The organism is Actinokineospora lacus, from assembly GCF_053813445.1.
On record NZ_JBQERA010000008.1, the window covers coordinates 282,683 to 380,709 of the forward strand.

Annotated in this window: 86 protein-coding genes (1 of these 86 cut by a window edge); 50 read left to right on the top strand and 36 right to left on the bottom strand. The window is 72.1% G+C overall.

From position 1 onward, the window contains the following. The 5 genes from ACTG9Q_RS21720 to ACTG9Q_RS21740 form a co-directional block, all read left to right on the top strand. On the top strand, positions 1-190 hold the 3' portion of the coding sequence (locus tag ACTG9Q_RS21720) for a transcriptional regulator (RefSeq protein WP_455574671.1). 152 nt of this gene lie to the left of the window's left edge; 190 of the gene's 342 nt are visible here — the last part of the coding sequence; its start codon lies off the left edge, out of view; it ends in the stop codon at positions 188-190. Continuing rightward, positions 190-1,437 carry a PPE domain-containing protein gene (locus ACTG9Q_RS21725; RefSeq protein ID WP_455574672.1) on the top strand — a complete coding sequence of 416 codons (1,248 nt, stop codon included), beginning with the start codon at positions 190-192 and terminating at the stop codon, positions 1,435-1,437. The genes ACTG9Q_RS21720 and ACTG9Q_RS21725 overlap by 1 nt, the downstream gene beginning before the upstream one ends. A gap of 87 nt (positions 1,438-1,524) precedes the next feature. Then, positions 1,525-1,947: a hypothetical protein gene (locus ACTG9Q_RS21730; protein WP_455574673.1), complete on the top strand. Its 423-nt coding sequence runs from the start codon at positions 1,525-1,527 to the stop codon at positions 1,945-1,947. Next, on the top strand, positions 1,944-2,162 hold the full coding sequence (locus tag ACTG9Q_RS21735; protein ID WP_455574674.1) for a helix-turn-helix transcriptional regulator: 219 nt from the start codon (positions 1,944-1,946) through the stop codon (positions 2,160-2,162). The genes ACTG9Q_RS21730 and ACTG9Q_RS21735 overlap by 4 nt, the downstream gene beginning before the upstream one ends. Further along, positions 2,159-3,124, top strand: coding sequence for an NAD(P)-dependent alcohol dehydrogenase (locus ACTG9Q_RS21740; protein WP_455574675.1), 966 nt, complete (start codon positions 2,159-2,161; stop codon positions 3,122-3,124). Before ACTG9Q_RS21735 ends, ACTG9Q_RS21740 begins: the two co-directional genes overlap by 4 nt. A 53-nt stretch (positions 3,125-3,177) precedes the next feature. On the opposite strand, the gene ACTG9Q_RS21745 is transcribed toward ACTG9Q_RS21740, so the two are convergent. Beyond that, positions 3,178-4,827 (bottom strand): serine/threonine-protein kinase, encoded by a 1,650-nt coding sequence (locus ACTG9Q_RS21745; protein ID WP_455574676.1) that lies wholly within the window; start codon positions 4,825-4,827, stop codon positions 3,178-3,180. Between the two features lie 110 nt (positions 4,828-4,937). Here ACTG9Q_RS21745 and ACTG9Q_RS21750 point away from each other — a divergent pair, with 110 nt between their 5' ends. From ACTG9Q_RS21750 to ACTG9Q_RS21790, 9 genes are all read left to right on the top strand, one after another. Continuing rightward, positions 4,938-6,773: a methylmalonyl-CoA mutase family protein gene (locus ACTG9Q_RS21750; RefSeq protein WP_455574677.1), complete on the top strand. Its 1,836-nt coding sequence runs from the start codon at positions 4,938-4,940 to the stop codon at positions 6,771-6,773. Further along, positions 6,770-8,950 (top strand): methylmalonyl-CoA mutase, encoded by a 2,181-nt coding sequence (scpA, locus tag ACTG9Q_RS21755; RefSeq protein ID WP_455574678.1) that lies wholly within the window; start codon positions 6,770-6,772, stop codon positions 8,948-8,950. The genes ACTG9Q_RS21750 and scpA overlap by 4 nt, the downstream gene beginning before the upstream one ends. Beyond that, a complete protein-coding gene (gene meaB, locus ACTG9Q_RS21760) occupies positions 8,943-9,932 on the top strand; it encodes a methylmalonyl Co-A mutase-associated GTPase MeaB (RefSeq protein WP_455574679.1) in 990 nt (329 codons plus the stop codon). The genes scpA and meaB overlap by 8 nt, the downstream gene beginning before the upstream one ends. A 48-nt stretch (positions 9,933-9,980) precedes the next feature. Further along, complete coding sequence (locus tag ACTG9Q_RS21765) at positions 9,981-10,301, top strand: hypothetical protein (RefSeq protein WP_455574680.1); 321 nt, start codon at positions 9,981-9,983, stop codon at positions 10,299-10,301. A gap of 203 nt (positions 10,302-10,504) precedes the next feature. Further along, positions 10,505-11,824, top strand: coding sequence for an amidohydrolase (locus tag ACTG9Q_RS21770; RefSeq protein WP_455574681.1), 1,320 nt, complete (start codon positions 10,505-10,507; stop codon positions 11,822-11,824). A gap of 85 nt (positions 11,825-11,909) precedes the next feature. Continuing rightward, positions 11,910-12,371: a YbaB/EbfC family nucleoid-associated protein gene (locus ACTG9Q_RS21775; protein WP_455574682.1), complete on the top strand. Its 462-nt coding sequence runs from the start codon at positions 11,910-11,912 to the stop codon at positions 12,369-12,371. Further along, positions 12,371-12,688: a hypothetical protein gene (locus ACTG9Q_RS21780; RefSeq protein WP_455574683.1), complete on the top strand. Its 318-nt coding sequence runs from the start codon at positions 12,371-12,373 to the stop codon at positions 12,686-12,688. Before ACTG9Q_RS21775 ends, ACTG9Q_RS21780 begins: the two co-directional genes overlap by 1 nt. Before the next feature lie 6 nt (positions 12,689-12,694). Then, positions 12,695-15,613 (top strand): glycohydrolase toxin TNT-related protein, encoded by a 2,919-nt coding sequence (locus tag ACTG9Q_RS21785; protein WP_455574684.1) that lies wholly within the window; start codon positions 12,695-12,697, stop codon positions 15,611-15,613. Then, entirely contained in the window at positions 15,610-15,879 is a 270-nt protein-coding gene (locus ACTG9Q_RS21790; RefSeq protein ID WP_455574685.1) for a hypothetical protein, read from the top strand. Before ACTG9Q_RS21785 ends, ACTG9Q_RS21790 begins: the two co-directional genes overlap by 4 nt. Here ACTG9Q_RS21790 and hisN read toward each other — a convergent pair. Further along, on the bottom strand, positions 15,865-16,635 hold the full coding sequence (hisN, locus tag ACTG9Q_RS21795; RefSeq protein WP_455574686.1) for a histidinol-phosphatase: 771 nt from the start codon (positions 16,633-16,635) through the stop codon (positions 15,865-15,867). The genes ACTG9Q_RS21790 and hisN overlap by 15 nt on opposite strands. 33 nt (positions 16,636-16,668) lie before the next feature. Here hisN and ACTG9Q_RS21800 point away from each other — a divergent pair, with 33 nt between their 5' ends. After that, a complete protein-coding gene (locus ACTG9Q_RS21800) occupies positions 16,669-17,343 on the top strand; it encodes a response regulator transcription factor (protein ID WP_455574687.1) in 675 nt (224 codons plus the stop codon). Between the two features lies 1 nt (position 17,344). Next, complete coding sequence (locus ACTG9Q_RS21805; protein WP_455574688.1) at positions 17,345-18,622, top strand: sensor histidine kinase; 1,278 nt, start codon at positions 17,345-17,347, stop codon at positions 18,620-18,622. Between the two features lie 3 nt (positions 18,623-18,625). Here ACTG9Q_RS21805 and ACTG9Q_RS21810 read toward each other — a convergent pair whose 3' ends face one another. The 3 genes from ACTG9Q_RS21810 to ACTG9Q_RS21820 form a co-directional block, all read right to left on the bottom strand. Beyond that, a complete protein-coding gene (locus tag ACTG9Q_RS21810) occupies positions 18,626-19,132 on the bottom strand; it encodes a GtrA family protein (protein WP_455574689.1) in 507 nt (168 codons plus the stop codon). Positions 19,133-19,159: 27 nt separating this feature from the next. Beyond that, a complete protein-coding gene (locus tag ACTG9Q_RS21815) occupies positions 19,160-19,696 on the bottom strand; it encodes a GtrA family protein (RefSeq protein WP_455574690.1) in 537 nt (178 codons plus the stop codon). Positions 19,697-19,771: 75 nt separating this feature from the next. Further along, complete coding sequence (locus ACTG9Q_RS21820; RefSeq protein WP_455574691.1) at positions 19,772-22,108, bottom strand: sigma-70 family RNA polymerase sigma factor; 2,337 nt, start codon at positions 22,106-22,108, stop codon at positions 19,772-19,774. 188 nt (positions 22,109-22,296) lie between these two features. Here ACTG9Q_RS21820 and ACTG9Q_RS21825 point away from each other — a divergent pair, with 188 nt between their 5' ends. Genes ACTG9Q_RS21825 through ACTG9Q_RS21840 form a run of 4 tightly spaced genes read left to right on the top strand, consistent with a single transcriptional unit; the run spans position 22,297 to position 26,040 of the window. After that, positions 22,297-23,115, top strand: coding sequence for a GGDEF domain-containing protein (locus ACTG9Q_RS21825; RefSeq protein WP_455574692.1), 819 nt, complete (start codon positions 22,297-22,299; stop codon positions 23,113-23,115). Positions 23,116-23,134: 19 nt separating this feature from the next. Next, a complete protein-coding gene (locus tag ACTG9Q_RS21830; RefSeq protein WP_455574693.1) occupies positions 23,135-24,313 on the top strand; it encodes a 5-(carboxyamino)imidazole ribonucleotide synthase in 1,179 nt (392 codons plus the stop codon). A gap of 11 nt (positions 24,314-24,324) precedes the next feature. Then, positions 24,325-24,840, top strand: a complete 516-nt coding sequence (purE, locus tag ACTG9Q_RS21835) for a 5-(carboxyamino)imidazole ribonucleotide mutase (protein WP_455574694.1) — start codon at positions 24,325-24,327, stop codon at positions 24,838-24,840. A 45-nt stretch (positions 24,841-24,885) separates the two neighbouring features. Further along, complete coding sequence (locus ACTG9Q_RS21840) at positions 24,886-26,040, top strand: acyl-CoA dehydrogenase family protein (RefSeq protein ID WP_455574695.1); 1,155 nt, start codon at positions 24,886-24,888, stop codon at positions 26,038-26,040. A gap of 44 nt (positions 26,041-26,084) precedes the next feature. Here the strand turns inward: ACTG9Q_RS21840 and ACTG9Q_RS21845 are convergent, their stop codons facing one another. The 7 genes from ACTG9Q_RS21845 to ACTG9Q_RS21875 all read right to left on the bottom strand — a co-directional run bounded on the left by ACTG9Q_RS21845 (position 26,085) and on the right by ACTG9Q_RS21875 (position 32,935). Continuing rightward, positions 26,085-27,272, bottom strand: coding sequence for a tyrosine-type recombinase/integrase (locus tag ACTG9Q_RS21845; RefSeq protein WP_455574696.1), 1,188 nt, complete (start codon positions 27,270-27,272; stop codon positions 26,085-26,087). 68 nt (positions 27,273-27,340) lie between these two features. Then, complete coding sequence (locus tag ACTG9Q_RS21850) at positions 27,341-27,526, bottom strand: helix-turn-helix domain-containing protein (RefSeq protein ID WP_455574697.1); 186 nt, start codon at positions 27,524-27,526, stop codon at positions 27,341-27,343. Positions 27,527-27,540: 14 nt separating this feature from the next. Further along, positions 27,541-29,136 (bottom strand): replication initiator, encoded by a 1,596-nt coding sequence (locus ACTG9Q_RS21855; protein WP_455574698.1) that lies wholly within the window; start codon positions 29,134-29,136, stop codon positions 27,541-27,543. Then, positions 29,133-30,626, bottom strand: coding sequence for an FtsK/SpoIIIE domain-containing protein (locus tag ACTG9Q_RS21860; RefSeq protein ID WP_455574699.1), 1,494 nt, complete (start codon positions 30,624-30,626; stop codon positions 29,133-29,135). Before ACTG9Q_RS21860 ends, ACTG9Q_RS21855 begins: the two co-directional genes overlap by 4 nt. 380 nt (positions 30,627-31,006) lie before the next feature. Then, positions 31,007-31,174, bottom strand: coding sequence for a hypothetical protein (locus ACTG9Q_RS21865; RefSeq protein ID WP_455574700.1), 168 nt, complete (start codon positions 31,172-31,174; stop codon positions 31,007-31,009). 93 nt (positions 31,175-31,267) lie between these two features. Further along, positions 31,268-31,987 carry a Scr1 family TA system antitoxin-like transcriptional regulator gene (locus ACTG9Q_RS21870; protein ID WP_455574701.1) on the bottom strand — a complete coding sequence of 240 codons (720 nt, stop codon included), beginning with the start codon at positions 31,985-31,987 and terminating at the stop codon, positions 31,268-31,270. Positions 31,988-32,461: 474 nt separating this feature from the next. Next, positions 32,462-32,935: a hypothetical protein gene (locus tag ACTG9Q_RS21875; protein ID WP_455574702.1), complete on the bottom strand. Its 474-nt coding sequence runs from the start codon at positions 32,933-32,935 to the stop codon at positions 32,462-32,464. Positions 32,936-33,119: 184 nt separating this feature from the next. Between ACTG9Q_RS21875 and ACTG9Q_RS21880 the strand changes: the two genes are divergently transcribed. Together ACTG9Q_RS21880 and ACTG9Q_RS21885 are read left to right on the top strand one after the other, a co-directional pair. Continuing rightward, positions 33,120-33,956 (top strand): XRE family transcriptional regulator, encoded by an 837-nt coding sequence (locus ACTG9Q_RS21880; protein ID WP_455574703.1) that lies wholly within the window; start codon positions 33,120-33,122, stop codon positions 33,954-33,956. Beyond that, the gene (locus tag ACTG9Q_RS21885) at positions 33,957-34,433 is read left to right on the top strand and encodes an NUDIX hydrolase (RefSeq protein WP_455574704.1); all 477 of its coding nucleotides are present in this window, start codon (positions 33,957-33,959) and stop codon (positions 34,431-34,433) included. It abuts the gene before it with no gap. Here ACTG9Q_RS21885 and ACTG9Q_RS21890 read toward each other — a convergent pair. Both ACTG9Q_RS21890 and ACTG9Q_RS21895 read right to left on the bottom strand, forming a co-directional pair. Next, positions 34,421-34,975, bottom strand: coding sequence for an HD domain-containing protein (locus ACTG9Q_RS21890; RefSeq protein ID WP_455574705.1), 555 nt, complete (start codon positions 34,973-34,975; stop codon positions 34,421-34,423). The two genes, ACTG9Q_RS21885 and ACTG9Q_RS21890, sit on opposite strands and share 13 nt — an antisense overlap. 13 nt (positions 34,976-34,988) lie before the next feature. Further along, positions 34,989-36,464 carry a serine/threonine-protein kinase gene (locus ACTG9Q_RS21895; RefSeq protein ID WP_455574706.1) on the bottom strand — a complete coding sequence of 492 codons (1,476 nt, stop codon included), beginning with the start codon at positions 36,462-36,464 and terminating at the stop codon, positions 34,989-34,991. Positions 36,465-37,722: 1,258 nt separating this feature from the next. On the opposite strand from ACTG9Q_RS21895, the gene ACTG9Q_RS21900 reads away from it, so the two are divergent. Both ACTG9Q_RS21900 and ACTG9Q_RS21905 read left to right on the top strand, forming a co-directional pair. Next, on the top strand, positions 37,723-39,393 hold the full coding sequence (locus ACTG9Q_RS21900; protein ID WP_455574707.1) for a TROVE domain-containing protein: 1,671 nt from the start codon (positions 37,723-37,725) through the stop codon (positions 39,391-39,393). A gap of 205 nt (positions 39,394-39,598) precedes the next feature. Beyond that, complete coding sequence (locus ACTG9Q_RS21905; RefSeq protein ID WP_455574708.1) at positions 39,599-40,111, top strand: DinB family protein; 513 nt, start codon at positions 39,599-39,601, stop codon at positions 40,109-40,111. Between the two features lie 220 nt (positions 40,112-40,331). Here ACTG9Q_RS21905 and ACTG9Q_RS21910 read toward each other — a convergent pair whose 3' ends face one another. The 4 genes from ACTG9Q_RS21910 to ACTG9Q_RS21925 all read right to left on the bottom strand — a co-directional run bounded on the left by ACTG9Q_RS21910 (position 40,332) and on the right by ACTG9Q_RS21925 (position 44,745). Continuing rightward, entirely contained in the window at positions 40,332-41,105 is a 774-nt protein-coding gene (locus tag ACTG9Q_RS21910; protein WP_455574709.1) for an SDR family NAD(P)-dependent oxidoreductase, read from the bottom strand. Positions 41,106-41,117: 12 nt separating this feature from the next. After that, positions 41,118-41,810: a TIGR03089 family protein gene (locus tag ACTG9Q_RS21915; protein WP_455574710.1), complete on the bottom strand. Its 693-nt coding sequence runs from the start codon at positions 41,808-41,810 to the stop codon at positions 41,118-41,120. A gap of 10 nt (positions 41,811-41,820) precedes the next feature. Further along, a complete protein-coding gene (locus tag ACTG9Q_RS21920; protein WP_455574711.1) occupies positions 41,821-43,014 on the bottom strand; it encodes an LCP family protein in 1,194 nt (397 codons plus the stop codon). A gap of 102 nt (positions 43,015-43,116) precedes the next feature. Then, entirely contained in the window at positions 43,117-44,745 is a 1,629-nt protein-coding gene (locus tag ACTG9Q_RS21925; RefSeq protein WP_455574712.1) for an LCP family protein, read from the bottom strand. Positions 44,746-44,921: 176 nt separating this feature from the next. Between ACTG9Q_RS21925 and rfbB the strand changes: the two genes are divergently transcribed. Both rfbB and rfbD read left to right on the top strand, forming a co-directional pair. After that, the gene (rfbB, locus tag ACTG9Q_RS21930) at positions 44,922-45,905 is read left to right on the top strand and encodes a dTDP-glucose 4,6-dehydratase (RefSeq protein WP_455574713.1); all 984 of its coding nucleotides are present in this window, start codon (positions 44,922-44,924) and stop codon (positions 45,903-45,905) included. 1 nt (position 45,906) lies between these two features. Next, positions 45,907-46,797: a dTDP-4-dehydrorhamnose reductase gene (gene rfbD / locus ACTG9Q_RS21935; protein ID WP_455574714.1), complete on the top strand. Its 891-nt coding sequence runs from the start codon at positions 45,907-45,909 to the stop codon at positions 46,795-46,797. Positions 46,798-46,800: 3 nt separating this feature from the next. Here the strand turns inward: rfbD and ACTG9Q_RS21940 are convergent, their stop codons facing one another. The 4 genes from ACTG9Q_RS21940 to ACTG9Q_RS21955 all read right to left on the bottom strand — a co-directional run bounded on the left by ACTG9Q_RS21940 (position 46,801) and on the right by ACTG9Q_RS21955 (position 53,088). Beyond that, complete coding sequence (locus tag ACTG9Q_RS21940) at positions 46,801-47,532, bottom strand: PaeR7I family type II restriction endonuclease (RefSeq protein WP_455574715.1); 732 nt, start codon at positions 47,530-47,532, stop codon at positions 46,801-46,803. Positions 47,533-47,565: 33 nt separating this feature from the next. Beyond that, a complete protein-coding gene (locus ACTG9Q_RS21945; protein ID WP_455574716.1) occupies positions 47,566-49,233 on the bottom strand; it encodes an HsdM family class I SAM-dependent methyltransferase in 1,668 nt (555 codons plus the stop codon). A gap of 64 nt (positions 49,234-49,297) precedes the next feature. Continuing rightward, positions 49,298-50,374 (bottom strand): glycosyltransferase family 4 protein, encoded by a 1,077-nt coding sequence (locus tag ACTG9Q_RS21950; RefSeq protein WP_455574717.1) that lies wholly within the window; start codon positions 50,372-50,374, stop codon positions 49,298-49,300. Between the two features lie 215 nt (positions 50,375-50,589). Continuing rightward, positions 50,590-53,088 (bottom strand): glycosyltransferase, encoded by a 2,499-nt coding sequence (locus ACTG9Q_RS21955; RefSeq protein ID WP_455574718.1) that lies wholly within the window; start codon positions 53,086-53,088, stop codon positions 50,590-50,592. Between the two features lie 157 nt (positions 53,089-53,245). Here ACTG9Q_RS21955 and ACTG9Q_RS21960 point away from each other — a divergent pair, with 157 nt between their 5' ends. The 3 genes from ACTG9Q_RS21960 (at position 53,246) to ACTG9Q_RS21970 (ending at position 55,085) form a co-directional block, all read left to right on the top strand. Then, on the top strand, positions 53,246-53,701 hold the full coding sequence (locus tag ACTG9Q_RS21960) for a YbaB/EbfC family nucleoid-associated protein (protein ID WP_455574719.1): 456 nt from the start codon (positions 53,246-53,248) through the stop codon (positions 53,699-53,701). Between the two features lie 174 nt (positions 53,702-53,875). Beyond that, a complete protein-coding gene (locus ACTG9Q_RS21965) occupies positions 53,876-54,202 on the top strand; it encodes a type VII secretion target (RefSeq protein WP_455574720.1) in 327 nt (108 codons plus the stop codon). 1 nt (position 54,203) lies between these two features. Beyond that, positions 54,204-55,085: a WXG100 family type VII secretion target gene (locus tag ACTG9Q_RS21970; RefSeq protein WP_455574721.1), complete on the top strand. Its 882-nt coding sequence runs from the start codon at positions 54,204-54,206 to the stop codon at positions 55,083-55,085. Between the two features lie 206 nt (positions 55,086-55,291). Here the strand turns inward: ACTG9Q_RS21970 and ACTG9Q_RS21975 are convergent, their stop codons facing one another. Beyond that, on the bottom strand, positions 55,292-56,194 hold the full coding sequence (locus ACTG9Q_RS21975; RefSeq protein ID WP_455574722.1) for a glycosyltransferase family 2 protein: 903 nt from the start codon (positions 56,192-56,194) through the stop codon (positions 55,292-55,294). 23 nt (positions 56,195-56,217) lie between these two features. Between ACTG9Q_RS21975 and ACTG9Q_RS21980 the strand changes: the two genes are divergently transcribed. The 3 genes from ACTG9Q_RS21980 to ACTG9Q_RS21990 all read left to right on the top strand — a co-directional run bounded on the left by ACTG9Q_RS21980 (position 56,218) and on the right by ACTG9Q_RS21990 (position 59,584). Beyond that, a complete protein-coding gene (locus tag ACTG9Q_RS21980) occupies positions 56,218-57,291 on the top strand; it encodes a glycosyltransferase family 4 protein (RefSeq protein ID WP_455574723.1) in 1,074 nt (357 codons plus the stop codon). A gap of 263 nt (positions 57,292-57,554) precedes the next feature. Further along, positions 57,555-58,706, top strand: a complete 1,152-nt coding sequence (locus ACTG9Q_RS21985; RefSeq protein ID WP_455574724.1) for a glycosyltransferase family 4 protein — start codon at positions 57,555-57,557, stop codon at positions 58,704-58,706. A gap of 20 nt (positions 58,707-58,726) precedes the next feature. Further along, complete coding sequence (locus ACTG9Q_RS21990) at positions 58,727-59,584, top strand: glycosyltransferase family 2 protein (protein ID WP_455574725.1); 858 nt, start codon at positions 58,727-58,729, stop codon at positions 59,582-59,584. A gap of 58 nt (positions 59,585-59,642) precedes the next feature. On the opposite strand, the gene ACTG9Q_RS21995 is transcribed toward ACTG9Q_RS21990, so the two are convergent. Beyond that, positions 59,643-59,984: a hypothetical protein gene (locus ACTG9Q_RS21995; protein WP_455574726.1), complete on the bottom strand. Its 342-nt coding sequence runs from the start codon at positions 59,982-59,984 to the stop codon at positions 59,643-59,645. 82 nt (positions 59,985-60,066) lie between these two features. Next, a complete protein-coding gene (locus ACTG9Q_RS22000) occupies positions 60,067-61,164 on the bottom strand; it encodes a mannose-1-phosphate guanylyltransferase (protein ID WP_455574727.1) in 1,098 nt (365 codons plus the stop codon). A gap of 47 nt (positions 61,165-61,211) precedes the next feature. Here ACTG9Q_RS22000 and ACTG9Q_RS22005 point away from each other — a divergent pair, with 47 nt between their 5' ends. Then, positions 61,212-62,102: a DNA-3-methyladenine glycosylase family protein gene (locus ACTG9Q_RS22005; protein WP_455574768.1), complete on the top strand. Its 891-nt coding sequence runs from the start codon at positions 61,212-61,214 to the stop codon at positions 62,100-62,102. A gap of 5 nt (positions 62,103-62,107) precedes the next feature. On the opposite strand, the gene ACTG9Q_RS22010 is transcribed toward ACTG9Q_RS22005, so the two are convergent. From ACTG9Q_RS22010 to ACTG9Q_RS22035, 6 genes are all read right to left on the bottom strand, one after another. Next, positions 62,108-62,464, bottom strand: a complete 357-nt coding sequence (locus ACTG9Q_RS22010; protein ID WP_455574728.1) for a GntR family transcriptional regulator — start codon at positions 62,462-62,464, stop codon at positions 62,108-62,110. After that, on the bottom strand, positions 62,461-62,997 hold the full coding sequence (locus tag ACTG9Q_RS22015; protein ID WP_455574729.1) for an NUDIX hydrolase: 537 nt from the start codon (positions 62,995-62,997) through the stop codon (positions 62,461-62,463). Before ACTG9Q_RS22015 ends, ACTG9Q_RS22010 begins: the two co-directional genes overlap by 4 nt. Next, entirely contained in the window at positions 62,994-64,325 is a 1,332-nt protein-coding gene (locus tag ACTG9Q_RS22020) for a coenzyme F420-0:L-glutamate ligase (protein ID WP_455574769.1), read from the bottom strand. Before ACTG9Q_RS22020 ends, ACTG9Q_RS22015 begins: the two co-directional genes overlap by 4 nt. Before the next feature lie 85 nt (positions 64,326-64,410). Further along, positions 64,411-67,029: an ATP-binding protein gene (locus ACTG9Q_RS22025; protein ID WP_455574730.1), complete on the bottom strand. Its 2,619-nt coding sequence runs from the start codon at positions 67,027-67,029 to the stop codon at positions 64,411-64,413. A gap of 49 nt (positions 67,030-67,078) precedes the next feature. Then, a complete protein-coding gene (gene cofD, locus ACTG9Q_RS22030) occupies positions 67,079-68,077 on the bottom strand; it encodes a 2-phospho-L-lactate transferase (RefSeq protein ID WP_455574731.1) in 999 nt (332 codons plus the stop codon). Positions 68,078-68,112: 35 nt separating this feature from the next. Next, on the bottom strand, positions 68,113-68,862 hold the full coding sequence (locus ACTG9Q_RS22035) for a site-2 protease family protein (protein WP_455574732.1): 750 nt from the start codon (positions 68,860-68,862) through the stop codon (positions 68,113-68,115). Positions 68,863-69,091: 229 nt separating this feature from the next. On the opposite strand from ACTG9Q_RS22035, the gene ACTG9Q_RS22040 reads away from it, so the two are divergent. Next, positions 69,092-69,403, top strand: a complete 312-nt coding sequence (locus tag ACTG9Q_RS22040; RefSeq protein ID WP_455574733.1) for a WhiB family transcriptional regulator — start codon at positions 69,092-69,094, stop codon at positions 69,401-69,403. A 183-nt stretch (positions 69,404-69,586) separates the two neighbouring features. Continuing rightward, positions 69,587-72,946: a glycosyltransferase gene (locus tag ACTG9Q_RS22045; RefSeq protein WP_455574734.1), complete on the top strand. Its 3,360-nt coding sequence runs from the start codon at positions 69,587-69,589 to the stop codon at positions 72,944-72,946. A gap of 90 nt (positions 72,947-73,036) precedes the next feature. On the opposite strand, the gene ACTG9Q_RS22050 is transcribed toward ACTG9Q_RS22045, so the two are convergent. After that, a complete protein-coding gene (locus ACTG9Q_RS22050; protein ID WP_455574735.1) occupies positions 73,037-73,501 on the bottom strand; it encodes a metallopeptidase family protein in 465 nt (154 codons plus the stop codon). Between the two features lie 120 nt (positions 73,502-73,621). On the opposite strand from ACTG9Q_RS22050, the gene ACTG9Q_RS22055 reads away from it, so the two are divergent. The 8 genes from ACTG9Q_RS22055 to ACTG9Q_RS22090 all read left to right on the top strand — a co-directional run bounded on the left by ACTG9Q_RS22055 (position 73,622) and on the right by ACTG9Q_RS22090 (position 82,124). Continuing rightward, the gene (locus ACTG9Q_RS22055) at positions 73,622-73,981 is read left to right on the top strand and encodes a DUF3499 domain-containing protein (protein ID WP_455574736.1); all 360 of its coding nucleotides are present in this window, start codon (positions 73,622-73,624) and stop codon (positions 73,979-73,981) included. A gap of 74 nt (positions 73,982-74,055) precedes the next feature. Further along, a complete protein-coding gene (locus ACTG9Q_RS22060; RefSeq protein WP_455574737.1) occupies positions 74,056-75,405 on the top strand; it encodes a phosphomannomutase/phosphoglucomutase in 1,350 nt (449 codons plus the stop codon). A gap of 28 nt (positions 75,406-75,433) precedes the next feature. Further along, on the top strand, positions 75,434-75,664 hold the full coding sequence (locus ACTG9Q_RS22065; RefSeq protein ID WP_455574738.1) for a Trm112 family protein: 231 nt from the start codon (positions 75,434-75,436) through the stop codon (positions 75,662-75,664). Positions 75,665-75,669: 5 nt separating this feature from the next. Further along, positions 75,670-76,752: a hypothetical protein gene (locus tag ACTG9Q_RS22070; RefSeq protein ID WP_455574770.1), complete on the top strand. Its 1,083-nt coding sequence runs from the start codon at positions 75,670-75,672 to the stop codon at positions 76,750-76,752. Between the two features lie 162 nt (positions 76,753-76,914). Further along, positions 76,915-78,156 carry a mannose-6-phosphate isomerase, class I gene (manA, locus tag ACTG9Q_RS22075; protein ID WP_455574739.1) on the top strand — a complete coding sequence of 414 codons (1,242 nt, stop codon included), beginning with the start codon at positions 76,915-76,917 and terminating at the stop codon, positions 78,154-78,156. A 40-nt stretch (positions 78,157-78,196) separates the two neighbouring features. Continuing rightward, positions 78,197-79,123, top strand: a complete 927-nt coding sequence (locus tag ACTG9Q_RS22080; RefSeq protein ID WP_455574740.1) for a cation diffusion facilitator family transporter — start codon at positions 78,197-78,199, stop codon at positions 79,121-79,123. Positions 79,124-79,211: 88 nt separating this feature from the next. Next, positions 79,212-80,744, top strand: coding sequence for an APC family permease (locus ACTG9Q_RS22085; RefSeq protein WP_455574741.1), 1,533 nt, complete (start codon positions 79,212-79,214; stop codon positions 80,742-80,744). Then, entirely contained in the window at positions 80,745-82,124 is a 1,380-nt protein-coding gene (locus tag ACTG9Q_RS22090; protein ID WP_455574742.1) for a glutamate mutase L, read from the top strand. Here the strand turns inward: ACTG9Q_RS22090 and ACTG9Q_RS22095 are convergent. Beyond that, positions 82,043-82,561, bottom strand: a complete 519-nt coding sequence (locus ACTG9Q_RS22095; protein ID WP_455574771.1) for an excisionase family DNA-binding protein — start codon at positions 82,559-82,561, stop codon at positions 82,043-82,045. The two genes, ACTG9Q_RS22090 and ACTG9Q_RS22095, sit on opposite strands and share 82 nt — an antisense overlap. A gap of 186 nt (positions 82,562-82,747) precedes the next feature. Beyond that, positions 82,748-85,033 (bottom strand): hypothetical protein, encoded by a 2,286-nt coding sequence (locus ACTG9Q_RS22100; protein WP_455574743.1) that lies wholly within the window; start codon positions 85,031-85,033, stop codon positions 82,748-82,750. 138 nt (positions 85,034-85,171) lie between these two features. Between ACTG9Q_RS22100 and ahcY the strand changes: the two genes are divergently transcribed. The 6 genes from ahcY (at position 85,172) to ACTG9Q_RS22130 (ending at position 92,715) form a co-directional block, all read left to right on the top strand. Beyond that, on the top strand, positions 85,172-86,662 hold the full coding sequence (ahcY, locus tag ACTG9Q_RS22105; RefSeq protein WP_455574744.1) for an adenosylhomocysteinase: 1,491 nt from the start codon (positions 85,172-85,174) through the stop codon (positions 86,660-86,662). 377 nt (positions 86,663-87,039) lie between these two features. Next, the gene (locus ACTG9Q_RS22110) at positions 87,040-87,942 is read left to right on the top strand and encodes a thiopeptide-type bacteriocin biosynthesis protein (protein ID WP_455574745.1); all 903 of its coding nucleotides are present in this window, start codon (positions 87,040-87,042) and stop codon (positions 87,940-87,942) included. A 27-nt stretch (positions 87,943-87,969) separates the two neighbouring features. Beyond that, entirely contained in the window at positions 87,970-88,608 is a 639-nt protein-coding gene (locus ACTG9Q_RS22115; protein ID WP_455574746.1) for a dTMP kinase, read from the top strand. A 42-nt stretch (positions 88,609-88,650) separates the two neighbouring features. Continuing rightward, positions 88,651-89,328: an MtrAB system response regulator MtrA gene (mtrA, locus tag ACTG9Q_RS22120; protein WP_455574747.1), complete on the top strand. Its 678-nt coding sequence runs from the start codon at positions 88,651-88,653 to the stop codon at positions 89,326-89,328. Between the two features lie 7 nt (positions 89,329-89,335). Beyond that, positions 89,336-90,988: an MtrAB system histidine kinase MtrB gene (mtrB, locus tag ACTG9Q_RS22125; RefSeq protein ID WP_455574748.1), complete on the top strand. Its 1,653-nt coding sequence runs from the start codon at positions 89,336-89,338 to the stop codon at positions 90,986-90,988. Next, positions 90,985-92,715 (top strand): LpqB family beta-propeller domain-containing protein, encoded by a 1,731-nt coding sequence (locus ACTG9Q_RS22130; RefSeq protein ID WP_455574749.1) that lies wholly within the window; start codon positions 90,985-90,987, stop codon positions 92,713-92,715. Before mtrB ends, ACTG9Q_RS22130 begins: the two co-directional genes overlap by 4 nt. Before the next feature lie 55 nt (positions 92,716-92,770). On the opposite strand, the gene hpf is transcribed toward ACTG9Q_RS22130, so the two are convergent. Next, positions 92,771-93,418: a ribosome hibernation-promoting factor, HPF/YfiA family gene (gene hpf, locus ACTG9Q_RS22135; RefSeq protein WP_455574750.1), complete on the bottom strand. Its 648-nt coding sequence runs from the start codon at positions 93,416-93,418 to the stop codon at positions 92,771-92,773. Between the two features lie 643 nt (positions 93,419-94,061). Then, a complete protein-coding gene (locus ACTG9Q_RS22140; protein ID WP_455574751.1) occupies positions 94,062-94,736 on the bottom strand; it encodes a ComF family protein in 675 nt (224 codons plus the stop codon). 247 nt (positions 94,737-94,983) lie between these two features. Between ACTG9Q_RS22140 and secA the strand changes: the two genes are divergently transcribed. After that, on the top strand, positions 94,984-97,848 hold the full coding sequence (gene secA / locus ACTG9Q_RS22145; protein ID WP_455574772.1) for a preprotein translocase subunit SecA: 2,865 nt from the start codon (positions 94,984-94,986) through the stop codon (positions 97,846-97,848). Positions 97,849-98,027 lie beyond the last annotated feature (179 nt).

The window sequence follows — 98,027 nt, forward strand, 5'->3', positions numbered from 1 at the left end:
GAGCGTGGCCGCCGCGGAGAGCGTCAACGCGCTCTCGGCCGACGTCGAGGGCGCCGCGCTCGAGGCGCTGCTGGCCTTCCGGGCCCGGCTGGACGCCGCCGTGGACAACCTCGACAAGACCGCGGAGCAGTACCGGGGCCTTGAGGACGACAACGAGGCCACCGTCACCCAGACGACCGAGGGCGGCTGATGAGCGAGCAGGCGCGCTGGCGCGGTTTCACCCACGAGGAGCTGTACCGGATGCTGCACGACGGTCCGGGGGCCGCGGCGTCGGCCGGACCGTCGCGGCGCTGGGCCGAGCTGTCCACCGTGCTCGACGAGATCGGCCACGGCCTCGGCGCGGCGCTGACCGCGGCGGGCGCGGCGTGGGTCGGGCGGGCGGCGGGCGCGGCCCACGAGCGGCTGTCCCCGATGGCGACCTGGGCGTCGGCCACCTCGGAGCACGCCGCGGAGATGCGCGTGGTCGTCGAGAACCAGGGCGACCACATCGCGCGGGCGCGCGCGGACATGCCCGCGCCCTCGGAGACCCCGGCCGTGGCGCCGGACCCGGCCGCACCGCCCGCGGCGCAGGTGGCGGGCGGGGCCACGGACCTGGAGGCCGCCGAGGCGGCGTCCTCGGCCGGGGAGCAGCGCGCGGTCGAGGTGATGGCCGCCTACGAGCTCAGCACGACGCAGAACCTGGCCGGGCTCACCGCCTTCGCCGTTCCCGGTGAGGTGCGCCGCGAGGGGTCGGTGCACCGGGGCCGCGGCGAAGGCGTGCGGCACGGGACTCAGCTGTCCAGTGTGGACTCGCATGGCCGGTCGGACCACGGCGGGCACCGCTCGCACGGGCACGGGGGTCCCCACGGCGGTGTCCACGTCCGCGAGAGCGGCGGCGTGAACTTCGGCCACACCGCCGGGTCCTCGGCGTCCCCGGCCATCGCGCCGCGACCGCAGCCGCAGCCGATGGCCCCCGGCATCCAGAGCGGGGCCGCCGCGGTGTCCCAGGGCGTCTTCGGCGCCCCCATGGCGCTGGGCGCGCCGGTCCCGCGCTCGGACGACCGCGACCGCGCGCGCCGCGCGCCCGCCACCCCCGCGGCGGGCAACTCGGCGGGCCACTCGGGTGGGTCCGTCGACGCGGGCGACCGCCTGGGGCACAACAACTCCCAGGCCGCGACCGGCCCGGTGCCGCCGGGCACGCCGATGGCCCCCGGGCACGCCACGGGCGCCCCGGTCGGCGCGGCGGGCGCGGGCGGGCAGGCCGACAAGCTCGCCATGCGCCGCTTCGGCGCGGAGGCGATCGGCTCCAGCCAGTGGTTCGCCGACAGCGGTGACGCCACCCCGGTGCGCTCGGTCAGCGGCCGACGCCGGGACCTGGGCTCGACGGAGAACATGACCGAGAACGTCACGGTCGACGGCGAGGACCACCTCCTCCCGCCCCCGGTGATCGGCGGCTGAAACCTGACCGCGCGGCTGGGCGCCGCCACCTGCCCGAGCATGTAAAGCATCTTTGACATCATGTCAGGTGTGCTTTACATTCATGGCATGGCGTACGAGCACAAGAGCGCGTGGATCATGGCCGTGATCGCGGTCGTGGGCTATGCCGGGTACCTGGTCGTCGTCCTGGGCGGAGCCGGGGCCACCCCGCTGGTCGAGGTGGCGTACGTGGCGCCCATGCTGTGGACGATGGGGCTGGCGATCGTCGGCTCGATCGTGGTCCACATCGTGGTGGGGATGTTCGCGCCCAAGGACACCGGCAAGGACCAGCGGGACCGGGAGATCAGCCGCTTCGGCGACCACGTCGGACAGTCCTTCCTGGTCATCGGGGCGCTGGCCGGGCTGGTCATGGCGCTGGCCGAACTCGACCACTTCTGGATCGCCAACGCGCTCTTCCTCGGCTTCCACCTCTCGGCGCTGCTGGGCTCGGTGGCCAGGATCTTCGCCTACCAGCGGGGTTTCCCGTGGTGACCAAGGTGACCAACTCGATCCGCGCCCTGCGCTTCGCCCACGGCCAGATGACCCAGGCCGAGCTGGCCGAGCGCGTCGGGGTGACCCGGCAGACCGTCATCGCCATCGAGCAGGGGCGGTACTCGCCCTCCCTGGAGATGGCCTTCCAGATCGCCCGCGCGTTCGGCGTCGCGCTCGACGACGTCTTCCAGTACCCGGAAGGGGAAAGACCATGAAAGCGATCACCCAGGACAGATACGGCGAGGCCGAGGTGTTGGCCTTCGCCGACACCGACAGGCCCGCCACCGGCCCGGACGACGTGCTCGTGCGGGTGCACGCCGCCCCCGTCGACCAGGGCGTCTGGCACACCGTCAGCGGCCTGCCGTACCTGATCCGCCTGGCGGGCTACGGGTTCCGCGCGCCCAAAGTGACCGTGCCCGGCATGAACCTCGCCGGGACCGTCGAGGAGGTCGGCGCCAATGTCACCCGGTTCGCCAAGGGCGACAGAGTGTTCGGCACCTGCCAGGGCGCCTACGCCGAGTTCGCCTGCGCCGACGTCATCGCGCCCATGCCCGCCAACGTCACCTTCGAGCAGGCCGCCACCGTCCCCACCGCCGCCTGCACCGCCCTGCAAGGCTTGCGCGACAAGGGGAAGATTCGCCAAGGGCAGCACGTCCTGGTCATCGGCGCGGCAGGCGGCGTCGGGACGTTCGCGGTGCAGCTGGCCAAGGCCTACGGCGCCACCGTCACCGGCGTGTGCAGTACGTCCAAAGTGGACTTGGTGCGGACGCTGGGCGCCGACCACGTCATCGACTACACCGCCGAGGACATCACCGGCCGCTACGACCTGATCCTCGACACGGCGGGCCACCGCCCGCTGAGCACCCTGCGCCGCGCCCTGAACCCCAAGGGGACGCTCGTCATCGTCGGCAGCGAGACGGGCGGCCGGTGGACCGGCGGCGTGGGCCACGCGCTGCGCGCGATGCTGCTCTCACCGTTCGTCGGGCACACCCTGACCGCGATGATGCAGACCGACCGCGTCGCCGACCTCGAACTCCTGCGGGACCTCATCGAGCAGGGCAAGGTCACCCCGGTCATCGACCGGACCTTCCCGCTCAGCGACGCGGCCACCGCCCTGCGCCACATTCGCGAGAACCACGCCCGCGGCAAGGTCGTCCTGACCGTCCAGGCGCCGTGATCCCAGGCGCCGGTGATCCCCAGGCATCTGTGATTACCAGACGCCCGTGATCCCTAGGCGACGGTGAACCCGGCCGCGACCTCCGCGAAGATCCCGGAGCGCGCCGAGTCCTCCTGGTCGGTCGGCACCGTCAGCGACACCACCCACAGGTCGTCGCCACGCGGGACGACGTCGGCGAAGGTGACCCTGGTCAGGTCCGGCACCGGACCGCCGGGGGTGTCCTTCACGGACTCCACCGTCCGGTAGGTCAGCCGCAGCCCGGACTCGCCCAGCGGCGTCGAGCCCACCAGCCGGTACGCCGGGGCGCGCGCGGCCAGGAACCTCAGGTACTGCTCGATCTCGTGCTGGGGGAAGAAGGCCGGGAACCGCTCGACCACGATGGCCGACGCGCCGTCCTGGGCCACCCAGTGCACCCGGGCGCTGTTGGGCAGGGGCTCGGCGGCCCGGTGCTCCACGAACTTGGCCCACTCCGCGGGCACCGGCACGGAGAACGCGCCGCCCTGCTCGCCCGCCAGCGTCGAGGCGTCGGCGCCGCGCACCACCAGCTCGGTGACCGGGGCGGACGGCGGCGGCGGCGGGGCGGTCGAGGCGCGCGGCAGCACCGGCTCGCCGCCGACCACCCTGGCCAGGGCGAAACCGCCCGCGGCCCCCGCGGTGAACAGCAGCGCCGCGACCAGGGTGAGCACGGCGGCGGCGAGCACGCCGCGGCTGCGCACGGGCGGGGTGAACGGCAGCGGGCCGGGGGCCACCGCCAGCGGCGCGCTGGCCTCGCCCGGGGGCTCCGGCGGCGCGGGCGCGGGCCGGGTCACCACGGTCTCGGCGTCCTCGGCCGAGGTCTTCAGCGCGGCGAACACCGAGGTCCCCGGCGCCGGGTGCAGCGGGTGCAGCAGCTGGCGGACCCGCTGCAGGGTGATCCGGGCGTCCGGGTCCTTCACCATCAGCCCGGTGATCACCTCGCGCAGCGGCCCCTCCACCGCGGGGATCGGCGCCTCGTCGTCGACGACCCGGTTCAGGGTCTCCAGCACGGGCGCGTCCGGGTCGTAGGGCGCGCGGCCCTCGACCGCGGCGAACAGCGTCGCCCCCAGCCCCCACAGGTCCGCCGCCGGGCTGACCCGGCCCCCGGAGACGACCTCGGGGGCGATGTAGGCGGGCGAGCCGAGCATCACCCCGGAGTGGGTCAGGGTGTGCTCGGAGACGTTGCGGGCGATGCCGAAGTCGGTCAGCTTCACCGTGCTGTCGGTGCCGACGAGCACGTTGCCCGGCTTGACGTCGCGGTGGGTGATCCCGGCGGCGTGCGCGGCGAGCAGGCCCGCGGCCACCGCCGAGCCGATCACCGCGGCCTGCACCTCCGTGCACGGGCCGTTGAGCCGCAGGATCTGGGCCAGGCTCAGCGCCTGGACGTACTCCATGACCACGAACGGCTCGTCGCCCTCGCGGACCACGTCGTGCAGGATCACCACGTTCGGGTGGGCCAGCGCGGCGATCGCCCGCGCCTCGCGCAGGGTGCGCTCGCGCAGCTCGGCGGCCTCGGCGTCGGAGACCCCCGGCGACAGCCGGACCTCCTTGACCGCCACCCTGCGGCGCAGGTGCTCGTCGTAGGCCGACCACACCAGGCCCATCGAGCCCTGGCCGAGGAGCCCGCGCAGGCGGTAGCGCCCCGCGATGAGGCGCTGTTCGGCATCCGTGGTCGACACGGGCGCCATTCTCCCTGATGGGGACCGCCGCTGGTGGGCAAGGCCACAGACCGCTGAATCGTGAACGGCGATTAGCCTCACAACCCGACGTGGTCGAGGTTTCCGTAGCATCGCGGGGCATGACATCCACCGAGCCGGAGGCGCTCTCGCTGGCGGGCGAGCACCCCTCGGCGACCCGCGCGCAGTGGCGGGACCTGGTCGCCGGCGTGCTGCGCAAGTCCGGCGCGGTGCCCGATGACCGGCCGGTCGAGACGCTGATCGCGAGCACCACCTACGACGGCATCGACATCGCCCCGCTCTACACCGCCGAGGACACCGCCCCGCCCGCCGGGCTGCCCGGCCTGCCGCCCTACACCCGCGGCGCCCGGCCCGACGGGCACGTGCGCACCGGCTGGGACGTGCGGGCCCGCCACCTCGACCCGGCCACGACCGGCGCCGCCGTGCTGGCCGACCTGGAGAACGGCGTCAGCTCGCTGTGGCTGGTCGCGGGCACCTCCGGCATCCCGGTCACACGGCTGGGCGAGGTGCTCGCCGACGTCTACCTCGACCTCGCGCCGGTCACCCTGGAGGCGGGGCCCGAATTCCGCGAAGCCGCCGCCGAGCTGCTGCGCGTGCACGCCGACAAGGGCGTCCCCGCCGCCGAGGTGCGCGGCAACCTGGGCGCCGACCCGATCGGCCACCAGGCGCGGACGGCCGAGACCGCCGACCTCGACGCCGCCGCCGCGCTCGCGCTGGACGCCGCGGAGTACCCGAACCTGCGGGTGATCACAGTGGACGGCCTGCCGTACCACGCCGCGGGCGGCTCCGACGCCCAAGAGCTGGGCGCGGCCGTCGCCGCGGGCGTGGCCTACCTGCGGGCCCTCACCGACGCGAGCCTGGACGTCGGGCGGGCCGCGGGGCTGCTGGAGTTCCGCCACGCCGCGACCGCCGACCAGTTCCTCACCATCGCCAAGCTGCGCGCGGCCCGCAGGCTGTGGGCGCGGGTCGGCGAGGTGGCCGGGTTCACCGCGCCGCAGCGCCAGCACGCCGTCACCGCCACCGCGATGCTGACCCGCCGCGACCCGTGGGTGAACCTGCTGCGCGCCACCCTGGGCTGCTTCGGCGCCGGGATCGGCGGGGCGGACGCGGTCACCGTGCTGCCCTTCGACACCGCCATCGGCCTGCCCGACGCCTTCGCCCGGCGGATCGCGCGCAACACCCAGTCGGTGCTGCTGGAGGAGTCGCGGCTGGCCGGGGTGATCGACCCGGCGGGCGGCTCCTGGTACGTCGAGCGGCTGACCGACGACCTGGCCCGCGCCGCGTGGGCGTGGTTCACCGAGATCGAGCGCGCGGGCGGGATCGTCGCCGCGCTCGGGTCCGGCCTGGTGGCCGAGCGGCTCGCGGCGACGTGGGCGGCCCGACAGGACAGCCTCGCCCACCGGGTCGACGCGCTGACCGGCGTCAGCGAGTTCCCGAACCTGGCCGAGAAGCCCGTCGAGCGCCCGGCGGCCCCGGCCGCGCCGTCCGGCGGGCTGCCCGTGCACCGCTACGCCGAGGACTACGAGGAGCTGCGCGACCGCTCCGACCGGGTGCTCGCCGAGACCGGCGCGCGGCCCCGGGTCTTCCTGGCCACGCTGGGACCGGTCGCCGCGCACACCGCGCGGGCCACCTTCGCGGCGAACCTGTTCCAGGCGGGCGGGTTCGAGACCCCCGACGCGGGCGCCGCCGACCCGTCCTCGCTCGCCGCGCGCTTCGCCGAGAGCGGCGCCGGGATCGCCTGCCTGTGCGCCTCGGACAAGACCTACGACGCGCAGGCGGGCGCGGCCGTCGCGGCGCTGCGCGAGGCGGGCGCGCGCAAGGTCCTGCTGGCGGGCAAGCCGTCCCCGGAGTACGAAGTGGACGGATTCGTGCACGCGGGCTGCGACGCGCTCGGCATCCTCCGCCAGACCTGCGACGACCTGGGAGTCCCGGCATGAGCATCCCCGACTTCGGCGCCGTCGAGCTGGGCGAGCCCGGCCCGGCCGACCCGGCCGCGTGGGCGGCGGCGCTGCACGAGGCCACCGGCAAGGGCGCCGACGCGCTGGCCTGGGAGACCCCGGAGGGCATCGCGGTCAAGCCGGTCTACACCGGCGACGACCTCGCGGGCCTGGACTTCCTCGACACCTACCCGGGCATCGCGCCGTTCCTGCGCGGGCCGTACCCGACGATGTACGTCAACCAGCCCTGGACGATCCGCCAGTACGCCGGGTTCTCCACCGCCGAGGAGTCCAACGCCTTCTACCGGCGCAACCTCGCCGCGGGCCAGAAGGGCCTGTCGGTGGCCTTCGACCTGGCCACCCACCGCGGCTACGACTCCGACCACCCGCGCGTGGCGGGCGACGTCGGCATGGCGGGCGTCGCCATCGACTCCATCTACGACATGCGCACCCTCTTCGACGGCATCCCGCTGGACAGGATGAGCGTGTCCATGACCATGAACGGCGCGGTGCTGCCGGTCCTGGCGCTCTACGTCGTCGCCGCCGAGGAGCAGGGGGTGGCCCCGGAGCGGCTGACCGGGACCATCCAGAACGACATCCTCAAGGAGTTCATGGTCCGCAACACCTACATCTACCCGCCGCGGCCGTCGATGCGGATCATCTCCGACATCTTCGCCTATACCTCGGCGCACATGCCCAAGTACAACTCCATCTCCATCTCCGGCTACCACATGCAGGAGGCCGGGGCGACCGCCGACCTGGAGCTGGCCTACACGCTGGCCGACGGCGTGGAGTACATCCGGGCCGGGCGCGGCGCCGGTCTGGACGTCGACACGTTCGCGCCACGGCTGTCGTTCTTCTGGGCGATCGGCATGAACTTCTTCATGGAGGTCGCGAAGATGCGCGCGGCGCGTCTTCTGTGGGCCAAGCTGGTGAAGGGGTTCGAGCCGCGGTCGGCCAAGTCACTGTCGCTCAGGACGCACTGCCAGACCTCGGGCTGGTCGCTGACCGCCCAGGACGTCTACAACAACGTGATCCGCACCTGCGTGGAGGCGATGGCCGCCACCCAGGGGCACACCCAGTCCCTGCACACCAACGCCCTGGACGAGGCCCTGGCGCTGCCGACGGACTTCTCCGCGCGGATCGCCCGCAACACCCAGCTGGTGCTCCAGCAGGAGTCGGGCACCACGCGGGTCATCGACCCGTGGGGCGGCAGCGCGTTCGTCGAGCGGCTGACCGCGGACCTCGCGGCGAAGGCGTGGGGGCACATCACCGAGGTCGAGGCCGCGGGCGGGATGGCGCGGGCCATCGACGCGGGCCTGCCCAAGCTGCGCATCGAGGAGGCCGCCGCGCGCACGCAGGCGCGGATCGACTCCGGGCGCCAGCCGGTGATCGGGGTCAACAAGTACCGGCTCACCGAGGACGAGCAGATCGACGTGCTGAAGGTCGACAACGCCGGGGTGCGCGCGCAGCAGGTCGAGAAGCTGCGGCGGCTGCGCGAGGAGCGCGACCCCGCCGCCGTCGAGAGCGCGCTGCACGCGCTGACCAAGGCCGCCGACAGCACCGGCAACCTGCTGGAGCTGGCGATCAGCGCCGCCCGCGCGAAGGCGACCGTCGGGGAGATCTCCGACGCGCTGGGCAAGGTCTGGGGGCGCCACGCCGCGCAGATCCGTACGATCTCCGGGGTGTACCGCGACGAGGTCGGCAATTCCTCCACTGTGGACTCGGCGCGGGCCGTGGTGGACGCCTTCGCCGAGGAGGAGGGCCGCCGCCCGCGCATCCTGGTGGCCAAGATGGGCCAGGACGGGCACGACCGCGGCCAGAAGGTGATCGCCACCGCGTTCGCCGACCTGGGCTTCGACGTGGACGTGGGCCCGCTGTTCTCCACCCCCGCCGAGGTGGCCCGCCAGGCGGTCGAGGCCGACGTGCACGTCGTCGGGGTGAACTCGCTGGCCGCCGGGCACCTGACCCTGGTGCCGTCGCTGCGCGCCGAGCTGGCCGGGCTGGGCCGCGACGACATCATGATCGTCGTCGGCGGCGTCATCCCGCCCCAGGACTACGACGCCCTGCGCGACGCGGGCGCCTCGGCGATCTTCCCGCCCGGCACGGTGATCGCCGACGCCGCCGCCGAGCTGCTGCGCAAGCTGGCCGAGCGGCACGGGCACTCGCTTGGGTAGGCGGATCGACGTCGGCGAGTACGCCAAGGGCGTGCTCGCGGGCGACCGGGGGCTGCTGTCCCGGGCGATCACCCTGGTGGAATCGCGCAGGGCCGATCACCGGGAGCTGGCCCAGGAGCTGCTGGTCGAGCTGCTGCCGCACGCGGGCGGGGCGCACCGGGTCGGCGTCACCGGCGTGCCCGGGGTGGGGAAGTCGACGTTCATCGACACCCTGGGCACCAACCTGACCGCGTCCGGGCGGCGGGTGGCGGTGCTCGCCGTCGACCCGTCCTCGACCCGCACGGGCGGCTCGATCCTGGGCGACAAGACCCGGATGTCGCGGCTGGCGGTGGACCCGGCGGCGTTCATCCGCCCGTCGCCCACCTCCGGCACGCTCGGCGGCGTGGCGAAGGCGACCCGGGAGACCATCGTGCTGATGGAGGCCGCCGGGTACGACACGGTGCTGGTGGAGACCGTCGGCGTCGGGCAGTCGGAGACGACCGTGGCCAACATGGTCGACTGCTTCCTGTTCCTGACCCTGGCCCGCACCGGCGACCAGCTGCAGGGGATCAAGAAGGGCGTGCTGGAGCTGGCCGACGTCATCGCCGTCAACAAGGCCGACGGCGACCACGCCCGCGAGGCCCAGAAGGCCGCCCGCGAACTCGCCTCCGCCCTGCGCCTCATGCGCAACCCCGAGGCGTCCTGGCAGCCGCCGGTCCTGACCTGCAGCGGTGCGGAGAACCTCGGCCTGGACGCGCTGTGGGAGCAGGTCGAGCTGCACCACAGCACGCTGTCGTCCTCGGGCGAGCTGGCGGAGAAGCGCCGCCGCCAGCAGGTCGACTGGACCTGGGCGATGGTCCACGACACGCTGCTGGCCCGGCTGCGCGAGCACCCGGCCGTGCGCGGCGCCGCCCCGGACCTGGAGCGCCAAGTCCGCGCGGGGGAACTCACCGCGACCTTGGCCGCCGAGCGGATACTGCGGCTGTTCGGTGACAGTGCATGACCGGATGACTACCCTGGAGACGATCACCCACCCCCACCTGGAGGTCGCGTGTCCCGGCTGCTGACCGCAGTGCTCCTCGGCCTCACCGTGCTGGGCTCCGTGCTGCTCGGGCCCACCGCGCCCGACGCCACCGCCCAGACAGCTTCGGCGCAGACAGCTTCGGCGCGGTCAGCTGTGGTCCAGATGGTCGCGGCCCAGACGGTCGCGGCCCAGCCGAGCACCGCGCCGCCCGGACCCGCCTTGAACCAGCCCTCCGAGCAGGACCAGGCCGACTCCCGGCACAAAATCGTCATCGCGGTGATCGCGATAGCCCTTCTGGGCGTGGTCTATTACGGCAACCGGGTGCGCCGCAAGCGCGCGAAGGGCTGATCCACGCGGTTCGTCGGAGCCGGAGCACCGATCGTCTTGATCAACAGAACAGTCGGGGCGAAGAGCGCCGGCCGCTCACCGCTTCGACCGTGCCGTCTGACCGACGAGCAAGCAAACCGGCGGCGGTGTCAGCACCGCATGGTGCACTATTGACCGCAAATGAGGACCGGAAGCGCGTTTGAGCAGGTCAGTGGAGGGGTCGCGTGACAGTGTTGGATTCGCGGCCCGACATACCCGCCGACCCCAACAGGGGCGTCCGTGGGGGTAGAGGGGCCGATTCCGCCGTGCTGATCACGCCCACGGGCGTCACTATGCCCCCTGTGGAGGATCTCGGTGCCGGGCGCGGACCGGCGTGGCTCGACGACTGGCTCACGGCCAACACCGCCGACGTGCTCGCCTGGTTCCGCCACATCCACGCCAACCCGGAGCTCTCCCGCCGGGAGTTCGCCACCACCGAGCTGGTGGCGGGGCTGCTCAAGTCCTTCGGCCTGCAACCGGAGCTGCTGCCCGGCGGCACCGGCCTGATCTGCGACATCGGCACCGGCGAGCGCTGCATCGCCCTGCGCGCCGACCTCGACGCCCTCCCGATGACCGAGGACACCGGCCTGCCGTACGCCTCGGAGTCCCCCGGCGCCGCGCACACCTGCGGGCACGACGCCCACACCACGATCCTGCTGGCCACCGGCATCGCGCTGGCCTCGGGCCCGCCGCTGCCCGGCCGCATCCGGCTGGTGTTCCAGCCCGCCGAGGAGGTCATGCCCGGCGGCGCGCTGGAGGTCATCGACGCGGGCGGGCTCGACGGCGTGGAGCGCATCTTCGGCCTGCACTGCGACCCGCGCGTCGAGGTCGGCCGGGTCGGCACCCGGGTCGGGGCCATCACCTCGGCCGCCGACCTGCTGGAGCTGCGGCTCACCTCCCCCGGCGGGCACACCTCCCGCCCGCACCTGACCGCCGACCTGATCCACGCGCTGGGCTCGGTCGTCACCGGCCTGCCCGCCCTGCTCTCGCGCCGCGTCGACCCGCGCTCGGGCACGGTGCTGGTGTGGGGCGCGGTGCACGCGGGCGAGGCGCCCAACGCCGTGCCGCAGGAGGGTGTCCTGCGCGGGACGCTGCGCACCGGCGACCACGACGTGTGGATTGGCCTGGAGCCGCTGGTCGCGGGCCTGGTCCAGGCCCTGCTGGCGCCGACCGGGGTGGGCTTCGAGCTGCAGCACCGCCGCGGCGTGCCGCCGGTGATCAACGAGCGCGAGAGCACCCAGATGCTGCGCACGGCCATCGAGAACGCCCTGGGCGAGGACGCGCTGGCGGGCACCAAGCAGTCCTCCGGCGGCGAGGACTTCGGCTGGTACCTCGAGCACATCCCCGGCAGCTTCATGCGCCTGGGCGTGTGGCCGGGCGACGGCCCGATGCGCGACCTGCACCAGCCCACCTTCCAGCTGGACGAGCGGGCCCTGCTGGCGGGCATCCGCGTCATGACCCACACCGCGCTCGCCGCGCTGGACGCCACCCCGCAGAACGACTGACCGGCGCCGGGAACCGGGGCGCGTTCTCCGCCGTCCAACGGTTGTCCGGAGTCTGTCCGGCGGCGACGATCCCGCGGAGGTGGCGATGGGTGCCGATCACCGGGCCCAGGTCGACGAGCTGCTCGCGGGCTACCGGCGCAGCCGCGACCACCTCGCGGAGGTCCAGCGGGCACTGGGAGCCGTGGGGGAGTCCGCCACGAGCGCGTGCGGCTCGGTGACCGCGACCGTCTCAGCACACGGCGACCTGACCCGGCTCGACCTCCGCGACGACGCCTACCAGCGCTACCGGCCCACGGAGTTGGCGCGGGTCATCGTCGAGGCCGTGGCCTCGGCAGGCGCGCGCGCCTCCCGAGCGGCGGACGAGATCATGGCACCGGTCCTGCCCGCGGGTACCGACCCAGCGGCGCTGCGCCGGGGAATGGCGGACCTGCGCCCGGACGAAGTGACCACGCCCGCGTCGGCACCCGCGTCGGCCTCGGCATCGGTGGAGGAGTTCGACTTCGAGCGCGCCACCTGGCTGCAGTCCGACCGGCAGGGAGGCTCGTGATGGCTGAGGGATTCCGCGCCGACGCCGAGCGGCTGGCTGGGCGGGTCGGGGAGTTCGCCGACCTGGCCGAGCGGGCCGGGGCGATCCACCGGGAGCTGGCCGACCGGCTGGCCGCCGTGGGGGAGTGCTGGGGGGCCGACCGGGTTGGGGAGAGCTTCGCGGGCGCGCACCTCGGGCCCGCCGAGGCGACGCTGGGAGAGTTGGGCGCGCTGTCGGGCAGGCTCGCCGACGTCGGCGGGCGCTTCGCCGACACGGCCCGGGGGTATGCCGATGGCGAGGCCGCCAACGTCCGCGGCCTCCAGGCGTCCGGGGAGTAGCGGCACATGGGAATCGAACTGCCCGCCGAACTCGCCGACGTCGCCGCGGCCGCCGGGGTCGCCTGGCCCGAGGCCGACGAGGACCGCATGCGCGAGGCGGCCCAGGCCTGGCGCGAAGCCGCCGCCCGCATGGGCGCGCTCACCGGCGAGGCCGACGCCACCGCCAGCGCCGCCCTGGGCGCCATCGAGGGCGAGACGGCCGACGCCGCCCGCGCGCACTGGTCGGGATTCGTCGGCGCGGACACCGGCCACCTCACCATGACCGCCCGCGGCTGCCTCGCCGCCGCCGACCGCCTCGACCGCGCCGCCGACCAGGTGGGCGCCGCCAAGGTGGAGATCGTCCGCAACCTGGTCGACCTGGCCCGCAACGCCGACGCCGCCGCGGTCTCGGGCGCGCCCGCTGCCCTGCTGGGCCTCGACACGGCGATCGCGGCGACCGCCGCCAACGTGGGCGTGGTGACCGAGACGCTGGTCGGCGCGGTCACCCCCACCGGCCCCGACATCGGCGCCGCGCACCCGGTGGCCACCGCCAACCCCGGGTCACCCCCACCGGTTCCGTCGAGCGGCTTGGGCGCACTCGTCGGCGGCGTCCCCGGGACTCCTGGATCAGGTGGCGTGACCGACGCCGTCGGCGGTCCTCGCGGCCTGACCGACGCGGCCACCGGGAACAGCGGACTGGTCTCGGCCATCGGGAACACGGTCGGCGGCCCGGGTGGGCTGACCGAGACCGTCGGCAAGACAGTCGGTGGCCCCGGCGGACTGCCCGATGCCGTGAGCGGCGCGGTTCGAGCGCCTGATGGCCTGGTGTCCGCTGTGGGCAATGCGGCAGGCGGCCCCGCTGGGTTGACCGATGCCGTGGGCAACGCGGCTCGTGGTCCTGCTGGGTTGACGGATGCCGTGGGCAACGCGGTGGGCGGGTCCGGCGGGTTGACCGATGCTGTCGGGAAGGCGCTCGGTGGGCCGAGTGGGCTGACCGACGCCGTGAGCAATTCGGTGACCGGCCTCGGTGGGCTGACCGATGCGGTGGGCAGCGCGGTGCGCGGGCCTGATGGCCTGGTGTCCGCTGTGGGCAACGCAGTCGGTGGGCCCGCTGGATTGACTGACGCGATTGGGCAAGCGGTCGGTGGGCACGGCGGCCTGACAGACGCCGTGGGCAACGCGGTCGGCGGGCCGGGTGGGTTGACGGACGCCGTGGGGAATGCGGTGGGTGGTCCTGCTGGGTTGACCAATGCCGTGGGCAACGCGGTTGGCGGGTCCGGTGGGCTGGCGGATGCGGTGGGGAATGCGGTCGGTGGGTCGACTGATACTGGTGGAAAGGCGGCTGGTGGGCCTGGGTTGGCCGATGGCGTGGGCACTGTGGTTGGTGGGTCTGGTGGGCTGACCGACACGGTTGGCTCTGTGGCTGGTGGGGTGGCCCCCGTGGTCGACCAGGCGTCGGGTGGTGCCGGTGGCTCGGTGGCCGAGCCGGGTTCGGGAGTGGGGCTTGGTGGTCTGACGGACGGGTCCGCGCTGGGCGAGATGGACATGCCCACGCCGCCCTCGGGGATGCCGGTGCCGGACGCCGTGCACGCGGCGTCGGCCGCGGTGCTCGACGCGCCTGCCGCGTCGGCGGCGCCGGGGGCTGGTTCCGGGCTGCCTGGGGTGCAGGCCGCGCCTTCCGGGCAAGGCCAGGGTGCGGTGCCCGGGCAGGGAATCGCGCCAGGGCAAGGCGGCGGGGCGTCTGGGCCGTCACTGGGCGGAGGTGCCGCGCTGCCGGGGCCGCGCGCCCAGTCCGGCGGACCGGTTCGCGCCGACCTGCCGCTCGCCGACTCCCGATCCGCTGACTCCCGATCCACCGAGTCCCGGTCTGCCGACTCCCGATCAACTGACTCCCGATCCGGGGACCGTGGTGGGGAAAACCGTGGCGATCAGCGGGCCAAGGCCGCGGCGGGCGACGCGCCCGGCTCGGTGCCCGGACCGTCCGTTGTGGACTCTGCGGTACCCGCCGACAGCGCTGATGACGAGACGCCCGCCTCCGGGTTCGGGATGGCGGTGCCCTTCGGCGGCGCGCTCCTCGGTGGGGCGCTCGGGGGTGGGGCGCTCGGTGGTCATTCCGCTGGGCAGGCGCCCGCCCCGCACCACCCGCCGACCACACCGCCGAGCAGGCCCGCCCCCGGCGGCGGCCCGGTCTTCGGGATGCCCGTCACCCCCTGGCACGATCCCCAGTCCGGCGGGGGCCAGTTGACGCGGCTGCCCGGGGTCTTCGCCGGGGCGTCCATCGGGGACTCCGTCGGCCGGGACTCCCTGGCGCTGTTCCTGCTGCACCTGTTCCCCATCGGCCACCTGCCCGTGGCCGCCGACGAGCCGCACACCCAGCTGCCCGCCCCGCAGGCCGAGGTGGACTACGCCGCGGGCCTGCGCTTCCCCCCGGACGACCACCCCGACGCCCAGCTCGTCGACGCCACCACCCTCACCGCCGTGACCAGCTCTGAGGGCGTCGACGCCGAGCACCTGGCCGAGGGCTACGACCCGCTCGGCGGCCTGCACGAGCGCGACTGGGACCGGCGGTTCCTCGTCCGCCCCGCCGACGAGGCCGCCAGCGCCGAGTACGCCTGGCCGCCCGGCGAGCAGTACCCGGAGGGCGGGGCCGCCGAGGGCGAGCCGGACGTGCTCGCCCCGGGCACCACAGTGGACCGTCTCGGCACCCCGGAGGGCCGGGTGTTCGCCGCCGACGAGACCCCCTTCGCCGCCCGCTCCCTGCCGCCGGACCACCTGGCCGCCGGGCTGCGCCGCTACCGCGTGGCGCGCCCGCTGCCGGTCTGGCGGGCGGCGTCGGCGCCGTGGTTCGCGCAGCGGGGCGGGGGAGCGCGGCTGCGGGCGACGCGCTCGGCGGTGGAGCTGGTGGCGCTGGGGTACCTGGTCGAGATCACGGAGGACGGGCAGTGAACACCGAATCGATCGCCGAGTGGCTGCGCGCGGTCGGCGTGCCCGACCAGGTCGTCTCCATCGGCGCGGAGGTCGACAACACCTGGTGCCTGCTGCGCGACCCCGCCGGGGACGCCTGGGAGGTGTTCTGGCGCGAGCAGGGCAACCGCTACGACTGGGCGCGCTTCAGCAGCGAGCAGGTCGCCTGCCACTACCTGTTCGGGCGGCTGGTCTGGTCGCAGGTGGTCCGCGGCGCGGTCGGGGTGCTGCCCTCAGCGGCGAAGTAGGGCCAGCGCGGACTCGTGCAGCAGGCCGTTGGTCGACAGCGCGGAACCGCCCTCGAAGCTCGGTAGGCCGGTCAGGTCGGTGAACCGCCCGCCCGCCTCCTCGACGATGATCTGCACGGCGGCGACGTCCCACGGGTTGACGATCGCCTCGGCGGCCACATCGATCGCGCCCTCGGCGACGAGGCAGTGCTGCCAGAAGTCGCCGAAGGCCCGGTTCTCCCAGCACGCGTCCACCAGGTCCAGGTACTGCTCCCGCGAGTGGTGCTCGACCCAGGACCCCAGGTGCGTGGTCGACACGTAGGCATCCGCCAGGGTGGTGACCCCGGAGACCGCGATCGGCGCCGAGGCCCCCCCGGCCGAGGCCCACGCCCCGGCGTCCTTGGCGGCCCACCAGCGCCGCCCCAGCGCGGGGGCGCTCACCACGCCCACCACGGGCGCGCCGTTGTCCACCAGGGCGATCAGCGTCGCCCACGCGGGCACGCCGCGCAGGAAGTTCTTGGTGCCGTCGATGGGGTCCAGCACCCACGCCCGGCCCGAGCCGATGATCCCCCCGCGCTCCTCGCCCGCCACCGCGTCGTCGGGGAACCGCTCGGCGATCATCGCCCGGACGGCGTCCTCCACGGCGGTGTCGGCGTCGGTCACCGGGGTGCGGTCCGGTTTGCGGGTCACCACCAGATCGCGTGCCCGGAAGCGGGAGACGGTGATCGCGTCGGCCGCGTCGGCGAGTGCGATGGCGAAGTCGAGGTCGCTTGACACGCCCGAGATCGTGTCACGCCTACGCTGAGGGGTGTGAGCGTGGTGCTACTGGCCGAGGACGACACCGCCATCGCCGAACCGCTGTCCCGGGCGCTGCACCGGGAGGGCTACCAGGTGGTGGTCGTCGGCGACGGCCACCGCGCGCTGGAGCTGGCCAGCGCGGGCGGCCTCGACATTCTGGTGCTCGACCTCGGCCTGCCCGGCCTGGACGGCCTGGACGTCTGCCGCAGGCTGCGCGCGGCCGGTCGGGGCATCCCGGTGCTGATGCTCACCGCGCGCGCCGACGAGGTGGACTTCGTCGTCGGCCTGGACGCGGGCGCCGACGACTACGTCGCCAAGCCCTTCCGGCTGGCCGAGCTGCTGGCCCGCATCCGGGCGCTGCTGCGGCGCCAGGCGCCGGGCGCGATCGACGTCAACGGGGTGCGGATGGACCTGGCCGGGCGGGTGGTGACCGTCGACGGCGTCGAGATCAACCTGGCGAACAAGGAGTTCGAGCTGCTGCGGGTGCTGATCCAGCGCGCCGGGCAGGTCGTGACCCGCGAGGAGATCCTGTCCGAGGTGTGGAGCGCCCCGGAGCTGAAGGGCAGCAAGACCCTGGACATGCACATGTCGTGGCTGCGCCGCAAACTCGGCGACGTCGGCCCGCGCGCGGCCGAGCGGCGCATCGCCACCGTGCGGGGCGTCGGCTTCCGGTTCAACGCCGACTGACGTGCGCCGCCGCATCCTCCTGGCGATCATGCTCGCGGTGCTGGTCACCGCGTGCTCCCTGGGCATCCCCCTGGGCTACACGGCGTTGCAGGTCGTGGAGAGCCTGACCCGCGAGGACCTCGCGGCCCGAGCCCAGCAGATCGCGGCGATCCTCGACGACGAGATCGCCAACGGCCGCCGCGTCGACCTGCAGAAGGTCGCCATCGCCGTGCCGCAGGACGGCAGGCTGGAGGTGACCCTGCCCCGGCAGGGCCAGCGCGTCCTCGGCCCGGAGCCGACGGTGGCCACGGTGGCCGAGCAGGTGCCGATGGTGCAGCAGGGCACGGTGCGCCTGTCGGTGCCCGCCGGGCCGATGCGCACCCGGCAGACCCAGGTCGCCGCGCTCGTCGCCCTGGTGATCGTCCTGACCGTCGGGGTCGGCGCGGCCGTGGCGATGGTCACCGCGCGGCGCATCGCGCGTCCGCTGCGCCACGTCGCCGACCGCGCGACCCGGCTCGGCGCGGGCGACTTCCGCCTCGACAACACCCGCTACGACCTGGCCGAGCTGGACATGGTGGCCGAGGCCCTCGACGCGTCGGCGACCGCGCTGGCCCTGCTCATCCAGCGGGAGCGCGACCTCGTCGGCGATGTGTCCCACCAGCTGCGCAGCAGGCTCACCGCGCTGCAGCTGCGGCTGGAATCCCTTGGGGGCGCCTCCGACGAGGAGACCGCCGCCGACGCCCGCGCGGCCCTCGGCCAGGCCGAGCGGCTCGGCGAGGTCCTCGACGAGCTCCTCGCCGCCGCCCGCGCGGCCCGCTCCGGCGGCGCCGAGCCGGTGGACCTGGCCCGCGAGCTCACCGCCATCGCCGAGGAGTGGCGCAAGCCGCTGCGCGTGGAAGGCCGATCGCTGCGGCTGCGGCTGCACCCGAACCTGATCGTGCGCGCCACCCCGGGCAGGCTCCGTGAGGCGATCGGCGTGCTGCTGGACAACGCCCTGCGCCACGGCGGCGGGACGGTCACGCTCACGGCCCGCTCCAGCGGGGAGACGGTGGTGGTGGAGGTCGTCGACGGCGGGCCGGGGGTGCCCGACGAGCTGGCGCAGCACATCTTCGACCGGGGCGTGTCCGGGGCGGGGTCGACCGGGCTCGGCCTGGCGCTGGCCAGGGCGCTGATCGACTCCGACGGCGGTCGGCTGGAGCTGTCCACGGCGCGCCCCGCGACGTTCTCGGTGTTCCTGCGGGTGCCAAGGGCCGGGGACGTGGCCGGGGTGGACTGGCCCGCCGAGCGCTCGCCGCGCTAGCCGCTAGCCGTAGTTGCGCTGCTCGCGGAGCTGGTCGGGGAAGACCCACTTGCGGAAGCCCCAGAACCGGAAGCCGGTGGCCAGCAGCATGCCGATGATCGAGCCGCTGATGAAGTCGGCGCTCTCCTGCACCAGCAGGCTCACGTGCGGGATCTCCAGGTCCAGGACGTAGCGGGAGATGTAGGGCGGGATCAGGTTGATCACCACACCGCAGCCGCTGAACAGGAAGAACAGCGCGGCCTCGTGGTGGCGCTCGCGCCCGCCCCTGGTGCGGAAGGACCACTCGCGGTTGAGCACGTAGGACACGATGGTGGCGATGATCACCGCGATCGCCTTGGCGGTGATCGGCTTGTCCTCCAGGACGGTGAACTTCAGCACGTACCAGATCGTGTTGTCGATGATGAACGTCGTCCCGCCGACGATGGCGAACTTCAGCAGCTCCCGGTGCTTGAGCAGCACGCCCCGAAGCGGAGCGGGCACCAGGTTGAGGACGGTTTCGACAACGGACACCGCCGCAGTCTACGGAAAACGTGCCTTCTAAGCGGCGCGCTCAGTGGGCCGGGTCACCGTCCGCAGGCGGGCGAGGCGGGCGTCGGCCTGCGGGAACACCCACTTCTTGAACGCCCACCAGCGGAACACCATCGCCAGCAGCGTGCCGAGGACGATCCCGGAGGCGAAGTCGGCGACCTCCTGGGTCAGCCGCGAGACGTCCGGGGTCCGCAGGCGCAGCAGGTAGCGGGAGGCGGCCAGCGGCGCGGAGTTGATCGCCACGCCGATGCCGCTGATCAGGAAGAACAGCGCGGCCTCGTGGGGGCGCTCCCGGCCGCCACGGGTGCTGAAGGACCATTCGCGGTTGAGCACGTAGGACACGATCGTCGCCACGATGACGGCGATGGCCAGCGCGGTCACCGGGTTCTCGGTGAGCACGGTCAGCTTGAGCGTGTAGTTCACCGCGTTGGTGACCACGAAGCAGACCGCCCCCACGATGGCGAACCGCAGCAGTTCGCGGTGCTTGGTGAGAGCGGCCCGGACCGGCTCCGGCAGACGGGCCAGCACGGTCTCGACAACGGCCATGTGGGCGGAGTCTAACCAGGGGTCGTCACTTGCCGTGAGCGAGCCCCGCCACACGGTCAACTCGGCGAGTCCAGCTCAGCAGGGCAGGTCCCAGCGGTTGGGGGTCTTGCCGGTGCAGTGGGGGATGAGGTCCAGGCCGGGGATGTCGGGCCCGGGTCGGGTTGCGGTGGCCGGGGGCGTGGTGGTCGGCGCCGTGGTGGGTGGTGCCGTGGTGGGCGGCGCCGTCGTGGGCGGCTTCGTGGTGCTGGGGGGCCGCGAGGTCGGTTTCGTGGTGGGTGGCACGGAGGTGGGGGTGGTCGGGGGCGGCGTGGTCGGGGTCGCCGTGGCGGTGCTCGGTGGTGGTGTCGTCGTCGGGGGGACGGGGTCGTGGGCTTCCGTCCACCACAGGCCGTGGAAGGGGACCTTGACCGTCTCGCTGGCGACGGAGCGACCCAGGGCGGCGGTGGCGGTGATCTTGTGCCAGGAGTGCCGGTGCGGGCGGTCGAGGCCGAGGCGGATGTGGAGCTGGACGCTGACCACGGTGTCGGGGGCCACGGGGGCGGTGGTGCGGCAGGTCGTGCGGGCCCGGCCGTGGGTGGTGCAGGTGAGGCCGGGGGAGCCGCCGATCTTCGTGCCCGGCTCGTCGACGGTGATCTCGACGGGCTTGGTGCTCTGGCCGGTGTTGGCGGCCTGCGCGGTCAGGCGGACGTCGCGCCCCCACGGCAACAGGGTGTCGAACCAGCCGTGGCCCTTGGCCTCGACGCGGAGCTTCACCTCGTCGCGCGGCTCGCGGACCTGGATCGGCACCGAGATGGCCACGCTGATCGTCGAGCCCGCCATCACCGTGCCGGTGATGCGCCCGCCCCCGGCGCCGGGGGTGGCGACGACGCGGAACACCAGGGTGACCGAGTCGCCGGGGCGCAGGCCCGCGCCGCTGGTGCAGGTGACCGTGCCCTTCCCGGCGGGACAGCGCACGGTGCCGGTCTGCGGGGCGCCGTTGAGCCGCAGTGGCGCGGCCGAGCGGAGCCGCTGGCCCGCGATGGCGTGCACGCCCTTGGGCAGCTCCAGCGTCGCCACCACCGGCTCGGACGCGCTGCCGCCGGTGTTGCGGACCGTGATGGGCAGGTCGGTGGGGCCCTGGCCGACGACGAGCGCGAGCGGGCTCAGCGGGTCGGCCGACAGGCTCGGCGGGCCGGGGGTGGGGGTCGGGGCGGGCGCGGGCGGCGGCTGGACCGGCTCCGGCGCGGGCGCGGCCGCGGGCGGCTCGGCGGGCGGGGGGTTCTGGGCGGGGGGAACGGCGGGCGGCGGCTCGCCGGGGAGCGGCTCGCGGGGAGGCGGCTCGGCAGGCGGCGGCTCGACGGGCGGGGCGGGCGGTGCCGCGGGTGGGGCGGGCGGGTCCTGCGCCGCGGCGGGCGGCGGGGCCGCCGCCGCCGGGATCTGCTGACCCGACGGCGTCGCGGCCAGCCCGAGGGCCACCGCCGCGACCAACGCCACCGCGGAGGTCACCAGGCCGAGGAACTGCCGCGGCACGCTCGTCGTGGCCCCCGCGGCCCCGCCTGCCGAGGAGGACACGGCGGCCCCACCGCCGATCACCCCGCCGAGGGCGGCCCCCGCGGTCACGGTGGTCTGGGCGGTGGCGAGGTAACCGGCCACCGCGCCCGAGCCCAGCACCAGCGGCGCGACGAACACCCGCAGCCCGCTGTTGACGTCGGTCAGCTCCGCGGCCAGCGCCCGGCACCGGCCGCACTGGTCGAGGTGGGACTCCACCTGGGCGGTCTCCCGTTTGGACAGTCCACCCCGGACCCACGCGCCCAGCCGCTCGGCCGCGGCCCGACAGCTCTGCTCGGCGGTCTCGGCCAGGTGCACCTGCAGGTACGCCTGGCGCAGCCCCTCGCGGGCCCGGTACGCCAGCGCGGACACGCCGTTCGGGGTCAGCCCCAGCAGCGGGGCGACCTGCGCGGGCAGCTGGCCCTCGACCTCGGTGTGCCACAGCACCGCCTGCCAGCGCTCGGGCAGCGTGGCGAAGGCGCGCGCGGCCAGCGTCCGGTCGAGCCCGGCGACCGCGGTGTCGGTGAACGGCACGCTCACCGCCGCCTGGTCGACGCCGCTGACCTGCGAGACGTCATCGGACAGCTCGACGCGCTTGTCCCGGCGGGTCTTGTCGTACGCGGTGTGGCGCAACGCCGTCAGCAGGTACGCGCGGAAGGCCGAATCCGGCCCCCGGCCCTGCCGCAGCGTGTCCAGGACCTTGGCGAACGCCTCCGAGACCAGGTCGTCGGCCTCGGCGGGATTGCGGGTGAGCTGCCGGGCGAGGTTGTACGCCGCGGCGACGTGTCGTTCGTAGAGCGCGCCGTAGGCGGAGACGGTGCCGCCCCGCACGGAATCGATCAGTTCGGCGTCACTCGGGCCGACGTCAGCCGGAACGGTCGACACGGTCCTCCCCTCCGGTCACGGGCCTGGACTCCCCTCCCGGCCGCGATGCGCCGACCCAGTGTGACGGATGCCTCCGGTGCCGTCACGTTCTCGCCCGTGTGGGGGATGAGGAAGTGCCGCCCACCCGCGTCACGGTCCGCCACGAGCCGCGTCACCCATTGGGGTTCCCCGAGGAGAGGACTGAGTGCGTGGCGGTACGTGAGGTGGGCTCGGTATGGCGCGATGACGCCGGGCGCACGCTGCGGGAGCTGCGGTCCCGGTGGCGAACGGCGAGCCTGGCGGCGGGCTGGCGGTTTCCCAGCGACTGGGGCGTGCCCGAGGTCGACGACGTGTGCGACAGCGTGCTCTCCGGCGCCGACCTCGCCGCCACGCTGGCCTGCCTCGGCGCGGCCCGGGCCCGCGCGGGCGCCGGGCTGGAGGAGACGCTGGCCGACCTGGCCGCCCTGCACGCCGTGCTCACCGCGGACGCGGGCAGGCTGGTCGCCGCCGACCCCGACGACACCCCGGCCCCGCTGCTGCGCACCACGGCCCTGGCGTGGGCGGACGCCGCGATGGGCGAGCTGGGCGCGGTCAGGGCCACCGAGAACCTGACCGGGCTGGGCACCGCCGAGTACCTGCGCATCCGCCTCGGCGAGGTGTACCGGGCGGGGCGGCGCGGCGGGTTCAGCCCCGCGGACACCTTCGTGCTGCTGATCGTGTGCGTCGACCTCACGCGCACGGCGGGCTGGCCCCGGCTGATGGCGATGGCCCTGGTGGCCGAGGTGCTGCGCGAGGTGTTCGACGGCGGGGAGAGCCTGGCCGTGCTGGGGCCGTCGGTGGCCACGGTGCTGGCCGAGCGCGGCCGCGGCCTCGCCGAGCGGGCGCTGGAGACCCGGCTGCGCATCGCCGAGCGGTTCCGGGTGGACGCCGCGCTGCGCGGGGTGTGCCGCCCGGAGATCAGGGTGGAGCGGCTGCCGAGGTCGGAGAAGGCCGTACAGGCCATGGTGGACCGGCTGAGCAGGGCGTGACCGGTAGAGTCCCCGGACCGTGGACGCACGCACCGGTTTGCCCGTGGTCGGGATGGTCGGCGGCGGTCAGCTGGCGCGCATGACGCACCAGGCCGCTGTCGCGCTCGGCCAGTCCCTGCACGTGCTGGCCGCGGGGCCCGACGACCCCGCCGCGCTGGTCTCCCCGACCGTCACCGTGGGGCACCACACCGACCTCGACGCCCTGCGCGGGTTCGCCGAGGGCTGCGACGTGCTGACCTTCGACCACGAGCACGTGCCCACCGAGCACCTGCGCGCCCTGGTCGAGGCGGGCGTGAACGTGCGCCCGGGCCCGGACGCGCTGGTGCACGCGCAGGACAAGCTCGTCATGCGGCGTCGGCTGGCCGAGCTCGGCGTGCCGGTGCCGGAGTTCGCCGAGGTCACCGGGGTCGACGACGTGGTCGGGTTCGGCGACGCCCACGGGTGGCCGGTCGTGCTCAAGACCGCGCGCGGCGGCTACGACGGGCGCGGGGTGTGGGTGCTGGACTCCCCCGCCGCCGCTGCCGAGGTGGTCGGCTCGCTGGCGGGGCGGGCGCTGCTGGTGGAGCAGCGGGTCGCGATGCGCAGGGAGCTCTCGGCGCTGGTGGCGCGCTCGCCGTTCGGGCAGGGCGCGTGCTGGCCGCTGGTGGAGACCGTGCAGGTCGACGGCATCTGCGTGGAGGTGCTGGCGCCCGCGCCGGGGCTCTCGGAGTCGCTCTCGCGCACGGCGCAGGACCTGGCGCTGCGGGTGGCGCGCGAGCTGGACGTGGTCGGGGTGCTGGCCGTCGAGCTGTTCGAGACCGCCGACGGGGTGCTCGTCAACGAGCTGGCGATGCGCCCGCACAACTCCGGGCACTGGACCATCGAGGGCGCGCGGACCTCGCAGTTCGAGCAGCACCTGCGGGCCGTGCTGGACTACCCGCTGGGCGCCTGCGACCCGCTCGCCCCCGTCGTCGTCATGGCGAACGTGCTCGGCGCGGACGTGGCGCCGTCGATGGGGATGGACGAGCGGATGCACCACCTGTTCGCCCGCTTCCGCGACGCGCACGTGCACTACTACGGCAAGCAGGAGCGGCCCGGCCGCAAGATCGGCCACGTGACGCTGCTCGGCGACGACCTGGCGGACGTGCGCTCGCGCGCCAAGCTCGCCGCGCACTGGCTGTCCCATGCCGTCTGGTCAGACGGCTACGAGATCCACTAGGAGTGTCTTCGGTGTCTGCACCCGCGGTCGGCGTCATCATGGGCAGCGACTCGGACTGGCCGGTCATGTCGGCGGCCGCCGACGTCCTCGACGAGTTCGAGGTGGCCTACGAGGTCGGTGTCTATTCGGCGCACCGCACGCCCGGCCGGATGCTGGACTACGCCCGCGACGCCGTCGGGCGCGGCCTGCGGGTGATCATCGCGGGGGCGGGCGGGGCGGCGCACCTGCCGGGCATGGTCGCCTCGGCGACGGTGCTGCCGGTGGTCGGCGTGCCGGTGCCGCTGAAGTACCTCGACGGCATGGACTCGCTGCTCTCGATCGTGCAGATGCCCGCGGGGGTGCCGGTCGCGACGGTGTCGATCGGCGGGGCGCGCAACGCCGGGCTGCTGGCCGTGCGGATGCTGTCGGTGGCCGACGCCGACCTGCGCGCGCGGATGGCCGCCTTCCAGGCCGGGCTCGAGTCCCTGGTGCTGGCCAAGGACGAGGTGCTGCGCGCGTCGGTGCGTCAGAACACAAGGACATCCTAGTAAACGGTTGCTAACCTGGTAGCCGGACTCTACCGGGAGGCAACCGTGGACGTCGGTCTCTACCAGCTCAGCGACGAGCACAACGCGCTGCGTGAAGCCGTGCGCGCGCTGGCTGAGAAGGAGATCGCCCCGCACGCCGCCGACGTCGACGAGCGGGAGCGCTACCCCGTCGAGGCCCTGGCGGCGCTGAACAAGGCGGGCTTCGCCGCGCCGCACATCCCCGAGGAGTACGACGGCCAGGGCGCGGACTCGGTGGCGACCAACATCGTCATCGAGGAGGTCGCCCGCGTCTGCGCGTCGTCGTCGCTGATCCCGGCGGTGAACAAGCTGGGCACGATGAACCTGATCCTGGGCGGGTCGGAGGCGCTGAAGAAGCAGGTCCTCCCCGCGATCGCCGCCGGTGAGAGCGCCTCCTACGCCCTCTCCGAGCGCGAGGCGGGCTCCGACACCGCCGCCATGCGCACCCGTGCCCGCCTCGACGGCTCGTCGTGGGTGCTCAACGGCACGAAGTGCTGGATCACCAACGCGGGCGAGTCCAGCTGGTACACCGTCATGGCCGTCTCGGACCCCTCGGCCGCCAAGCCCGCCGACGGCATCTCCGCCTTCATGGTCCACAAGGACGACCCGGGCTTCGTCGTCGGGCCCAAGGAGCGCAAACTCGGCATCAAGGGCTCCCCGACCCGCGAGATCTACTTCGAGGACTGCACCATCCCCGCCGACCGCGTCATCGGCGAACCCGGCCAGGGCCTCCGCCTGGCGTTCCGCACCCTGGACCACACCCGCCACTCCATCGGCGCCCAAGCCCTGGGCATCGCCCAAGGCGCCCTGGACGCCTCGATCGCCTACGTCAAGGAGCGCAAGCAGTTCGGCCGCGCCATCGCCGAATTCCAGGGCCTCCAATTCATGATCGCCGACATGGCCATGAAAATCGAAGCCGCCCGCCACTTGGTCTACGCCGCCGCCGCCAAGGTCGAACGCCACGACCCCGACGCAGGCTTCGCCTCCAGCGCCGCCAAGACCTTCGCCTCAGACACCGCCATGGAAGTCACCACCAACGCCGTCCAACTATTCGGCGGCGCAGGCTACACCCGCGACTTCCCCGTAGAACGCATGATGCGCGACGCGAAGATCACCCAAATCTACGAGGGCACCAACCAGATCCAGCGCATGGTCATGGCCCGCGCCCTGCTCAAGGGCTAGATTGATCTTGTCACTCGGTCCCTGGGGACGGTCTGATTTCATGATCAGGCCGTCCCCAGGCCGTGAACGGCACCAGGCCGCGCGAACGTCGCGTCAATCGCCAGCCGCGCCCGGTCGTGACTCGACGGCACCATGTGCGTGTAGACGCGGAGGGTGAACCCCGCATCGGCGTGGCCGAGGTAGGCCGACAGCTCCTTGATCGAGACGCCTTGGGCGAGCAGCATCGAGGCGTAGAAGTGCCGCAGCGCGTGCATCCCATCGACGCGCTTGCGCTTGGTGAGCTTGGCTTCTCGGAAGGCCCCTTCCCACACCGTCTTGGTGAACAGGTCCCCGGAGTAGAGCCGCCCATGTTCGCCGGTCGCCATCAGGCGAGCTGTCGCCGGATCGCCGCCGGGCTTGCGCCACGGGAGCGTGATCTCCGGGGCCGGGTAGTCGTCCAAGTGGTAGTCGATCTCTTGGAGCAGGCCTGGGGAGATCGGCACGGTGCGCGTCTTGTTCCCCTTCGGCAGGGCGAACACCTTCACGCCGTTGACGGTGCGGAGCTGTCGGCGGACGTGCACGGTCATGTCCTGCCGGTCCACGTCATCGGGGGAGAGGCCCAGCAGCTCACCCTGCCGCAGCCCGAGACCCGCGCCGAGGGTGACGACGATCCGCCACCGGTCGTCAATGCCCGTCCGCACGGCCTTGACCCGGCTTTCCGGCCACACGTCGGTGACCGCGACCGCGCCACTCGTCGGCCGCCGGATCGTGCTCGCTTTGCACGGGTTGGAGCCGATCAACTTGTCCTCAATCGCGGATTCCATGACGCCGTTCACCGCCGTGAAGAGGACCGCCTTGTAGTTGTCCGAAAAGTCGGCGACCTCAGCCATCCAGTCACGGATGGTCGACGGCTTGATCTTCACCAGAGGCAGGTCACCCAGCGCCGGAAGGATGCGCTTGTCGAGACGGCTACGGAGGACTTCCCGCGTAGCCGGGTCGTCGGACTGTCCTTTGAGCCAGTTCTCCGCTTGCGCGCGGAACAGCTTCTGAGCGCCCTTCGGGTCGAGGTACCGCCCTTCCCGCTTGTCGCTCTCCACGGACAACAGGAAGTCGTCTGCCGCCTTCTTCTGCTTGTCCGGGAAGCTCCTGGCCCGCTCCTTGCCGGTGGGGTCGAGGTAGCGCACGCGATAGCGGTCGCCCTTGCCGAACAACTCGGTCTTCTCACGGACCGGCTTGCCCTTGTCGTTCAGCACGGGCTGCTGAGTCTCCGGGTCGATCTTCGGCCGGTACCACCGGTCTTGGACGTGTCCCATCGCCGCCCCTACGCCGCATCCGCGAGCCAGACCCGCAACGCCGCCGGGTCATAGCGGAGATGACGCCCGACCTTGCGGACCGGAGGACCTTCACCCCGCCACTTCCACTGGTAGAGCGTCTTCACCGGTACGCCGAGGTACGCGGAAACGTCCTCCACGGTCCAGAGCCGATCAATCGAACTCACGTTGTCCATCAGATCCCCCCAGTTCACGCGGCCATCGGTGGAGTTGCTGAAACATCTGGCCGGCTCATCCCGGCCGCGAGTAGCGCGGTGTCGTACTCGGCTCTCCACCGGATGCGCTCGGAGATGGCGTGCATGAGCAAGTGCGCCCGTGGTGGGGCATTGGTGTCGCCGGGAGCGAGCTTGCGCCACACGAACTGGGCCGGGTCACGCTCCGGTGGCCGGATGCCGACACCTTCGAGCATCGACAGCACGAACGCCCGCCGGTCGGCCTTATGTTCGGCCACGGTCTTCCCGGACCACTTCCGCGAGACCAGCACCCGCCGTCCCGGCAGTCCGAGCGTCGACCGGCGGTGAGCCCGGCCCTTGCAATGCCCCGGAGTCGTCCGCGAGGTCACCCCGAGCGGCTGAACCCCGTAGAGCAACCAGACCGCGCAACGTGGCGAGCATGGCGTTACCGCCAATTCGGCGTGTAGGCGGTCGTGGTGGTCTCGTTGCCGGTCGGTGTCGGCGGAGATGACTTCGCCGGTGGACTTGGTGAGGTACTTGGTCAGGTATCCGATGTGGCGTCCGGCTTCCTCGGTGCCGCCGAGGATGCCCTTGGAGTGCACCTGCGCTCCGAAGGTGGCCACGTGCGCCGGTTCCTCAACGTCTTCGAGCGCGTCCGCCCACGCCGTCAGAGGGCGCCGGGTGTCCGGGTCTACGAACTGCTCTCCATCCCACACCGGCAGGTGCTCCCCGCCGTAGACGAGCTGGTCATGCTGTGGCCACCACACCTGGAGGTAGGTGGCCGCGGTGACCTGGCGGATGACCTCGTGGGGGATGGAACCGCGGATCGCTGTGTGCAGGTGCGGTGCTGTGCGCTTCTGCGGTTCGACGGTGGCGAAGTACTGCACATCCCAGCCCACGATGCGGCGCAGGTTCTGCCACCAGCGGTCGATCAGGGAGGCGAAGTGCACCGCGTCCCGAGCCGCCCGCCGGTAGTCGTAGGTGTTCGGGTTGCGCGGGGTGCCGTCGGCCAGGACAGGGCCGTAGGTGTCGCAGGTGAGCGTGACGAACATGGAGGGTCGGTAGCCGCCTGCATACTCGCGGCCCACGGTGCGCTTCTCCACCCGCCGACGAGGCAAACCAGGAGCGTCCTTCCTGCGCTTGGTCGACCGCTTCGGGGACACCTTCGTCCCAGGCCCGTCCGGGTTCGGCAGACGACCAGTCACGCCAGTGGCGTGCAGTTCCTCATCCACCGCCCGGATGTCCTCACGCAGTTCGTCCGCGTCCACATCCCCAGCGGCATCGGCCCGCCGATAGGCGTCCACCAAGTCGGCGCGCAGCTCCAACAGCGCCTTCTGATCATCCGAGGGTGCACGGCGGACATCGACCGGCTCAACGGACAAGTGCCAGCCCTCGCGGCACTGAGTCATCCGCAACGCACGAGCCTTCCGCGCACACGGCCCGCACACGCTCTCCACCATCGATCCACACGGGACACCGACGTAACGGAGTTGCCCGGTGGTGACGTCGCCGACTTCCATCGTGAACGGACGCACACACACGCCCCACTGCTCAGCCGTCGCGGTCACGACATCGAGGGCGAGCGGTGGTCTGACCTTCGTGGGCGCGCTCATGCCGCTTCACCGCCGTCCGTGGCGTGCAACTCAGGGAAGGCGTGAATGCTGGCCGAGGTACCAAAGACGTAGTGGACAAGCTCGGTGATGTCGGTGTCAGTCACATGAAAAGCCCGCGCCCGCACCGGATCGCGCTTCCCATCCTCCTTCACCCACGCCACCCCCGGCGTACTCTCCGGAATCTCATGCGCGTTCCCGCCCCGAGCCCGAACTCCGTCGCCAAGGACCATGTCCACCTGCGTCGCCTCATCCAGCCGCAACGCGATCCGTGTCGTGAACAGGTTCCGGAAGGGGACGATCTCCTTACGCGGGTCCTGGACCAGCCCCAGCACCGCGACCCCCGGAGCCCGCCCCTGGGAGGTGATCGTTTGGAGGGCCGCTGCCGCGCGTTCTTTGAGTTTGCGGTCGGGTTGGTAGGCGATGATGTCGGCGAGTTCATCGAGCACCAGGAGCAGGAACGGCTCCCCACTGGCCGGTGTCCAACCCCGCAGGATGCCCCGGAACCGCGCCGCCCGAGCCCTGGTCTCCTCGGCGAGTGATTCGAGCAGTTCGACGGCTGCCGCGCCGTTGCTGTAGACGGGGCCGCCGTGGAACAGCTCGGGAGCCTGTCCCAGCTCCATGCCGCCCTTGGGGTCGATCCCGTAGACCCGGACCAGGCCCGAGCGCAGCGCCGGAGCCAACGCCCGCAGCACCGCCCACAACACCGACGCCTTGCCCGCGCCCTGCACACCCACGGCGAGGAACTGCCCACCGAGCAACCGCAGCGTCCACGGCTTGCCGGTCTCCGTGCGCCCGATCACCACCCGCTTCAGATCGACCGTCGAGCCCTGCTCTGCCAGCTCGGGAACCGCCAACGGCGAGGCGAGTGGGTCGGCGTGGACGAAGTCGAGTTCGATCGTTCCCGGCTTGACCATGCGCACGCGGCAGGACCGAGCCCGGAACGAGTGCGCCAACCCCGAAGCCCGTAGCTCCCACTGTTCGGGGGCCTGTCCGGGGATCATCCGTACTCGTACGCGGTCGCGCCACCATTCCGAGCGGGTGCGCTTGAGCTTGGGTCGGTACTCCCGGCCCTTGGCGTCCCCGCAGAGCCCTGCCAGCCGGGTGACCGTGCGCCACTGTGTCGAGTACACCAGCGCCCGTCGCAGCTCCGTGCGCATCCACCGCACCCGTGCCAGGAACCCGAGGGTGTCCCGGTGCCACCACAGCAGCCCACCCACCACGGACCCGAGGGCCAGGCCACCGAGCAGCCACCACCCGCCGAGTTGGTGTAGCGGTACCCCGCCGAGGGCCAGGACCACGCCCAGCACCACCGACACCGGGTAGTACCAGGCCACCCGCACCACCCTGGCCGTAGCCCAGAGGAGCACCCAGGCCAACGCCAGCGGGGAGAGCAGTACCTTTGCCTTCCAGGGCAGCAACGTCCACCAGGGAAGCCGCGGACGTGCCACCTCCAGGGGTGCCGGGTCGACCCACCGGCTGTTGCCGCCCATCACCAACCACCCCGAGTCTTGGCGTCGGTGGGAGCGGTGATCGTGCCGAACACCAACCCCAACACCCCGGAGCAGTTCGAACACTTCTCCTCACCCGGCAACAACCGAGCGAACCGCCTGCATTCGGCACAACGGTTTCCTGTCCGGGTGGTGCCCCTTGCGGAGTGCCCCCGGTTGTGACTTACGCTTGCCATGTCTGATTCGCTTCCGAGTCGGGCAAGCGGGAGCGGTCAAACCGGCGACCAACCATTCTGGCCGCTCCCACCTACAAGTTCCTTATGTATCAAGAGGTTTCGGGCGCGGCAGGAACACGCGAGCGCCCCTCGATGCCCACGTGTCCCTGCCCCACCAGCACTATTCGGTTGTCGAGCGCGTAGCCCCTAGTGCGCGCCCTGCTCCACCTGCTCGGTCTTGGCCTGGGTGAGTGCTTCCTGCCCCAGGCCGAGGAAACGTTCCAGCGCGGGCCGGGTGAAACACATCTCGAAGGTCTCCCGATCACCGCCCAGGATGAGGTCGACGCCTTGGTCGTCGTTGGTGGTGAACCGCATGGGGCATGTGTCGCCGATCTCGGCCCACAAGCCCACAGAGACGTGACGAATCATTCTGATCTACCTAACGTGTGTGGTTACTTGCAATGTGGATTACGTGTCAGCCAGCAAGGCCCGTGACCGATCCGGGGCGAAAGCCGCCGACCGCAGAGTGGTGAACACCGCTTGGTAGTCGGCAATCGCGGTGTCGGTGTCGTGGTAGTGATGGGCCTGCCGGGTTTCCTCGCACACGACCACCCCCGCCGGGCCGTGGACGATCTCGAATCCGCCCGAGAGCGCTAGTGCGGGGTCCAGGCCGTAGGGGACTACCTGAACGGTCACGTTCGGCAGACCCAAGACGTGTCGCACCAGTGCGCGGAAAACGGCGGGTTGCGGTCGCCGGGTGAGGTGTTCCTCCACCAACCACAGCAACTCGGGTGGATCGTCGCCGTCGAGGACGTGCCAGCGGTCGGTGGTGATGAGCCCGCCAAAGCACGCCACGTCGTACAACTCCACCCGCGAGGCGTACGCCTCCAACCCGACCACCAACTCAGGCCCGGACAGTGTCGGGCGGGATGGGGACCGGTGGGCCAGCTTGCGCAGGTGCAGCCACCGGGGCAACGCCTCCAGCGCATCCAGGCGCCGCAGCAGCACCTCCAGAGCAGGAGCGCTCAACAGGTTCTTCCCGGCAATCGCCTGAGTGACCGAGGCGCGAGTCGTGCCCAACCACTCACCCACCTGGCCATGAGTCACCGACCGCGCAGCCAGCAGCCGAACCAGTTCGAAGCACAGAAGCCGCCGTGCAACATCCTTGTCCAGCTCAGGCCCGGTCACCGCCTCAACATCAATCGGGCCGACTCGCCGAGAGGCCGTCATCGTTGCCCCCTTGGAAGTCGGGAGCGCCTATTGCGTGTTGGCTGCTTGTCGCTCTCAGCGCTTACCCGCGCATCCCACTCACGAGACTGCGCCTCGAACGCTTCGGCCGCAGCACGCACAGCCGCCAAGGCCCACCACGGAAGCCCGCCCGTAGCTGCGATCTCTCGCCACACCACGGCGACATCCCAGGACGCCGAGACCATCTGTGCGGCGGCACCGGGGTCACTCGGGCCGAGACGGGCGACGTTCTCCGAGGCCGCGCCATACGCCCGGTACGCCTCCTGCCAACGCTCATCCAGCACATCAGGCACCATCACCCACGCCTCTCCGAGCAACCTGGGCGAGGTTGAGCTGAGCAGTCCTGAACGCCGCCCGAAGGCAAGCGCACGAGGCCGCCAAGCCCTTTCCCACCCGCCGCGCTCATCTCGAACGTCACGCGGCCTTGGTGGTCTCGGACTTGCCCGACGTGTCCGACGTCGCGGCGGCCCTGCGCTGATGACCACCCGATGTCCCAACGGCCCGGAAGCCGGAGGCCCGGTACACGTACGACTGGTACTTGAACTCCCCGTTCCCGGCGATCCGGGGCTCAGCCGTCAGCCCCTCCAACTCCACCGGCCGCATACCCGGCAGCGCTTCCGCCGTGGTCGGCACCGGCTGAACCTCAGCCAGGAACGTCACCTCGAAGGACGCCCGCTTGGCGTTGGGCTCACCGGGGTCCGTCATCACGGCCTTCCACTGGCGCAGACCCGTCGCCTCGTCCGTCCGCTGCCTGACCGGGCGGTTCTTCGCCTTGTCCTCCCTGCTCTGGAACTCGTTGTCCGGCATCACCACGCCCGTCATGACCAGGCCGCTGGGAAAGGCGTCTTCAAAGGCGATGGGGAACCGGTGCCCCTTGCTGATAGCCATGCTGGTGACCTTCCGTCGTGTCGGCCGCGTCGTCTCACGAGCCGCTACCTACACATTCGGCCTGGTCACAGTCCCTTCTCGACCGCGTCTGGGTCTCGCCTGGAACCGCTTGGACTCATCGAGTCTCATCTTGTCTCGTCTTCGTGGTACGTTCGGTCTCGCTAAGGCTCGGAGGGAGTGAGACATGGGGGACAAGACCGTGTTGCTGGGCGTCCTGCTCAAGCAGCGCCGAATCAACGGGTACAGCGCGTTCTGCCGCGAGTATGCGAGGGCAGCAGAGGCTACGGACGCATCCCTAAAGCGTGCCTACCCAAGCAAGGCCCAGTTCTACCGCTGGGTGTCCGGCGAAGTCGTCACGCTTCCCTATGGTGATCATTGCCGGGTGCTTGAGACGATGTTCCCGAGCTGGACCGCGGAGCAGTTGTTCGAGCCGTATACCGACAACATCGAGTTCGTGCCGGAACCCGCATCGGCCGCGGGAAGGCCACCCACTCCAGACGCAAACCAAGAGTTGGTGCGGGTCTACCCCACAAGATCCGCCGTGCCGTACTCGCTGTGGACAGACCTGATCCACGGCGTGACAACGCAGATGGACGTTCTGGTGTTCTCCGGCCAATTCCTAGTGGAGCAGTTCAACATCCTGCCCGTCGTCCGAGCAAAGGTCAGCGCTGGCGTGAGGTTCAGGTTTGTCGTCGGCGACGAGACCTCACCAGCGGTCATCCAACGAGCGGCCGAGGAAGGAACCACCGGCGGACTAGAGGGCCGCATCCAGATGATGCGCCGCTACCTCAGCGACGTCGCCGACTTGCCCGGCGTCGAGGTTCGGACGCACGGAACGATCCTCTACAACTCGATCTACCGGTTCGATGACCAAGCCCTGATCAACGGCCACGCCTTCGGCTCAATGGCCGGACAGAACCCGATCCTGCACCTGCGGCGAACCGAAGGCGGCACGATGTGGCGGCACTACATGGAGTCGTTCGACCGAGTGTGGGCTGTCGCATCCGAGGAGGCGCGCTAGATGGCTCGAATCGACTACTTCAACGACCCCAACGCGCCAGAAGTGAACAGCGTCGTCCCCTCAGTCACGGTCGCCATCCGAGACGAATCCGGAAGAATCCTGCTAATCCACAAGGTGGACAACGACCTGTGGGCACTACCAGGAGGCGGCCATGACCCCGGGGAGCGAATCACAGACACAGCAGTCCGCGAGGTCCAAGAGGAGACCGACCTCACGGTCGAGATCATGCGCCTGGTCGGCACCTACACCGACCCCCGCCACGTCATGCAGTACGACGACGGCGAAGTACGCCAACAGTTCTCACTGTGCTTCGAGGCGAAGTGGATCAGCGGCAGCCCCAGGGAGGACGGCTCCGAAACCAAGGCCGTCAAGTGGGTAGAACCGAGCGAGCTGGACCGCCTCAACATCCACCCGTCAATGCGTCTGCGGATTGACCACGCCCTAGACGACAGCCGCCGGTCTCCCTACCTGGGGTAACTCTGCCGCATCCGCGCTTCCGTGCGCTCAATACACAGACCGATCTCTATATCTGCCCGCAGCCAAGCCGCATGCACCGGGCTGTCCGCCGGGTACCTGCTCAGAATTTCGGCGATGCGCTCCCGATACGTAAGCCTCGTACCGTCCGGTCCCGTGGTCATGTCTGCCGTGACCAGAGCATCCATGATCGGACTGTCCTCCAACTCAAAGGCCGCCAACTCCGCAGAGAGCCCGCGTTCCTCTGCCTCGAAGCGAGCTCCCGAATGATGCGCAACCAAGCAAACGAGCTGCCTGGAGCATCCAAGCCGCTCTAGATATCGCGCCCCGTCGAGCGGATGAAAACCAGTCACGTCAACCTCAGGGGCATACCCGATGTCGTGAAGCCAGGCCGCAGCAACTAACACCTGCGCTGCGGCTTCCCCCAAGGCCATTACCGACGGGCGCAGATCGTCAGCCTGCTTGGCAACCGCCTGTACATGCTCCCACCGGCGACCCAAGGGCGGCAGAAGCCGCAGCGCAAGTTCCTGGGCATCCAGAATCAAGCCCCATCGCCTACTATGGTTCACGGCCATCAATCCGCCAGGAACCGGCGGGATTACCTTCAGGAAGACGTGGTCGAGCAATGGAGCCGCTGACAGCATCAGCGAGGTAACATAGCCATCGCTCGACAAACTCGTCTAACTGGCCGTCCTCCAATGCAACGACCGGCCGCGCTATACCCGTAGCTTTGGAGCCTTGGTTTAGCATCCTGGCGACCTGAAGATCTGGCACCATAGCGAAAGGAAAGATAGAACGTTCGCTCTCAGTCGCTAGCCCGAACGCAAATTCGAACCATTTAAACGCACCCTTTTCCTGTGCGTCACAGTAATAAATTGCATGCGAACGTCCTCGATAGTCGAGATCATCGCTATCGTCGCCGACACGAACGATTAATGCAGCGTGCGCGATGACATCAAATGGCGCTTCATGCCACGCGAGGTCCCGCGAGTCGTGCATTCCACTATAGCGCAATCGGCCAGCTCCAAGTATGAATGCGACCCCCTCATTCGGCAGCTCCGACAACACTCCCAGAGGGGCGGCCTCTACAGCAGCATTGAATAGGCGGGTAATGATCTTCCCTACCTTGCGATAGGCGATATCCCGCAACTCGTTTCGTCGTTCATTCTCAAGTTGGGTCATCAGAGTTGCTCGCGCCTCGGTAGCGATCTTCCTAACTTCTCTACGGTTCGCCTCTTGCAACTTAGCGAATGCAGGGGATGGGTTGGACCGCATGATGGTGTTCAGTCGAGCTACAAGATTTGCTGCCGTGGGTCGCGCCTCAGGTCTCTTATAGAGGCACTCCTCGACGAGAGTTGCTATAGCTACCGGAACTTCGTTCATCTCTGGAGGGTCACCAAATAGGTGCTGGTCGCGATAGTCACTCGCTGACGGTCCACGGAAAGGTCGGTTTCCGGTAAGCATTTCGAACGCCACAACGCCTAGCGAGTAAATGTCTGACGCGGGAACTGCGCGCTCGCTCCTCCAACGCTCAGGTGCGGTGTATTGGGCTGAACCTGCCATCTTGCGAGTATGAGTGCTCGTGTCATCCTCAACATATCGAGCGATTCCAAAGTCGGCCAAGCACCATCTTTCTTCTAGAAGAAGAATATTCCCAGGCTTGATATCTCTATGTACCGCCTGATCTCCAATGCTGGCAAGCGCTTCGGCGATATCTATAAGAACTTCCACGGCCGTTTTAAAGGCGACTGGTCCATTTGTTTGCTTGAGCCAATCATGCAACGAGCACTTTGCCCGTGGCATCACGATGATGTAGTGATCTTCGGTCTCGCCGCGATCCAATATCGGGACCACGTTCCGAGCTTCTGGAAGCTCGAAAAGAGCTTCGCGCTCAGCGCCTGGAACTTTCGGCACCATCTTTAGCGCGCCATCGATACCCTCTGCGTTGGCGGAGTAGACGTGACCATAACCGCCGCTACCTAGCGGATCGCCAAGCACCCATTCGTGCTTCTCAAGCCTGTAAGACGACTGCATTGTACGATTGTGCCATAGGTCACGCCGTCGTCTTGGGAAGCGTCGTAGCACTGCCGAAGTTGGCTCTATGGGATCAAGGCCGCGCCGCCTGCGCGTCGCGGCGCGAGTTGGCCTGTCCCGTTGGCATCGCAGCGGCCTGGTCATCGCGCCAAGGCGCGGGCTCCCGCTTCGCTCACGCCCGCGCTGGCGCGCGGCAGGCCCCGGCGGAGCCGGTCCAGTGCGCGCCGCGCCACGCAGGCGGCACGGCTAGGAAGCAAGAGGTAGGGCAGAGGCTTCCCTCATCGCCGCGATCGTCTAACGCCGGGAGCACGGCATCAAGGGCGCCTGCGGCGTCGCTGCGCGATGGAGCACAGCTCCACCCTTGACACCGCACTCCCAGCGCTAGGAGCGGCCAGGAGCAGGAAGCAAGGGGGCGAGCAAGCCCAACGGATTCCGACTCCGCCGGTCGACTCACCAGGGAGCACACATGCGCGCCAGCCGTCGTGATCCAGGGCCTAACCAGATGGTCATGTGGACCCGCTACGCCCTCACCGAGGACCGCGGGACCTACCAGGAGCCGAAGCGGCGGAAGGCCGCGAGGAAGGCCCGGCCGAAGCCCGCTCCACGGCCCTACCGGGAGACCGAGCTTGGACGGCGAGCAGCCCGCCGAGAGCAGCAGCGCACCCCGGCGGGCGGTTCAAGATCAGGCCGTGGCCAGGCCGTCAGAGGTCGGGTAGCGGTGGAAACCGGCGAGAAGTGTCGAGAACATCTCCGCAGCTCAGAGCCCGTCCACGCTGGAGGACGCCGAGGTCGGAAAGCTCAGGAGAGGAATCACCCAAATTTACGAGGGCACCAACCAGATCCAGCGCATGGTCATGGCGCGGGCACTGCTCAAGGGCTAGAGCCAGCGGCCTGTCGCAGCCGCCCCGCGCTTCCACTTCGGTGGGTGCGCGCGGGGCGGCTTCTCGTTTATGGGTGGAACTCCGTGAGATGGGTGGGATACGCTGCCGCGGCACTCCCGGTGCGAAGCTCCACGGCTACTTCACTTCCACTGAAACCACGCCGTGGGGCGACATTGATCTCGGGAGCCACAACGACAGGCTGTGTGCCCGGTGCGCAGGTAGCGGTTACTTCCACTGTAAATGGGGTTGTCGCGGGTTCGAGTCCCGTCAGCGGTTCGCCGCTGTAGCTCAGGTGGCAGAGCGCCTATGTCACCGCCACCGACTTTGATCTCGGGCCACGCCTGTCGTTGCTGCTCCCCTTCCCTGGAAGGGGTGAGATGGCCAGGTTCAACATCGCCGCCATCAAGGCGGCCGTGTTCTCTCCCGTGGTCACCGAGGCCGTCCCCAGTGGACTCACCCACGAGGGTGGGTCCGGCCATGCCCGTGACACCCGGTCGGAGCTGTTCCTGCTCGCCGTCGCCAACATGGTCGGCGAGAACACCTTCTACGAGTCCGCCGACAAGCGGGACACCCGCTACGCCGAGCTCGTCGCGCGGGCCGCGGTCGAGCACCCGGACTGGACCGCCCGGTTCCTCCGCTGGCTCCGCACCGACGGCAACATGCGCACCGCCTCGATCGTGGGCGCCGCGGAGTACGTGCGCGCCCGCCTCGCGGTGGCCGGAACCCGGCCTGCCCGCCGGCACGAGACCGCCGACGCCGCCGGGCAGTTCGAGGGCGACAACCTCTCCTACTCCACCATCAGCAACCGCGCCGTCATCGACAGCGTGCTCCAGCGCGCCGACGAGCCGGGTGAGCTGCTCGCCTACTGGACGTCGGTCCACGGCCGCAACGTGCCGAAGCCGGTCAAGCGCGGCGTCGCCGACGCGGTCGCCCGCCTCTACGACGAGCGGTCACTGCTCAAGTGGGACAGCGACTCGCGCGGCTGGCGCATGGGTGACGTCGTCGACTTCGTCCACCCCAGCCCGCGCGCGGAGTGGCAGGGCGACCTGTTCGCCCACGCCCTCGACCGCCGCCACGGACGGGACAACCCCATCCCGGCGTCCCTGGCAACGCTGGCCGCGCGCGCGGAGCTGATGGCGTGGCCGGTCGAGAAGCGGCGCGAGCTGTTCGCCCGGCCCGAACTGGAGACCGCGGTGTCCCTGCTGCGGCAGGCGGGCATGACGTGGGAGGCACTGGCGGGGTGGTTGCAGGGCCCGCTGACCGCCCGCGCGTGGGAGGCGATGATCCCGTCCATGGGCTACATGGCGCTGTTGCGGAACCTCCGCAACTTCGACCAGGCCGGGGTGTCGGACGAGGTCGCCGAGCAGGTGTGCGCGCGTCTCGCCGACCCCGCGCAGGTCGCCAAGTCCCGGCAGCTCCCGATGCGGTTCCTGTCCGCCCACAAGGCGGCGCCGTCGCTGCGGTGGGGGTACGCCCTCGACAAGGCGCTGACCGCGTCGCTGGCCACCGTGCCCGCCCTGGCAGGCCGCACCCTGGTGCTCATCGACACCTCCGGTTCGATGAACGCCGGGTTCAGCAAGAACGGCACCCTCATGCGCTGGGACGCCGCCGTCGTGTTCGGGCTGGCTGTCGCGGCGCGCTGCGCGCATGCCGACGTGGTGTCGTTCAGCAACGGCTACGGGGGCGCCGCCGCCACCAAGGTGTTCCCACTGCGCAAGGGTGAGTCGCTGCTGCGGTCGGTCGACCGGTGGCAGTCCGACGGGTACTTCATCGGCGGCGGCACCGACACTCCCGGCGCGATCCGCGCGCACCTGCGTCCCCGATTCCACGACCGGCTGCTGATCCTCACCGACGAGCAGACCACCGGTCACGTCAACAGCGCGGTACCTGCGACCATGCCGCTCTACACGTGGAACCTAGCCGGATACCGCATGGGCCACACCCCGTCGGGCGTGGCCAACCGGCACACGTTCGGCGGACTGACCGACGCGGCGTTCCGCATGGTCCCGCTGCTGGAGGCAGGCCGCAACGCCGACTGGCCGTTCTGAGTACCGCCGCCCCCGCGCTCCCCACTTCGGTGGTCGAGCGCGGGGGCGGCATTCTTTCTCGCCAGCCGTTGAGCCAGTGGGTGCGGTGGGTGTCGGCCTTGGTGGTGATGGCGGCGTGGTGGGGCAATCGAGTTTGGCTGAGGACCGAAGGTGTCCGCAATGACCTCTACTGTTGCGTTGAGACACACAGAGAGGGGCGATCAACATGACCAGCCTGGAGACCACGCTGACCGGTGAGCGGGCCGACATCCTGGAGACGCTGCGGGCGCAGCGGCACTTCCTGCGGTTCACGGCGCAGAACCTGACCGACGGGCAGGCGCGTGAGCGGACCACGGTGAGTGAGCTGACCATCGGCGGGTTGATCAAGCATGTTGCGACCGTGGAGTTGCGGTGGCGGCGGTTCATCGTCGAGGGACCGCAGGCGATGGCGTTCGATGGTGATTTCGAGAGCTGGGGGGACAACTTCACGCTGTCCGCCACCGAAACCGTCGCCGACATGCTCGCCTGGTACGACGAGATCGCCAAGGACACCGACGAGTTGGTGGCCACTGTCGACCTCGACCTGACCCACCCGCTGCCCGAGGCGCCGTGGTTCGAGGTGGGGGCCACGCGGTCGGCACGCAGGGTCTTCATGCACATCGCGGCGGAGACGGCGCAGCACTGCGGGCACGCCGACATCATCCGGGAATCCCTTGACGGTCAAAAGACCATGGGCTGACCGGCACGACTGCCTCTTGCGGGTTCCAGCACCAGCCGGGACCCTGGGCAGTGTGACCGGTCGCACATGCCCGCACTGCGACGGCCTGGGAGTCCTGCGGTGGCATCAGGCCATTCCCACGGCCGGCGGGTTCGTGCTGCGCGAGATGGAGCACCCGTGCCCCCTGGGCTGCGGCGGCGCGTGGCACTACCCGGCGGCCGAGGCCGACCTGGTGGTCGAGTCAGGACCGGTTGCCGAACACCCGGGTCACCAAGGGCTGGTAGAGCGAGCCGAGTAACCGGGGCAGGGCGTCGATTATGTAGGCGTCCGGGCCGACGAGGATGCGCGCGCGGTCCTTGCGCACCCCGTCGAGGATCACCCGCGCCGCCGTCTCCGGCGAGGTCATCGCCGTCTTCTCGAAGGCGTCGGCCTCGGCGGCGGAGGTGGCGCGGGCGTTGCGGGCGATGTTGGTCTTGATCCCGCCCGGGTGTGCGCACGAGACCCCGACCCCGGTGCCGCGCATCTCCTGCCGCAGCGACTCGGTGAAGCCGCGGACGGCGAACTTGGCGGAGTTGTAGGCACTCTGGGTCGGCACGCCGATCAGACCGAACACACTGGACACGTTCACCACGTGCCCCCGCGAGGCGACCAGGTGCGGCAGGAACGCCCGGGTTCCGTGGACCACGCCCCAGAAGTCGATGTCCATGACCCAGCGGAAGTCCTCATCGGACATCTCCCGCACGGTCCCCTTCAACGCCACCCCGGCGTTGTTGACCACCAGGTCCACCCGACCGAAATCGGCCACAACCGCGTCGGCGTGGGCGTAAATGGCGTCCCGGTCGGCCACGTCGAGCCGGTAGTTGCGCACGCGGTCGCCGGTCTCCACCAGCCCGTCGACGTCGATGTCCGAGGCGGCCACCCGCGCGCCCTCGGCCAGCAGGGACCGCACCAGCGCCCGCCCGATGCCCGACGCCGCACCGGTCACGACCGCGACCTTGTCCTGGAACGACCGCACGTGAACCTCCACTCAAAGATCGACGGTCGCGCGTTCCGCCGCCCGGTGGGCGGCCACCTTCGCCGGGTCGGCGTTGCTCACCTGCACCACCGAACCGCCCGCGGCCAGCGGCGCGACCAGCGCGGCCAGCACCCCGTCAGGCACCGCCCAGTCCCGCGTCGACAGCACCCGCGGCGCGTCGGGCCAGTCGCGCGCCCGCGCCGCCGCCAGCACCTCGGCCACGGTCATCCTGGCCAGCGCGGGGGTGTCGTCGGGCACGGGCGCGCCGGAGTAGTCGTCGCCGAACAGCCGGGCCTCGCCGACGAAGTCCACCGCCGCGCCGACCGGGCCGCCGAGGTCCCGGCCCATCGGGTCGAGGGAGACCGCCGCGACGACACCGCTGCCGCTGCCCTCGACAGCCGCGTCGGCGCCGCGGCCGCGGCCGGGCACGAAGGTGACCCGCGCGTCGCCGGTGACCACGTGCGCCCCGCACCACCACGCCCCCAGCAGGACGCCCGCGGTCTGCCAGTGCGCGGGCAGCAGCACGGCCACCGGGTCGCCGGGCTCGATGTCGTGCTCCTCCACCAGCCAGTTGGCCGTCTTGGCCGCCCAGTTCGCCAGCGTGGCCACCGACAGCTCCACCCGCGTGCCCGCGGCGTCGTCGTAGTGGGTGACGGCCGGGCGGGCCGGGGACAGCGGGCGCAGCAGCAGCTCGGTCAGGCTCACAACAGCTCCATCAGTCGACACAGGGGGCCGCGGCGGCGCGGCCGTTGAGCACCAGCAGGCGCCCGCCCGCCAGGCCGTCGCCCTCGACCGCGGGCGGCGCGGCGGGGGCCGGGGGCGGCGTGTCCGACACCAGGGCGGCCACGTAGGACTTCACCGCGGTCAGGTCGACGGTGATGATGCTCTGGTCCCGGTCGCTGCGGACGCCGACGCCGGTCACCGGGATCGTGACGAACTCGACCTTGCCCGAGGCCAGCGCCTGCGCCTGGTTGACCAGGTCGAGGAAGTGCAGGCCCGGGTCCATGACCACGGTCTTGGCCACCGCGTCCTCCAGCGCGGTCAGGCGCGCGGGGTCGGCGAGGGTGCCGCCGCTGAGGACCTTGTTCATCGCCGAGGCCAGGAACGTCTGCTGGCGCACGATGCGGTCGAGGTCGCCGCGGGGGAGGCCGTTGCGCTGGCGGACGAAGGAGACCGCGTCGCCGCCGCGCACGGTCTGCGGGCCCGCCCGGAAGCTCGCCCCGGAGTCCGGGTCGCTGGTGCCGTGGTTGAGGCAGACGTCCACGCCGTCGATGGCCTCGGTGAGCAGGTAGAACCCGTAGAGGGTGACCTCGGCGTAGTGGTCGACGCGCACCCCGGTCAGCCCCTGGACGGACTTGATGAGCGCGGTGCGCCCGGCGCTGTCGGACTCGCGCTCGATCTTGGCCTTGTCGGCCTCGCCGCCGTTCCTCAGCGCCTGCGCGGTGAGCTCCTTGACCACGCCGAACGCGCCGTTGATCTTCTCGTCGCGGTGCCCGGGGACGGCGACGTAGGTGTCGCGGGGGATGGACACCGCGTAGCTCTTGCCGCCGCCCTTGGGCAGGCGCAGCAGGATCAGCGTGTCGGTGTTGATCGTCTCGGTGGCCTCGGTGCGCAGCTCGCGCAGCACCGCGGCCGACAGCGGCCTGCCCTGCAGGTCGGTGCGGGTGTCGCTGCCGACGAGCAGGATGTCGTTGGCGCCGTCGTCCGCGGGTGGGGTCTCCGGGCTCTCCTGGGCGACCACGAGGGCGTCGGTCGTGGTCACGTTCTCCTGGAAGTCGTCGATGCGGGCCCACACCACCGCCATCGCCACCACGACCGCCACCGACACCAGCGCGATGACCCCGCGCCCGGCCATCAGCAGGCCCCTGCGCCCGACCGGCGCCCGCACCTGGTCGGTTCTCTCCGTCACGTCCCGTCACCCTCCTCCGCCCTGTCGAGCCTAGACAACGCGCCCGCGCCAGGCCGCCGGTTGACCGCGGGACGGGAGATCGATCACTGATCGTGTCGTGGGTCAGTTGACGCAGGGCACCGAGCCCGCCTCGACCGTCGTGGGCGCCGCCCCGGTCGTCGTGGCGGTCGTCGTGGCGGGCGCGGTCGGCGTCTCCTCCGGGATGGGCGGCTGGAGCCGCAGCGGGGTCTGGCCGGTCAGCCCGCTGGTGCCCTGGAAGTTGGCGCCCTGAAAGTTGGTGTTCTGGAAGCCGGTGTTCTGGAAGTTGGTGCCCAGCACGACCCGGACGTGCCCGGCGGCCAGCGTGGCGTCCACCTCGAAGGTGAACGCCCCGCCGAGCGAGCCCGCGACCGTCCTGGCCTTGCCCGCCTCGCCCGCCGCGTGCCGGATGATCGACCCGGCCCGCACCCGCTCGTCGCCGACCCCGCCCGGGACGTAGCCCAGCCCGGCCAGGGTGCCCAGCACCCCGGCGGCCAGCCCGCGCGTGTTCGAGCCGTTGCGCACCTCGACGGTGATCCCCGTGGCCGAGGTCGGCACGATCCCGGCCGTCGTGATGGGCGCTGAGGAGGTCGGGGCTGAGGATGTGGGAGCTGAGGAGCTGGTCGACGCCTGGTCGGCCACCCCGGTGACCCGCTCGACGTAGGCGCGCACCTCCGCCGGGTCGACACTGATCACATCGGCGCCGCCGATGCGCGCGTCACCCCGCGTCGGGATCGTGTGGAACTCGATGTTCCCGCTGCTCAGGCCCTGCATCTGGGAGGCGAAGCGGGACAGGTTCCAGCCGGTCGAGAGCACCACCGAGCGCTGCACCGCGGCCACCAGCTCGCGGGCCTTCGACGGGCTGGTCAGCATGTCCGCCGAGAGCACCTTGTCGGCCAGGGCGGCCAGGAACACCTGCTGGCGCACGATCCGGTCGAGGTCGCCGTTGGGCAGCCCGTAGCGCTGGCGGACGAACGACAGCGCCGACCGGCCCTGGATGACCTGCCTGCCCGCGGTGAACTTCGCCCCGGAGCGCCAGTCGGAGACGTCCTCGTTCAGGCACACCTCGACGCCGCCGATGGCTTTGGTGACCTCGTAGAAGCTGGCCAGGTTGACCTCGGCGTAGCGCTCGACGCGCAGCTCGGGGCCGACCAGGCGCTCGACGGCGGCGATGAGGTTCTTGCGCCCGGCGACGGTGGCCTGCTCGTCCAGCTCGTCCGCGTCCTCGACGCCCCGCTCGAGCAGGGTCTGGCGGGTGTCGTTGTAGGCGTAGGCGAAGGCGGAGTTGAGCCTGCGCTTGCCGAAGCCCTCGCCGATGTCGACCCAGGAGTCGCGCGGGAAGGAGAAGGCGACCGCGCGCGTGCCGTCGACCGGGATGTGCACCAGGATCATGGTGTCGGTGTTGCGCTCGCCGTCGGACTCGCCCGCGTTGAGCATGTCCAGCACCTCGCGCGGCAGCGGGTTGCCGTAGGCGTCGGTGCGGCTGTCGATGCCCACGAGCAGCAGGTCGACCGCGCCGTCGAGGGGCTCGGGGCCGGAGTCGGCCACGTCGGCGGCGATCACGTCGGTGGTGACGGTGTTGGCGTCGATGTCGCCGAAGGTCACCCAGCCGTAGGCCGCGGCGGCGAGCACGCTCGCCGATGCCAGCGCCGCCACCCCGCGCACCACCGCCCGGCCGCCCTGTGACCAGGCGTCCTGCGCACGCTCGTCCACGCGGGTCCTCCCCATTTCCCCCACTTACCCGTCCAGCGTCAATTTACCCAGATTCCAGGGGTGCGGACGCCCTTACCTGTATCTATGAGAACAACATCTACAGGAACAACGTGGTGGAAGCGCCCGCGGTTGTCCGCGTGCGAGACTCTGGCGCAGCGACGAGCGATGGGACGGATATGCGGGTTCTGGTCACTGGCGGTGCGGGCTTCATCGGCTCGCACTATGTGCGGCAAGCGCTCGGCGGGGCGTACGAGTCCCTGGCCGACGCCGAGGTCGTGGTGCTCGACCTGCTCACCTACGCGGGCAACCGGGCCAATCTCGACCCGGTCGCCGACAGCCCCCGCCTGCGCTTCGTCGAGGGCGACATCTGCGACCCCGCGCTGGTCTCCTCGGTCATGCCCGGGGTCGACCTGGTCGTGCACTTCGCCGCCGAGTCGCACGTGGACCGCTCGATCGCCGGGTCGGCGGAGTTCATCCGCACCAACGTGCTGGGCACGCAGGTGCTGCTGCAGGCCGCCCTGGAGGCCGGCGTCGGGCGGTTCGTGCACGTGTCCACCGACGAGGTGTACGGCTCGATCGAGGTCGGGTCGTGGCCGGAGACCCACCCGCTGGAGCCCAACTCGCCGTACTCGGCGTCCAAGGCGTCCTCGGACCTGATCGCGCGCTCGTACTACCGGACCCACGGGCTGCCGGTGTGCGTGACGCGGTGCTCGAACAACTACGGGCCGTACCAGTTCCCGGAGAAGGTCATCCCGCTGTTCACCACCAACCTGCTCGACGGGCGCAAGGTCCCGCTCTACGGCGACGGCCTCAACGTCCGTGACTGGCTGCATGTGGACGACCACTGCCACGGCATCCAGCTGGTCGCCGACGGCGGGCGCGCGGGCGAGGTCTACAACATCGGCGGCGGGACCGAGCTGAACAACCGGGAGCTGACCTCGCTGCTGCTGGCGGCCACCGGCACCGACGAGTCGATGGTGGAGCCGGTCGTCGACCGCAAGGCCCACGACCGGCGCTACTCGGTGGACATCACCAAGATCAGCACCGAGCTGGGCTACGCGCCCAGGGTGCCCTTCGCCGAGGGGTTGGCCGCGACCGTGGCCTGGTACCGGGACAACCGGGCGTGGTGGGAGCCGCTGCGCTCGCGGGCCGGGGTCTGACGTGCTCGCGCTCCTGGTGACCGGCGGCAGCGGCCAGCTCGGCCGTGAGCTGGCCGCGCTGGCCTCGGAATCGGTGACGGTGCACGCGCCCGGGTCCGCCGAGCTGGACGTGACCACCGCGGGCGCGGTCATCGAGGCCGTGGCGACGGTGGCGGCGTCGGGCGGGTCGCCGGTGGTGATCAACGCCGCGGCGTACACGGCGGTGGACAAGGCCGAGTCCGAGCCCGCGCGGGCGTTCGCGGTGAACGCCGACGCGCCCCGGGTCCTGGCCGCGGCCTGCTCCTCGCGCAACGTGCCGCTGATCCACCTCTCCACCGACTACGTGTTCCCCGGGGACGCCACGTCGCCGTACGAGGTGGATTCCGCTGTCGGTCCACAGGGGACGTACGGGATCACCAAGCTCGCCGGGGAGGACGCCGTGCTGGGCTCCGGGGCCCGCGCGTGGGTCGTCCGGACCGCCTGGCTGTACAGCGCGTACGGGTCCAATTTCGTGAAGACGATGGCGCGGCTGGAGTCCCAGCGGGACAGCCTGTCCGTTGTGGACGACCAGCGCGGCTCGCCGACGTGGGCCGCGGACCTGGCGCGCGGCCTGGTCGAGTTGGCGGGCACGATCGCCGCCGGGTCGCCGCCCGCGTCCCGGGTGCTGCACTGCACCTCGGCGGGCGAGACGACGTGGTTCGACTTCGCCCGCGCCGTCTTCACCGAACTGGGCGCCGACCCCGCGCGCGTGTCCCCGTGCACGAGCGCGGAGTACCCCTCCGCCGCCAAGCGCCCGGCGTACTCGGTGCTGTCCACCGCATCCTGGCAGGCAGCGGGCCTGACCCCCCTGCCCCCCTGGCACGACGCCCTCACCGCCGCGTTCGCCGCGCACCCGGCGGGGTTCAAGCCCTAGCGGTCACAGTTGTGGAATGCCGAGCTTTTGGAGGTAACTGATTCGGGCTTCGATCGCCGAGCTGAACCGGAGCCAATTATGGCGTTCGTCGAACTCGTTGGGTTCGGCGTCGGAGGGTGACGATGCGATACAGCAGATCGCGTCATAAAGCCTCTCCTTCACGAGCCGGTCGCACGACAGCGCCGCGCGCCCCTGGTAGGAGAGACCATGCCAGGCCTCGTCGGCTGGGAAAGCCCCACCTTTCCCCACTCGTACCGGCCTGCGTGAACCTTCCCGGTCTTCAATGATCAAGAAAAAGCCCAGCCAGGGCTCCTCGCCTGGAAACAGGTCTGCAAGAATAGCGCGCCGGACATCTGTTGCGCTGCCCAATGCCTCTTCGATGCGGTTGTTGTAGTTGTTGCCGAATGATGGCCCGCCCAGAGCTTTGAGCTCAAAGGCCGCGACGAGAGTATCCTGGTACGCGACCACGACGTCCCATTGCTTCGTCGGTCTGTAGTATCCGGGTAGCTCGAGGCCCTGCTTCTTGGTGACCCTGATGGACTCTGCTGGATATCCAGCATCGAGAAAGAACTTGGCCAAGAGTGCGGCGATGGGGTCGAAGTGCTTTCCGCTGCGTACTGACCCCGCTGTTCCGGAGCCAATGGCGTTCCTGATACGTGACATGGCCAACTGTGCGTCTTTGGCCCCCCAGTACGCGTCAATTGCTGTCTTCAAGTCTTTGCGGGTAACTGTCACAGTCTTATCCTAGTACCAGTGCTGGAATTCCCGTTAGAGCCGGACGTCGGTGTCGATCTTGTATGCTTCACGTGCGGCGGCGGTGGCGGCAGCGACGTCACGTTCTATGAACGCATGCCGGAGCCTGTCCTCGACTTCCGGACTTATCGAGTCCGGTGCGGGGACACGAATTTTCCGGAGATACTGCGACTGGAATCGCAGCGTGTTGCCGCGCATTCGCACGCTGTATGCTTCGATGAATGCCTGTGCTATCCGGGACAGGAGCAGTCCGCCGAGGACTTCCATGTCCCATTTATTTGACACCACGTAGTAAAGGTTGTGGTGAGGATAGTGGCCGCCCTTCTCGAGTACAGGGTTGATACTCGTCCGCATGTCCTGGATCAGGAGTTTGGATCGACTGATCAGCGAGTTGTTGACCTTATCAATTGTTTTGTACCATCGCGTCGGGTTTTGCTGTGCGGTGTGCCGCTTGTCGAGATCGCTCCGATGCCTGGCGAAGTACGCGCGCAAGCGTGGGTACTCGCGCAGGTCGACCAGGGAGCCTTCATCACTCCACGGGTTGACCAGATACCGCCCGCCCCATTGGAAGGTTCCCGATCGCGTGTCCGACGCCATTGATATGGGAAGAAGGCGGTCCTCCTCGACGGCTTGGTCGTCATGTGTCAGGAATATTCGATCCGCTCCAGTGGCCACACCGATGCCGACCCGTGTGCCGTGGCGCGTATCCTCAAGCGGATCGAAGTTGTCGTTCAAGTATTCGATAAGGGCGATTCTTTCAGGGGTTCCGGACGGCCACATCTCGGTTCCAGGGAACCAGTGTGGAAGACGATGAGCGTGAAAGCCGTCCCCGCGCGTGGACATCTCCTCTGTTGCTGTCCAACGCTTCAGTTGTCCAGCCGATTCTTGGTCAAATTCGGCGTCAGTTTCTGCCACCAAGACGGGCCCCTGTGCGCGCGCGCTCAAAATCGTGATGGCAGGATAGGCCGACACGGTCGATTCGAAGGCGTCCACATCGTGCATCGTCCACACAGCGTCAACGCTGAACTCCCGAGCGACCAGTTCCCGAAGCGCCGCGCCGTACTGATTTCGCATCCACCGGTCGGCGCAGATGAATCCGAGCCGACCGTCAGGAGCCAGGGAGCGAAGGGCGCGCTCGTAGAAACCGACGTAAATGTCCGCACGCCCTGACATGGTGGGCCAGCGAGCGCGGTAGCTCTTTGTCCTCGCCTCGGGTATGTCTTCAAGACGTATATAGGGGGGATTTCCCACAACGAAATCGGCTACCTGCTCAGGATCTTCGTTGAATAGCGACGGGTCGCCGGACAATAGATAATCGCTTTGATATATCCATTGTTCTGTGAGGTCTTGTGCGTCCTTCGCGAGCAAGCCGGACTCGATGAGCAACCTCTCCACGGACTTGCGCGCGCGCGCAACGTTCTCTGGCATCAGGTCGAACGCCCTGATGGTCGACCGCAGCAGGGATGTGCTCGGCACTTCGCCGTTCCAGCTCTGGATCAGGCGTTCGACGGCTACTGTGAGGAAACCGCCGGACCCGCATGAGGGTTCGACCAGGCGCATCGAGGACAGGTCGCGGTCGCTCGTGTAGCCGACCAGATCCAAGATCAGTTCGACGACCCAGCGACGTGTGAACACTTGACCGTGCGAGGTCTGATTCCCGGCTTTGAACTCGAGTGCAGGCACTTGCGGAACCTTACGACCTCAATATGCCCGCGTCGCGGTGGTGTGGCGTGTCGACCGGTTTGCCCTAGGTGAGCGCTTGGCGGTAGGCGGCGACGGTGAGTTCGGCGCAGCGGCGCCAGGTGTGGCTGGCGGCGTGGGTGCGGCGTTTCGCCAGCGTGGCCGGGGACGGCGGGTTCTCCAGGGCGGCGGTCAGGGCGGCGGCGAGGGCGGCGGTGTCCTCGTACGGCACCAGGGTCGCGTGGTCGCCCGACACCTCGCGCAGGGCGGGTACGTCGGTGCACACCACCGGGACGTCGCAGGCCATCGCCTCCAGCACGGGCAGGCCGAAGCCCTCGTCGCGGGAGGGCAGGACCAGCGCCGAGGCGCCCGCGACCACCGAGCGCAGGTCCACTTCGGGCAGGTAGCCGGTCGAGCGCACGCGCGCGGAGGCGACCCGGTGCCCCGGGCCCGCCAGGAGCAGCGGGGGCAGCGACGGGGTGGCGGCGTGCGCGTCGAGCAGCCAGTGCAGGGCCTTGCGGGGCCCGGCGCCGCCGACGAACAGCAGGTACTCCCCGGGCAGGGACAGCCGCTCGGCCAGGGCGTCGCCGGGCGGGCGGGCGGTGAACCAGGCCAGGTCGACGCCCAGCGGGGTGACCGCGACGCGCTCCGACGGCACCCCGAGCCGCTCGGTGACCTGGTCGGCCACCGCCTGCGTCGGCGTGCAGACCATCCTGGCCCGGCGCGCGGAGACGCGGACCAGCTCGGGCAGGGTGGCGTCGCCGGGGGGCAGGTCGCCGGGGAACTCCAGGAACGCGAGGTCGTGGATGGTCAGGACGCCGCGGGCGCGGGCGGCGGCCGGGAGCACGAAGTTGGTGCCGTGCACGACGTCGGCGAACCCCGCGAACAGCTCCACCGGGGGGAACGGGGCCCGCAGCCACGCCTTGCGCAGCAGCCGCGCGGGCACCGGTATCCCGCGCGCCTGCGAGCCGTGCGGCAGCACCCGGCGCAGCCCGCGCCAGCCGCGCAGGGTGAACGCGACCGCCCGCATCGACACCCCCGCCGTCGCGGCCAGCTCCTCGGCGAGCGCGGAGGTGTAGCGGCCGACCCCGGTGCGCTCACCGAGCAGGGGCGTGCCGTCGATGAGCACGCGCAGATCAGCCATCGCCGCCGCCTCTCCAGGTCGATACCACTGGTGCCGGTACGCCGCGCTCGGCCGCGGGCACGCCTGCCTGCGCGGGTCGGTGGGCCACCGGCGCGACGGTCGTCGCGGATTGGCCGGGTGAGGTGGCGCGCTCGACCATCGGCGTGACGGCCGGTGCGGGCCGGTGGGGCGCCGGGGTGGCGGGCTGGGCCGTTGGCGCGAGGGGTGCGCCGCGCTCAGCCATCGGCGCGGCCTGCGAGGCGTTCGCGGGCGACTCGGCGGACGCGGCCCGCGGCGCGGCGGGCCAGCTCGGACGCGCCGCCCGCGTCCAGGTACTCCCGGACCAGGCCGAGGTCGCGCCGCACGCGGCCGGGCACGCTCAGCGCGGGGCGCAGCACCAGCGGTGACGCGCCGGGGAGGCGGTCGGGGGCCGGGCGCGGGTCGCGGCAGAAGGCGGTCAGCGGGGCCAGGACGTTCTCCCAGGTGAAACTGTCGCGGACGGTGGCGATCCGGTCGCGGCAGGACTGGGCGAAGTCGGCGTCGTAGAGGACCCGCTCCAGCGCGTCGGCCAGGGCGGCGGGGTCCTCGGCGGGGACGACGACGCCCAGGCGCTCGCGGCGGACCAGCTCGGCGAAGGAGTCGCCGTCGGTGGTGACGATCGGCAGCCCCGCCCACAGGTAGTCCAGCACCCGGGTGCGGAAGGCGAAGGTGGTCTCCACGTGCTCGAAGTGCGTGGTGACCCCGCAGTCGGCGTCGAGCAGCCAGTCCTGGCGCTGCTCGTAGGGCACCCAGGTCTCGTTGAAGAACACGTGCCGGTCGGTCAGCCCCAGCCGCGAGGACAGCGCGCGCACCCGGGCGCCGATGTCCATCTCCGGCACCTCCGGGTTGGGGTGCTTCATCCCGAGGAAGACCAGCCGCGCGTCGGGGCGGCGGGCGCTCAGCGCGCCCATCGCCGAGACCAGGGTCAGCGGGTCGAACCAGGAGTACACCCCGCCCGCCCACAGCACGACCTTGTCCGACCCGCCGGTCAGGCCGCCCTTGATCGGCGAGCGGGACTGCTGCGGCGGCTTGCCGGGCAGCCCGAAGGGCACGACGTCGAGCAGGGAGCGCAGGGTCGGGTCGGTGTCGTAGATGTCCGGGGTGAGCCTGCCCAGCGCGAGCAGGTGCCCGAGCCAGAAGTGCCGCTGCCGCTCGGAGGCGCAGATGAAGAAGTCGCCGCGCTCCAGCTGGGCGTTGAGCACCTTCGTCACGCCGATGAGGTCGAGCCCGCGCTGCTCGGCGACGGTGTCCTTGCCCTGCTCCAGCAGTTCCAGGTGCATCGGGTCGTAGACGTCGCAGACCACGATCTTGGTGGAGTCGGCCTTCTTCAGCTCCGGGGCCAGCTCCAGGGCGTGGCCCTGCAGGATGATCACGTCGGCCCAGGCGACTTGGGCGGGCAGGTCGCGGCGGCGCACGCCCAGCACCGGGAACGCCGCCTCCGGCGGGGTGCACACGGGGTTGACCGTGACCAGCCGCACGTCGTGCTCGGCGGCCAGGACGTCGGCCATGTTCCAGGCCCGGATCGCAGGCCCGGCCATCCGCTCGGCGATGGAGTCGCCGGTGATGACCAGCACGCGGCGCTTGCCGCCGAAGGCGGCCTCCAGGCCGAACGCCTCGACGAGGATGTCGTGGGCGGCGAGGTAGCGCGGCAGCGGGTAGGCGGGCTCCATCGCCTTGCGCATCAGCGGGACCAGGTCGGCGTCGGAGCGCACCCTGGCGGCCTGCTCGACCTCCCGCGCGGCGCCGAGCTGCGGCAGCAGCTCCACGAACTGGTCGACGGCGAGCACGCCCGCCAGGGTCGTGGCCGGGATCGAGGTGTCGGGGGCGCGGTCGCGGCGGGTGATCTCCAGCTGGGTGGGGTCGATCTCGCCGCGGGCGGTGGCCCTGCGGATGGCCAGGGCCAGGGCGGCGGGCAGGGCCTTGGCCAGGGTGGCGTCGGAGAGGTTCTTGTAGAGCGCGGCGAGGGCGTTGCGCTCCAACAGGTACAGCTCGCGGGCGCCGTCTTCTGTGTCCACTTTGGACATGGAGGCGTGGTGGCGGTGGTAGGCGAGGGACTCCGGGGTGTAGCGCACCCGCCAGCCGCGCAGGTTCAGCCGCCAGCCGAAGTCGACGTCCTCGTAGAACATGAAGAAGCGCTCGTCGAAGCCGCCCAGCTCGGCGAACACCCCGGCGCGGACGAACATCGCCGAGCCGGTGGCGAACAGCACGTCGCGCGGGGCGTCGTGGCTGCCGTCGTCCGGCTGGCCCGCGTGGCGCTTGTAGCCCATGCCGAACCAGGTCAGGCCGCCGTCGACGAAGTCGATGTTCTCGCCGTCCCAGTCCAGGACCTTGCTGGCCACGCACGCCACGTCCGGGTGCTCGACCAGCGTCCGCACCGCCGCGCGCGCCCACCGCGGGTCGGGCCGGGCGTCGTTGTTGAGGAAGGCCAGCACCCGCCCGGTGGCGTGCCGCGCGCCCAGGTTGCAGCCGCCCGCGAACCCGAGGTTCGCCTCGGCGCGGATCACCAGCACCCCGTCGACCGCGCTGATCCGCTCGACGTCGTCGCCGCCGGAGGCGTTGTCCACGCAGATGACCTGCAGCCGCTCCGCCGGGTAGTCCAGGTCGGCGCGCAGCGCGCGCAGACAGGCCACGGTGTCGTCGGCGCCCCGGTAGTTGACCACCACGACCGACAGTTCGGGCAGCACCCCCTGTGCCACGCCTGCCTCCCTCACGCTCGCCTCGCTTGGGCATAGCGTGCCTTATCGCGGGCGGTGACGGAGTGCCGACCGGGTCGCCGCGCGTGGAGATCACATCCGGGTCGGCGGGAACCAGACGGATCGGACGGGCGTCCGATCCCGCGTACATGGAGGTGTGATGAGTTCTCCGCACAGTGACCCCGACCGCATGCTCGCGGGCTTCCAGGCCCAGATCGAGGCCAACCTGCGCCAGGCCGACCAGCTGCAGGCCGCCACCGAGGGCCTGCGGGTCACCGAGTCCAGTCCGGACTCCTCGGTCAGCGTGACCGTCGACGCCACCGGCAACGTCGCCGACCTGAAGCTGACCACCGCGGCCCTGGCCAAGGGGCCCGACGCGGTCGCGACGTCGGTGCTGACCACGCTGCGCGCCGCGCAGGCCAGGGTGGGTGAGCGGGTGCGCGAGACCGTGGCCCCGCTGCTGGGCGAGAACTCCGCGACCATGGACATGCTCATGTCCGGCTACGCCGACCGGTTCGGCGCCGCGGAGCCCACACCGCCCGCGCCGCCGACCCGCCGCCCGCGTGGCGACGACGATGACGACTACGGCCAGACCGACAGCTGGCTGCGGAGCTAGGCCGTGTTTCAGGTGTGGAGCACGGCATAGCCGCGCCAGTCCACACGCAGGCGGCACGGCCGGACACGCCCGAATACAACACCGGTATGAGGACGATCCGTCCGCACCGCCAGCGAGCGGACTGATCACGACTCTCCCGCACACCACACCTGAAACACGACCTAGGGGGAAGACATGTCAGGTGGCTACACCATCGACACCGACGCCATGCGCCTGCACGCGGGCAGGCTCGACGGGATCGGCTCGCAGCTGGGCACCGCGCAGGAGGCCGCGAGCCAGGTCTCGCTCAACGGGTCCGACGCCTACGGCATCCTCTGCAGCCCGGTGCTGACCCCGCTGATCGGGGCCATCGAGTTGGCGGGCATGGCCGCCATCGGCTCCACCCAGCTCGCCGTGGGCGCCACCGCGGGCGGCATTCGCGGCATGGCGGAGTCCTACGACTACGCCGAGCAGCTCGCCGTGGACATGTTCGACGCCATCTCCGACCTGCTGGGGAAGTGACATGGGCAACCACCTCGTGGCACCGGTCACACCGCTGACCGCGCCGGAAGACGGCATGGTCGTCTACGACTTCGCCGTCGACGCCAAGAAGGCCATCGACAACGGCGACTGGCTGGAAGCGGGCATCGCGGGCACCGCGGCGGGCCTGGACGCCCTGGCCGTCATCGCCGACCCGTTCGGCGCGCTGCTCTCGGGCGCCTTCGCCTGGGCGATCGAGCACGTCGACCCGCTGCCGGAGATGCTCAACAGCCTGGCGGGCAACCCCGACGTCGTGCAGTCCAACGCCACGACGTGGGCGAACGTCGCCAACCACATGCGCACCACCGCCGCCGACATGGAGCGCGTGGTCGACGAGGACACCGCGCCGTGGCAGGGGCCCGCGGTCGACAGCTACCGCCTGCTCGCCCTCGGCGAGGCCAAGCTGATGGCCGCGGCGAGCGCGGCGGCCGACGCGGTCTCGGCGGCGGTGTCCGGGGCGGGCATCGCGGTGTCGGTGGTGCGCACCACCGTGCGCGACCTCATCGCCGACGCGATGGCCGACATCGTCCAGTGGCTGGCCAAGGCCGCCGTCGCCGCGGTCGTCACCGTCGGCCTGGCCACCCCGGTCCTGGTCGCCGACGTGATCCGCCTCGTCGCGAAGTGGTCGAGCCGGGTCTCGGAGTGGCTGCGGAAGATCGTCACCACGATGCGCAAGCTCGCCGACATCGTGAAGAAGGTCAAGCCGGTCCTGGAGAAGGTCAAGACGACCATGGAGCCGATCAAGCGCGTCTCCGACCGCGTCGGCGACCTGCCACTGTCCAGCCTGAACCAGACCCAGAAGATCATCCGCAACTCGGCGGTGACCGGCTCCACCTACGACGACCAGGAGTTCGCCAAGACGTAGGCGATCGCAGAGGCCGGGGCGAGCAGGTTCGACCGCCGCCCCGGCCTGCCCGTCCCACCAGAACGGGCACCGAGCCAGGAGCGGCCAGGACTTCGGTGGGAACGGACCTGCGCGGCCTGATGAGGAGGTTGGCGGGATTTCGGTGAGGACGCGTGGGTGTTGTGGGCGTCCTGGCCAGGCAGTAGGCGGTGCGGGGGACACGGCGGTTATGTGGGGGTTCGGCCTGCCCATTGCCGCCAGACCCGGGAGCGGGCTGTGGCCTCGGCTTGGGGGCGGGGGAGGTTGGTCAGGACTTCGGTGAGGACGCGCAGGCGCAGGGCGGTGTGGAAGTTGGGGGCGGTGGGGACTGGGCGGCGGAGCAGGCGGCGCAGGGGGAGTACGGCGGTCAGGGCGGCGAAGCGGGCCAGCTGGCGCCAGGCGACTGGTCGGGGGGCGCAACGGAAGAGGGTGCGCAGGCGGTTGCGCTCGTTCCACAGGTGGAAGAGCGGGGAGCCGATCGCGGTGGTGGCGCCGTGGGCGTGGGTCACGCGGGCGTGGGGGACGGTGAGGATCTGCCAGCCCGCCAGGCGCAGTCGCCACGAGGTGTCGGTGTCTTCGTAGTAGCAGAAGTACTCGGCGGGGACGCCGCCCACGGCGGTGACGGCGGCTGTGCGCACCAGGGCGGCGCCGCCGCAGAAGGCGAAGACGGGGGCGCGGTCGGTGTCGGCGCCGTGGCCGTCGGCGGTCAGCGCGACGCCGAGGGACTGGGTGGCGCCGTCGGGGCGGACCAGGTGGGCGCCGGCGGCGGCCGCGTCGGGGGCGGCGTCCAGGGCGTCCTCCAGGTGGGCCAGCCAGTCGGGGTCCGGGGCGGCGTCGTCGTTGAGCCAGGCGGTGAACTCGGTGCCTGGGTCGCCGACGGCGGCCAGGGCGCCCGCGTAGCCGACGTTGGTGCTCAGGCGGCGGACTTCGACGTCGTGGGTGGCGAGGATGGCGGCGGTGCCGTCGTCGGAGGCGTTGTCCACCACGACCGTCCGATGTGGACGGGTCTGGGCGGCGAGCGCGGCCAGGCAGGCGGCGATGTGGTCGCGGCCCCGCCAGGTGACCACGACGACCGTCGTGCGGGCATCCACGGCGACGACCGTACCCTGGGCGCGTGCCCGAGCTTGTCGTGCTCACCGAGCAGTTGCTGGCGCCGGTCCCGGGCGGCACGGGCCGCTACACCCGTGAGCTGGCCGCGGCGCTGGCGTTGGGCGCGCCCGCCGGGTGGAGCGTCACCGGGGTCACGGCGCGCCATGGGGATCTCGGCGGCGCGGTGGTCCCGGGGGTGCGGGGACCGCGGGCGCTCGGGCTGCCCCGGCGGGCGCTGGCACTGGCGTGGGAGCGGGGTCTGCCGCCCCGCGCGGGCGGCGACAGCGTGCACGCGCCGACGCCGCTGGCGCCGGGCGGGCGGCCGCTGGTGGTGACCATCCACGACACCGTGCCGTACACCCACCCCTCGACGCTGACGCCGCGTGGCGTGGCGTGGCACCGCCGGGTGATCGACCGGGCGGTGCGCCTCGCGGACGCGATCGTCGTGCCGACCGCCGCCGTCGCCCGGGAACTGGCCGCGTGCGCGCCCGGCCCCGCGCCGGTGCACGTGATCGGGCACGGGGTGACCGAGCTGCTCGAACCCCCGGACGGGGACGTCGTCGCCGCGCGGCTGGGCCTGCCCGGGGAGTACGTGCTGGCGGTGGGCACCGTCGAGCCCCGCAAGGGCCTGGACGTGCTGGTCGCCGCGATGCCCGCGGTCGGGCTGCCGCTGGTGGTGGCCGGGCCCGCGGGGTGGGGCGGGGTCGACCTGCGCGACCTGGCGACCCGCGGCGGCGCGCGGGTGCACGTGCTGGGCCGCCTCAGCGACGCGGAACTGGCGGTCGCCCTGCGCCGGGCGGCGGTGCTGGCGGTGCCCAGCCGGGCGGAGGGCTTCGGCCTGCCGCTGCTGGAGGCGATGGCCGCCGGGGTCCCGGTCGTCCACTCCGACGCCCCCGCCCTGGTCGAGGTCGCGGGCGGCACCGGCGTCACCGCCCGCCGCGACGACCCCCAAGACCTCACCCGCGCGCTGCGGGAGGCACTGGACGCACCGGACCGGCAGCAGCGGGTGGCCAGGGCCCGGGCGCGGGCGGCCGGGTTCACCTGGGCGGGCGCGGCTGAGCGGGTGTGGGAGCTGCACAGGCACCTGGCAGAGGGCTGACCTGCCGCGGGTCCAGTGATGGTCAGCGGTGTCGGTCGAGGTCACCGCGCTGGGATGGCGGGCGGACAGGGGCGAGTGGCTTGGTTCATCGGGCAGCCGCGGAGTGGGTGGGTTGCACAAAGTCTGGCGGGGTGACCTGAGGTGTTGGCCGTGGTCATCGGGGGTGGGGTGATTGGTGGCTCTGGTGCTGGTGGGGGCGTGCTGTCGAGTGCAATTCGCCCGTTCGGGAGATTGGGTGGGGGGCACGCCGTACGCTTGCGCGCGTGTTCCCGGCTGATCCGCGTGTCCTCATCGACGCGACCGCCGTGCCCGCTGACCGGGGTGGGGTGGGGCGGTACGTCGACTCGCTGGCCGCGGCGCTGGATGCCGATGGGGCCGCGCTCAGCATCGTCTGCCAGCCGCGGGACGCGGTGCTCTACAGCGGGCTGGCGCCGCACGCTCGGATCGTGCCCGCCGCGGAGGCCGTGACGGCCCGTACCGCGCGGCTGACCTGGGAGCAGACCACCTTGCCGCGGCTGGTGCGCAGGCTCGGTGTGCACGTGCTGCACTCCCCGCACTACACCATGCCGCTGGCCGGGCCCGCCGCGTCCGTGGTCACCCTGCACGACGCGACCTTCTTCACCGACCCGGTGCTGCACCACTCCATCAAGGCGCGCTTCTTCCGGGCGTGGACCAAGGCGGCGCTGCTGCGGGCGAGCCGGTGCGTGGTGCCCAGCGTGGCCACCGCCGACGAGCTGGCCAGGGTCGCGGGCGCCGACCGGCGGCGCATGGAGATCATCCAGCACGGTGTGGACAGCGACCGCTTCCACCCGCCGACGCCGGAGGAGGTCCGCGCCGCCCGCGCGGCCATCGGGCTCGGCGACCAGGAGTACGTGGCGTTCCTCGGCGCCCTGGAGCCGCGCAAGAACGTGCCCGCGCTGATCCGCGGGTTCGCCGCGGCCTGCCGGGGCCGCACCGACCCGCCCGCGCTCGTCCTGGCGGGCCAGCCCGGCTGGGACCACCAGATCGAGCGCGCGCTGGACGCCGTGCCGCACCGGCTGCGCGTCATCCGGGCCGGGTACCTGCCCTTCGACTCGCTGGCGGGGTTCCTCGGCGGCGCGTCGATGGTGGCCTACCCGTCGCTCGGGGAGGGCTTCGGGCTGCCGGTGCTGGAGGCGATGGCGTGCGGGGCGTGCGTGCTGACCACGCGCAGGCTGTCGCTGCCCGAGGTCGGCGGGGACGCGGTCGCCTACTGCGGCGTCGGCGCGGGCGACATCGCCACCGCGATCGCCGACCTGCTCGACGACCCGACGCGCAGGGCGGTGCTCGCCGCGGCCGCGCAGGAGCGGGCCAAGGAGTTCAGCTGGGGCGCCAGCGCCGAGCGGCACCGCGAGGTCTACGCGCGTGCCCACGCCGCGCACCGGCGCGTCCGCTGACCCTGGCAGGATGTCCGGCTGTGACCGAGACCAGCTACGGGGACGCGCTCGCGGTGGTCACCGTGACCTACTCACCCGGCGGCACACTCACCCGCTTCCTGGAAACCCTCGGCGCGGCCACCACCCGCCCGGTGCACGTCGTGCTGGCCGACAACGGCTCCACCGACGGCGCCCCGGAGGCGGCTGCCCGCGCCTGGCCGAACGTCGAGCTGGTGCGCACCGGCGGCAACCTGGGCTACGGCGGCGGCGCCAACCGCGGCGTCGCGGCGCTGCCCGCGGAGTACGGCTGGGTCGTGGTGTGCAATCCCGACCTCGAATGGCAGCCGGGCTCGCTGGACACCCTGCTCGACGCGACCCGGCGCTGGCCGCGCGGCGCGGCGTTCGGGCCGCTGATCACCGAGCCGTCGGGCGCGGTGTACCCCTCCGCCCGGGAGGTCCCGTCGCTGGGCAAGGGGATCGGGCACGGGGTGCTGGGGCGCGTGTGGCCCGCCAACCCGTGGACGCGCGCGTACAAGCAGTCAGCCGCCGACGTGCGGGAGCGGGTCGCGGGCTGGCTGTCGGGCTCCTGCCTGCTGCTGCGGCGCTCGGCGTGGGACTCCGTCGACGGGTTCGACTCGCGGTACTTCATGTACTTCGAGGACGTCGACCTCGGCGAGCGGCTGGCGCGCGCGGGGTGGCAGAACGTGTACGTGCCCTCGGCCGAGGTCATGCACATCCAGGGCGTGTCCACGGCGAAGGTGTCATCGAGGATGCTGGCGGTCCACCACGAGAGCGCCTACCGGTTCATCGCCGACCGCCACCAGGGCCCGCTGTGGGCCCCGGTCCGGGGCGCGGTGCGGGCGGGGCTGGCGCTGCGGCTGAAGGCCCAGTCGCGTTAGTGCCCCGACTCAGAACCTTGGCCGTGTCGAGACATGGTGAAGGTTCTGAGTCGGGGCACTAAAAGCCGCCGTCCAGGCGGCGGCTGAGGTGGGAGCGGTCGGCGCCGGGCTGCGTGGTCGTCGGCAGGATGCCCACGATCTGCTCCGGCGCGGGTGCGGGCCGCGGCGGTGACGCCAGGGACTGCGTCGCGGCTTCCTGGGTGATCGCGGGCAGGTCGTCGGCGATCGGGAACACCGCGGTGATCTCGGGATCGTTGTCGGCGTTGCGCACGACCATCCGCGGGATCTGGATGGTGGCGGAGGCGTCCATGGGGGAGATGGCGCTGTCGGGGGTGACGACGTACGCGCCGCGGGCGCGGGCCCTGGCCAGGATGGCGTCGGCTCGCTCGCGGGGGTCCATACGCCGCCCTTCCTGCCGCACGGCCTGAGTCCTGCCAGGGTAGCCCGATCGCCGCGGCCCGTCAGGGGCCCCGCCCCGGAATTCAGAGGAAATCGGTGTCTCCGCGGTCGCGGAGGAGCTCGGTCAGCGCCTTGATGTCCTGGGCGCGGTCGCGGCGGCACACCAGCACCGCGTCGGCGGTGTCGACCACGATCACGCCCTCGACGCCCAGCGTCGCGATCAGGCGCTCGGACGGGACGACCACGGTGCCGGGGCTGTCGATGGCCACGACCTTCGGAGCCCGGCCGTTCGGCGAGACGACGGTGGCGCCGTTGAGGGGGACGCCGAGCAGGTCGCCGAGGCTGTCGAAGTCGCCGATGTCGCTCCAGCCGAAGTCGCCGGGCACGGTGGACACCAGGCCCTCGGCGGCTGCGGGCTCCATCACCGCGTACTCCACGGCCACCTTCGGCACCGTCGGCCAGACGTCGGCCAGCACGGCGGACTGGGCGTCGGTGTCCCAGGCGGCGGCGATCTCCTCGATCGGGCCCGCCACGTCGGGTCGGCGGGCGCGCAGCTGGTCGAGGAAGACGTCGGTGCGCCAGAGGAACATGCTGGCGTTCCACAGGTAGCTGCCCGACTCGACGTAGCGGGTGGCCACCTCGAGGGTGGGCTTCTCCTTGAACTCCAGCACCGGCTGGATCACCGATCGCCGCGCCTGCTCACCGCAGCGCAGGTAGCCGTAGCCGGTCTCCGGGCGCGTCGGGGTGATGCCGATGGTCATCAGCCTGCCCTCGCGCGCACCCTCGACCGCGCGGGCGACGGTGGCGGCGAACTCGGCGGTGTCGGCGATGAGGTGGTCGGCGGCGAAGGAGGCCATCACCCCGCCCGGCGCGCGCTTCTCGATCACCGCGGCGGCCAGGGCGATCGCCGCGCAGGAGTCGCGCGCGAGCGGCTCGACGAGGATGTTGCGCTCGGGCACCGCGGGCAGCTGGCGGGCCACGGCGGCGGCGTGCGCGGTGCCGGTGACGACCAGCATCCGCTCGGGCGCGGCCAGCGGGACGAGCCGGTCGAAGGTGGCCTGCAGCAGCGACCGGTCGGTGCCGGTCAGCGGGTGCAGGAACTTCGGGGCCCCGGCGCGGGAGAGCGGCCACAGGCGGGTGCCGCTGCCCCCAGCGGGCACGACGACGTGCAGGTCGGTCACCGGATCACTGTAGCCAACCGGCAGGTAGTGTCCGCGTGGTGACCGGGCTGCGCTGGACGCCGGGGCGCGCGATTGAGGTCTCGGCGCTGGTGCGCCCCCTGCGGCGCGGCCCCGCCGACCCGGCGTTCCGGGTGGACTCGGCGGGCACCTGGCTGGCGGGCAACACCGCGCTGGGACCGGGAACGCTGGTGGTGCGCGCGTCGTCGGGCGAGGTGGTCGCGGCGGCGTGGGGGCCGGGCGCGGAGGTGTTGCTGTCCGGCGTGCCCGCGCTGCTGGGCGCCGACGATGACGACGACGGGTTCGTGGCGCACCATCCGGTGGTCGCCGAGGCGCGGCGGCGTCGTCCCGGCATGCGCCTGGGGTCCACGGGCCGGGTGTGGGACGTCCTGCTGGCGGCGGTCCTGGAGCAGAAGGTCACCGGCACCGAGGCGCACCGCTCGTGGCGGGAACTGGCCCGCCGCTTCGGCGTCCCGGCCCCTGGTCCGGTCCCGGAGGGGATGCGCGTGCCGCCGACGCCCGCGGCCGTCCTGGCGATCACCGACTGGGAGTGGCACCAGGTCGGCGTGGACGGCGCTCGCAGGCGGACGATCCTCGCCGCCGCGCAGGTGGCGGGCCGGCTGGAGCTGGCCGCCGAACTGGGTGGGGCGCGGGGCCGTGACTGGCTGCGCAAGGTGCCCGGCATCGGCGTCTGGACCGCGGCGGAGATCGCCCAGCGCGCGTGGGGCGACCCGGACGCGGTCAGCATCGGCGACTACCACCTGGCCGGGATCGTCGGCCACGCCCTCCTCGGCCGCAAGGTCGACGACGCGGGCATGCTCGACCTGCTCTCCCCGTACGCCCCGCAGCGCCACCGCGCCGTCCGCTACGTCCAGGCGGCCGGTCTCGGCAAACCGCGCTACGCGCCCCGGTTCTCGCCGCGCGATTACCGCGTGATGTAAGGGTTTCAGCCCTTCGCGAGCGCGGCGCGGATGATGGCGACGGCCTCGTCCGCGGGGATGGTGTAGCGGTGGCAGAGGACCGCGTACGCGTCGGCGGCCTCTTGGACGAGTTCGCGGGGGCGGTCGCCCGCGGAGGCGACGAACGTGCCGAGCCTGCCCCGGGTCTCGACCAGGCCCGCCTCCTCCAGCTCGCGGTAGGAGCGGGCGACGGTGTTCGCCGCCAGGCCCAGCTCGACGGCCAGGGCGCGGACGGTGGGCAGCTTGGTCCCGACCGGCAGCGTGTGGTCGGTGATGCGCCGCGCCAGTCCCGTGCGCACCTGCTCGTACGGGGGCACCGGCGAGTCCGGGTCGACGGGGATCACCGCAGGGCCGCCAGCATCCGGCCGATCCCGGCGACGCCACCGGGGTCGTCGGGGAGCGCGTCGACGGTCCACCAGCGCAGGTCGACGGACTCCGAGCTGCGCACCGCCGCCGCCCCCACCGGGGCGTGCACGACGAACCGGACGTCGAAGTGGCGGGTGGGCAGCCCCAGCGAGCAGGTGATCGGGTGCACGTCGACGTGCAGCGGGACCGGGTCGGCGACCAGCCCGCTGATGCCGGACTCCTCCTCGGCCTCCCGCAGCGCGGCCCCGACGAGCGTGGTGTCCACCGGCTCGCAGTGCCCGCCGAGCTGCAGCCACCGGCCGACCCGCGGGTGCAGGGTCAGCAGGACCTGGGTGCCGGTGTGGTCGAAGACCAGCGCCGACGCGGTGATGTGCCCCGGCTCGCACGCCCGCTCACAGGCGTCCGGCCGAGCGGCCAGGAACCCCAGGTACGCCTGCCGCAGCGACTCCTGCCCCCGGTCCTCCGGCGACCACGACTCCATGACGGACACCACATCGGCGTGCAGGCTCACAGCTCCACCCACCCCTCGCCCACCCGCGGCTCCCGAGGCGCCAACGGCTCACGCGGGTGCCCGACGGCAACCGCCCCCAACGGCTCCCACGACTCCGGCACGCCCAACACCCCTCGCACCACATCGGGGCAGAACATCGTCGACGACACCCAGCACGACGCCAGCCCTTCGGCCGCCAGCGCGACCAGCAGCCCCTGCACCGCCGCCCCACCCGCCACGGTGAACATCGCGCGCTCCGCGGCGGACCGACGCTCGTCCGGGTAGTCGTGCGCGCCATCACGCACCAGGAACGGCACCACGATCTCCGGCGCCCGGTACAGCAGGTCCCCGCGCGCGACCCGGCGGTCGATCCGCGCCTCGTCCCAACCGTCCGCAACCAGGTCGGCCCGCCACGCCCCCCGCATCGCCTCCAGCAGCGCGTCCCGCTTGGCCCGCACGTGCGCGAACCGCACCGGCCGCGTGTGGTGCGGGGCGGGGGCGGTCAGGGCGGCCGCGGCCGCCCGCCGGAGCACCTCGGCATCCACCGGCTCCCCGGAGAAGTCACGCACCGACCGACGCACCAGCACCGCTTCCCGCCGCCCCTGCTCGACGGCCAGGTCCGTGCCGAGCCGGAACAGGTCCTCCTGCAGCGGGCGGACGAGCTCGGCGGCCGTCGCGTCGCTCTCCGGCCACCCCAAGCCGCGGACGACCGCGGCGGCGATCCCGCCGAGCTTGCCCTTGACCAGGTCCGCCGCCGCGGCCACCTCGTCGGCGAGCGCGATCCGGGTCACGACGAGCTGGTTGCCCAGCCCGTCGACCATGCCCTCGTAGCTGAGCGTCACCGGGATGCCCGCGGCGCCGATGGCCATGTCGGTCTCACCGACCCGCCACGCCCGGCCCATGGTGTCGGTGATCACCACCCCGACGGATGCCCCCAGCCGGGCGGCGATCTCCGAGCGCAGGGAACGCGCGGAGGCGTCCGGGTCCAGCGGCAGCAGCGCGATCTCGTCCGTCGCGATGTTGGACGTGTCGACGCCCGCCGCGGCCTGGACGATGCCCAGCCTGCTCCGGGTGATCAACGTCCTGCGGACGCGGGCGAGGATGTCGGTGGCCTCGGCCAGGACCAGCTCGCGCCGGAGCGCGTCCCGCGCGTCCGCGTCCTCGGGGGCGGGCACCAGCCTGCCCTCCACCTTCGAGACGACCTTGCTGGTCACCACGACGACGTCGCCCGTGCGCAGCCAGGGCGCGGCGGTGACCAGCGCGCCCGCCAAGTCGTCTCCCGGGCGGAACTCGGGCAGGCCGAGAACCGGGATGATCTCGACCGGGCCCGCTGCCGCGTGATCGATCAGCTCGGACATGGCATCTGACTGGCGAGTGGACGCATGGACGAATGATCGCAGCCCGCGGCGGGCATCGGCCGCGGCCCCCGAACCCTCATGCCTGCCCCGTGGCCATGCGGGCGAGAGCGGCCCTGACCTCGTCCGACTCGGGCAGCGCTGCCCGCTCCGCGATGGCCAGGGCGGCCCGCAGGTGCTCGCGCGCCGCCTGGTCCGCGCCTTCCGCCTGGTGGAAGTCGGCCAGGTCCCGATGCGCTTCGAAAGCCAAGGCTTGGCTGTTCGTGCCCAACGCGCAGCCCATTGCCTCCTCCAACCGCGACAGTGCCTCTCCACGGTTTCCCGCCGCCCTGGCTGTTGCCGCGAGCAGGCGCAGTGACGTCAGCCGCAGTTCGTGGTTGCCGCGGTGCTCACCCACCGCCAACGCGGCGCTGTGCAGGTTTCGCGCCGCGGTGAGGTCCCCGCGTGAGGCGTGCAGTTTTCCCAAGTCGTTGGCGCACTTCGCCGCGTCCACTTCGTTGCCGCACGACAGGTGGCCTTCTCGACACCGCTCCAGCCATTCGGCCGCGGCATCCAGCTCGCCGGCCTCCAGGTGCGCCATCCCGATCGCGCCTTCGGCGTGGGCCAGGTCGGCGCGGTGTCTCGTGCGGGAGAGCGCGGCGTGGGCCTCGTGGAGGACTTCCAGTGCCCGGTCGGGGTTTCCCGACTTCCGATGGCTGACGCCGAGGTAGGTCAGAGCGCGGCCGAGCTCGGCCAGGTTGCCCGCGCTCCTGGCCAGCTCAGCGGACTTCCCGAAGTGCTCATGGGCCTCTGGCCACCGGTGGAGCTGCTCCAGCACCATCCCGAGCCGGATGAGCTCCCGGGCTTCCCCCGCCTTGTTCCCCATCTCCCGGTTGAGGGAAAGCGCGCGCTGGTGGTGGGTGAGCGCTTGGTCGTGGAGGCCGAGTCTCCGGCACACGATCCCGCTGCTGGTGCGGGCTCGGGTCTGCGCTGTTCGGTCCCCGGCGGCGAGGGCGGCGGCGAACGCCTTCTGGTGCGCGTCGAGCGCCTTGGCGTACTCACCCCGCCGCCGATGCACGATCCCCAGGTTGTTCTGCGCCCGGCCGACCTGGGCGTGGTCCCCGAGGGCCTCGCCCATCGCCATCGCCTGCTCGTGGCAGTCGAGCGCGACTTCGTACTCGCCCAACCTGCGGTGGGAGATGCCCAAGTGGTCGAGTGCGTCGGCCTCGGCGCCGCGATCGCCCAGGGCGCGGTGGATCGATAACGCGGACCGGTAGTGCTCGATCGCCGCCCGGCTGTCGCCGAGGTGCCTGCTCGCCGCGGCCAGACCCCGCAGCTGCTCGGCTTCGCAGGCCAGGTCGCCGACGGCCTTGGCAGCCGATCTCCCCCGTTCGTGAACGCGGATCGCGTCGCTGAAATAACTTCGCGACCTCAGGAACCTGCCGAAGGGCTTGCTGATCCGGATGGTCGGCCCGGGCCACTGGTCGGCGGCGAGGTCGACGACCGAGCACAGGGTGGTCCGCTCGATCTCGAACCACGCGTGCGCGTTGTTTCCGGCCTCGGCCGCGTAGTACTCAACGAGCCTGTGCAGGGCGTGTGATCGCGACTCTGGGGTTTCCTCGTCAATGGCGAGTTCGGCGGCGTAGAGGCGAAGCAGGTCGTGCATGCGGTGCCTGCCCGCGACGGGCTCCTCCAGCAGGTGGGCACGGCACAGCTCGCGCACAGCACGTCGGGCGGAAGCGCCGCTGAGCCCGCTCAGCGCGATGACCGCGCCCGCGCCCAGCTCCCGCTCCGGGTGCAGGCCGATCAACCGGAACGCCCGGGCCGCGTCGGTGGACAGGTGGTGGTAAGACCACGAGAAGACAGCTCGGATGCAGGACTGGATGTCATCGCCCGCCTCGAAGGCGTCCAAGCGGTCCTGCTCACCGCGCAACTCGTCGGCGAGGTCGGCGAGGGGCGTGCCCGACTCCGAGTTCGCCAACTCGGCCGCGATCCGGATGGTCAGCGGCAGCCGCTCGCACAGCTCCACGATCTCGGCGACGCTCGCGGCGTCCTCGGCCGCGCGCTGCCCGACAATGGCGCTGAACAGCTCTGCCGCGTGGCCCGCGGGCAGCGGGGACACCCCGATCCGCGCGGCGCCTTCCCTGGCGACCAACCCGTTCAGCGCGTCGCGGCTGGTGACGATCACGAAGCAGGACGCGGAGCCCGGCAGCAGCGGCCGGACCTGGTCGACCGAGCCCACGTTGTCCAGCACGACCAGCAGGCGCTTCCCGTCGATCAGGCCGCGGAAGCACGCGGCCCTCGGGTCCACCTCGTCAGGTTGGGACGCGGGCGGCATGCCGAGTGCGGTCAGGAATCCGCCCAGCACGGAGTTCGGGTTGGCCGGGGTGTGCGGGCCGTGGCCCTGGAGGTCGGCGTACAGCTGGCCGTCCGGGAAGTCGCCGCGCACCCGGTGCGCCCAGTGCAGCGCGAGGGCTGTCTTGCCCACGCCCGCTGTCCCGCCGATGGCCGCCACGACGACCGACGACGGCGAGGACTCGGTGATCGCGGCGAGCAGCCGGTCGAGCTCCGCGACGCAGTCGTCCCGGTCGGTGAAACCCACCACCGCGGCGGGCAACTGGCCGGGAGGGCGCAGGGTCGGGGCGGCCTGGATGGTGAGCGTCCTGATCGACCCCGCCTGGACGACGTTCGCCGCCACCCCGGAGAAGTCGTTCGTCACACGGGCGGTCTCGGCCGCGTCGTCTGGACTGGACTCTGCCATCCGTGCCTCAGCCGACCTCGACCCCGCCCAACTCCATGGCCGCCCTGGCGATCGCGGCTGTGGCGTCCACATCGGACATGAGGAGGGGGACCTTGCGGACCGCGACGTTGGGGACGTCGGCGGCGTCGCCGGTGTGGACCAGCCAGCCGTCCAGGATGCCCTGGTCTGAGCAGGCTCGGGAGCCGTAGTGGCGGCCCACGGCTTGGGCGGTGGTGGGGACGTTGATCGCGGAGAGGCAGGCTTCGGCCATGCCGCGGACCGCCTTGTCGCGCACGATGGGGGAGATGCCGACCACCGGGGCGTCGGTCTTGCGCAGCGCGGTGCGGACGCCGGGGACGGCCAGGATTGTGCCGATGCTCACCACCGGGTTGGACGGCGCGATCAGCACGATGTCGGCCTCGGTGATCGCCTCCACCACGCCGGGGCCCGGTGTGGCCTCGTCGGCGCCGACCGGGACGATGGACTGCGCGCGCGGCTCGGCGCGGTAGCGGACCCACCACTCCTGGAAGTGCACCGCCTTGCGCTCGCCGGTGTCCGGCTCGTCGATGACCACGTGGGTCTCCACCCGGTCGTCGGTCATCGGCAGCAGGCGGACCCCGGGGCGCCAGCGGTCGCACAGGGCGGTGGTGATGTCGGACAGGTCGTACCCGGCGCGCATCATCCGGGTGCGGACGAGGTGGGTGGCGATGTCGCGGTCGCCGAGGCCGAACCAGCTGCCCTCGGCGCCGTAGGCGACCAGCTCGTCGCGGACGGTCCAGGTCTCGGCCGCGCGGCCCCAGCCGCGCTCGGTGTCGATGCCGCCGCCGAGGGTGTACATGCAGCTGTCGAGGTCGGGGCAGATCCGCAGCCCGTGCAGCCACATGTCGTCCGCGGTGTTCACGACCGCGGTGATCTCGTGCCCCGACGGCTCCGCGGGCTCGCCCACCGCGGGCAGGCCCAGCAGGTGTTTGACCCCGAGCAGGAACTTGGCTCCGCCGACCCCGCCGACAACCGCGACTACCTTCACGCGGGGAATCCTTGCACGAGGGCGTGAAACCCCGGTCAGCGCCAGAAGAAGAACAGCCCCTGGCCGAGCGCGGCGAGGTACCCGCTCCCGCCGACGGCCTCGTACAGGCCCACCACGACGCTCCAGAACACCGCCGCCGCGCCGGGGATGCCGATGAGCACCGCGAACAGCGCCAGCGGCGCCCACGGCCGCGCCTTCGCGCCCAACCGGCGCGCGTTGGGGGACAGGTACGGCTCCAGCGCGCCCCAGCCGTCCAGGCCCGGGATGGGCAGCATGTTCAGCACGAACGCGGCCAGCTGCAGCAGCGCGAGGAACGACAGGCCCGCGGCGAGGGCCACGGGCGGCTCGAACAGCGCCACCGACAGCGCCAGCAGGACGGCGAGCACGAGGTTGGCGGCGGGCCCGGCGAGGGACACGCGTGACTCCACCGCTCGGGAGCGCAGCGCGTGGTGGTTGATCCAGACGGCGCCGCCGGGCAGCGGGATGCCGCCGATGGCGAGCAGGATCAGCGGCAGCACCAGGCTCAGCACCGGGTCGGAGTAGCGGCGCGGGTCCAGGGTCAGGTAGCCCTTGAAGTACACCTCCCGGTCGCCGCCGCGGAAGGCGACGATCGCGTGCCCGAACTCGTGCAGGCACAGCGACACCGTCCAGCCGCCGAGCACGAGCAGGACGACCCCGGCCTTGACCGCGGTCTCCCCCTCCAGGAGGGTGAGCAGCGCGCCGCCGACGGTGAGGGCGAGCAGGCCGATGAAGATCGGCGATGGCCGGACAGCTGATCTCTGCACCCCATCAGTGTGGCAAGTTTCAAGGTTTCACTTCTCGCCGACCGGTATCTGACAGTGTTTTGCCTGGTACTCGAACGGGTGTAGGCGGCGCATACATCATCACCCACCTGGGGGCTGCGCTTGACCCGCCGCCGCGACACGGGTGTAATCACATCGATGTCATTCGCCACGGGGACGGCCTATGGCATCCGCCAGCCGGGGAGTGCGGAAGGCGGAGGAGGCGGGCGCTATGCAGGGAAATGAAGACAGGGGCAACGTCGTGCAGCCGGCGGAGTGGGAACGCCAGGAGGCCGGTTTCCCCGGCTTCGGTGACGAGGCCGAGGAACAGGAGTGGCAGGAGCGCGCCTTGTGCGCGCAGACCGACCCGGAGGCCTTCTTCCCGGAGAAGGGCGGCTCGACCCGCGAGGCCAAGCGAATCTGCCTTGGCTGCGAGGTCCGTGCCGAGTGCCTGGAGTACGCCTTGGCGCACGACGAGCGCTTCGGCATTTGGGGCGGTTTGTCCGAACGGGAACGCCGGAAGCTCAAGAAGCGCGCGGTCTGAGAATTCCGCCCCTGGGTGACTGATCTGCCCATACAGGGATTTCACCTGTGTAACGCCTGGTTAATCCAGAGCTGTTTGCGCCAACCATGGTGGGACCGCCCGGCAGACGCCCGTTCCCGCGTTCGACGTACCTTGTACGCCAAGTGGCCGTGCGGTCACGCGAGGACGCCAGCGCGGGGAGGTGTGCACGACCCGGTGCCGCCCCGCCCGACCGCCCCCGCGCCCCGCACGGTGCCCGTGCTCGCGGTGCTCGTCTGCCACGACGGCGCCGAATGGCTGCGCCTGGCGCTCTCGGCGCTGCGCCACGGCACCCCGCGCCCCCGGCACGTCCTCGCCGTCGACACCGGTTCCACCGACGCCACCGCCGCCGTGCTCGCCGCCGCCGCGACCGGCCCCGACCGGGTGCTCGACGGCGTCATCACCCTCGACCGCGCCACCGGCTACACCGACGCCGTGCACGCCGCGGTCGACCACGCCGTCGAGCGCTGGGGCGACCCGGGCGGCTGGATCTGGCTGCTGCATGACGACTCCGCCCCCGAACCGGACTGCCTGGCCACCCTGCTCACCGCCGCGGACCTGGCCCCGTCGGCGGCCGTGCTCGGCCCGCTCGCCGTGGACTGGCACGACCCGCGCGTGGTCGTCGAGGCCGGGCTGTCCACCGACGCCTCCGGGCACCGGCAGACCGGCGTCGGACCCTCCGAACTGGACTGGACGCGCGTCGGGAACGGCCGAGGAACCACCAGCGAGCAGACCACCGAGGTGCTGGCGGTCTCCTCGGCCGGGGCGCTCATCCGCCGCTCGGTGTGGGCGGAACTGGGCGGCTTCGACCGCGCCGTCCCGTTGCTGCGCGAGGACATCGACTTCGGCTGGCGGGTCAACCGCTCCGGCCGGGTCGTCCTCTGTGTCCCCTCCGCCCGCATCCGGCACGCCCGAGCCCTGTCGGCGGACCTGCGCGGCGCGGACGTCGAGGTGCCCGGCCTCGCGCGCGGCGCGATCGGCGGCGGGATCGACCGGGCGATGGGCCTGCGCACCTTCCTGGCCAACTGCGGGCTGGTCTCCTTCCTGCTCGGCATCCCCCGCCTCACCGCGCTGACGCTGACGCGCGCCCTCGGCTTCGCCATGCAGCGGCGCATCGAGGAGAGCCGCGCCGAACTCGCCGCCCTGGCCTACGTCCTCAGTGGCCGCGCCGGGCTGTGGCGGGCCAGGTCGGACCGCCGGGTCAGCGGTGGCCCCGGACCGGTGCGCGGGCTGTTCACCAGCAGGCTGACCCGCGTGCGCAACGCCGCGCGTGGCCTGGTGTCCACCCTGGTGCGCAGACGGGTCGCCGCCGACGCCGCGCTCGGGCGCCTGCCCAGCGACTACGACCCGGAAGCGACCTGGCTCGCCCCCGGCGACGACTCCCCGCCCCGCCCGTCCCCCGGCCCGCGGGCGCTGCCCGCGGGCGTGACCGGCAGGCCCCGCCGGGCGGGCCTGCGGCGGCCGAGCAGCGCCGTCGCCGTCGAACTCGCCCTGGACCGGCCGGGCCTGCGCCCGAGCCCGCGGCCCCGCCCGTCCCCCGTGCCCCGCGACGGCTCCGGCACGCCCGTGCCGGACCTGGTGTTCGTCTCGGTCGACCGCGGCCGGGTGGTGCGCCAGCTGCTGCTGTCCCCGCCGCTGCTGCTCGTGCTCGGGCTCGTCGTGCTCGCCGCGCTGGTCAACGCCGGGCGCGCGGGCCTGGACCTGGCGGGCGGGCGGCTGCTGCCGGTCGGCGACCTCGGCGCGGTGTGGGCGGAGTACCTGTCCGGCTGGCACGGGGTCGCGGGCGGCACCGCGGCGCCCGCCCCGGCCGCGCTCGCCGTCATCGGCGTCCTCGGCGCGGTGCTCGCCCCGCTGGGCGGCGCGCAGGCCGCGGTGGCCCTGCTGCTGCTCGCCGACCTCCCGTTGGCCGGGCTGAGCGCCTACCTCGCCACCGGCCGCGCCCCGGTGCGCCGCTGGGTGCGCGCGCTGCTGGCCGCCGGGTACGCCCTGCTGCCGCCCGCGAGCGCCGCGGTGGCGCAGGGCAGGCTCGACGCGGTCGTGGTGCACATCCTGCTGCCGCTGGTCACCGCCGGCGTGGTGGCCCTGCTGGCGCACGCGGACACCTCGCGGCGCTGGCTGTCGACCGCGGCGGCCACGGCGTCCGGGCTGGCGGTGATCGGCGCGTTCGCCCCCCTGGCGCACCTGGTGCTCGTCGTGGTCGCGCTGGTCGGGTTCGTGCTGGTGCCCGGGGACGGGCGCCGCCGGGGCGCGGCGCTGTTCATGCTCGTGCTGATCCCGCTGGCGCTGCTGCTGCCCTGGCCCGCGGTGGTGATCCAGAACCCGGGCGTGGTCGGGCACGGGCTCGGCGCGCTGGTGCCGCCGCAGGCGGTGACCGCGGTCGAACTGGCCACCCTGCACCCCGGCGGGCCCGGGGCGTGGCCGTACGTCGGGGGACTGCTGGTGCTCGCGGTGCTGGCCGGGCTCCTGCTCCGCCCGCACCGGGGGGTGCTGCCCGGGCTGGGGTTCGCCGCGGTCGGCGTGCTCGCCGTGGCGCTCGTGCGCATGGTGCCGATGACGCCGCTGGGCGGGCTGACCGCGCAGCCCGGCTGGGCGGGCACGCCGCTGCTGATCGTCGGGTGGGGCCTGGTGTGGGCGCTGCTCGGGCTGTGCCGCACGGGGGAGCGGGCGCCACTGGCCCGGCCCGCGCTCGTGGTCGGGGTGGCGGCGCTGGGCGCGCTGGCCGCCGGGGTCGTCGTCGCGGGGCCGGTCGGGCCGCTGCGCGAGGACGGCGGGTCCCGCCTCACCGCGCCGCTGCGCGCCGAGCTCGCCGACACCCGCCGCTGGGTGCTGGTGCTCCCCGCCGACGGCCCGCCCCGGCAGAGCGCCGCCCGCCTGCCCGCCTTCGGCGACGACGACCTCGCCCCGACCCTGGGCGCCCCGGCCCGCCTCGCCGCCCTCGGCGCGGACCTGCGCAGCGGCGACGGGCTCCGGGTGCGGGCCGCGCTCGCCCGCGCGGCGGCGTCCGGGGTGCTGTTCGTCGTCCTCCCGTCCGCCGACGCCGGGGCCTTCACCACCGCGGCAGGCGTCCTGGCCGCGCCCGCGCCGCCGACGTCGCTGGGCGAGGCGGTGTTCCGGGTGCAGCTGACCGCGGGCCCGGCCGTGCTGCTGTCGCCGGAGCTGGCCCGCGCCGCGGTCACCGGCGGCGTGCCGCCCACCACGCTGGGCTCCGATGGCGTGGTCGCCGTCAAGGAAGCCGCCCCGCCCGAGGCCGCCGCCCGCGTCTCCGACGGGCCGCAGGGCAGGCTGTTCGTCGTCGGTGTCACAGAAGAACCCGGCTGGACGGCGACGGTCGACGGCCGCCAGGTCCCGATCGCGCGCGCCTGGGGCCACCAGGTCGCGGTGTCCCTGCCGACCCGCTCGGCGGAGGTCCGGGTGGAGCACTCCTCGGCCCTGCGCGGCGTGCTGCTGCTGGTCCAGGGCGCGATGGTCCTGTTCACCGTGCTGACGTCCATCCCGGGCCGCCGCGAGGAATCACCACCGGAATGACGAACCCGGCCCGGGAACGGTGAACCGTCTCGACCGCCGTGCGAGCTGCCTCTCCGGCGCGGGACACCAAGCGGGCACATCCCTGACGAACTAGTCGCCGCCCTCGACGACGCCGGGGTCCAGGCCCAGGTATGCCGCGATCTGCTCCACCAGCACGTCGTGCACCAGGTCGGCCAGGTCGGTGCTGTCCTTCGCCCGCGCCTCCAGCGGACGCCGGTACAGCACGATCCGCGCCCGCGTCGGCTGCCCGCGCCGGTCGACGCCCGCGCGCACCAGGCGCGACAGCGGCACCCCGGAGTCGGCGATCAGGCCGTCGGGCTCATCGCCGTTGGCCGCGACCTCCGGGACGTCGTCCACCGCCACGTCGAGCTTGGTCAGCTCCGTGCGCCAGCGGGCCTCGATCGGCTCGAGGGCCTCCAGGACCACGGTGTCGAACTTCTCCGCCCGCGTGCTGGCCGCGGGCAGGGTCGCCGGGATCAGCGGGCCGCGCAGACCGCGGCCGTGGCGGTCGCGGTTGCGGCGGCCGCGCCGCCGGGCTCTGCGGGCAGTGACCACGATCGACAAGGGTAGTACTCGTCCGGATGGGTGCCTCCGCCGCTGCCCGCGGCCGCGCCGGGGCGTGTCGCGGGAGCTATTGCGGCGTGCCGGTCCCCGGAACCGCTATCGTCAACGTTCGTGCGGAGCGTGAGACGGTGTTCGCGTACCGGGTGCCTCAACCCGGCCGTCGCGACGCTGACCTACGCCTACGCCGACTCGACCGCGGTCGTCGGCCCCCTGGCCACCTATGCCGAGCCCCACAGCTACGACCTGTGCGAGGAGCACGCGCTGCGCCTGACGGTGCCGCGCGGCTGGGAGGTCGTGCGCCACGACGGGGAGTTCGCCATGCCCGAGCCGACGGTGGACGACCTGACCGCGCTGGCCGAGGCCGTGCGGGAGGCGGGGCGCGTGGACCGGCCGGTCGAGCAGGAGCCCGCTCCCGGCGGTGGACCGCGCCGGGCCCACTTGCGAGTGCTCCCCGACCCGGTCTCGGACTGACGGGTAGCCAAATCGGTAGGCTGCCAGGCGGCACAGCGGGTACCCGTGTGCGCAGCCGACCCTGGGAGAACCACGTGCGCGATCTGTCCGCCGTCTTCAAGGCCTACGACATCCGCGGTGTGGTGGGCGAGCAAATCGACGCCGAGCTGGTCCGGGCCACGGGGGCGGCCTTCGCGCGGCTGGTGGGGGGGCCCGCGGTCGTCGTGGGTCACGACATGCGCGACTCCTCACCCGGGCTGGCCGAGGCGTTCGCCGAGGGCGTGACCGCCCAGGGCGTCGACGTCGTGGTCATCGGCCTGGCCAGCACCGACATGCTGTACTTCGCCTCGGGCAAGCTCGACCTGCCCGGCGCCATGTTCACCGCGAGCCACAACCCCGCGCAGTACAACGGCATCAAGCTCTGCCGCGCGGGCGCCGCACCGGTCGGGCAGGACTCCGGCCTCGCCCAGATGCGCGCCGACGTCGAGGCGGGCACCCCGGACGCGGGCGGCGCCACGGGCACCGTCCAGACGCGCGACATGCTCACCGACTACGCCGCCTACCTGCGCACCCTGGTCGACCTCTCCGGCATCCGCCCGCTGCGCGTGGTGGTCGACGCGGGCAACGGCATGGGCGGGCACACCGTGCCCACGGTCTTCGACGGCCTGCCCATCGAGGTCACCCCGATGTACTTCGAGCTCGACGGCACCTTCCCCAACCACGAGGCCAACCCGCTCGACCCGAAGAACCTCGTGGACCTGCAGGCCAAGGTGCGCGAGGTCGGCGCGGACGCGGGCGTGGCCTTCGACGGCGACGCCGACCGCTGCTTCGTCATCGACGAGCGCGGCGAGCCGGTCTCGCCCAGCGCCGTCACCGCCCTGGTCGCCGTGCGCGAGCTGGCCAAGGACCCCGGCGGCACGGTGATCTACAACCTGATCACCTCGCACGCGGTGCCCGAGATCGTCGCCGAGCACGGCGGCGTCCCGGTGCGCACCCGCGTCGGGCACTCCTTCATCAAGGAGGAGATGGCCCGCACCGGGGCGATCTTCGGCGGCGAGCACTCCGCGCACTACTACTTCCGCGACTTCTGGCGCGCCGACACCGGCATGCTGGCCGCGATGCACGTGCTGGCCGCCCTCGGCGAGCAGGACGGCACGCTGAGCGCCCTGACCGCCGAGTACGCCCGCTACGCCGCCTCCGGGGAGATCAACTCCACGGTCGCCGACCAGCAGGGCCGCATCGCGGCCATCAAGGCCGAGTACGGCTCCCGCGACGGCGCCGACCTCGACGAGCTGGACGGGCTCACCGTGGTCCTGCCCGACGGCGCGTGGTTCAACCTGCGCGCCTCCAACACCGAGCCGCTGCTGCGGCTGAACGTCGAGGCCGCCGACGACGCCGCCGTCGCCGCGCTGCGCGACGAGGTGCTGGCGATCGTGCGCGCCTGAGACACTGGACCCTGAGGAGGACGCAGCGATGGCAGTCGAGCTCGATCCGCAGCTGTTGGACATCCTGGCGTGCCCGTCGGACGACCACGCCGCCCTGACCCCCGGCACCCCGGACGACCCGAGGGCTGACGCGCTGACGTGCACCGAGTGCGGCCGGGTGTACCCGGTGGAGGACGGCGTGCCCGTCCTCCTCCTCGACGCGGCCTCCTGGCCCGGCGGCGGCCAGGCCCCGGCGGCCGAGCAACCGGGCGACCAGTGACCTCCCTGCCCGACGAGACCCTGCTGGACGACGCCGCCCGGCTGGGCGAGGCCGACCCCGACGGGCTGCTGGCGGCGGTCGCCAGGGCGGGCGCCCAGGTCAGGGCCACCGCCGAGGCCGCCGTCGAGGCGGGCCTGAACCGGCTGGAGGGCACCCGCCCCCGCGCGCTGGTCATGATCTGCCGCCCGGGTCTCGCGCCCGCGGTGTGCGAGCTGCTGGCCGCGCTGGTCGGCCCGTCCTGCCCGGTGCCGCTGGTGATCGCCGACCGGGCGCCGGTGTGGGTCAACGCCCTGGACGTCGTGCTCGCGCACACCGACGACGCGGGCGACACCGTGCTCGCCGAGTCCGTCGACCGGGCCTGCCGCCGCGGCGCCGCGGTCGTGCTGACCGCCCCCGCCGAGGGGCCGGTGGCCGCGGCCGCCGCGGGCCAGGCGATCCTCCTGACGCCGCGGGTGCCGGTGCCGCCGGGGTTCTCCTTCGCCGCGGCCTACACCGCGGGCCTGCTGACGCTGCGCGCGCTGGGCCTGCTGAGCGTCGACGCCGACGCGCTGGCCGACGAGCTCGACCGCGAGGCCGAGCGCTGCCACATGCAGCACGAGACCTTCGTCAACCCGGCCAAGTCGCTGGCGCTGCGGGTGGCCGAGCACATCCCGCTGCTGTGGGGCCTCGACGCGGTGGCGACCGGGGTGGCCAGGCACGCCGCGCAGGTGCTCTCCACCCACACCGACCTGCCCTGCGACGTGGCCGACTACGCCCAGGCCACCAGCCGCAGCGGGCTGCACCGCGCCGCCGTGCGCGGGGCGGCCGGTCGCGACATCTTCGCCGACCCCGACGACCCCGGCCCCTCGACGATGGTCCCGCGCACCCTGCTCCTGGCGGTGCGCAGCGCGGCGGGCGACCCGATCCGCAGGCAGGTCGCCGAGGTGCTGCCGGTGGCCGACCTGCTCGCCCCGGGCGAGGAGCTGGGCGTCGCCGAGCCGATCGGGGCCGCGGTGCTGGCGCTGCGGTTCGAGCTGGCCGCCCTGTACCTGGGGCTGGCCGCGGGCACGGCGGGTGGCTCGGGGCGCTACGCCCCCGCGACCCTGTAGTGCCCACGGCGAAATACCCAGGGCCGGAGTGCCCGCGGGCGTGTGCCCGCGGCGTGTGCCCGCGGCGGAGTACCCGCGGCGTGATGCCGACGGCGGAGTGGTTGCGGCGCAGTGCCCGCGGGTAGTGCCTGTGGCGCAGTGTTGAGTTAGGGAGTTGGAGCAGTGGAGCTGTTGCGCAACGCGGTTCGGGCGTATGCGTGGGGATCGCGCACGACGCTCGCCGAGCTGCTTGGGCAACCGGTGCCCGCCCCCCACCCGCAGGCCGAGCTGTGGATGGGCAGCCACCCCGGCGACCCGTCGGTCTGCGTCGCCGCGGACGGCGCGGAGACCACGCTGCTGGCGCGCATCGCCGCCGACCCCGCGGGCCAGCTCGGGCAGGTCACCGCGCGGCGCTGGGGCGACCGGCTGCCGTTCCTGCTGAAGATCCTGGCCGCCGAGGAGCCGCTGAGCATGCAGGCGCACCCCTCGGCCGCCCAGGCCGCCGAGGGCCACGCCCGCGAGGAGGCCCTGCGCATCCCGCGCGACGCCGGGCACCGCAACTACCCCGACCCCACGGCCAAGCCCGAGCTGGTGTGCGCGCTGACGGAGTTCCACGCCCTGGCCGGGTTCCGCGAGCCGGAGCGCACCGTCGCCCTGCTCGACGCCGTGCGCACCCCCGGGCTGTCCGCGCACGTCGACCTGCTCGGTGGCCAGCCCGACGGCGACGGCCTGCGCGCGCTGTTCACCACGTGGATCACCCTGCCGCAGAACTCGCTGCACGCGCTGATGCCCGACCTGCTCGACGCCTGCGTGCGCCACGTCAAGGACCACGGCGAGTTCGCCCTGGAGTGCCGCACGGTGCTGGAGCTGGCCGAGCGCTACCCCGGCGACGCGGGCGTGCTCGCCGCGCTGCTGCTCAACCGGCTGGTCCTCGGCCCCGGCGAGGCGATCTACCTGCCCGCGGGCAACCTGCACGCCTACCTGCACGGCACGGCCGTGGAGATCCTGGCCAACTCCGACAACGTCCTGCGCGGCGGGCTGACCCCCAAGCACGTCGACGTGCCCGAGCTGCTGCGGGTCCTGGACTTCGGCTACGGCCCGATGCCGGTCAGCTCCGGCGACGCGGTGGGCAGGACCAGGGTGTACCGCACCGACGCGCCGGAGTTCGAGCTGTCCCGCGTCGACTGGGCCGAGGGGGAGGACGACGCGGTCGCGCTGGGCGCCCCCGGGCCGCGCATCCTGGTGTGCACCGGGGGCGCGGTGGAGGTCAGCTCCGGGGGCGGGTCGCTGATCGTGACCCGGGGGAGTTCCGCGTGGCTGTCGGCGGCCGACGCCGCGCCGACCGCGCGCCCGCTCGTCGGTACGGGCACCCAGGTGTTCGTCGCGACGGTGGGTCCGCCGGTGGACATGGTGACCAGCCTCTAGGCTGCTGTCCGAATAGTCAGCCTTAGCTGAGGGAGTAGCCGTGTCCGCAGGGGGAAGCACCAAGGCGATCCTCGCCGCGTTGTTCGCCAACGCCGGTATCGCCATCGCCAAGTTCATCGGCTTCCTGATCACCGGGTCGTCGTCGATGCTCGCCGAGTCCGTGCACTCGGTGGCCGACACCTCCAACCAGGGCCTGCTGCTGCTCGGCCAGAAGACCTCCCAGCGGCGCGCCACCAAGGAGCACCCGTTCGGCTACGGCCGCGACCGGTACTTCTGGTCCTTTGTGGTGGCGCTGATGCTGTTCAGCCTCGGCTCGGTGTTCGCCCTGTACGAGGGCATCCACAAGATGACCCACCCCGAGGAGCTGACCAGCCCGCTGGTCGCCGTGGTGATCCTCGTGGTGGCGATCATCCTGGAGACCTTCTCCTTCCGCACCGCCATCGTCGAGTCGCGCAAGGTCAAGGGCGACGCGTCGTGGTGGGGCTTCATCCGCCACTCCCGCAGCCCGGAGCTGCCGGTGGTGCTGCTGGAGGACGCGGGCGCGCTGTTCGGCCTCGTCTTCGCCCTCGTCGGCGTCAGCATGGCCATGGTCACCGGCGAGCCGGTGTGGGACGCGGTGGGCACCATCGCCATCGGCGTGCTGCTGGGCATCATCGCGATCATCCTGATCATCGAGATGAAGTCGCTGCTCATCGGCGAGGGCGCCACCGACAGGGAACTGGACGCGATCATGGACAAGCTGGCCACCGGCCAGATCATGCGCGTCATCCACGTGCGCACGCAGTACGTCGGCCCCGACGAGTTGCTCGTCGCCGCCAAGGTGGAGCTGCGCCCCGGCCTCGACCTGCCGGGCGTGGCCGCGGCCATCAACGACGCCGAGGCCAGGGTGCGCGACGCCGTCCCCGCCGCGCGGCTGATCTACCTGGAGCCCGACCTCTACCGCGAGTCCGCCGTCGCCGCCGACTGATCCGAGCGGGTGCCGCTGTCCGGCGGGGTGGCGCGGCCGGCGCTAGCCTCGCCTGGCCGGTTCACCCGACGGGGAGAGGGAGGGCGCTGTGCCGGGACATGGCCTGTGGCGCACGAAATCCGTTGAGCAGTCCATCGCCGACACCGACGAGCCGGACACGAAGCTCCGGCGCGACCTGACGACCTGGGACCTCACCGTCTTCGGCGTCGCGGTCGTCATCGGGGCGGGCATCTTCACCCTCACCGCGCGCACGGCGGGCGACCTGGCGGGGCCGTCGGTCGCGCTGGCGTTCGTGCTCGCCGCGCTGACGTGCGGGCTGGCGGCGCTGTGCTACGCCGAGTTCGCCTCGACCGTGCCGGTCGCGGGCAGCGCCTACACCTTCTCCTACGCCACCTTCGGCGAGTTCATCGCCTGGATCATCGGCTGGGACCTGGTCCTGGAGCTGGCCGTCGGCTCGGCCGCGGTCGCCAAGGGCTGGTCGACGTACCTGAACACGGTGCTGGCCTATGTGTTCGGCTTCGACGCGAACGCCCAGACGGTCACCCGCGTCGAGGTGCTCGGGCTGACCGCGGACTGGGGCGCGCTGCTGCTGGTCGTCGCGCTCGCCGCCATGCTGACCCTGGGGACCAAGCTGTCCTCGCGGTTCAGCATGGTGATCACCGCGATCAAGGTCGGCATCGTGCTGTTCGTGATCGTGCTGGGCCTGTTCTACGTCAAGGCGGCCAACTACAGCCCGTTCATCCCGCCCGCGCAGCCGCCGTCGGAGGGCTCCGGCGGCGGCGTGGAGCAGTCGCTGTTCTCGCTGCTGGCGGGCAGCGAGGGCTCGGCCTTCGGCGGGTTCGGCCTGCTCGCGGGCGCCTCGCTGGTGTTCTTCGCGTTCATCGGCTTCGACATCGTGGCCACCACCGCCGAGGAGACCCGCAACCCGCAGCGCTCGGTGCCGCGCGGCATCCTGGGCTCGCTGGGCATCGTGACCGTGCTGTACGTGGCGGTCGCGCTGGTGCTCGTCGGGATGGTGTCCTACACCGACCTGGCCAGCGGGGTGAAGGCCGACGGCACCGAGGACACCAAGACGCTGGCCACGGCGTTCTCCCTCAACGGCGTCGACTGGGCCGCGCAGATCATCTCGGTGGGCGCGCTGGCAGGCCTGACGACGGTGGTGATGGTCCTGATGCTGGGCCAGGTCCGCGTGCTCTACGCCATGTCCCGCGACGGCCTGCTGCCGCGCGGGCTGGCCCGCACCACCAGCCGCGGCACCCCCGGTCGGGCGACCCTGTTCGTGGCGCTGCTGGTGGCGGTCGCGGCGACCTTCTTCGAGGCGGGCCAGCTGGAGGAGATGGTCAACGTCGGCACGCTGTTCGCGTTCGTGCTGGTCTCGGCGGGCGTGATCGTCCTGCGCCGCACCCGCCCCGACCTGCCGCGCGGGTTCCGCGTGCCGTGGGTGCCGGTGCTGCCCGCCATCGCGATCGCGGCGTGCCTGTGGCTGATGCTGAACCTGACCGTGCTGACCTGGCTGCGCTTCCTCGCCTGGATGGCACTGGGCGTGGTGGTGTACTTCGTCTACGGAAGGCGCAAGTCCCTGCTGGGCCGCGCCTCAGCCCCGGCCGAGCGGGAGAAGTAGGTGTGGCTGTGCCTGGACGTCGGCTCCACGTGGACCAAGGGCGCCTTGGTCTCCCCGACGGGGGAGTTGCTGGGCACAGCACAGCACCGCACGACACCGCCTGAGGTCCTCGACGGCATCGCCGCGGTCACCTCGGCGCTGGACAGCGCGCGGGAAGCGGCGGGCGCGGCGGCTGATCTGGTGCCGGGCGACACGCGGGCAGAGCCGGGTGTGGCGTCGGCCGATGATTCGGCGTTGGGCGGCGCGCGGGCAGCGGCGGTTGAGCACCCGGTGCTGGTCTGCTCGTCGGCTGGTGGCGGGCTGCGCCTGGCCGTCGTCGGTCAGGAGCGGCTGGTCAGCGCGGAGGCCGGGCGCCGGGTGGCGCTCTCGGCCGGGGCGAAGGTCGTGCACGTGTCCGCCGGGCTGCTCGACGGCGCGGGCCTGCGCGCCCTGCGGGCCGCCCGCCCGGACGTCCTGCTGCTGGTCGGCGGCACCGACGGCGGCGACCAGCGGACCCTGCTGCACAACGCCCGCCGCCTGGGCGTGAACCGCGTCGGCGTGCCGATCGTGCTGGCGGGCAACGCGTCCGCGCGTTCCGCGGCCCTGGAGCTGTTGGCGGGCCGCACGGTCGTGGCGACGGACAACGTGCTGCCCGACGTCGGCGAGCTGGCCCCGGCCCCCGCCCGCGCGGCGATCCGGTCGGTGTTCCTCGACCACGTGATCGGCGGCAAGGGCCTCTCGCGCGGCCCCCGCTTCCGCCGCCTGGTGCGCACGGTGACCCCGGACGCGGTCCTGTCGGGCGTCACCCGGCTGGCCGCCGTCCGGGCCCGCGACGACGCGGGCGCGGTGGTGGTGGTCGACGTCGGGGGCGCGACGACGGACGTGTACTCCGCCGTGTCCACTGTGGATTCCGGCGCCCGCACGGTGGCGCTGCCCGCTGACCGGCGGACCGTGGAGGGCGACATCGGGATGCGCTGGTCGGCCCCCGGCATCGTCGGCGAGGCCGAGGCCGAGCGGCTGCCCGTCGGCGACCTCGCCCCCTACGCCGCCCATCGCGCGTCCACTGTGGACTACGTGCCCGATTCCCCGGCCGAGGCCGACGCCGACCTGCGCCTGGCCTCCCTGGCCGCCGTCCTGGCCCTGCGCAGGCACCTCCGCCTCATCGACGGCGACCTGGGCCCCCGGGGCGCGGGCGTCCTGGTCCTCTCCGGCGGCGTCTTCCGCCACACCCCCGACCTGACCCCGGTGGAAGCCTTCCTCCGCGACGACCCCGTCCTGCGCCCCATCCTCCGCAACGCCACCATCACCGTCGACCGCCACTACGTCCTGGCCCCCGCGGGCCTCCTCGCCGACGCGGGCCACCCCACCGCGGCCGACCACCTGGTCAGCACCCTGGCCTGAACGCGGTCAGGCCCGAAGCGCGGCGGCCGTCTGAAGAAGCCCGCACCGCTCAAGTTCGCGCAGGACGTCCTCAACCGCGCTGGGAGGATCACCGCGCGAGTCCGCCCCATCTCCTGGTTCAGCGCGGCGAGTTCATCGGCGGCGGCGCGGCGGGCTTGGTCGTCCGAGCGCATGTACTCGTACAGCGACTCGGCCTTGACGCGGCGGTGTCGTCCCACCATGCGGTAGGCGGTCTCGCCCCCTTGGAGCAGGCCGATCAGGAACGGTCGGGAGACGTTGAGCAGGTCCGCTGCCTGTTGAGTGGTCAGCTCGGCGTGGGCGGGCACGATGGACACCCCGCGGCCTGCCGCCATGTGCGCCAGGATGCGGGCGAAGAGCTCCAGGGCGCCGCGGGGCACCTCCAACGCCTCCTCGCCGCGCTCGTCGGCGACCACCATCCGCACGGTCTCGTCGGTGTTGTGGCTGGTCAGCTACTGCCGCACGTGTGGCAGTAGCTGGTGGGCGTTCTCGACGTCAGCCTTTCCCGGCATGACTGGGTCGAGGGCCAATGCGGTCATCATTGCTCCAGTCGGATCGGCGGGCAGTATTCGCATTCGCAATATTCGAAGCAAGCGCAACCGGAATCAGGTGAGGGTGCGGGTGCGCCAGGGGAGGTCGTTGAGGGGTTCAGGGTTCAGGCCCGCGGCGAGGGCGATGGCGCGGTCCCATTCCGGGTCGGCGGTGTAGTTGTTGCCCGCCTGGACGCCCGGGGACCAGCGGCGGGCGGGGAAGGGGCCGCGCATGGGGTCGGGGAGCCAGTGGTCGCCGCCGAGGACCAGGGCGCCGGTCGGGGTGCGGGTGGCGGCGGGCAGCGGGCCCACCGTGCCGTCGGGGCGCAGGCCGGTGCCCAGGAGGTTGCCGTCGACGACCTGTCGTCCCCACGTCAGCACCCCGCCGCCCATCGGGTCGGTGCCGCGGCACAGGGAGCGCCAGCGGGTGCCGAAACCGGCGGCCAGGGCGGCCATCGACTGGTGCGGCACCACGCTCGGGAAGGCGCGCGCGTACGCCCACTGCACCTGCGAGCCGACCGTCATCAGGCCCAGCCGCAGCCGCTCGGGCTCGTTCAGCGAGTCCAGCAGCCGCGCGGCGGCGACCACGACGAGCAGGCTGCCCTGGCTGTGCCCGGTGAGCACCACTCGCGTGTACGGGTCGCGCAGGTGTTCCGCCGCACGGGTGGCCAGCTCGGGGACCACCTTCAGCGCGTAGCACGGAGGTGTGGCCGGGTGGGCCTCGTGCGGCCAGAAGCAGGCCAGGTCGGCCAGGATGCCCAGGCGGCGGCCCGCGTCCGGCTCGCGCGCGGCGCTCTGCACCGCCCGCAGCAGCGACCCCGCCAGCAGCCCCAGGGCCAGCACGCCGATGGCGCTGAACGGCGTCAGCCAGGCGAACGGCGCCTGTCCGAGCACCCGCAGCGCGACCGCGACCCCGGTGCCCGCGGCCAGGAACGCCGCCGCCGCCAGCACGAGCCGGTGCAGGTTGCGGCGCTGCCAGGCCGCCAGCCGCCACGCCCGCCGGGCGACGGCGAGGTCGCGGTCCTGCAGCAGGTCGGTCTCCGGGGTGTGCCCGCCGCGCAGCAGCCGGACCGCGGCGACGCCCAGGCTCGGCACGGCGACCACGGCGGCCAGCACCGCCCCCGCGCCCCACAGCAGCGTCACCGACCGGTACCCCGGCGGCAGGGCCATCCCGTCGAACCCGATCACCGTGCGCAGGGTGATCGCCAGGCCCGCGCCGAAGCCGCCGCCCAGCAGCGCCGCGATCGCCAGCACCGGGGCGGCCATCCACCCGCCCGCCCACGGCCGCAGCGCGCGCGGCAGCCCCCGCCACCCGCGCCGGGAGATCAGGGCCATGGGCACCAGCAGCGCCCCGAACAGCACGATCACGGCGATCAGCGCCGCGGCGACCGTGTCCACGGTGATGTCGGTCCCGGTCGGGACCGCGGGCACCGGGTCGACAGCGGCGGCGGCCGCGAGCACGACCAGCACACCCAGCACCAGCAGCACCCGCCCCGGCGCGCGGCCGAACACCGCCCGCAGCGCCTGCCCGCCGCGCCCCGGCGTCGTCCCGCGCGGGTCGTCGAGCAGCACCGTGCCCACCAGGCACACCCCGAGCAGCGCCAGCGCCACGACCCACGGCGCGAACGCCCTGACGGGGTCGGGCGCGGTGTACGGACCGGCCAGCGCCAGGGCGACCGCGGCCAGCGCCGCCACCAGGTGCAGGTTCCGCAGCGCCGGGGTGTCCGGGTCGGCGACCAGGTTGCGCCCCGGCAGGTCCACCCGGACGTTCGGCGGCGCGTCCGGCGGGTTCGGCGCGGCCGGGGTTTCCCACGCCACTGTCGACATCCGGTGCAGCACGAGCACCAGCAGCAGCACCGGCACGACCGCGACCGCCTGCCGGAACGGGTACGCCCGGCGCAGCCACTGCGGCACCGCGCCGAGGCAGTCCGCCCCCGGCGCCAGGCACTGCACGGCCAGCAGGTCGTAGGTGACCACGGTCGCCTGGACGACGAACAGGACTGTCAGCAGGATGGCAGCCAGCCGCAGCACCGCGCCGAGCAGCCGCGCGGGCCGATGTCCACGGGGGACCGGCGGCAGCATCCAGTGCGCCATGTTGGCCAGCGCGAAGGGAAACAGCAGCGCCCAGGTCGCCTTCGCCCACCCGCCGGAGGTCATCGCCCCCCACACGTAGCCCTCCACCACGCGCGAGACCGAGCGGCCCTCCGCGCGCAGGACCGGGCCGGGGGCGGGGCGCAGCAGGCGGTCGGCCGGGCGTACGATCCGTCCGACGCCGTCGCCCGCGACATCGACCGCGGACACCGCGGAGACCAGGGTCTCCGCCGAGGTCCCCATGATCCCGTGCACGCGCAGCTCGACCACGCGCGTGTCCGCACCAGTCGGCAGCAACGTCTTCTCCGATCGTTCCCTATACAGGCAGATGCGACCGAACGGCGACCTCTGACGGGCATCCGCGGCGGTACTGTGCTTCAGGGAACCACAGTCTGGAGGAATCACCTGATGACCGCTGAAGACACGCGGGCCACGTCCGGGGAGCGCTTCGCGCACACCCGCAACGGCGTCGACTTTGCCGTGGCCGACCTCTCCCTGGCCGAGTTCGGCCGCAAGGAGATCCGCCTCGCCGAGCACGAGATGCCCGGCCTGATGGCGCTTCGCCGTGAGTACGCCGAGGTTTACCCGCTCAGGGGTGCGCGCATTTCCGGTTCACTGCACATGACCGTGCAGACCGCGGTGTTGATCGAGACCCTGGTGTCGCTGGGCGCCGAGGTCCGCTGGTGTTCCTGCAACATCTTCTCCACCCAGGACCACGCCGCCGCCGCGGTCGTCGTCGGGCCGCACGGCACCGAGGAGGAGCCCAAGGGCGTCCCGGTGTACGCGTGGAAGGGCGAGACCCTCGACGAGTACTGGTGGGCCACCGAGAAGATGATGAGCTGGCCCGACGGCGGCGGCCCGAACATGATCCTCGACGACGGCGGCGACGCCACGCTGCTGGTCCACAAGGGCGTGCAGTACGAGAAGGCGGGTGTCGTCCCGAGCGACGAGGACAACGACTCCGACGAGTGGAAGATCATCCTGCAGACGCTGCGCGCGTCGCTGGCCGCTGACACCGGCAAGTGGACCAAGGTGGCCGAGGGCATCCGCGGCGTGACCGAGGAGACCACCACCGGCGTCCTGCGCCTCTACCAGCTCGCCGCCGCCGGTGAGCTGCTGTTCCCGGCGATCAACGTCAACGACTCGGTCACCAAGAGCAAGTTCGACAACCGCTACGGCATCCGCCACTCCCTGATCGACGGCATCAACCGCGGCACCGACGTGCTCATCGCGGGCAAGGTCGCGGTGGTCTGCGGCTACGGCGACGTCGGCAAGGGCTCGGCGGAGTCGCTGCGCGGGCAGGGCGGGCGCGTCATCGTCACCGAGATCGACCCGATCTGCGCGCTGCAGGCGGCGATGGACGGCTACGAGGTGCGCACCCTCGACGAGGTCATCGACCAGGCCGACATCGTGATCACCACGACCGGCAACAAGGACGTCGTCACCGCCGACCACATGGCCCGCATGAAGCACCAGGCGATCCTGGGCAACGTCGGCCACTTCGACAACGAGCTGGACATGGCCGGGCTCGCCCGCGTGCCCGGCATCCACCGGGTCAACATCAAGCCGCAGGTCGACGAGTGGGTGTTCCCCGACGGCCACACGATCATCGTGCTGTCCGAGGGCCGCCTGATGAACCTGGGCAACGCCACCGGCCACCCGTCGTTCGTGATGTCGAACAGCTTCTCCAACCAGGTCATCGCCCAGGTCGAGCTGTTCACCAAGCACACCGAGTACGACAACGAGGTCTACCGGCTGCCCAAGAAGCTCGACGAGAAGGTCGCCCGCATCCACGTGGAGGCCCTCGGCGGCACGCTGACCAAGCTGTCCAAGGACCAGGCCGAGTACATCGGCGTGGACCCGGAGGGCCCGTTCAAGCCCGAGCACTACCGCTACTGACACCTCTCCGCGAAAGGCCCCGCCCCCGTGGCGGGGCCTTTCTTTTGTGACGCCCGTCTCAGTTGCGTAACGCAGAGGCCGCTCGCGGCGAACTTGCGTAGTTCCGGTGCGCGCAGGGGGCGCACCGGAACAGCGGGCCGCCCCGGGGGGTGGGTGCCGCCGCGGACGACGGCCGGGGGAGCCGCCGTCCGCGGCGGCCGGGTTCTCAGCATCGGCGGAGATGTGAGCCAGGGCACTGAAATGTGATGGTTTCACGGTGGCCCCTCGGCGAACGTCAGGTCGTCGTCAGGAACGGGTCACATCATGGGAACGTGACCAGCGCGACGCCGATCGTCTGAAGAGGACTGACGTGGCGCGAGGGTGAAGGAGGGGACCCGATGACCCGCACCGCAGAACCCGCCACGCGCACCCGGTCGTGGACCGCCGTGCACTGCCACCTGTCCTGGCGGACCGAGGACATGGACAGCTTCCTCGTCCACGACGTCAAACCGCTGCTCGACGGGCTGCGCATGGCAGGGCACATCGCCGACTGGTACTTCCTGCGCGCCGAGGACGGCGGCCTGGGCCTGCGCGTCCGCGGCGCCGACTGGTGCACGGTCAAGGCCATGCGCGCGGACCTCGGCAGGCTCATCGCCCGCGCGCCGCACCCGGTGCCCACCGAGCGCGGCCGCTTCGCCCACGGCGCCGTCCGCGAGACCGACCACGTCCTGGAGACCGACCGCTTCGGCGGCCACCACGCCCTTCCGCACGCCGAGGACGTCTTCTGCCGCGCCACCGACCTGGCGCTGAGCGTCCTGGCCGACGCCGGGACCGCCGAGGCCAAGCTCGCCGCCGCCACCGAACTGGTGATGGCGACCGCCCTGGCCCTCGGCATGGACCGCCACGCCGCCGCGTCCTGGCTGCGGGCCCGCGCCGCCGACCTGCCGCCCACCACCGACCTGCCCGGCGCGCGCGCCCACCGGGCCGCGGTCCGCACCGTCGAGCCGCTGGACCTCGACCTGCGCTGGGACCGGCTGGCCCGCACCCGCGACCACGCCCTGGTGCGCTGGACCAACACCGTCCGCCGGGCCCGCCGCGCCCTGGAGGGCCGCTCGGACACCCCGCCGCTCGGCGCGTGGCGCGCGGTCTGGGGCGCCCACCTGCACCTGCTGCTCAACCGGCTGGGGCTGACCCCGGAGCAGGAGCGCGCCCTGTGCGTGCTCACCGCGGCGTCGGTCCTCTCGCGCCGGAGCACGGCGCCCGCCTTCGCCGAGCACGCCCCGGCGGCCGCCGCCGTCTGAGCGCGTGGCCTGCCCTAGGGTGACCGCGTGGGTCGACTCATCGTCATCGAGGGGCTGGACGGGGCGGGCAAGCGGACGCTGGCCGACAAGCTCACCGCCGGGTTCGCGGGCCACGGCGCCCGGGTGGCCGCGCACGCGTTCCCCCGCTACGGGCGCTCGGTCACCGCCGACCTCGTGCGCGACGGCCTCTACGGCAGGCTCGGCGGCCTGGGCGATGAGGTGTACGGCATGGGCGTGCTCTACGCCCTCGACCGCCTCGGCGCCCGCGACGACCTGCTGAAGGACCTCGCCGACCACGACGTCGTCCTGCTCGACCGCTACGTCGCCTCCAACGCCGCCTACGGCGCCGCCCGCCTGCGCCAGGACGCCCACGGCGCCTTCGTCGACTGGGTGCGCGACATCGAGGTCGGCCGCTTCGACCTGCCCGTGCCCGACGCGCAGGTCCTGCTGCGGGTCGCCCCCGACCTGGCCGCCGAGCGGACCCAGGGCCGGGAGAGCACCGAGGCACAGGCCCGCGACACCTGGGAGTCCGACACCAGCCTGCAATCGCGCTGCGCGGAGGTCTACGACGGGCTCGCCGCGCGGGACTGGCTCTCGCCCTGGCACGTCGTCGACGGCGCCCTGGGCGCCGACGCCGCGGAGCTCGCCGCGGGCCTGCTCGGCTGAGGCGGTCGACACCTCCGGCGCCACCAGTGCGAATATGTCTCCATGAAGGCACGTGTGCTGGTTGTGGACGACGATCCCGCCCTGGCCGAGATGCTGACCATCGTGCTGCGCGGCGAGGGTTTCGACACCGCGGTGGTGGCCGACGGCTCCCGAGCCCTGCCCGCGCTGCGCGAGCTCAAACCGGACCTGGTCCTCCTGGACCTGATGTTGCCCGGGATGAACGGCATCGACGTCTGCAAGGCGATCCGCGGCGAGTCCGGCGTGCCGATCGTGATGCTGACGGCCAAGAGCGACACCGTCGACATAGTCCTCGGCCTGGAGTCCGGCGCCGACGACTACGTGGTCAAGCCGTTCAAGCCCAAGGAGCTGGTGGCCAGGGTGCGCGCCCGGCTGCGGCGCACCGAGTCCGAGCCCGCCGAGACGCTGGCCATCGGCGACCTCACCATCGACGTGCCCGGCCACGAGGTCACCCGGGAGGGCCGGGCCATCCAGCTCACCCCGCTGGAGTTCGACCTGCTGGTCGCGCTGGCCCGCAAGCCCCGCCAGGTGTTCACCCGCGAGGTGCTGCTCGAGCAGGTCTGGGGCTACCGCCACGCCGCCGACACCCGGCTGGTCAACGTGCACGTGCAGCGGCTGCGGTCCAAGGTCGAGCGCGACCCCGAGCACCCCGAGGTGGTGCTGACCGTCCGCGGCGTCGGGTACAAGGCGGGCCCGCCGTGATGCCGTGGTGAGTGGGTTCCTGGAGCGCCGGGCGCGGGCCGCGGTCGCCGCGGCGACCCGGCTCGCGGGCGAGGCCAGGCGCCGCTCGGCCGCGTTCAGCCTGCTGTGGAGGCGCTCCCTGCAGCTGCGGGTCGTGGTCAGCACGCTGGCGCTGGGCTCGGCGGTGATCTTCGTGCTCGGCATGGTGCTGCAGAGCCAGATCACCCTGCAGCTGGTGGCCACCAAGGAACTGGCCGCCGCCGACCAGACCCGCTCGCTGGCCCAGACCGCCGAGCGCGAGCTGGCCGGGATCAGCGCGAACTCCGGGGACATCACCAGCAGGCTGACCAGCGCCCTCAACAAGATCACCAGCAGCTCCCCGGACGACTCCGGCGCCGGGGCGGCGGGCGCGTTCGAGCCGGTGCTGGTCAGCATCTCGCCGAACTCCCCGCCCGCGGTGGCCGGGCCGTACGAGTTCGTGCCCGAGGAGATGCGCCGGTTCGCGCAGAAGGCCCAGGGCCGCATCGTCGGGCAGAACCACACCGTCACCCGCGACGACACCCAGGTGACGTACCTGATCATGGGCACGACGGTCACCTCGTCGCCGCCCGCCCTGCAGCTCTACATGCTCTACCCGCTCGACAGCGAGAAGCGCACCGTCGCCGTCGTGCAGAAGACCCTCATCGTCGGCGGCATCGTGCTGCTGATCCTGCTCGCGGGCATCACCAACCTGGTCACCCGCCAGGTCGTCATGCCGGTGCGGCGCGCGGCCAGGGCCGCGGAGCGCTTCGCCGAGGGGGAGCTGGACGAGCGGATGGTCGTCGTCGGCGAGGACGACGTGGCCCGGCTCGCCCAGTCCTACAACGAGATGGCCGAGAGCATCGAGCGCCAGATCCGCCAGCTGGAGGACTTCGGCCAGCTCCAGCGCCGGTTCACCTCCGACGTCTCCCACGAGCTGCGCACCCCGCTGACCACCGTGCGCATGGCCGCCGACGTCCTGCACGCCTCCCGCAAGCAGTTCCCCGCCGGGCTGGCCCGCTCCACCGAGCTGCTCGTCGACGAGCTCGACCGGTTCGAGACGCTGCTGGCCGACCTGCTGGAGATCTCCCGCCTCGACGCGGGTGTCGAGGAGCTGATCGCCGACGAGGCCGACCTGCGCGACATCGTGCGCCGGGCGGTGGAGTCGGTGCGCGTGATCGCCCGCAACACCGGCACCGAGCTGGTCATCGACCTGCCCGCCGAGCGCGTCCTCGCCGAGGTCGAGTCGCGGCGGATCGAGCGCATCCTGCGCAACCTGCTCGGCAACGCCGTCGACCACGCCGACGGCAAGCCCGTCGAGCTGCGGATGGCCGCCGACGACGACGCGGTGTCCATCACCGTGCGCGACTACGGGGTCGGCCTGCGCCCCGGCGAGGCCGACCTGGTGTTCAACCGGTTCTGGCGGGCCGACGCCTCGCGCAACCGCCAGACCGGCGGCACCGGCCTCGGCCTGGCCATCAGCCTGGAGGACGCCCGCCTGCACGGCGGCGGCCTCGACGCCTGGGGCGAGCCCGAGGTGGGCGCCTGCTTCCGGCTCACCGTGCCGCGGTGCCAGGGCGGCAGGTTCACCCAGAGCCCGCTGGCGCTGCCGCCCCCGCCCACCCCGGCGCCCGCACCCGTCGCAGAGGAGGCCCTGCCGTGACCCGACTTCTCACCGCGCTGCTGGCGGTGGCGTTCCTGGCAGGCTGTGCCACCATCCCGGCCGACACCCAGCCCAAGGTGGTGCTCGACAACCCCGGCGAGGCCCCGATCCGCGGCCCCAAGCCCGACACCGACCCGTTCACCCTGGTCCAGGAGTTCCTCAACAACGCGGGCAACGTCCGGGCCGCGGCCACCTACCTGACCGAGGACGCCCGCAAGAACTGGCCCGCGGGCGACCGGCCCGTCATCGTCGAGAACAACCCGACCTACCGCCCCGACCTCGGCACCGACCGGCCGCCGCCGGACGCGGGCCAGAACAACCGCATCGCCATCACGCTGTCCACCGACGTCGTCGGCCGCCTCCACACCGACGGCACGTTCTTCCCCGAGGTGCAGGAGCGCAGCGACCGGCTCATCCTGCAGCGCCAGGACGACGGCCAGTGGCGCATCTCCCAGCCGCCGAGCGACCTGCTGCTCACCGAGGCCAACTTCGTGGCCGCCTACCGCCGGGTCAACCTGCAGTTCTTCGACCCCGAGCAGCGGGTGCTGGTGCCCGACCCGCGCTGGGTGGAGGACCAGCCGCGCGAGGGCCTCGAGGGCCGGGTCATGGACCTGCTGCTCAACGGACCCTCCGCCGGGCTTCGGGGGGCGGTCGTCTCACCCCTGCAGGACGTGAAGCTGCTGACCAACGTGGTGCGCGACGACGACGGCGCCATCCTGATCAACCTGGCCAACGTGACGGACAAGTCCCCTGAGGACCGCGACCGGATGGTCGCCCAGATCGTCAACTCCCTCAGCTCGGTCACGCTGAGCGTCCTGCGGCTGCTCGACAACGGCAGCGCGCTGGTGCCCGAGCGCCAGGACTGGCGCTCCGGGGACGTGGGCAGCTACGACGTGCTCGCCACCCCCAAGTCCGACCTGGTCGGGCTGGCCGTCGACAACCGCAGGGTGATCTCGCTGCGCGACGGCAAACCCGTCGAGGGACCGGTGGGCGCGGGGGCGTACGACCTGGTCAGCGCGGCGCAGTCGCTCGACGGCGGCCACCTGGCCGCGGTGGAGCGGACCCCGGGCGCCGTCCGGCTGCGGGTGGGGCCGATCAACGAGGACCTCCCGGTGGTGAAGCTGCCCACCACGGCGACCTCGCTGACCCGTCCGACGTGGACGCCCGGCAACTCCATTGAGGAGCCCGGCGGCGAGGTGTGGACGGTCGTCGACGGGACGCTGGTGGTGCGCGCGGTGCGGGTCGCGGGCGGCGGCTGGCGGGTCCTGCCGGTGGACGCCGCCGAGCTGACCCGCGACAACGGCCGCATCACCCAGCTGCGCCTGTCCCGCGACGGCGTGCGGCTCGCGGCGGTGGTCGGCGGCCAGGTCCAGGTCGCGGTCATCGTCCGGGGCGAGGAGGACTCGGTCACCATCCGCGCGCCGCGCACGCTGCAGCTGGGCACCGTCCGCAGCGTGGCCAGCGTCGACTGGAGCGAGCGCACGGTGCTGGTGGTCGCCACCTACCTGCCCGCCATGCCGGTGGTCGCGATCCCGGTCGACGGGTTCAACGTGATCCCGTACCTGGCCACGATCCTGACCGTGCCGGTCACCGCGGTCACCGCGGCCCCGAGCCGCCCGGTGATCGTCACCGACGCGGCCGGGATGTGGTTCACCGGTGAGCCCGGCAAGGTCTGGCTCTCCCAGCCCTTCGGCAGTGCCAACGCGCTGCCGTTCTACCCCGGGTAGGCCGGATTCCGGGGTCGGCCGTGGGGCCGACCCCGGAATCCGCCGGGCGGATGGGTCAGACCAGTTTGATGACGCCGTAGTCGAAGCCCTTGCGGCGGTAGACAACGCAGGGCTGGCCGGAGTCGGCGTCGGCGAACAGGTAGAAGTCGTGGCCCACGAGTTCCATCTCGTAGAGGGCCTGGTCCACGGTCATGGGCTTGGCGGGGTGTTCCTTCTCCCGCATGATGCGGCCGGGAAGGTTGTCGGCCACCTCATCCCAGCCCTGCTCGGGCACGTCAGCCGCGTCGTGGGCGGGGGCCTCGAGCACGGCGGTCTGCGCGATGCGCTTGCCGTTGGTTTCGGGGGCCGCGATGGTCGCGGCGGTCGCCTCCGCGACGGAGGCCGGGCTGCGTCGCCCGTAGTGCACGCGCCTGCGGTCGTGCGCGCGGCGCATGCGGTTTTCCAGTTTGGCCACGGCCATGTCCAGCGCGGCGTAGAAATCGCCCGCACAGGCCTCGGCCCGGACGGCAGGGCCCTTGCCCTTGCCGGTGATCTCAACCCGCTGGCAGTTCTTGTGCTGCCTGCGGTTGGGCTCGTGGTACAGCTCCACGTCGAAGCGGATGACCTTGCGGTCGTACCGCTCCATACGGCTGAGCTTGTCCTCGACGTGCACTCGGTAGTGCTCCGGCACCTCGACGTTACGGCCTTTAACCACGATGTCCATACACGACCTCCCTCGCTGTCTGCGAGCTGATGGATCTCCGCCGATCAATAGCGGCACCGGACATGTCTGGATCGGATTCCAGAACGGGCAGGAGACCGGATCGGTTCCTCCGAATCGGTCAGCGCGCCTCCGGCGCCAGGGTCATGGGCTCTCCGCCTCCTCCCCGCCAACCAGGAATGCTGATAGCGCAGCACGGTAGCCCTGGTTTCGTTCCCGCAACAGCCCCCGAGCCGGGGGACCTCCCCCGCCCCGGGCCCATCACGCCCCGCGACGACTTCGCAGCTCCCGCAGGCCATGACCACGGCGACGACGCCACCCGGGTGTACCACTGTTCACCACGATGGCCCATCGCGCAGTGCAATGCGGTGTAGTAACGCGCGCCACCGAACAGCCCTGCGTTCTGGTCCACAGAGTCCACTCCCAAGCCCCTTCGGTGGCGCATATCCGGCCAACGGCCGCGGTACTCGGATGGTTCCCCCTACCCCTTTCACTCATGTGGGTGTACCCAATTTTCCCGCGATGTGGACACTTTGACTCGCTTTGTGCGACATCCGCCCGCCGCGCTTGCCGCGACCTCGGCGAACCTCGACGCCCTCCCCTGCCCGCCCGTCCTCGGGGTTCGCGCCGTCCTGGCGCGCCGGCGCTACGTGGTCGCGGCCAGGGCCAGGACCGCTGTCACCGGCACGCCCGCGGAGTGGAGGGCGGTTGCGCAGGTGGCGGCGGTGGCGCCGGTTGTCACGATGTCGTCGACCAGGAGCACCGGGTGGCCTGGTGGGGGCAGGGGGCCGCGCAGGTGGACGCGGCCGCGCAGGTTCGCCAGGCGTTGGGGGGCGGTCAGGCCGACGGAGTCGCGGGTGCCCGCGCGGAGGTGGAGGACCGGCGCCACCTCGGTGGGCAGGCCGCGGGCGCGCAGGGCTGCGGCGGTGTGCCTCAGGGCGAGGGTGACGTGGTTGCCTCCTCGCCGTCGCAGGGCGGCCGGGCGGGAGGGTGCGGGCACCAGCCAGCACCGGCTGCCGGGGGCCCGGCCACCGGGCCCGTCCACGCGGGTGAGGACCCGGGGGACGGCCTCCGCGAGGAGCAGCCCGATCGGCTGTGCCAGCTCCCGGCGTCTTCGTTCCTTGTAGGCGAGCACCAGCCGCCGCGCCGGCCCGGCGTACGACGACACGGCGAACACCGGCACGTCGAGCGCCGAGCGGCGCACCCGGAACAACCCGGTCGATGCCGCCGCGCACGCGGGGCACCAGCGGTGGCCCGGCGCCGAGCAGCCCGCGCACAGGCGGGGAAACAGCAGGTCAAGCAGTCGCAGGAAGAAGTCCATGAGCCCCAGACTGCCGGGAATCGGGGGCGGCCGGAAAAAGTTGTCCACAGGCGGGAGGGTTGTCCACAGATCGAAAACGAAAGTGGCAAGGCCCGCTCGGAACCATGTACAAGCCCCGTCCGTTGTCGCAGAGGGCTCCCCGTCGACGAGCGGCCCTGCGCGTCGAGCAGCGGGTTGCCTACGATGGCCGACAGGAGCGTTCCGCGTGAGCGGGCGCACGAACGAGCAACGAGCGAGGTCGACCCGGATGGTGCTGTCCCGAATTCTGCGCGCGGGCGAGGGCAAGATGCTCAAGCGGCTGCGCACCATCGCAGCGCACATCAACTCGCTGGAGGACGACGTCGTCGGTCTCTCCGACGACGAGCTGGCCGCCAAGACGGTGGAGTTCCGCGAGCGGCACGACGCGGGGGAGGATCTCGACGACCTCCTGCCCGAGGCGTTCGCGGTGGCCCGCGAGGCGGCCAAGCGGGTGCTCAACCAGCGGCCGTTCGACGTGCAGCTCATGGGTGGCGCCGCGCTGCACCTCGGCCAGGTCGCGGAGATGCGCACCGGTGAGGGCAAGACCCTGACCTGCGTGCTGCCCGCCTACCTCAACGCCATCTCCGGCAAGGGCGTGCACGTCGTCACCACCAACGACTACCTCGCCCGCCGCGACTCGGAGTGGATGGGCCGGGTGCACCGGTTCCTCGGGCTCAGGGTCGGCGTGATCCTCTCGGAGATGACCCCCGACCAGCGCCGGGTCTCCTACGAGTGCGACATCACCTACGGCACCAACAACGAGTTCGGCTTCGACTACCTGCGCGACAACATGGCCTGGTCCCTGGACGACATGGTCCAGCGCGACCACAACTACGCCATCGTCGACGAGGTCGACTCCATCCTGATCGATGAGGCCCGCACGCCGCTGATCATCTCCGGCCCGGCCGACCAGTCCAGCCGCTGGTACCAGGAGTTCGCCCGGCTCATGCCGAGGATGGAGAAGGACGTCCACTACGACGTCGACGAGCGCAAGCGCACCGTCGGTGTCAGCGAGAAGGGCGTCGCCTACATCGAGGACCAGCTCGGCATCGACAACCTCTACGACGCCGCGAACACCCCGCTGGTCGGCTACCTCAACAACGCGCTCAAGGCCAAGGAGCTCTACAAGCGCGACAAGGACTACGTCGTGCGCGACGGCGAGGTGCTCATCGTCGACGAGTTCACCGGCCGCATCCTCGCGGGCCGCCGCTACAACGAGGGCATGCACCAGGCCATCGAGGCCAAGGAGAAGGTGGAGATCAAGGCCGAGAACCAGACCCTGGCCACGATCACCCTGCAGAACTACTTCCGCCTCTACAAGAAGCTCGCGGGCATGACCGGCACCGCCGAGACCGAGGCCGCGGAGTTCCACAACACCTACAAGCTCGGCGTGACGCCCATCCCCACCAACCGGGAGATGATCCGCGCCGACGAGGCCGACCTGATCTACAAGACCGAGGAGGCGAAGTTCCAGGCGGTCGCCGACGACATCGCCGAGCGGCACGAGAAGGGCCAGCCGGTCCTGGTCGGCACCACCAGCGTCGAGCGCTCGGAGTACCTGTCCAAGCTGCTGACGAAGATGGGCATCCCGCACAACGTCCTCAACGCCAAGCACCACGCCCGGGAGTCGGCGATCATCGCGATGGCCGGGCACAAGGGCGCGGTCACGGTGGCCACCAACATGGCGGGCCGCGGAACCGACATCATGCTGGGCGGCAACCCCGACCACATCGCCGAAGAGGACCTGCGCGCGCGCGGGCTCGAACCGGTCTCCGAGGAGTGGCGCGCCGTCCTGCCGCAGGCGCTGGAGAAGGCCGAGGACGAGGTCAAGGCCGAGCGCGAGCTGGTCCGCGAGGTGGGCGGGCTCTACGTGCTGGGCACCGAGCGCCACGAGTCGCGGCGCATCGACAACCAGCTGCGCGGCCGCTCCGGCCGCCAGGGCGACCCGGGCGAGTCCCGGTTCTACCTCTCGCTGGGCGACGAGCTGATGCGCCGGTTCAACGCCGCGATGGTCGAGCGGGTCATGACGGTGCTCAACGTGCCCGACGACCAGCCCATCGAGGCCAAGATGGTCACCCGCGCGATCAAGAGCGCGCAGACCCAGGTCGAGCAGCAGAACTACGAGATCCGCAAGAACGTCCTCAAGTACGACGAGGTCATGAACAAGCAGCGCAAGGTGATCTACGCCGAGCGCCTGCGCGTCCTCAAGGGCGAGGACATGCACGAGCAGGTCGAGCACATGATCACCGACGTGATCGGGGCCTACGTCACCGGCGCGACGGCCGATGGCTACGCCGAGGACTGGGACCACGAGAAGCTCTGGAGCGCGCTCAGGGCGCTCTACCCGGTCACCCTGACCTGGGAGCAGGTGGTCGACCGGGCCGAGAACGACGGCAGCGACCTCGACCACGAGTTCCTGCAGCAGACCCTCACCGAGGACGCCCTGACCGCCTACCGGGCGCGCGAGGCCGACATCGACGGCCGCGTCGGCGAGGGCGCGATGCGCGAGCTGGAGCGCCGGGTGATGCTCTCGGTGCTCGACCGCAAGTGGCGCGAGCACCTCTACGAGATGGACTACCTCAAGGAGGGCATCGGCCTGCGCGCGATGGCCCAGCGCGACCCGCTGATCGAGTACCAGCGCGAGGGCTTCGAGATGTTCGCGACCATGCTCGACGCGCTCAAGGAGGAGACGGTCACCTTCCTGTTCAACGTGAAGGTGGAGCAGCAGGAGCAGCAGCAGGCCGCCGTGCAGCTCGGCGCGCCCAGCGCCCTGCCGCAGGTCCAGCAGGACCCGGCCGCGCAGGCCCGCCAGGCCGAGCTGCAGGCCCGCCAGGCCCGCGCCCAGGCGGCGGCCGAGGCCGCCGCGGCCCAGCGCGCCGCCGCGCTCGCGGGCTCCGAGCAGGTCCCGGCGGCGCTGCGCAAGGGGCTCGGCGCCCCGTCCCCGCAGAAGCTGAGCTACTCCGGCCCGGCCGAGGGCGGCGGCGTCTCCTCGCACAGCGAGGACTCCAACGGCAACGGTGCCGGTGGCACCCGCCGGGAGCGCCGCCAGGCCGCCCGCGACTCGGCGAAGAAGGGCCGCAAGCCCCGCCGCTGACGCACGGCACACCGCTGCCGGGACGTCCCCTCAAGGGCACGTCCCGGCAGTGCCGTATTATTGAGGCGAAAGTGATCGATTGCCTGTAGGTTGACGCGTGTGGTTGAGGTCGAGGGTGCGCACCGGTTGTCGCCTGCGGAGCAGGAGGTGTTGCGGTTGCGGGTGGTCGCGGCGCTGGA

What these genes read in the sequence shown, in the direction of transcription:
- ACTG9Q_RS21725 (WP_455574672.1), top strand. Translation starts at nt 190, where the DNA reads ATGAGCGAGCAGGCGCGCTGGCGCGGTTTCACCCACGAGGAGCTGTAC.
- ACTG9Q_RS21730 (WP_455574673.1), top strand. Translation starts at nt 1,525, where the DNA reads ATGGCGTACGAGCACAAGAGCGCGTGGATCATGGCCGTGATCGCGGTC.
- ACTG9Q_RS21740 (WP_455574675.1), top strand. Translation starts at nt 2,159, where the DNA reads ATGAAAGCGATCACCCAGGACAGATACGGCGAGGCCGAGGTGTTGGCC.
- ACTG9Q_RS21745 (WP_455574676.1), bottom strand. Translation starts at nt 4,827, where the DNA reads ATGGCGCCCGTGTCGACCACGGATGCCGAACAGCGCCTCATCGCGGGG.
- ACTG9Q_RS21750 (WP_455574677.1), top strand. Translation starts at nt 4,938, where the DNA reads ATGACATCCACCGAGCCGGAGGCGCTCTCGCTGGCGGGCGAGCACCCC.
- scpA (WP_455574678.1), top strand. Translation starts at nt 6,770, where the DNA reads ATGAGCATCCCCGACTTCGGCGCCGTCGAGCTGGGCGAGCCCGGCCCG.
- ACTG9Q_RS21775 (WP_455574682.1), top strand. Translation starts at nt 11,910, where the DNA reads ATGGGTGCCGATCACCGGGCCCAGGTCGACGAGCTGCTCGCGGGCTAC.
- ACTG9Q_RS21780 (WP_455574683.1), top strand. Translation starts at nt 12,371, where the DNA reads ATGGCTGAGGGATTCCGCGCCGACGCCGAGCGGCTGGCTGGGCGGGTC.
- ACTG9Q_RS21785 (WP_455574684.1), top strand. Translation starts at nt 12,695, where the DNA reads ATGGGAATCGAACTGCCCGCCGAACTCGCCGACGTCGCCGCGGCCGCC.
- ACTG9Q_RS21815 (WP_455574690.1), bottom strand. Translation starts at nt 19,696, where the DNA reads ATGGCCGTTGTCGAGACCGTGCTGGCCCGTCTGCCGGAGCCGGTCCGG.
- ACTG9Q_RS21850 (WP_455574697.1), bottom strand. Translation starts at nt 27,526, where the DNA reads ATGGACAACGTGAGTTCGATTGATCGGCTCTGGACCGTGGAGGACGTT.
- ACTG9Q_RS21855 (WP_455574698.1), bottom strand. Translation starts at nt 29,136, where the DNA reads ATGAGCGCGCCCACGAAGGTCAGACCACCGCTCGCCCTCGATGTCGTG.
- ACTG9Q_RS21860 (WP_455574699.1), bottom strand. Translation starts at nt 30,626, where the DNA reads ATGGGCGGCAACAGCCGGTGGGTCGACCCGGCACCCCTGGAGGTGGCA.
- ACTG9Q_RS21865 (WP_455574700.1), bottom strand. Translation starts at nt 31,174, where the DNA reads ATGCGGTTCACCACCAACGACGACCAAGGCGTCGACCTCATCCTGGGC.
- ACTG9Q_RS21875 (WP_455574702.1), bottom strand. Translation starts at nt 32,935, where the DNA reads ATGGCTATCAGCAAGGGGCACCGGTTCCCCATCGCCTTTGAAGACGCC.
- ACTG9Q_RS21880 (WP_455574703.1), top strand. Translation starts at nt 33,120, where the DNA reads ATGGGGGACAAGACCGTGTTGCTGGGCGTCCTGCTCAAGCAGCGCCGA.
- ACTG9Q_RS21885 (WP_455574704.1), top strand. Translation starts at nt 33,957, where the DNA reads ATGGCTCGAATCGACTACTTCAACGACCCCAACGCGCCAGAAGTGAAC.
- ACTG9Q_RS21895 (WP_455574706.1), bottom strand. Translation starts at nt 36,464, where the DNA reads ATGCAGTCGTCTTACAGGCTTGAGAAGCACGAATGGGTGCTTGGCGAT.
- ACTG9Q_RS21900 (WP_455574707.1), top strand. Translation starts at nt 37,723, where the DNA reads ATGGCCAGGTTCAACATCGCCGCCATCAAGGCGGCCGTGTTCTCTCCC.
- ACTG9Q_RS21905 (WP_455574708.1), top strand. Translation starts at nt 39,599, where the DNA reads ATGACCAGCCTGGAGACCACGCTGACCGGTGAGCGGGCCGACATCCTG.
- rfbB (WP_455574713.1), top strand. Translation starts at nt 44,922, where the DNA reads ATGCGGGTTCTGGTCACTGGCGGTGCGGGCTTCATCGGCTCGCACTAT.
- ACTG9Q_RS21950 (WP_455574717.1), bottom strand. Translation starts at nt 50,374, where the DNA reads ATGGCTGATCTGCGCGTGCTCATCGACGGCACGCCCCTGCTCGGTGAG.
- ACTG9Q_RS21960 (WP_455574719.1), top strand. Translation starts at nt 53,246, where the DNA reads ATGAGTTCTCCGCACAGTGACCCCGACCGCATGCTCGCGGGCTTCCAG.
- ACTG9Q_RS21965 (WP_455574720.1), top strand. Translation starts at nt 53,876, where the DNA reads ATGTCAGGTGGCTACACCATCGACACCGACGCCATGCGCCTGCACGCG.
- ACTG9Q_RS21970 (WP_455574721.1), top strand. Translation starts at nt 54,204, where the DNA reads ATGGGCAACCACCTCGTGGCACCGGTCACACCGCTGACCGCGCCGGAA.
- ACTG9Q_RS21995 (WP_455574726.1), bottom strand. Translation starts at nt 59,984, where the DNA reads ATGGACCCCCGCGAGCGAGCCGACGCCATCCTGGCCAGGGCCCGCGCC.
- ACTG9Q_RS22040 (WP_455574733.1), top strand. Translation starts at nt 69,092, where the DNA reads ATGCAGGGAAATGAAGACAGGGGCAACGTCGTGCAGCCGGCGGAGTGG.
- ACTG9Q_RS22065 (WP_455574738.1), top strand. Translation starts at nt 75,434, where the DNA reads ATGGCAGTCGAGCTCGATCCGCAGCTGTTGGACATCCTGGCGTGCCCG.
- ACTG9Q_RS22095 (WP_455574771.1), bottom strand. Translation starts at nt 82,561, where the DNA reads ATGGTGGTCGCCGACGAGCGCGGCGAGGAGGCGTTGGAGGTGCCCCGC.
- ahcY (WP_455574744.1), top strand. Translation starts at nt 85,172, where the DNA reads ATGACCGCTGAAGACACGCGGGCCACGTCCGGGGAGCGCTTCGCGCAC.
- ACTG9Q_RS22110 (WP_455574745.1), top strand. Translation starts at nt 87,040, where the DNA reads ATGACCCGCACCGCAGAACCCGCCACGCGCACCCGGTCGTGGACCGCC.
- mtrA (WP_455574747.1), top strand. Translation starts at nt 88,651, where the DNA reads ATGAAGGCACGTGTGCTGGTTGTGGACGACGATCCCGCCCTGGCCGAG.
- hpf (WP_455574750.1), bottom strand. Translation starts at nt 93,418, where the DNA reads ATGGACATCGTGGTTAAAGGCCGTAACGTCGAGGTGCCGGAGCACTAC.
- ACTG9Q_RS22140 (WP_455574751.1), bottom strand. Translation starts at nt 94,736, where the DNA reads ATGGACTTCTTCCTGCGACTGCTTGACCTGCTGTTTCCCCGCCTGTGC.
- secA (WP_455574772.1), top strand. Translation starts at nt 94,984, where the DNA reads ATGGTGCTGTCCCGAATTCTGCGCGCGGGCGAGGGCAAGATGCTCAAG.